Source organism: Spongiibacter sp. UBA1325 (genome assembly GCF_002306875.1).
Lineage (GTDB): Bacteria > Pseudomonadota > Gammaproteobacteria > Pseudomonadales > Spongiibacteraceae > Spongiibacter > Spongiibacter marinus.
On sequence record NZ_DBTD01000009.1, the window covers coordinates 617,855 to 726,878 of the forward strand.

General features: G+C 55.7%; 104 protein-coding genes (1 of these 104 only partly in view). 70 read left to right on the forward strand and 34 right to left on the reverse strand.

Going from position 1 to position 109,024, the window contains the following annotated elements; translation table 11 throughout:
* From B3K78_RS11380 to B3K78_RS11430, 11 genes are all read left to right on the forward strand, one after another.
* A protein-coding gene (locus tag B3K78_RS11380; RefSeq protein WP_286695557.1) for a hypothetical protein crosses the window boundary here: on the forward strand, nucleotides 1-947 show its 3' portion. Its footprint begins 430 nt before the window's first position; only the last 947 of its 1,377 coding nucleotides appear in the window; the start codon falls outside the window, past its left edge; it ends in the stop codon at nucleotides 945-947.
* Nucleotides 944-2,239 carry an O-antigen ligase family protein gene (locus B3K78_RS11385; protein WP_286695558.1) on the forward strand — a complete coding sequence of 432 codons (1,296 nt, stop codon included), beginning with the start codon at nucleotides 944-946 and terminating at the stop codon, nucleotides 2,237-2,239. The genes B3K78_RS11380 and B3K78_RS11385 overlap by 4 nt, the downstream gene beginning before the upstream one ends.
* Nucleotides 2,226-3,050 carry a 6-hydroxymethylpterin diphosphokinase MptE-like protein gene (locus B3K78_RS11390; RefSeq protein ID WP_286695559.1) on the forward strand — a complete coding sequence of 275 codons (825 nt, stop codon included), beginning with the start codon at nucleotides 2,226-2,228 and terminating at the stop codon, nucleotides 3,048-3,050. Before B3K78_RS11385 ends, B3K78_RS11390 begins: the two co-directional genes overlap by 14 nt.
* Complete coding sequence (locus B3K78_RS11395; RefSeq protein WP_286695560.1) at nucleotides 3,047-3,769, forward strand: WecB/TagA/CpsF family glycosyltransferase; 723 nt, start codon at nucleotides 3,047-3,049, stop codon at nucleotides 3,767-3,769. The genes B3K78_RS11390 and B3K78_RS11395 overlap by 4 nt, the downstream gene beginning before the upstream one ends.
* A 14-nt stretch (nucleotides 3,770-3,783) precedes the next feature.
* On the forward strand, nucleotides 3,784-4,902 hold the full coding sequence (gene gmd, locus B3K78_RS11400) for a GDP-mannose 4,6-dehydratase (protein WP_286695561.1): 1,119 nt from the start codon (nucleotides 3,784-3,786) through the stop codon (nucleotides 4,900-4,902).
* 11 nt (nucleotides 4,903-4,913) lie between these two features.
* A complete protein-coding gene (fcl, locus tag B3K78_RS11405; protein ID WP_286695562.1) occupies nucleotides 4,914-5,873 on the forward strand; it encodes a GDP-L-fucose synthase in 960 nt (319 codons plus the stop codon).
* On the forward strand, nucleotides 5,873-6,349 hold the full coding sequence (locus B3K78_RS11410; protein ID WP_286695563.1) for a GDP-mannose mannosyl hydrolase: 477 nt from the start codon (nucleotides 5,873-5,875) through the stop codon (nucleotides 6,347-6,349). The genes fcl and B3K78_RS11410 overlap by 1 nt, the downstream gene beginning before the upstream one ends.
* Before the next feature lie 61 nt (nucleotides 6,350-6,410).
* Nucleotides 6,411-7,757: a UDP-glucose dehydrogenase family protein gene (locus B3K78_RS11415; protein WP_286695564.1), complete on the forward strand. Its 1,347-nt coding sequence runs from the start codon at nucleotides 6,411-6,413 to the stop codon at nucleotides 7,755-7,757.
* Nucleotides 7,758-7,979: 222 nt separating this feature from the next.
* Nucleotides 7,980-9,392, forward strand: coding sequence for a mannose-1-phosphate guanylyltransferase/mannose-6-phosphate isomerase (locus B3K78_RS11420; protein ID WP_286695565.1), 1,413 nt, complete (start codon nucleotides 7,980-7,982; stop codon nucleotides 9,390-9,392).
* A gap of 231 nt (nucleotides 9,393-9,623) precedes the next feature.
* On the forward strand, nucleotides 9,624-10,637 hold the full coding sequence (galE, locus tag B3K78_RS11425) for a UDP-glucose 4-epimerase GalE (protein ID WP_286695566.1): 1,014 nt from the start codon (nucleotides 9,624-9,626) through the stop codon (nucleotides 10,635-10,637).
* A 189-nt stretch (nucleotides 10,638-10,826) separates the two neighbouring features.
* Complete coding sequence (locus B3K78_RS11430) at nucleotides 10,827-11,822, forward strand: LysR family transcriptional regulator (RefSeq protein WP_286695567.1); 996 nt, start codon at nucleotides 10,827-10,829, stop codon at nucleotides 11,820-11,822.
* 7 nt (nucleotides 11,823-11,829) lie between these two features.
* Here B3K78_RS11430 and B3K78_RS11435 read toward each other — a convergent pair whose 3' ends face one another.
* Together B3K78_RS11435 and B3K78_RS11440 are read right to left on the reverse strand one after the other, a co-directional pair.
* Entirely contained in the window at nucleotides 11,830-12,849 is a 1,020-nt protein-coding gene (locus B3K78_RS11435; protein ID WP_286695568.1) for a lipid A deacylase LpxR family protein, read from the reverse strand.
* A 474-nt stretch (nucleotides 12,850-13,323) separates the two neighbouring features.
* Nucleotides 13,324-14,181: an AraC family transcriptional regulator gene (locus tag B3K78_RS11440; RefSeq protein ID WP_286695569.1), complete on the reverse strand. Its 858-nt coding sequence runs from the start codon at nucleotides 14,179-14,181 to the stop codon at nucleotides 13,324-13,326.
* 112 nt (nucleotides 14,182-14,293) lie between these two features.
* Here B3K78_RS11440 and B3K78_RS11445 point away from each other — a divergent pair, with 112 nt between their 5' ends.
* The 5 genes from B3K78_RS11445 to B3K78_RS11465 all read left to right on the forward strand — a co-directional run bounded on the left by B3K78_RS11445 (nucleotide 14,294) and on the right by B3K78_RS11465 (nucleotide 17,253).
* Entirely contained in the window at nucleotides 14,294-14,764 is a 471-nt protein-coding gene (locus B3K78_RS11445) for a YHS domain-containing (seleno)protein (protein WP_286695570.1), read from the forward strand.
* An 81-nt stretch (nucleotides 14,765-14,845) separates the two neighbouring features.
* Nucleotides 14,846-15,124 carry a BufA1 family periplasmic bufferin-type metallophore gene (bufA1, locus tag B3K78_RS11450; protein ID WP_027875178.1) on the forward strand — a complete coding sequence of 93 codons (279 nt, stop codon included), beginning with the start codon at nucleotides 14,846-14,848 and terminating at the stop codon, nucleotides 15,122-15,124.
* 4 nt (nucleotides 15,125-15,128) lie between these two features.
* The gene (locus tag B3K78_RS11455) at nucleotides 15,129-16,010 is read left to right on the forward strand and encodes an MbnB/TglH/ChrH family RiPP precursor modification enzyme (protein WP_286695571.1); all 882 of its coding nucleotides are present in this window, start codon (nucleotides 15,129-15,131) and stop codon (nucleotides 16,008-16,010) included.
* Nucleotides 16,000-16,791 carry an HvfC/BufC N-terminal domain-containing protein gene (locus B3K78_RS11460; protein WP_286695572.1) on the forward strand — a complete coding sequence of 264 codons (792 nt, stop codon included), beginning with the start codon at nucleotides 16,000-16,002 and terminating at the stop codon, nucleotides 16,789-16,791. Before B3K78_RS11455 ends, B3K78_RS11460 begins: the two co-directional genes overlap by 11 nt.
* A 12-nt stretch (nucleotides 16,792-16,803) precedes the next feature.
* Nucleotides 16,804-17,253 (forward strand): DoxX family protein, encoded by a 450-nt coding sequence (locus B3K78_RS11465; RefSeq protein WP_286695573.1) that lies wholly within the window; start codon nucleotides 16,804-16,806, stop codon nucleotides 17,251-17,253.
* A gap of 105 nt (nucleotides 17,254-17,358) precedes the next feature.
* On the opposite strand, the gene B3K78_RS11470 is transcribed toward B3K78_RS11465, so the two are convergent.
* The 4 genes from B3K78_RS11470 to ftsY form a co-directional block, all read right to left on the reverse strand.
* Complete coding sequence (locus B3K78_RS11470) at nucleotides 17,359-18,051, reverse strand: RIO1 family regulatory kinase/ATPase domain-containing protein (RefSeq protein ID WP_286695574.1); 693 nt, start codon at nucleotides 18,049-18,051, stop codon at nucleotides 17,359-17,361.
* A 311-nt stretch (nucleotides 18,052-18,362) separates the two neighbouring features.
* Nucleotides 18,363-19,415 carry a permease-like cell division protein FtsX gene (gene ftsX, locus B3K78_RS11475; protein ID WP_286695575.1) on the reverse strand — a complete coding sequence of 351 codons (1,053 nt, stop codon included), beginning with the start codon at nucleotides 19,413-19,415 and terminating at the stop codon, nucleotides 18,363-18,365.
* The gene (gene ftsE, locus B3K78_RS11480; protein ID WP_027875171.1) at nucleotides 19,408-20,079 is read right to left on the reverse strand and encodes a cell division ATP-binding protein FtsE; all 672 of its coding nucleotides are present in this window, start codon (nucleotides 20,077-20,079) and stop codon (nucleotides 19,408-19,410) included. Before ftsE ends, ftsX begins: the two co-directional genes overlap by 8 nt.
* Entirely contained in the window at nucleotides 20,076-21,194 is a 1,119-nt protein-coding gene (gene ftsY / locus B3K78_RS11485) for a signal recognition particle-docking protein FtsY (protein WP_286695576.1), read from the reverse strand. The genes ftsE and ftsY overlap by 4 nt, the downstream gene beginning before the upstream one ends.
* A 112-nt stretch (nucleotides 21,195-21,306) precedes the next feature.
* Between ftsY and rsmD the strand changes: the two genes are divergently transcribed.
* Nucleotides 21,307-21,906: a 16S rRNA (guanine(966)-N(2))-methyltransferase RsmD gene (gene rsmD / locus B3K78_RS11490; RefSeq protein WP_286695577.1), complete on the forward strand. Its 600-nt coding sequence runs from the start codon at nucleotides 21,307-21,309 to the stop codon at nucleotides 21,904-21,906.
* 175 nt (nucleotides 21,907-22,081) lie between these two features.
* On the opposite strand, the gene hslU is transcribed toward rsmD, so the two are convergent.
* From hslU to B3K78_RS11515, 5 genes are all read right to left on the reverse strand, one after another.
* The gene (gene hslU / locus B3K78_RS11495; protein WP_286695578.1) at nucleotides 22,082-23,401 is read right to left on the reverse strand and encodes an ATP-dependent protease ATPase subunit HslU; all 1,320 of its coding nucleotides are present in this window, start codon (nucleotides 23,399-23,401) and stop codon (nucleotides 22,082-22,084) included.
* A 45-nt stretch (nucleotides 23,402-23,446) separates the two neighbouring features.
* Entirely contained in the window at nucleotides 23,447-23,986 is a 540-nt protein-coding gene (gene hslV / locus B3K78_RS11500) for an ATP-dependent protease subunit HslV (protein ID WP_027875167.1), read from the reverse strand.
* 109 nt (nucleotides 23,987-24,095) lie between these two features.
* Nucleotides 24,096-24,704: an SPOR domain-containing protein gene (locus B3K78_RS11505; protein ID WP_286695579.1), complete on the reverse strand. Its 609-nt coding sequence runs from the start codon at nucleotides 24,702-24,704 to the stop codon at nucleotides 24,096-24,098.
* Nucleotides 24,705-24,706: 2 nt separating this feature from the next.
* Nucleotides 24,707-26,464, reverse strand: coding sequence for an arginine--tRNA ligase (gene argS / locus B3K78_RS11510; protein ID WP_286695580.1), 1,758 nt, complete (start codon nucleotides 26,462-26,464; stop codon nucleotides 24,707-24,709).
* Between the two features lie 77 nt (nucleotides 26,465-26,541).
* Complete coding sequence (locus B3K78_RS11515) at nucleotides 26,542-28,716, reverse strand: primosomal protein N' (RefSeq protein ID WP_286695581.1); 2,175 nt, start codon at nucleotides 28,714-28,716, stop codon at nucleotides 26,542-26,544.
* Nucleotides 28,717-28,963: 247 nt separating this feature from the next.
* On the opposite strand from B3K78_RS11515, the gene rpmE reads away from it, so the two are divergent.
* The 5 genes from rpmE to B3K78_RS11540 all read left to right on the forward strand — a co-directional run bounded on the left by rpmE (nucleotide 28,964) and on the right by B3K78_RS11540 (nucleotide 33,867).
* The gene (rpmE, locus tag B3K78_RS11520) at nucleotides 28,964-29,182 is read left to right on the forward strand and encodes a 50S ribosomal protein L31 (protein WP_204997209.1); all 219 of its coding nucleotides are present in this window, start codon (nucleotides 28,964-28,966) and stop codon (nucleotides 29,180-29,182) included.
* A 262-nt stretch (nucleotides 29,183-29,444) separates the two neighbouring features.
* The gene (locus tag B3K78_RS11525) at nucleotides 29,445-30,692 is read left to right on the forward strand and encodes a malic enzyme-like NAD(P)-binding protein (protein WP_204997199.1); all 1,248 of its coding nucleotides are present in this window, start codon (nucleotides 29,445-29,447) and stop codon (nucleotides 30,690-30,692) included.
* A 75-nt stretch (nucleotides 30,693-30,767) separates the two neighbouring features.
* A complete protein-coding gene (locus B3K78_RS11530) occupies nucleotides 30,768-31,196 on the forward strand; it encodes a hypothetical protein (protein WP_286695582.1) in 429 nt (142 codons plus the stop codon).
* A gap of 129 nt (nucleotides 31,197-31,325) precedes the next feature.
* On the forward strand, nucleotides 31,326-33,458 hold the full coding sequence (locus B3K78_RS11535) for a TonB-dependent receptor (RefSeq protein ID WP_286695583.1): 2,133 nt from the start codon (nucleotides 31,326-31,328) through the stop codon (nucleotides 33,456-33,458).
* Between the two features lie 157 nt (nucleotides 33,459-33,615).
* A complete protein-coding gene (locus tag B3K78_RS11540; RefSeq protein ID WP_204997202.1) occupies nucleotides 33,616-33,867 on the forward strand; it encodes a hypothetical protein in 252 nt (83 codons plus the stop codon).
* A 72-nt stretch (nucleotides 33,868-33,939) separates the two neighbouring features.
* Here the strand turns inward: B3K78_RS11540 and B3K78_RS11545 are convergent, their stop codons facing one another.
* On the reverse strand, nucleotides 33,940-35,469 hold the full coding sequence (locus B3K78_RS11545) for a hypothetical protein (protein WP_286695584.1): 1,530 nt from the start codon (nucleotides 35,467-35,469) through the stop codon (nucleotides 33,940-33,942).
* Between the two features lie 290 nt (nucleotides 35,470-35,759).
* Here B3K78_RS11545 and B3K78_RS11550 point away from each other — a divergent pair, with 290 nt between their 5' ends.
* From B3K78_RS11550 to B3K78_RS11565, 4 genes are all read left to right on the forward strand, one after another.
* Nucleotides 35,760-36,197 (forward strand): OsmC family protein, encoded by a 438-nt coding sequence (locus tag B3K78_RS11550; RefSeq protein ID WP_286695585.1) that lies wholly within the window; start codon nucleotides 35,760-35,762, stop codon nucleotides 36,195-36,197.
* A gap of 90 nt (nucleotides 36,198-36,287) precedes the next feature.
* Complete coding sequence (locus tag B3K78_RS11555) at nucleotides 36,288-36,782, forward strand: DUF2059 domain-containing protein (RefSeq protein WP_286695586.1); 495 nt, start codon at nucleotides 36,288-36,290, stop codon at nucleotides 36,780-36,782.
* A gap of 118 nt (nucleotides 36,783-36,900) precedes the next feature.
* Nucleotides 36,901-37,818 carry a sensor domain-containing diguanylate cyclase gene (locus tag B3K78_RS11560; protein ID WP_286695587.1) on the forward strand — a complete coding sequence of 306 codons (918 nt, stop codon included), beginning with the start codon at nucleotides 36,901-36,903 and terminating at the stop codon, nucleotides 37,816-37,818.
* A gap of 103 nt (nucleotides 37,819-37,921) precedes the next feature.
* Entirely contained in the window at nucleotides 37,922-38,437 is a 516-nt protein-coding gene (locus B3K78_RS11565) for a porin family protein (protein ID WP_286695588.1), read from the forward strand.
* Between the two features lie 21 nt (nucleotides 38,438-38,458).
* Here B3K78_RS11565 and B3K78_RS11570 read toward each other — a convergent pair whose 3' ends face one another.
* Nucleotides 38,459-39,349 carry a LysR family transcriptional regulator gene (locus B3K78_RS11570; protein ID WP_204996075.1) on the reverse strand — a complete coding sequence of 297 codons (891 nt, stop codon included), beginning with the start codon at nucleotides 39,347-39,349 and terminating at the stop codon, nucleotides 38,459-38,461.
* A 111-nt stretch (nucleotides 39,350-39,460) separates the two neighbouring features.
* Between B3K78_RS11570 and B3K78_RS11575 the strand changes: the two genes are divergently transcribed.
* Both B3K78_RS11575 and B3K78_RS11580 read left to right on the forward strand, forming a co-directional pair.
* Complete coding sequence (locus B3K78_RS11575; protein WP_027875154.1) at nucleotides 39,461-40,687, forward strand: acyl-CoA dehydrogenase family protein; 1,227 nt, start codon at nucleotides 39,461-39,463, stop codon at nucleotides 40,685-40,687.
* A 20-nt stretch (nucleotides 40,688-40,707) separates the two neighbouring features.
* Nucleotides 40,708-41,529 (forward strand): SDR family oxidoreductase, encoded by an 822-nt coding sequence (locus B3K78_RS11580; protein ID WP_286695589.1) that lies wholly within the window; start codon nucleotides 40,708-40,710, stop codon nucleotides 41,527-41,529.
* On the opposite strand, the gene B3K78_RS11585 is transcribed toward B3K78_RS11580, so the two are convergent.
* Nucleotides 41,530-41,952 carry an MAPEG family protein gene (locus tag B3K78_RS11585; protein ID WP_286695590.1) on the reverse strand — a complete coding sequence of 141 codons (423 nt, stop codon included), beginning with the start codon at nucleotides 41,950-41,952 and terminating at the stop codon, nucleotides 41,530-41,532.
* Between the two features lie 98 nt (nucleotides 41,953-42,050).
* On the opposite strand from B3K78_RS11585, the gene B3K78_RS11590 reads away from it, so the two are divergent.
* The 11 genes from B3K78_RS11590 to B3K78_RS11640 all read left to right on the forward strand — a co-directional run bounded on the left by B3K78_RS11590 (nucleotide 42,051) and on the right by B3K78_RS11640 (nucleotide 55,659).
* Nucleotides 42,051-42,800: an SDR family oxidoreductase gene (locus B3K78_RS11590; RefSeq protein ID WP_286695591.1), complete on the forward strand. Its 750-nt coding sequence runs from the start codon at nucleotides 42,051-42,053 to the stop codon at nucleotides 42,798-42,800.
* 60 nt (nucleotides 42,801-42,860) lie between these two features.
* On the forward strand, nucleotides 42,861-43,616 hold the full coding sequence (locus B3K78_RS11595) for an ABC transporter ATP-binding protein (protein ID WP_286695592.1): 756 nt from the start codon (nucleotides 42,861-42,863) through the stop codon (nucleotides 43,614-43,616).
* Entirely contained in the window at nucleotides 43,616-46,018 is a 2,403-nt protein-coding gene (locus B3K78_RS11600) for an ABC transporter permease (RefSeq protein WP_286695593.1), read from the forward strand. Before B3K78_RS11595 ends, B3K78_RS11600 begins: the two co-directional genes overlap by 1 nt.
* Nucleotides 46,019-46,023: 5 nt before the next feature.
* Nucleotides 46,024-47,235 carry an efflux RND transporter periplasmic adaptor subunit gene (locus B3K78_RS11605; protein ID WP_286695594.1) on the forward strand — a complete coding sequence of 404 codons (1,212 nt, stop codon included), beginning with the start codon at nucleotides 46,024-46,026 and terminating at the stop codon, nucleotides 47,233-47,235.
* 130 nt (nucleotides 47,236-47,365) lie between these two features.
* Nucleotides 47,366-49,027: an energy-dependent translational throttle protein EttA gene (gene ettA / locus B3K78_RS11610; protein ID WP_027875150.1), complete on the forward strand. Its 1,662-nt coding sequence runs from the start codon at nucleotides 47,366-47,368 to the stop codon at nucleotides 49,025-49,027.
* 161 nt (nucleotides 49,028-49,188) lie between these two features.
* Nucleotides 49,189-51,189: a transketolase gene (tkt, locus tag B3K78_RS11615; RefSeq protein ID WP_286695595.1), complete on the forward strand. Its 2,001-nt coding sequence runs from the start codon at nucleotides 49,189-49,191 to the stop codon at nucleotides 51,187-51,189.
* Nucleotides 51,186-52,187: a type I glyceraldehyde-3-phosphate dehydrogenase gene (locus B3K78_RS11620; protein WP_204996080.1), complete on the forward strand. Its 1,002-nt coding sequence runs from the start codon at nucleotides 51,186-51,188 to the stop codon at nucleotides 52,185-52,187. The genes tkt and B3K78_RS11620 overlap by 4 nt, the downstream gene beginning before the upstream one ends.
* A gap of 102 nt (nucleotides 52,188-52,289) precedes the next feature.
* Nucleotides 52,290-53,450, forward strand: coding sequence for a phosphoglycerate kinase (locus B3K78_RS11625; RefSeq protein ID WP_204996081.1), 1,161 nt, complete (start codon nucleotides 52,290-52,292; stop codon nucleotides 53,448-53,450).
* Nucleotides 53,451-53,502: 52 nt separating this feature from the next.
* Nucleotides 53,503-54,567: a class II fructose-bisphosphate aldolase gene (gene fba, locus B3K78_RS11630; protein WP_027875146.1), complete on the forward strand. Its 1,065-nt coding sequence runs from the start codon at nucleotides 53,503-53,505 to the stop codon at nucleotides 54,565-54,567.
* A gap of 129 nt (nucleotides 54,568-54,696) precedes the next feature.
* Nucleotides 54,697-55,401, forward strand: coding sequence for an alpha/beta hydrolase (locus tag B3K78_RS11635; RefSeq protein ID WP_286695596.1), 705 nt, complete (start codon nucleotides 54,697-54,699; stop codon nucleotides 55,399-55,401).
* Between the two features lie 9 nt (nucleotides 55,402-55,410).
* Nucleotides 55,411-55,659, forward strand: coding sequence for an alpha/beta hydrolase (locus B3K78_RS11640; RefSeq protein ID WP_286695597.1), 249 nt, complete (start codon nucleotides 55,411-55,413; stop codon nucleotides 55,657-55,659).
* An 80-nt stretch (nucleotides 55,660-55,739) separates the two neighbouring features.
* On the opposite strand, the gene B3K78_RS11645 is transcribed toward B3K78_RS11640, so the two are convergent.
* The 3 genes from B3K78_RS11645 to B3K78_RS11655 form a co-directional block, all read right to left on the reverse strand.
* Complete coding sequence (locus tag B3K78_RS11645; protein ID WP_286695598.1) at nucleotides 55,740-56,321, reverse strand: YceI family protein; 582 nt, start codon at nucleotides 56,319-56,321, stop codon at nucleotides 55,740-55,742.
* 41 nt (nucleotides 56,322-56,362) lie between these two features.
* Nucleotides 56,363-56,938 (reverse strand): cytochrome b, encoded by a 576-nt coding sequence (locus B3K78_RS11650; protein ID WP_286695599.1) that lies wholly within the window; start codon nucleotides 56,936-56,938, stop codon nucleotides 56,363-56,365.
* 102 nt (nucleotides 56,939-57,040) lie between these two features.
* Nucleotides 57,041-57,919, reverse strand: a complete 879-nt coding sequence (locus tag B3K78_RS11655; protein WP_027875143.1) for an LLM class flavin-dependent oxidoreductase — start codon at nucleotides 57,917-57,919, stop codon at nucleotides 57,041-57,043.
* A 136-nt stretch (nucleotides 57,920-58,055) separates the two neighbouring features.
* Between B3K78_RS11655 and B3K78_RS11660 the strand changes: the two genes are divergently transcribed.
* Both B3K78_RS11660 and B3K78_RS11665 read left to right on the forward strand, forming a co-directional pair.
* Nucleotides 58,056-59,042, forward strand: a complete 987-nt coding sequence (locus tag B3K78_RS11660) for a zinc transporter ZntB (protein WP_286695600.1) — start codon at nucleotides 58,056-58,058, stop codon at nucleotides 59,040-59,042.
* 337 nt (nucleotides 59,043-59,379) lie between these two features.
* Nucleotides 59,380-59,757, forward strand: coding sequence for a hypothetical protein (locus tag B3K78_RS11665; protein ID WP_286695601.1), 378 nt, complete (start codon nucleotides 59,380-59,382; stop codon nucleotides 59,755-59,757).
* Between the two features lie 69 nt (nucleotides 59,758-59,826).
* Here the strand turns inward: B3K78_RS11665 and B3K78_RS11670 are convergent, their stop codons facing one another.
* Nucleotides 59,827-60,495, reverse strand: coding sequence for a fumarylacetoacetate hydrolase family protein (locus B3K78_RS11670; protein ID WP_286695602.1), 669 nt, complete (start codon nucleotides 60,493-60,495; stop codon nucleotides 59,827-59,829).
* Between the two features lie 12 nt (nucleotides 60,496-60,507).
* Entirely contained in the window at nucleotides 60,508-61,920 is a 1,413-nt protein-coding gene (locus B3K78_RS11675; protein ID WP_286695603.1) for a D-2-hydroxyglutarate dehydrogenase, read from the reverse strand.
* A gap of 89 nt (nucleotides 61,921-62,009) precedes the next feature.
* On the opposite strand from B3K78_RS11675, the gene serA reads away from it, so the two are divergent.
* The 4 genes from serA to B3K78_RS11695 all read left to right on the forward strand — a co-directional run bounded on the left by serA (nucleotide 62,010) and on the right by B3K78_RS11695 (nucleotide 67,523).
* Nucleotides 62,010-63,236 carry a phosphoglycerate dehydrogenase gene (serA, locus tag B3K78_RS11680; protein ID WP_204996090.1) on the forward strand — a complete coding sequence of 409 codons (1,227 nt, stop codon included), beginning with the start codon at nucleotides 62,010-62,012 and terminating at the stop codon, nucleotides 63,234-63,236.
* A 12-nt stretch (nucleotides 63,237-63,248) separates the two neighbouring features.
* A complete protein-coding gene (locus B3K78_RS11685) occupies nucleotides 63,249-63,617 on the forward strand; it encodes a hypothetical protein (RefSeq protein WP_286695604.1) in 369 nt (122 codons plus the stop codon).
* A gap of 106 nt (nucleotides 63,618-63,723) precedes the next feature.
* Nucleotides 63,724-64,746 carry an LLM class F420-dependent oxidoreductase gene (locus B3K78_RS11690; protein WP_286695605.1) on the forward strand — a complete coding sequence of 341 codons (1,023 nt, stop codon included), beginning with the start codon at nucleotides 63,724-63,726 and terminating at the stop codon, nucleotides 64,744-64,746.
* A gap of 191 nt (nucleotides 64,747-64,937) precedes the next feature.
* On the forward strand, nucleotides 64,938-67,523 hold the full coding sequence (locus tag B3K78_RS11695; protein WP_286695606.1) for a TonB-dependent receptor: 2,586 nt from the start codon (nucleotides 64,938-64,940) through the stop codon (nucleotides 67,521-67,523).
* A 45-nt stretch (nucleotides 67,524-67,568) separates the two neighbouring features.
* Here B3K78_RS11695 and B3K78_RS11700 read toward each other — a convergent pair whose 3' ends face one another.
* Nucleotides 67,569-68,543, reverse strand: coding sequence for a class 1 fructose-bisphosphatase (locus tag B3K78_RS11700; RefSeq protein ID WP_286695607.1), 975 nt, complete (start codon nucleotides 68,541-68,543; stop codon nucleotides 67,569-67,571).
* 139 nt (nucleotides 68,544-68,682) lie between these two features.
* Between B3K78_RS11700 and B3K78_RS11705 the strand changes: the two genes are divergently transcribed.
* Nucleotides 68,683-68,943 (forward strand): hypothetical protein, encoded by a 261-nt coding sequence (locus B3K78_RS11705; protein WP_286695608.1) that lies wholly within the window; start codon nucleotides 68,683-68,685, stop codon nucleotides 68,941-68,943.
* Nucleotides 68,944-68,946: 3 nt separating this feature from the next.
* Here the strand turns inward: B3K78_RS11705 and B3K78_RS11710 are convergent, their stop codons facing one another.
* Nucleotides 68,947-69,339, reverse strand: coding sequence for a DUF1761 domain-containing protein (locus B3K78_RS11710; RefSeq protein ID WP_286695609.1), 393 nt, complete (start codon nucleotides 69,337-69,339; stop codon nucleotides 68,947-68,949).
* Between the two features lie 131 nt (nucleotides 69,340-69,470).
* Between B3K78_RS11710 and B3K78_RS11715 the strand changes: the two genes are divergently transcribed.
* The 7 genes from B3K78_RS11715 to trmB all read left to right on the forward strand — a co-directional run bounded on the left by B3K78_RS11715 (nucleotide 69,471) and on the right by trmB (nucleotide 74,981).
* The gene (locus B3K78_RS11715; RefSeq protein WP_286695610.1) at nucleotides 69,471-70,226 is read left to right on the forward strand and encodes a dienelactone hydrolase family protein; all 756 of its coding nucleotides are present in this window, start codon (nucleotides 69,471-69,473) and stop codon (nucleotides 70,224-70,226) included.
* An 8-nt stretch (nucleotides 70,227-70,234) separates the two neighbouring features.
* Complete coding sequence (locus B3K78_RS11720) at nucleotides 70,235-70,540, forward strand: SET domain-containing protein (protein ID WP_204996097.1); 306 nt, start codon at nucleotides 70,235-70,237, stop codon at nucleotides 70,538-70,540.
* Nucleotides 70,541-70,581: 41 nt separating this feature from the next.
* Nucleotides 70,582-71,937 carry an ABC1 kinase family protein gene (locus B3K78_RS11725; protein WP_286695611.1) on the forward strand — a complete coding sequence of 452 codons (1,356 nt, stop codon included), beginning with the start codon at nucleotides 70,582-70,584 and terminating at the stop codon, nucleotides 71,935-71,937.
* A 155-nt stretch (nucleotides 71,938-72,092) separates the two neighbouring features.
* Nucleotides 72,093-72,941, forward strand: coding sequence for an RNA polymerase sigma factor RpoH (gene rpoH / locus B3K78_RS11730; RefSeq protein ID WP_286695612.1), 849 nt, complete (start codon nucleotides 72,093-72,095; stop codon nucleotides 72,939-72,941).
* A 152-nt stretch (nucleotides 72,942-73,093) separates the two neighbouring features.
* Nucleotides 73,094-73,828 (forward strand): hypothetical protein, encoded by a 735-nt coding sequence (locus tag B3K78_RS11735; protein WP_286695613.1) that lies wholly within the window; start codon nucleotides 73,094-73,096, stop codon nucleotides 73,826-73,828.
* A gap of 83 nt (nucleotides 73,829-73,911) precedes the next feature.
* Entirely contained in the window at nucleotides 73,912-74,289 is a 378-nt protein-coding gene (locus tag B3K78_RS11740; protein ID WP_286695614.1) for a DUF423 domain-containing protein, read from the forward strand.
* Entirely contained in the window at nucleotides 74,286-74,981 is a 696-nt protein-coding gene (gene trmB / locus B3K78_RS11745) for a tRNA (guanosine(46)-N7)-methyltransferase TrmB (protein WP_204996101.1), read from the forward strand. The genes B3K78_RS11740 and trmB overlap by 4 nt, the downstream gene beginning before the upstream one ends.
* An 89-nt stretch (nucleotides 74,982-75,070) precedes the next feature.
* Here trmB and fghA read toward each other — a convergent pair whose 3' ends face one another.
* Together fghA and B3K78_RS11755 are read right to left on the reverse strand one after the other, a co-directional pair.
* Nucleotides 75,071-75,925 (reverse strand): S-formylglutathione hydrolase, encoded by an 855-nt coding sequence (gene fghA, locus B3K78_RS11750; protein WP_286695615.1) that lies wholly within the window; start codon nucleotides 75,923-75,925, stop codon nucleotides 75,071-75,073.
* A 13-nt stretch (nucleotides 75,926-75,938) separates the two neighbouring features.
* A complete protein-coding gene (locus tag B3K78_RS11755; protein ID WP_027875124.1) occupies nucleotides 75,939-77,045 on the reverse strand; it encodes an S-(hydroxymethyl)glutathione dehydrogenase/class III alcohol dehydrogenase in 1,107 nt (368 codons plus the stop codon).
* Between the two features lie 111 nt (nucleotides 77,046-77,156).
* Here B3K78_RS11755 and B3K78_RS11760 point away from each other — a divergent pair, with 111 nt between their 5' ends.
* On the forward strand, nucleotides 77,157-78,047 hold the full coding sequence (locus B3K78_RS11760; protein WP_286695616.1) for a LysR family transcriptional regulator: 891 nt from the start codon (nucleotides 77,157-77,159) through the stop codon (nucleotides 78,045-78,047).
* Here the strand turns inward: B3K78_RS11760 and B3K78_RS11765 are convergent.
* The gene (locus B3K78_RS11765; RefSeq protein WP_286695617.1) at nucleotides 78,040-78,822 is read right to left on the reverse strand and encodes an HPP family protein; all 783 of its coding nucleotides are present in this window, start codon (nucleotides 78,820-78,822) and stop codon (nucleotides 78,040-78,042) included. The genes B3K78_RS11760 and B3K78_RS11765 overlap by 8 nt on opposite strands.
* A 146-nt stretch (nucleotides 78,823-78,968) precedes the next feature.
* Between B3K78_RS11765 and B3K78_RS11770 the strand changes: the two genes are divergently transcribed.
* Entirely contained in the window at nucleotides 78,969-79,814 is an 846-nt protein-coding gene (locus B3K78_RS11770; RefSeq protein ID WP_204996104.1) for a LysR family transcriptional regulator, read from the forward strand.
* 50 nt (nucleotides 79,815-79,864) lie between these two features.
* Complete coding sequence (nrtS, locus tag B3K78_RS11775) at nucleotides 79,865-80,119, forward strand: nitrate/nitrite transporter NrtS (protein WP_286695618.1); 255 nt, start codon at nucleotides 79,865-79,867, stop codon at nucleotides 80,117-80,119.
* Here the strand turns inward: nrtS and purK are convergent.
* Both purK and purE read right to left on the reverse strand, forming a co-directional pair.
* Nucleotides 80,116-81,183, reverse strand: a complete 1,068-nt coding sequence (gene purK / locus B3K78_RS11780) for a 5-(carboxyamino)imidazole ribonucleotide synthase (RefSeq protein ID WP_286695619.1) — start codon at nucleotides 81,181-81,183, stop codon at nucleotides 80,116-80,118. The two genes, nrtS and purK, sit on opposite strands and share 4 nt — an antisense overlap.
* A complete protein-coding gene (gene purE, locus B3K78_RS11785; protein ID WP_027875119.1) occupies nucleotides 81,183-81,674 on the reverse strand; it encodes a 5-(carboxyamino)imidazole ribonucleotide mutase in 492 nt (163 codons plus the stop codon). Before purE ends, purK begins: the two co-directional genes overlap by 1 nt.
* 286 nt (nucleotides 81,675-81,960) lie before the next feature.
* Here purE and arsS point away from each other — a divergent pair, with 286 nt between their 5' ends.
* Genes arsS through B3K78_RS11800 form a run of 3 tightly spaced genes read left to right on the forward strand, consistent with a single transcriptional unit; the run spans nucleotide 81,961 to nucleotide 85,047 of the window.
* Complete coding sequence (gene arsS / locus B3K78_RS11790; RefSeq protein ID WP_286695620.1) at nucleotides 81,961-82,920, forward strand: arsenosugar biosynthesis radical SAM (seleno)protein ArsS; 960 nt, start codon at nucleotides 81,961-81,963, stop codon at nucleotides 82,918-82,920.
* Nucleotides 82,921-82,932: 12 nt separating this feature from the next.
* Nucleotides 82,933-83,976: a methyltransferase domain-containing protein gene (locus B3K78_RS11795; protein ID WP_286695621.1), complete on the forward strand. Its 1,044-nt coding sequence runs from the start codon at nucleotides 82,933-82,935 to the stop codon at nucleotides 83,974-83,976.
* Nucleotides 83,977-84,009: 33 nt separating this feature from the next.
* Nucleotides 84,010-85,047: an NADP(H)-dependent aldo-keto reductase gene (locus B3K78_RS11800; RefSeq protein WP_204996109.1), complete on the forward strand. Its 1,038-nt coding sequence runs from the start codon at nucleotides 84,010-84,012 to the stop codon at nucleotides 85,045-85,047.
* Between the two features lie 12 nt (nucleotides 85,048-85,059).
* Here B3K78_RS11800 and B3K78_RS11805 read toward each other — a convergent pair whose 3' ends face one another.
* The gene (locus B3K78_RS11805; protein ID WP_286695622.1) at nucleotides 85,060-86,250 is read right to left on the reverse strand and encodes a class I SAM-dependent rRNA methyltransferase; all 1,191 of its coding nucleotides are present in this window, start codon (nucleotides 86,248-86,250) and stop codon (nucleotides 85,060-85,062) included.
* Between the two features lie 234 nt (nucleotides 86,251-86,484).
* On the opposite strand from B3K78_RS11805, the gene B3K78_RS11810 reads away from it, so the two are divergent.
* Nucleotides 86,485-87,732, forward strand: a complete 1,248-nt coding sequence (locus B3K78_RS11810; protein ID WP_286695623.1) for a cytochrome P450 — start codon at nucleotides 86,485-86,487, stop codon at nucleotides 87,730-87,732.
* Nucleotides 87,733-87,791: 59 nt separating this feature from the next.
* On the opposite strand, the gene B3K78_RS11815 is transcribed toward B3K78_RS11810, so the two are convergent.
* The 3 genes from B3K78_RS11815 to B3K78_RS11825 are packed head-to-tail and all read right to left on the reverse strand — an operon-like array spanning nucleotide 87,792 to nucleotide 90,349.
* On the reverse strand, nucleotides 87,792-89,252 hold the full coding sequence (locus B3K78_RS11815; RefSeq protein WP_286695624.1) for an NAD-dependent succinate-semialdehyde dehydrogenase: 1,461 nt from the start codon (nucleotides 89,250-89,252) through the stop codon (nucleotides 87,792-87,794).
* 12 nt (nucleotides 89,253-89,264) lie between these two features.
* Nucleotides 89,265-89,903, reverse strand: a complete 639-nt coding sequence (locus tag B3K78_RS11820) for a GNAT family N-acetyltransferase (RefSeq protein WP_286695625.1) — start codon at nucleotides 89,901-89,903, stop codon at nucleotides 89,265-89,267.
* The gene (locus tag B3K78_RS11825) at nucleotides 89,900-90,349 is read right to left on the reverse strand and encodes an acyl-CoA thioesterase (protein WP_286695626.1); all 450 of its coding nucleotides are present in this window, start codon (nucleotides 90,347-90,349) and stop codon (nucleotides 89,900-89,902) included. The genes B3K78_RS11820 and B3K78_RS11825 overlap by 4 nt, the downstream gene beginning before the upstream one ends.
* A gap of 444 nt (nucleotides 90,350-90,793) precedes the next feature.
* On the opposite strand from B3K78_RS11825, the gene B3K78_RS11830 reads away from it, so the two are divergent.
* A complete protein-coding gene (locus B3K78_RS11830; protein WP_286695627.1) occupies nucleotides 90,794-91,633 on the forward strand; it encodes a hypothetical protein in 840 nt (279 codons plus the stop codon).
* A gap of 89 nt (nucleotides 91,634-91,722) precedes the next feature.
* Here the strand turns inward: B3K78_RS11830 and B3K78_RS11835 are convergent, their stop codons facing one another.
* Nucleotides 91,723-92,451 (reverse strand): 4'-phosphopantetheinyl transferase family protein, encoded by a 729-nt coding sequence (locus tag B3K78_RS11835; protein WP_286695628.1) that lies wholly within the window; start codon nucleotides 92,449-92,451, stop codon nucleotides 91,723-91,725.
* A 71-nt stretch (nucleotides 92,452-92,522) separates the two neighbouring features.
* On the reverse strand, nucleotides 92,523-93,209 hold the full coding sequence (locus B3K78_RS11840; protein WP_286695629.1) for a type 1 glutamine amidotransferase domain-containing protein: 687 nt from the start codon (nucleotides 93,207-93,209) through the stop codon (nucleotides 92,523-92,525).
* A gap of 318 nt (nucleotides 93,210-93,527) precedes the next feature.
* Here B3K78_RS11840 and B3K78_RS11845 point away from each other — a divergent pair, with 318 nt between their 5' ends.
* Both B3K78_RS11845 and B3K78_RS11850 read left to right on the forward strand, forming a co-directional pair.
* Nucleotides 93,528-94,550, forward strand: coding sequence for a DUF2804 domain-containing protein (locus B3K78_RS11845; protein WP_286695630.1), 1,023 nt, complete (start codon nucleotides 93,528-93,530; stop codon nucleotides 94,548-94,550).
* 172 nt (nucleotides 94,551-94,722) lie between these two features.
* Nucleotides 94,723-96,591 carry a S8 family serine peptidase gene (locus B3K78_RS11850; RefSeq protein WP_286695631.1) on the forward strand — a complete coding sequence of 623 codons (1,869 nt, stop codon included), beginning with the start codon at nucleotides 94,723-94,725 and terminating at the stop codon, nucleotides 96,589-96,591.
* Between the two features lie 40 nt (nucleotides 96,592-96,631).
* On the opposite strand, the gene B3K78_RS11855 is transcribed toward B3K78_RS11850, so the two are convergent.
* Nucleotides 96,632-97,693: an AraC family transcriptional regulator gene (locus tag B3K78_RS11855; protein WP_286695632.1), complete on the reverse strand. Its 1,062-nt coding sequence runs from the start codon at nucleotides 97,691-97,693 to the stop codon at nucleotides 96,632-96,634.
* A 128-nt stretch (nucleotides 97,694-97,821) separates the two neighbouring features.
* Here B3K78_RS11855 and B3K78_RS11860 point away from each other — a divergent pair, with 128 nt between their 5' ends.
* From B3K78_RS11860 to B3K78_RS11885, 6 genes are all read left to right on the forward strand, one after another.
* Nucleotides 97,822-98,652 carry a metal-dependent hydrolase gene (locus tag B3K78_RS11860; protein ID WP_286695633.1) on the forward strand — a complete coding sequence of 277 codons (831 nt, stop codon included), beginning with the start codon at nucleotides 97,822-97,824 and terminating at the stop codon, nucleotides 98,650-98,652.
* 324 nt (nucleotides 98,653-98,976) lie between these two features.
* Nucleotides 98,977-99,702: a c-type cytochrome gene (locus B3K78_RS11865; protein ID WP_204996122.1), complete on the forward strand. Its 726-nt coding sequence runs from the start codon at nucleotides 98,977-98,979 to the stop codon at nucleotides 99,700-99,702.
* A 2-nt stretch (nucleotides 99,703-99,704) separates the two neighbouring features.
* Entirely contained in the window at nucleotides 99,705-100,862 is a 1,158-nt protein-coding gene (locus B3K78_RS11870; protein WP_286695634.1) for a cytochrome-c peroxidase, read from the forward strand.
* A gap of 41 nt (nucleotides 100,863-100,903) precedes the next feature.
* The gene (locus B3K78_RS11875; RefSeq protein WP_286695635.1) at nucleotides 100,904-102,301 is read left to right on the forward strand and encodes a parallel beta-helix domain-containing protein; all 1,398 of its coding nucleotides are present in this window, start codon (nucleotides 100,904-100,906) and stop codon (nucleotides 102,299-102,301) included.
* A 138-nt stretch (nucleotides 102,302-102,439) separates the two neighbouring features.
* Complete coding sequence (locus tag B3K78_RS11880; protein ID WP_286695636.1) at nucleotides 102,440-104,710, forward strand: TonB-dependent receptor; 2,271 nt, start codon at nucleotides 102,440-102,442, stop codon at nucleotides 104,708-104,710.
* A gap of 93 nt (nucleotides 104,711-104,803) precedes the next feature.
* Nucleotides 104,804-106,306 (forward strand): purple acid phosphatase family protein, encoded by a 1,503-nt coding sequence (locus B3K78_RS11885; RefSeq protein WP_286695637.1) that lies wholly within the window; start codon nucleotides 104,804-104,806, stop codon nucleotides 106,304-106,306.
* Here the strand turns inward: B3K78_RS11885 and B3K78_RS11890 are convergent.
* Complete coding sequence (locus B3K78_RS11890) at nucleotides 106,303-106,848, reverse strand: peroxiredoxin family protein (protein ID WP_204996126.1); 546 nt, start codon at nucleotides 106,846-106,848, stop codon at nucleotides 106,303-106,305. The two genes, B3K78_RS11885 and B3K78_RS11890, sit on opposite strands and share 4 nt — an antisense overlap.
* A gap of 265 nt (nucleotides 106,849-107,113) precedes the next feature.
* On the opposite strand from B3K78_RS11890, the gene B3K78_RS11895 reads away from it, so the two are divergent.
* Nucleotides 107,114-109,024: PKD domain-containing protein (locus B3K78_RS11895; protein ID WP_286695638.1), on the forward strand; the 1,911-nt coding region annotated here is incomplete at its 3' end.

Sequence of the window (109,024 nt, forward strand, 5' to 3'; positions counted from 1 at the left end):
TCGCTTTTGCACCTTTGAATTTGTTGATGCTCAAAAACTTCGTTTTGATGTGCGGAGATGGTCAGGTGGCTAAGGCGAACCTGATAAGCGCGTCAGTTCTAGTTGTATCATTTTTGGCTGTAATAATATTAACTCTATTAGGCGAGGCAAGTTTGCCTAGTATATGCCTGTTGTATCAGGGTGGGGTCTTTATTTCATTGCTGATTATGAGGGAAAGAAGGGAGAAAAAAAATAGCTGCCGGAAAAAGGATGTAAATATAGTTTTTTTCCGTGTCCTAAAAATTTCGGTCCAGTCTGGAATCGGTATATTTTTTTCTTTGATATTTTATCAGGCTGTTGGAATATATTTCTCCACAAACCTCCCGCTTTCGCAGGGGTTGACTGTAATATATTTAATGCAAATAGCTAGGGCTATAGCCTCATTTTCACAGGCTGTATTCTATTCTCGAATACCGGATATTTCCCAGAGGTTTTATTCTTCTGGTCCAAAGCAGGCCATGGAATTTGGTATGAAAATGGCCTTTAAAATGCAGTTGCTCTTTGGTTTAGCATCCATTGCCTCTATTTTTGTATATGAAGTGTATGAAAGTGCAGTAGTAAAAAATGTGTTCGAGCCTCGTATGTGGCTTTTGTTGTGTGCTTGTGTTTCGTTAGAGCGTGCAATTGGAGTGCTTATGCAAATGTATTCTATGACAAACCACATACTGTGGCATAGGTATAATTCAATGGTCGCATTTGTAACAGCTATTCCAATCTATGTCTTTGGTAGCTTTTATAGTTTTCTGATGGGCTATGCGTTCGCAATAATTCTATGTAACTTTCTAATTTTGCATCCACGTGCTTCATCTGTCTATGGATCTTTGAGGGGGTACTATTTAAAGGTTTGTATTTATCCGTCCTCTATCTATTTGTTGATTTTCGGTATAATGGGCATGGTCGGATTTTGAAAATTCTTTTAGTCATTTGGGCGTTCTCTCTTATATCTGTATTCCAGATGCATAATTTATTTTTGGGATATGGCAAGGTTTTTCCTATATCTGTAATAGTTGCTGTCTCGATTGCTTTGGCTATAGTTGGTAATGGGCGACTAGTTAGATATAAGGGTGTCGCTGGCGTCATCTTTGGTCTATATCTTTTTGTTTCAATCGTTTCCTATATTAGGTCGCCTTCATACTACCTCAATGGCATTGTGTTTTTGGTGATGATTTTAAGCATAATTGTTGGTGTGGGTGTATGGGGGCGCCACGCTGTTCGTCATCATATTTCTTCTATGGGGGTGGCTAAGTTTATAATTTCACCCCTATTGTTTTACGTTTGTATATCCCTTTTTCTGTATGCAGCTGGCATAAAAGGAAGTTGGAGCGAAAATTTGCTGGAGGACTACAGCTCCGGTGGAGCGCAGTTGTTGGGGGTTTTCGGTGTTCAGGTGGAGCGCGTTAAATTTTATCTGTCAAATGGTGTAAATGCTTTCGCTCCAGTAGCGGGGCTCTTGGCTGTAATGGGTTTTACCGGGCTAACCTTGGGCGGTAAAGAGGGTAGGGCTTTCTATTTCGCGTGTTTTCTTTTCGGAGGAGTTGCGCTGCTTTTGGTGGATGGTAGAGGCGCAATTGTTTACGGCATTCTTTCCTATCTTATGGTGATGTTGGCGGGGAAAAATCCGCGAATTTCGAGCATGTTCGTTATTTTATGCCCATTATTAGCCCCCTTTCTAATTATCGCAGTAGGGCTTGTTGTTGAGTACCAATTATTGCCAGGTCTCGTTAGAGGTGAGAATGACGTCACCTTAAATTCACGCGGTGTAATATGGGCTTTGGCGGTCTCCAAATTTGATTTTCTATCAATAAATTCATTGATTGGATATGGGTATGAGGGGCATAGGGTTGTGGGTTTGGGTAGCTCCTTCGCCAGGTATTTCGAAAATGACCTAAATGCAAAGAACCTGAGCATGCACAACTCTTATCTTCATATATTGTATGACGTAGGGTTTCTCGGCTTGGCTTGTTTTCTGATGATGTTTCGTTTAATTGTTGTTGGCGTCGTAAGAGTCAGCATGAATGGTAATGAATATAGCCTTGTAGCCAAGTTGATGCTTGTTTCGGTCTATTTTCTATTGCTATATGGAAATACCGAGGCGGTGGTTGTTGGTCGAAGCGAATTATTCTTTTATTTGTACTTTTTGATTTTTTGTTTTTTGACGATTTTTTCGCAAAAGAGAGGGGCGGGTTTTGTCAAGGGTTAAGCTGAAAGATGTTACTGTGCGAAGGGTTTTCGAAGCTCTGTCTCGCCGTTTTAGCGGGATTTTCGACATCTTAGCATGGTATGTAAATGGCTATAGAAATAATAGAATTGATGAATTACGAGGTAAGTACTCTGGGTGTGAGTGTTATATCGTGGCTAATGGGCCGTCTGTTAATAAAATTAATATGCGGTTACTTGAAGATAAATTTGTTATCGGTATGAACCGATGCTACATGATGGAAGAAAAATGGGGCTTTTTGCCTGATATTCTAGTTTGTATAAATGAGCTGGTTCTCAGTCAATTTGCGGCAGATTTCCAGGGTGTCCGCTGTAGGAAGGTTTTTTCTTGGTCTCAGCGTTCATTATTCCCCCCTATGGATGATATAGAATACGTCAATTGCTCGCTTTCAGTTACCGATGGTTTCTCTAGTGATATCAAGAAGACAGTATACTCCGGCGGTACTGTTACGTATGTGTGTCTTCAGCTGGCATATTATATGGGGTTTGAAAAAGTATATTTAATTGGGCTTGATCATAATTTCGATAGTAAGGGAGTGCCGAACAAAACCGAAGTTAGAGAGGCAGATGAGGACAAAAATCATTTCCATCCTGATTACTTTCCTAAAGGTATAAAATGGCAGCTTCCAGATCTATTAAGGAGCGAGCTGGCTTATTCGAAAGCTCGTTCGACGTTTGAGTCGTCAGGTAGAGAAATTATAGATTTAACAGTTGGTGGTAAGTGCGAGGTTTTTAAAAAAGCTGACATCAGAAGTGTTCTCGGTGAAGGTGCTGTTTTGGGGGGTGCGCGTTGAGAATTATAGGTGCCCCAGTTAGTAATTTCAGTACACATGATAGGTTTGTTGAAAATGTCGAGAAAGTTCTCGATGAAGGCGGGGGGTATGTCTGCTTCGCGAATGCTCATATGCTTGTGGAATATACGGACTCACTTTTTTTTGCGAGAGTAATGGAGTCGGCGGCAATAGTGTGCCCTGACGGTCGCCCCCTATCTATTTTGCAAAGACTTTTAGGTGTTGATTCTTGTCAGATTCGAGGGGAAGATGCGACGCTCTTGCTTTGTGGGAAGGAAGGCGTCAAAGTCGGCTTTATTGGCTCAACCCAAGATGTCCTCGCTAATCTAAAAGATAGATTACAATCAATTAATCCAACTATTAACGTGGCTTTGGCATACTCGCCCCCTTTTCGAGAGCTTTCTGATGAGGAGATTAATGCTATTGCTGTTGATGTCAACGAGCTTGGTGTCGATTATCTTTTTGTAGGACTTGGTTGCCCAAAGCAAGAAATTTTCATGTATCGCTTAGCTCCCAAAACTCAATGCGTTTTATTCGGGGTTGGAGCTGCTTTTGACTTTATATCCGGAAATAAAAAAACGGCACCTAGGCTTATTAGTCGTCTTGGGTTTGAATGGTTGTATAGGTTGCTTTCCGAGCCGAAAAGATTATTTGCTAGATATTTTTATACGAATTCAAAATTTATTTATTTGGTAATAAGAAAACATATTCTTCGTTTTTGATATTTGAGGTTTTTATGAAAAAGGCGGTTATAACCGGTGTCACTGGGCAGGATGGTTCGTATTTGGCCGAATTTCTTTTGGATAAAGGTTACGAAGTTCATGGAATAAAGCGTCGAGCCTCGTCCTTCAATTCAGAGCGGGTCGATCACATATATCAAGACCCTCATGTAGATAATCAAAATTTTATTCTTCACTATGGTGATTTGACAGATACCTCCAATCTGACTCGTATTTTGCAAGAAGTGCAGCCTGATGAAGTTTACAACCTAGGCGCTCAGTCTCATGTGGCTGTGTCGTTTGAGTCTCCTGAGTATACTGCCGATGTCGATGCTATTGGCACCCTACGTTTGTTAGAGGCGATTCGGCTTCTTGGTTTGGAGAAGAAAACGCGTTTCTATCAGGCTTCTACCTCTGAACTTTATGGCCTGGTTCAGGAGATTCCTCAAAAAGAAACGACACCGTTTTATCCACGTTCACCTTACGCAGCGGCAAAAATGTATGCATATTGGATAACTGTGAATTATCGTGAATCCTACGGCATGTATGCATGCAACGGCATTTTGTTTAACCACGAGTCACCGCGTCGCGGTGAAACATTCGTTACACGCAAGATTACCCGCGGCATTGCAAATATTGCCATGGGTCTAGAATCTTGTTTGTACCTGGGGAATATGGATGCGCTAAGGGATTGGGGGCATGCAAAGGACTACGTGCGCATGCAGTGGATGATGCTTCAGCAAAAGCAAGCGGAAGACTTTGTTATAGCTACAGGAAAGCAGATCTCCGTACGAGAGTTCGTTCGCATGTCCGCGAATGAGGCAGGAATTACACTTGAGTTTTCGGGCTCAGGCGTGGATGAAATAGCGACGGTGGTAGAGGTTGATAATGTTTTGGCGCCTGAGGTGAATAAAGGGGATGTCATTGTTCGCGTAGATCCGCGTTATTTCCGCCCGGCAGAAGTAGAGACTCTGCTCGGCGACCCTTCTAAAGCAAAGGAAAAATTAGGCTGGGAGCCGGAGATTACTGTGGAGGAAATGTGTGCGGAGATGGTGGCGGGAGATCTGGATAAAGCTAAGCGCCATGCGTTATTGAAAACACATGGATTTGACGTATCTGTAGCGCGTGAAAATTAAGGCATTCTGATATGAAGCGTATTTTTGTTGCCGGCCACAACGGTATGGTGGGGTCGGCGATCTGTAGGCAGTTAGAGGCTTTGGGTGGTTGCGAAATTCTCGTTAGGGATCGGTCTGCACTGAATTTAACTGACCAAGCCGCTGTCCACAATTTTTTTGAAAGTAATGCTATTGATCAGGTCTATTTAGCGGCTGCGAAAGTAGGCGGCATAATGGCAAACAACACTTATCCCGCTGAGTTTATTTACGAAAACCTCATGATTGAGGCGAACATAATTAATTCAGCTTATGAGTCTGGCGTTGAGCAACTGTTGTTTCTTGGCTCGTCATGTATTTATCCTAAGATGGCCGATCAGCCGATGCGCGAAGAGGCGCTGCTGACCGGCGTTTTGGAGGCGACTAATGAGCCTTATGCGATTGCAAAAATTGCGGGTATAAAGCTTTGTGAGTCATATAACCGCCAGTTCGGTGTGGATTATCGAAGCGTTATGCCAACCAATCTATACGGTGAAAATGACAATTTTCACCCAGAAAATAGCCATGTCATTCCTGCAATGATGCGACGCTTCCATGAAGCAGCACAAGATGGTGCTGAGCAGGTGGTTGTATGGGGAACCGGGAAGCCCATGAGGGAGTTTTTGCATGTAGACGATATGGCGGCGGCTTCTGTGTTCGTGATGAATCTTGATCGCGAGACTTACCAGAATAATACGAAAGAGATGCTTTCACACATAAATGTGGGTACCGGGGTTGATTGTACTATTGCTGAGTTGGCTTTTACATTGGCCAATGTAATTGGGTTTAAGGGCGAGATTGTTTTCGACACGACAAAGCCGGACGGAACTCCCAGAAAGTTAATGGATGTGTCTCGCCTAAAAGCGATGGGGTGGGAGGCTAAGACCAGTTTGCAAGAGGGTTTGGCTGAAACGTATCAGTGGTTTCTCGCTAATCAGGACAGGTTTCGTCGTTAATGTGGCTCGATGAAAAACAGTTTGAGGCAATTGTTGCCGGGGCACCTCTTGTCTCTATTGACTTGGTCATACGTGACTCTTCAAAAAAGGTGTTGCTTGGGCAACGAACCAATCGGCCGGCTAAAGGCTTTTGGTTTGTTCCGGGGGGGCGGATTATGAAGAATGAGACCATTGCGATTGCTTACGAAAGATTATTGAATGCTGAGTTAGGTATCGAAGGTGGTTCGATAGATCAAGCAAAATTTCTTGGTGTATATCAACATTTTTATGGTGATAGTGTCTTCGGTGATTCTCCACCTACGCATTATGTGGTTATAGGGTTTGAGTTGACTCTTAGTGATTTTGATATGAAGTCGTTACCTTCTGAACAACATAGCTTTTATAAATGGTATGGGGAGCCCGAACTTTTGACGAGTGATGAAGTACATGCTCATACTAAAGATTATTTTCGGGATGCTCGGAATAGCTACGTTTAATACTAGCTCCACCTATGCGGTTTAGCGATAGAAGATTAAGGCCTTACTGGTTGGACTATATATGAAAGTAACAGTTTTTGGCATTGGTTATGTGGGCTTAGTACAAGCTGCGGTCTTGGCCGGCGTTGGTCACAATGTTGTATGTGTGGATGTGAATGCCGAACGGGTGGAAAATCTCAAAAAAGGCATTATCCCGATTTATGAGCCGGGTTTAACACCATTGGTGCAGGCTAATGTTGAGGCGGGGCGCTTGCAGTTTACGACTGACGCTGAGCTGGGCGTTAAGCATGGCCGTATTCAATTTATTGCGGTGGGTACGCCGCCTGATGAAGATGGTTCTGCAGATCTCCAGTATGTATTGGCCGTTGCTAAGACTATTGCTACCCACATGGAAGAGCACCGTATTATCGTGGACAAGTCTACGGTACCTGTCGGTACGGCAGACAAGGTGAGCGAGTGTGTCGCCTCGGTGCTGGCAGAGCGTGGCGTTGCTATTCCTTTTGACGTGGTGTCTAACCCAGAGTTTTTGAAAGAGGGTGCAGCAGTAGCCGATTGTCAAAAGCCGGACCGTATTATCGTAGGCACTGACAGCTCCGCCGTTGAAGAGAAGATGCGTGAGTTGTATGCGCCGTTTAACCGCAATCATGAAAAGTTGATTGTGATGGATGTGCGTTCGGCGGAGCTGACTAAGTACGCAGCCAACTGCATGTTGGCAACTAAAATCAGTTTTATGAACGAGATTGCGAACCTTGCTGAGCGCCTGGGTGCCGATGTGGAGAAGGTTCGCCAGGGCATTGGTTCTGACCCCCGTATTGGTTATTCCTTCATTTATCCCGGCTGCGGCTATGGGGGATCGTGCTTCCCTAAGGATGTTCAGGCGTTGGTGCGCACCGCTGAAAAGGTGGGTTACATGCCGGAGTTGCTGCGTTCTGTTGAGGCGGTGAATAAGCGGCAGAAATGTAAATTGTTTGAGAACTTGTCTCAGCACTTCAATGGCGATTTACAAGGCAAGAAAATTGCCCTGTGGGGACTTTCTTTCAAGCCGAATACAGACGATATGCGCGACGCGCCGAGCCGTGTGTTAATGGAAGCGGTATGGGCAGCGGGCGGGAGTGTTCAGGCCTATGATCCGGAGGCGATGAATGAAACTCAGCGTATTTACGGGCACCGAGCAGATTTGACCTTGATGGGTACCAAGGAGGCAGCTCTAAATGGCGCAGATGCATTGGTTGTGTGTACGGAGTGGAACGTGTTTAAGGCGCCGGACTTTGAGCTAGTGAAGTCATCGTTGACCCACCCCGTTATTGTGGATGGTCGCAACCAATATGAGCCAGAGCTTGTTGAGGGCTATGGCTTGGCGTATTACGGCATCGGTCGTGGGCGCAGTGTGAGGGTTGTTGAAGGGTAGGTAGACTTTATTGGGCCCCTATCGCGGTTAACAGTGTGCCCCGCGACCGCAGGAAGTGCAGTGGGTAAACCGCTCCTACACGGGTAGGTGTCGCGGTCAGGTCCGCTACGCAGAACGTTCCCTACGGTCACGGCGCAAGCTGTCCTACGGGTCGAAGCAGGCGTTGTTAGCTAGCGTTAAAATTTTGAAATTACATTCTTATACAGGACGAGAGGAAGCTCGATGTACGCAGTAATTATGGCTGGTGGTAGCGGTAGCCGTTTATGGCCAGCTAGTCGGGGGCTGTATCCGAAGCAGTTTCTTTCGATTGCTGGCGAGCAAACCATGTTGCAGGAAACGCTGGCTCGGTTAGACGGTGTGGAGGTTTCCGGTAGCACGGTGATCTGTAATGAGGAGCACCGCTTTATCGTTGCTCAGCAAGCCCAGGATGCGGGACGTGCATTGTCGTCGATTATATTGGAGCCGGTAGGGCGTAACACTGCCCCGGCCATCGCCTTGGCGGCGTTTGATCTGCTTGCGCGCAACGAGGGGCAGTCACCATTAATGTTGGTGATGGCGGCAGACCATTTGATTCAAGATGTGCCCGCGTTTCATCAGGCGGTCGCTGAGGCGGCAAAGCAGGCTGAGGGTGGTGCTTTAGTTACGTTTGGTATTGTGCCTGAAAGTGCGCATACCGGTTACGGTTATATTCGCCGTGGTGATGAGCAGGGCGGTGCCTATTCGGTAGCGCAGTTTGTAGAAAAACCGGATGCAGAGACTGCGCAATCCTACCTGGATGATGGCGCATACTACTGGAATAGCGGCATGTTCATGTTTGCCGCGGATACGTATTTAGCAGAGTTAAAGGCCCATCGGCCCGATATTTATGCTGCCTGTGAGGCCGCATTTGCCGAGCGTAGCCAAGATGCTGATTTTCTACGTGTGGGTAAGGATGCCTTTACTGCCTGCCCGGATGATTCGGTTGACTACGCGGTAATGGAAAAAACGACCAAGGCGGTTGTCGTACCGCTGTCGGCGGGTTGGAGCGATGTAGGTGCGTGGTCGTCGCTGTGGGAAGTGAGTGAGGGTGACGGCGACGATAACGTCGTGCATGGCGATGTGCTGACCCACAATACTAACGGTAGCTATATTCGTGCGGAGAGTCGCCTGGTGGCCACTGTCGGCTTGAAAGATGTGGTTGTGGTGGAAAGCAATGACGCAGTCCTGGTGGCAGATAAACACCAAGTACAGGATGTGAAAAAAATTGTTGAGCAATTAAAGGCGGAGGGGCGCAACGAGATTTTGCATCACCGCCATGTTCATCGGCCTTGGGGCGTTTACGATTCCATTGATAATGGCGAGCGCTATCAGGTTAAGCGTATTACCGTGAATCCTGGCGCGAAGTTATCGGTGCAAATGCACCACCACCGCGCTGAGCATTGGATTGTTGTGTCGGGTACTGCAAAAGTGACCAATGGCGATAAAGAAATCATGTTGACGGAAAATCAGTCGACCTATATTCCTGTTGGTGTTGTTCATGCATTGGAGAACCCCGGTGTGATCCCGCTGGAGCTGATTGAAGTGCAGTCGGGCTCTTATCTGGGTGAAGATGATATTGTGCGTTTTGAAGACCGCTATGGTCGTGTGCCAAAATAGTAGCACTTAAAGCCCTTCAAGAAGCCCGAGCTGCGCGCGTAGTTTGGGCTTTTTTGTGTTTGGTGCGGAGATGATTTTGTAGGAGCGACTTACCCAAAGTAGGAGCCCGCCTGAGGGCGACCCGAGCGAGCGGTAGGGTTGAGGATTGGTCGCGGTTAAAACCGCTCCTACAGGTCGCGGGGCGTGCGATGTTTGGCCGATGGCAATTATAGAAATACGGAGTTGTAAGGTATGGCGACGATTTTGGTAACAGGCGGTGCGGGCTATATCGGCAGCCATACTGTTGTTGAGTTGTTGGAGCAAGGCCACAGCGTGGTTGTGCTGGATAACTTGGTAAACAGCAATGCCGAGGTGTTGAATCGCATCGAGAAGATCACCGGTAAATCACCGGTATTTGTTCAGGGCGACGTGCGTGACGCGGGCGCGCTGTCGGCGTTGTTTGCAGAGCATGCGATCGACGCGGTGATTCATTTCGCGGGGTTAAAAGCGGTGGGCGAGAGTGTTGATCAGCCGCTGAGGTACTACGACAACAACGTGAATGGCACCTTGGTGTTGTGCCAGGCGATGGCAAATGCCGGGGTGTTCAAGTTAGTGTTCAGTTCATCCGCTACGGTGTATGGCCCCGACGCGCCGGTGCCGTACGTGGAAACCATGCCGCTGGGGCAGCCCTCCAGCCCATACGGCGCGTCGAAAGCGATGGTGGAGCGTGTGTTAGCTGACCTGTGCATTGCTGATGCACGTTGGTCAGTGGCAGCGCTGCGTTACTTCAACCCCATTGGTGCCCATAAGTCGGGGTTAATTGGTGAGGACCCTCTGGGCGTTCCCAATAATTTGATGCCATTTATCGCCCGTGTTGCCGTAGGTAAATTGCCAGAGTTAGCAATTTTTGGTGATGATTACGACACCCCGGATGGGACCTGTATTCGCGACTATTTACATGTAGTGGATTTGGCCGACGGTCACTGCCGCGCGCTGCAGGCATTGGAAGAAACGGGTTTACATGCGATCAACCTGGGTACGGGCAACGGGGTGTCGGTACTGGAGATGGTGAATGCATTTACTGCGGTGACTGGTCAGAGCGTGCCTTACAAATTTGCGCCGCGCCGCAGTGGTGACCTGCCCGCTTTCTGGGCAAATGCCGATAAAGCCAAAAGCCTATTGGGGTGGTCAGCTGAGAGTAGCCTTGAGAAGATGATGGAAGACACCTGGCGCTGGCAGAGCAATAACCCAGACGGATATCGGTAGATAGAGTGGGTTAGGGGATGGTCGCGGTCAGGCCCGCTACCCAAAACATTCCCTGCGGTCATGGGGCACGCTGTCCTACGGGTCACGGCGTCGTGTTTTTGTAGGAGCCCGCCTGAGGGCGACCTGAGCGAACGGTAGGGGTTGTGGATTGGTCGCGGTCAGGCCCGCTCCTACAAGAGACGCACGTTTTTGAAAAATGGTTTACTGTTGGCGGGTGTTGCCGCTAATGGGAACGGGGTGATGAAGAACCAGGAACTCAATTTATTGCATATTTTCAATGCGATTATGGTTGAGCGGTCGATCACGCGTGCTGCCGAGCGCTTGGGTATGACGCAGCCCGCGGTGTCAAATGCGGTGTCGCGGATGCGGTCGGTGTGGAACGACCCGCTGTTTGTGAAGAAAGGGCGGGCGATTGCGCCAACGGCCTTTGCACTAAGTTTGTGGAATCAGGTGCGTGGGCCAATTGATGAGTTGGCTGCGGCAGTGGATGTGCAAGCGTTTGAGGCGGCAAGTTCTACTCGCACCTTTCGGGTTGCGGTTACCGATTTAATTCTGGAAATGGTGTGGCAGCCACTGGTTTGTGCATTGCAGCGCAACGCGCCGGGCATTAATTTACATGCGGTGTCGTTTTCACCCAGCACCGCGGTGGAGCAACTGCGCGAAGCCAGCGTAGATTTATTGGTTGGAATTATCGACGAGCAAGACCACAGCCTGCGTAGCCACTCGTTATTTTCCACCGGCTATGTGTTGGCAATGCGCAGTGGTCACCCTCTGGCTGAGACAGAAATTGCGCTTGAGCAATTTCTGCGCGCTCGCCATTTACTGGCAACGATGTCAGGTGATGCGCATGGTGTGGTGGACGACGCGCTGAGCGTGTTGGGGGAGGAGCGCCGCATTGCCGTTACCGTCAATCATTTTTCGGCGGTGCCTGAATTACTGCGGCATTCTGATTTGATTGCGGCAATTCCTGAGGTGATCACCAGCGACTGTGCGTTCCGCGAGGGTATTACCATCGCTGAATTACCGCTGAGTGTTCCTGAGACTGCTATCCATCTTGCCTGGCACCGCCGCCATGATCGCGACGAGGGCATTGCGTGGATGCGCCAGCAAATTGAAAGTATCGCCACAGCGTGTTGGCAGCAGGCAATGGCGGCGCGAGGGCGCGACTGTTCCCAGCACGGCTAGCGCTCCTTCACAGCGTTCGGCTCAACACCAGGCCGCCCCAACTTAGTAGCCGGTCTCCCTTTCCGCCTTGTATTTCCGAACTTTGCACCCGCGCCACATAACTGAGTGTGTAGTGACGGCTCAATGCAAAGGTGTAGCCCAGCCAGGCCTCGGCCAATAGATAGCGCACATCTTCGTGGCTGATGGTATGGCGACTTTGGCGGAACTGGCCTTGCAGAAACGCGTTGTAGGCGCGTGCCTTTAGGGAGACCCCCGCCCAGAAATAGTGTTCGCGGCTCTGCCCGCCACCTGTATCGGTGGCGTGCTCACCGTAGTGGGCTAGCTCCGGGTTAAAGCGATTGCTGGGCGAGGAGATCAGTCCGTCGCGAAAGGAAAGCGCGATACCCGCCTCGGTAAGATAGCCGAGCGACGAATAATAACTGAGCTTTAGTTTTGTGCGCTGGCTGTTGAGGCTGGTGTAGTCGTGATAAGCCAGCGAGTAACGCGCTGTTAATTCGCCGCCGTCAGAGATTTGGTGCCGCCAACCGTCGGCCCGCTTGCTGCCAACCAGCCGGTGCACGGTGTTTTGTGAGGCTTTGAAAACATCGAGGCCCAGTGCGCCCACGGTGAGAGAGCTCGTCCAGCCATTAAGACTGTTCGCCGCTTGATAGGCGCGGCTGGCCGATAGGTAAATCAGACTGGAGTAGGGGCGGTCGTTGGGAATGATGTGCGCGTTGTCGATCTCTTCCGGGGTAAAGCCGTAGAAGCCAAATTCTAGCGCCGTGTGGTTTTGTTTGGCGTTAAGAATTGCGCTGCCACCGGCAAGTTTGTCAGCGGCGGCTAAAGCGCGGTCGAGGGCGGGTAGTTGAGCGATATTGCTGTCATCGAAAATTTTCACGGCAATGCCCGCCGTGTAGTCTCGGTCGGTTTGCCTGGGGGCGAATAAGTCATTGTCGAGTGACACGGCGATGCTTTTTTCGGCAAAGCTAATTGGTGTGTAGATGAGTAGGATCAGCGCACTGGCTAAAATAATAAGTGGTGTTTTCATGGCTCCGCTCAGCATCGGTAATGGGTCGATGAGCGGAGTTTCGTGCAGCGAATTGCTAATTAATAATAACTAGCGAGCATGGTTTTTATCACAATTTGTGATGTATAGACTTAGGGATAAGTAATGAATAAAGCGCGTAGTAAAAACGACGAATGGCCAATTATTCGCAACATTTTGTGAATACCATTCGCTACATTGGCGGTAAAACTGCCTAGCTTATTCTAGGGCACCTCTGACTAATTCGATGATAACTCAGGCTTTGCCTTATTTCGTTTGGCAAGGCGCGCTCATGCAGTAGGTTGCCTTTCAAGTGGGCGCAACGCCGTCAGGCGAAATAAGGCAAAGCCCCGAAGGGCGGGTCTCTGGCGCACTCTGGTCGTCGTTGCAACACTCGTCAAGGAGAACCACCCTTGACCTTCGCGCTGCGCCTCGCCAGTGCACGCCAGAGACTCCGCTGAGCCATTACCGAATTAGTCAGAGGTGCCCTAGGTTTTTTGAGTGATTACTGGACGCAATAAGGTGTAGTTTTTTCCATTCTCGTGGCGTGATGCCGGTATTTTTTTTGAACGCGCGTGAGAAGCCAGAGGCATCGTCATAGCCGACGTTATGACAAATGACAGACATGGGTTTGTCTTTTAGGATGAGCTTTTTGGCGGCGGTAATACGTGCGTGTTGCACAAACTCACCGGGCGATGCGGAGAGTAGCGACTTAAAATGCTGAATGAACGAGGAGCGAGACATGTCGGCGATGTTGGCTAAGTGCTCTACGGATAAATCACCATTTAGCTGCTCGCCGATATAACTGAGCACGCGGTTTAAATGTGGGTCGGCCAGTGCCGCAAGCATACCCTTGGATGACTCCCCCTCAGAAATAATATGGCGCAGCACGGCAACAAAGATCACTTCCATCAGCCGGTTCATTACTGCCAGGCTACCTTCCTGCTGGGCATCGGCCTCGGCGAATAACACCTCAATAAACGTATCGAGCCCGCGCACAGATGCCAGCGGAAGGGTGACCAGTGCTGGCAAAGCATCGACAACCGGGCTGCTATTTACGGTTTGAAAGCGCACCGAGGCGCAGACCAGTTCCGCGCCATTGTTCTCCTGTCCCACGAGTTGGTGGCGATGACTACGGGTGGAAAAAATCATCGAGGGTTCGTCAATGCTGAGCCTTTGTTTGTCGCTGCCGATGACTTCCATCGTTCCTGAGCGCAGCACGTGGATATGGCCAACATCTTTCTCTTCAAAGTTGGTCAGGCCGCATAGCTGGCCAGTGAAGAACACGCCTGCACTCACGTTGAGGTGGTCCAGTAAATACGACAGCCTGTCCATGCGTGTACTCCGTATGAATTGCACAAAAGTTTGAACGATCTACCCATTAACACCGGCGGGCCGAGCGTAATGTATTCATCGTAGTCATCCATTAACGAACAGGAACAATCTTATGTCTACCATGAAGAAATTAAACACCTTATTGGCCGTGGCAACTTTCGGTGCGTCCTTATCAAGCTTTGCTGCAGACATTGATATGAACGCCGATGCGAATGATGTGGCCATTAAGGGCTATGACCCTGTGGCCTACTTTACCGTAGCGCAACCTAAAAAGGGATCGCCGCGCTATTCCGCAACTTACAAGAATGCCATCTATCACTTTGTGAGTGAGGGCAACCGCAATATGTTTCGCGACAACCCCGCTGCGTATGCGCCGCAGTACGGCGGCTTCTGTGCCTTTGGTGTATCGGTGGAAAAGAAGCTCGATACCGATCCGACGGCGTGGAAAATTGTTGATAACAAGCTCTACCTCAACCTGAACAAAGACGTTCAAAAGCGCTGGTTGACCGATGCGCCGGGTTATATCGACACAGCCAACGATGTATGGCGTGACATTCAAAATGTGGCGGCTTCTGAATTGTAATTTCGCGGCGGTGTTACTGCGCCGCACTTGAAAGGCTGTACTGCCCCGACAGCGGGGCATTAACCAAAAGAGGTAAATGCAATGAACCAGAAATTGATGATAGGCGCTGCTTTGGCTGTGGCACTGTCTGGGGCGGTGGTGAGTCCGGCCGCCTATGCCGGTGGCAAGGAAAAGTGTTACGGCATATCGCCAGTGGGCGGCAATGACTGCGGCAATATTGCGGGCACCCATTCCTGCGCGGGGCAGTCCAAGGTGGCGAACGACCCCGGCGAATGGAAGCTGGTTGCTAAAGGCACTTGCGAAAGTTTGGGTGGCTTCGACAAAGCTACTGCCAAGAAAATCGTCGCGCAACAGGGCTAGGGCGATGCAGGTTCATCAGGGTGCCAGGGCTGTGGGCATCGGGCTGCGTCCCGAGCATTTCCTTCACGCGGTGAAGACGGGTGTGTCGGTGGATTTTGTCGAGGTGCATTCCGAAAACTTTTTTGCCGCCGGAGGAATGCTCAAGGAGTTGTTGGTCGAGCTTTCGCAACATGTTGCGGTGAGTTTGCACGGCACATCCGCTGGTGTGGGCTCAGTATTGGCGATCCCTGATGATTACCTGGCAAAGCTGAAGGCATTGGTGGACGCTACCAACCCGGTGTTGGTGTCGGACCACCTCTGCTTTGCCTGGGGCGAAGTGAATGGCCGGTTGGTGCACGGCGGGGATCTTCTTCCCATTCCCTATACCCGCGAGAGTCTGCGACATGCTATCGCCAATATAGACCGGCTGCAGCAAGCCTTGGGGCGGCAGGTGGCGATCGAGAATGTCTGTGCCTATCTCAATGTGGGCGCGGGTGAATTTAGCGAGGCGGAATTTTTGAATGAACTGGTTGCAGGCACGGGCTGTGGGCTGATCCTAGACGTGAATAATGTGATGGTCAACGCCCGAAATGCCGCTGAAGACGGTGTCGGCGCCGCTGTGCAGCGCTACCTCGCCGACTTGGATCATGGGGCGGTGGTAGAGATTCACCTGGCCGGCGCGACCGAGGTGGGCCCTACGGAGACGCTTATCGACGATCATGCCTGCCCGGTTTCCGAGCTTGGTTGGCAGTGTTATCGACAAACGCTGCAAGGCATTGGCCCGCGCCCTACCTTGTTGGAATGGGATAACAATCTGCCGAGCCTGGAGCGATTGGTGGCCGAAGCGGATCAAGCGCGGGCGCTGATGCAGGGCATTCATGCCGAGGGGCGGGTCGATGTTGGCTGAGACGCAAAGCCGTGTTCTGGCGGCGATCTATGGCGAGACAGTGTCCGATAGCGGCGATCTACCAAGTGCGCCGTTGGCCTTCACCTCGTCAAATAACGACGCTGGCTTAGCGCTTTATCGCCAGGGCGTGGAAGCGAGGGCAGAGCGAGCACTGGCAAGCCGTTACCCCACGGTAAAGCGATTGCTGGGCGAGCAGACTTTTGCGGCGCTGGCTGTGCAGTATTTGCGTGCAGCGGCGAATCGCGGTGGCGACTGGTCTGCGTTTGGTGAGTGCCTGGCAGATTGGTTGGTGGGCCACAGTTTGCAGCGACAGGTTCACTACTTGGTCGATGTGGCGCAGCTAGATAACGCTGTGATGAAGGTGGCGGAGTCGGCGCTTGCGCTGGCCAATGCCGACAGCTTTGCGCGGCTGGCACAGGAAGCTGAGACAAGCCGTTTGGTATTGAATACTGCGCTGGCTATTTTTGTCTCGCGCTATCCCGTCTCGCATATCTGGCACGCCCACAAGCACCCGAATCCACAAGAGACTGTCGCCTTCGGCCGCGCCAAGGTCATGCTGTCGCATGGGCAGGGACAAGCGGTACTGGTTACTCGCTCGGGCTGGCAGGTGCGGGTGGAAGAGATCTCTCAACAGCAGCTGCTTTTGCTCAAAGCCATCCAGCGCGGCGATAGCGTGGCGGGCTTGTTTGCGCAAAGCGCATGGCCGGAGGCAGAGCTGCTTGCATGGCTACAAACAATGGTCGCTAGCGGCGCCGTCGTCGGTGCTGAGGGCGTCAACTAACAGGAGAAGACAATGAAGACACTAGTCGTAACATCAGCAATGTTAGAACAACGAGTGCGGGGCTGGGTACAGCACCTTTCGCCGCTACTGTTACTCGCGGCGCGGCTGTATTTGGCGTCGGTATTTTTTAAGTCGGGATTAACCAAAATTGATGACTGGGAAACCACGCTGTTTCTGTTTGAAGAGGAATACAGCGTGCCCTTGCTCAGTGCCGGCGTGGCGGCATTCCTTGCGACCGCTGGCGAGCTGGTGCTGCCGGTGATGTTAGTGCTCGGGCTGTATTCGCTAACGGCCGCGGCTGGGATTTTTATTATCAATTTTGTCGCGGTTATCAGCCTGGAGGCGATCGCGCCAGCGGCCGAGTTGTATCACCTTGTGTGGGGTTTGCTTGCCGCCTACATCGTAGTGCATGGCGCGGGGGCAATCTCCGTTGATCGTTTAATTGCTAAGTGGTCGAAATAGCCGCTTAAGCCTTTCCCCTCTACCTCCCTGCTTGGCGTATGTGGTTTCCCCCTTTTCCATACGCCTTTTTTCTTTTTTGCTGATTGCGAATATGCCGTCGTTGTATCAACGACCTGCAACGCCGAACTTGCGCAAAATGAGGCGCTTCAGGGCCTTCTTTAAACGTTTGGGCGTGTAAATGTTTTTACGGTAGTGACGCAGAAAGTACTCCTGATGCGCGCTTGGCATGGTCTCGCGGCTGAATTTGTACCACAGCTTAAGAATGCCGAGGGTGTCTTTTCTCATCATCCAGCAGCGGATCACGGCAGGTAAGCGTGAGGTATTGAGGGCAGATCCAAAGTCGATAATTAAAGGCTGTTGCGACGGCGAAACCAAAATATTTCCGGCATTGCCGAGGTCCAGGTGGACCAGTTGATGCTGATGCATCTGACGACTTGCAGCGATTAACGCCCGGAAAAATTCCGCCGGTAGCGGAGTATGGCGCGGCCAGCTTTTTAACGGCGTGCCGCGGAGGTAGGAGTAACTCAAGGTTAAGCTTGCCGAGTTAAGGCGCGGCGAGCTTGGGGTAAAAGAAAAGTGGTCCATTTGCTTTAGCATGGAAAACTCGTGCGTGGCGAGCAAGCGGAAATAGGCATTCGCGGCAGCCCCAGGCATTGGGTAGCGCTTGTACACTCGCGGAGCGCCATCGCCCGAGGTAGCCACGCGAATACGCGGCTTGTACCAACCGGGTGGTGTGGCTTTTTTTGGGGCTGGCGTGGCGGGGGTGTGGGTTAGCGACGAGCAATTTCGTTGGGTCATGGTAAATCCTCCTGTCGAGCAGAAGGGTAAACAGCCCTGAACTACGCGCTGTGCAGAACGTTTTTATTACTGGTCTGATAGTTGTGAAGGGCGTTTGTGGTCAGGCCCGCCAGCCAAAACGCCCATACTCTCGCGCAGGTTCTGTGCCCAAAACGCTGATGGCGATGAGCGCTGTTGGAGCCCTTATCGCGGTTAAAACCGCTACCCAAAGCACTCCCTGTGGTCGCGGGGCACGCTGTCCTACAAAGGCGGCGGTACGCTGTTCTCCAGGTGGTGCAGGTTTGTCGCGTTCAGGCCCGCTTTCTAATCATTTATTTGGGTTCGATGGCGCGGAGTTCTCGGCCAACGACGAGGAGTGCGCCGAGTAGACCAAGGCCGGCAGCGCTGGCCCACATTATCAGGCTATCGAGCACACCGAGGCCGAGTAGGCTGAAGCTGCTGTTGTAGAGCCCGGCGAGTTCTTTGACCGGGCCGCTTAGCCAGAGCAGGCTGGAAGCGAGTAGCAACCAGGCGAGCAGTCCGCCGAACAGGCCGTACCAGAAGCCCATGTAAAGAAAGGGGCGGCGGACGAAGGCGTTGGTGCCGCCGACCAGTTTCACAACCAGAATTTCGTCGCGGCGGTTTTCGATGGCCAGTTTGATGGTGTTGCCCACGATAAGCAGCACGCCTGCCGCGAGCATGGCGGCGAGGGCCAGGGTGAGGCGGCGGCTGATATCGGTAATGCGGTTCAGGCGTTGCAGCCACTCCATGTCCAGCTTGACCAGGTCGGCCTGCGGCAGTGCGTTTAGCTGGTCGCGCAGGGCTTCTATTTTTTCAGGGCTGCTGTTTTCTGCGGTGGGGCTCAGTACCAGAACGCCAGGCAGGGGGTTGCTGTCCAGCTGGTCGAGCACGTCGCCAAAGCCGCTGCGGCGACGGAATTCCTCCAATGCCTCACTGGGTGAGATGTATTCGGCGCTGGCAATGTCTTTACGGTCGGCGAGTTGCTGGCGCAGTTTTTGCGCGTCTTGATCGCTGACGCTGAATTTTAAAAACACCGACAATCGCGCGGCGCCATCCCAGCCTTGGCTGACGGCTTCAACGTTGTTCAGGCCGACATATAAACCGGCGGGCAGCACCATGGCGATGGCGATCACCAGTGTGGTCATTAATGTGGCGAGGGGGCGTTTTAACAGGCGCCGCAGGCTTTCGCCGGCCACCTGGCGGTGGTGGCTGCGGTAACTTTGCCACTGGTCACTGAAGCGGGTGCGGTGGGTTTTGGCACCGCTCAATTCGCGCCGTGAAGGCTTAGCCGGGGTTTGCAGTTGGCCGAGGCGGCGCTTGGGCAGTTTACTGGCGCCGCTGCCCTTTTGTTTGGATTTACTCATGGCTGCCCCCGGCGCTAACCAGTTGGCCTTGGCGCAGGCTGAGCAATTTGTAGGGCATACGTGCAATGAGCGAGAGGTCGTGAGTGGCGATGAGCACGGTCACGCCCACCTGATTGAATTGTTCAAACAGGTGCATGATTTCTGCGGACAGTTGCGGGTCCAGGTTGCCGGTGGGTTCGTCGGCCAGCAGCAGTTTGGGTTTGTTCACCACGGCGCGGGCGATGCCTACGCGCTGCTGTTCGCCACCAGACAGGGTGATGGGGTTCTGCCGTTCTTTGTCGAGCAGGCCAACTTTGTCGAGGGCTGCGCGCACCCGTCGGCCGATATCGCGATGGCCGTAGCCGGCAATGACCAGTGGCAGGGCGACGTTGTCAAAGACGCTGCGATCAAACAGCAGCTGGTGGTTTTGAAACACCACGCCCACCTTGCGGCGCAATTCAGGGATGTGGCGCGCCGGTAGCTTGGAAACATTGCGCCCGTCGACCAGCACCTGGCCACTGTTGGCGCGCTCCATCACCATAATGAGTTTGAGCAGGGTACTTTTACCGGCGCCGCTGTGGCCGGTTAAAAAACGCATATCGCCATGGGGCATGTGGAAGCTGAGGTTGTTCAGCGCCTGATGCCCGCCGGGGTAGCGTTTGCAGACCTGCTCGAATTGGATCATTGCTTGCGTTGCCAGCCAAACAGGGCGCCGACAAATTCATCGGCGCGGAATGGGCGCAGGTCGAGAATGCCTTCGCCAACACCAATAAAGCGAATGGGCAGGCCGAGCTGCTTGGATATGGCGAATACAATACCGCCTTTTGCGGTGCCATCAAGCTTGGTGAGTGTTAAGCCGGTCACACCTACCGCTTCCTGGAAGTGTTTGGCTTGCGACAGGGCGTTTTGGCCGGTGCCGGCATCGAGTACCAGCATCACTTCGTGGGGGGCATCGGGGTCGAGTTTCTTGAGTACCCGCACCACCTTTTTCAGCTCTTCCATAAGGTTGTCTTTGTTGTGCAGGCGACCCGCGGTGTCGGCGATCAGCACATCGACATCGCGCGATTTAGCCGCTTGCAGGGCATCGAAGAGTACCGAGGCACTGTCGGCGCCGGTGTGCTGGGCGATTACCGGCACATTATTGCGCTCGCCCCACACTTGCAGTTGTTCAACGGCGGCGGCGCGGAAGGTATCGCCAGCGGCGAGCATGACCGAGCGGCCACCGGCCTGGAATTGCTTAGCTAATTTGCCAATGGTGGTGGTCTTGCCCACGCCGTTTACGCCTACCATCAAAATGACATAGGGGCCGGTTTTGTCGGGAATAACCAGCTCTTGTTCGGCAGGCTCCAGTAGCACCCGCAGCTCTTCTTGCAGGGCAACATACAAGGCCTCGGGGTTATCCAGTTCCTTGCGCGACATACGGCGAGTGAGATTGTCGATAATCTCGGTGGTGGCATCCACGCCAACGTCGGCCATCAGTAGATGGGTTTCAATTTCGTCGAGAAGCTCGTCGTCGATCTCTTTGCGGCCAAGGAAGAGATTGGCCATGCCCTCGCCGAGTTGGGCGCCGGTTTTGCTCAGGCCTTCCTTGAATTTAACCAGCAGCGATGCCTGCTCTTCGGGCGACAGTTCAATGTGTTGCCAGGGCGCGATTTCTTCGTCGGCGATAAAACCTTCTGCCGCCGCCAGGTCTTCCTCAGAGCCGACAAAGGACTCTTTAAAGCGGGTGAAAAAGCTTTTCTTCTTGGGCTCTTGGGCGTTTTCCGCTTCAGTAACGGCTGACTTCTCGGTATCGGTCATGGGGCTCTGGTTGCAGGGTCTGGTTTACAGGGAAAAGAAAAGCCGTATCCTACCACTTCTCGGCCGTCACTGAGTAATGTCGTGGCGCGGTTTTATACTTCAGGATCCCCTTATGGCCCCTCGTTCCAAACGTGATCGCTCGGCACAGGTGACGCCACGCCAAGGTGCTGCGGGTGTGGTGCGCATTATTGGCGGCCAGTGGCGCAGTCGGAAGCTGCACTTTACCAGCGCTGAGGGCCTGCGTCCGAGCAGTGACCGCATACGTGAAACGGTGTTTAACTGGCTGGCTCCCTACGTTGCCGGCGCGCGTTGCCTGGACTTGTTTGCCGGCTCGGGTGCACTGGGTTTGGAGGCCTTGTCGCGGGGGGCTGCGCACTGCCACTTTGTCGAGAAAGACCGTGCCACCGCGCAGCAAATTCGCCAACATTTACAGACGCTGGCTTGTCGCGATGCCGACGTGGCCGCTACCAGCGCTGAACAGTTTTTAACCGGCGCTGAGCGCGGTTGGCATATCGTGTTTCTCGACCCCCCTTTTAATAAAGACTTGCTGATGCCAGCAATCGATGCGCTGGAAGACCGCCTGGACGAGGGTGCCCTGGTCTATGTGGAAACCGCCAAAGGCGAGCCCGTGACGGTGCCGTCAAGCTGGCGGGTGGTAAAGCATAAAACCGCGGGCCAGGTTGAATATCGCTTGTATGAGGTGGAGGCGTAGCGGGGTTTTTCGTGTGAGTGACAGGCATCGCGCGAGGTTTGTAGCGGTCAGGCCCGCTCCTACCGTTGTTCCTCGCGGTAACAAGGCAGATGTCCTGCAGGCGTTATCAATGATTAAAGAGCATGCGGGTTCGCAGATTAGAGAGGAGCACGCCATGTGGCGTGCTCCGTTTGGCTTACAGAATAAACTGGCTTAGGTCTTCGTCTTTGGCCAGTTCGCCAAGTTGTTGATTGACGTAGTCAGCGTCGATGTTCAGCGGCTCCGCCCGGTCGCCGGCGCTAAACGAAACGTCTTCCAGTAAGCGTTCCATCACGGTGTGCAGACGACGCGCGCCAATGTTCTCAGTGCGCTCATTCACTTCCCATGCGGTTTCGGCGATGCGGCGGATGCCGTCTTGGCTGAAGCTCACATGCAGGCCCTCGGTGGCGAGCAGGGCTTGGTATTGCTCAGTCAGAGAGGCGCGGGGTTCGGTGAGGATACGCTCAAAGTCGTCGGGGGTGAGGGCTTCGAGTTCCACGCGAATAGGCAGACGACCCTGCAATTCGGGAATGAGGTCTGAGGGCTTGCTCAGGTGGAAGGCGCCGGAGGCGACGAACAGAATGTGGTCGCTGCGGATCATGCCGTGTTTGGTGCTGACGGTGCAGCCCTCGATCAGTGGCAGCAGGTCGCGCTGCACACCTTCGCGGCTCACATCGGCGCCGCCGGACTCCTGGCGTTTGGCAACTTTGTCGATTTCGTCGATAAAGACAATGCCGTTTTGCTCCGCTGCTTCGATCGCGCGGGTCTTCAGCTCTTCTTCGTTGATGAGCTTGGCGGCTTCTTCGTCTTGAATTTGTTTATAGGCGGCCTTCACGGTGAGGCGGCGGGTCTTTTTGCGGTCACCGCCCATTTTGGAAAACATGCCCTGCAATTGGCTGGTCATTTCTTCCATGCCGGGGGGCGCCATAATCTCTACCCCGACCGGCGCGCTGCTGACTTCGACATCGATTTCTTTGTCGTCGAGTTCGCCTTCGCGCAATTTTTTACGGAAGATTTGCCGGGTGCTGCTGTTGCGCTCTTCCTCACTTTGCTCGCCGCGAGCGGGTGGCAGCAGGGCGTCCAGGATGCGCTCTTCAGTGGCGTCCTGAGCGCGGTGGGCCACTTGCTCCATGGCTTGTTCGCGGTGCAACTTCAGGGATACGTCGACCAGGTCGCGAATAATGGACTCAACGTCGCGGCCGACATAACCCACTTCGGTAAACTTGGTGGCTTCCACCTTGATAAACGGGGCATTGGCCAGTTTGGCCAGGCGGCGGGCAATTTCAGTTTTACCGACGCCGGTTGGGCCGATCATTAGAATATTTTTTGGCGTGATTTCAGCGCGGAGGTCTTCCGCCAATTGCATGCGGCGCCAGCGGTTGCGCAGCGCGATGGCAACGGCGCGCTTGGCATCGTGTTGACCGACAATGTGCTTGTCCAGCTCGTGGACGATTTCACGGGGTGTCATTTGTGACATGGTGGCTCCAGTCGCCCGCATCGGCGAGCGTGTCAGGTGTTCGGATCAGTAATCGAGGACTTCGATGCGGCGGTTGTGGTTGGTGTAGATGCAGATATCGCCGGCGATGTTCAGGCCTTTTTCTACAATGTCTTGGGCGCCGAGTTCGGTGTTGTCCATCAGTGCGCGGGCGGCGGCGGTGGCGAAGGAGCCGCCACTGCCAATGGCGATCATATTGTCTTCTGGCTCAATCACGTCGCCGTTACCACTAATCACCAGCGTGGTTTCTTTGTCGGCCACAATCAGCAGGGCTTCGAGTTGGCGCAACGAGCGCTCGCTGCGCCAGGCTTTGGCCAGCTCCACAGCCGCCTTAACGAGTTTGCCCTGGTGCTTTTCGAGCTGGGCTTCAAATAATTCGAACAGGGTGAAGGCATCGGCGGTGCCGCCAGCGAATCCCGCCAGCACTTGGTCTTTGTACAGGCGCCGTACCTTGCGGGCATTGCCCTTCATTACGGTGTTGCCCATGGTAACTTGGCCGTCGCCGCCAACAACCACTTGATTGCCTCGGCGAACAGAAAGAATAGTGGTGCCGCGAAACTGTTCCACGCGGGACTCCTTTTAGATATGTGAACAGGCGCGCCGCCCCATGTGGAGCGGCTCGAGAAAATAGTTATGGGGGCGGCGCTGCAATTTTCAAGGCAGCGCGGGGATCGTTTTACGGGGTGGTCTTCTGGCGAATGACCAGGGTGTCGATGGCTTCGCCGATCAGTTTGGCGCGGGCACTGGCGAGGGTGTTGTGGGTCTGGAACGGGCCGACGTAAACCCGGTGCCAGAGGTCGCCATTGGCCTGCACGGACTCCACCTTGGCGTCGAGCCCCAGCAGTAAAATTTGCGCGCGACGACGGTCGGCGTCGTCATTGCTGCGAAAAGAACCCGCCTGAAGAATGTAGCGCTCGCCAGTCTGAAAGGTTTTCTCGTTGGGGCGCGGCGGTTTTTCGTTCGCGGTGGTGACTTTGCTCTCGCGCTTTGGTGCAGGGGTTTCGTCGGGAACGATCACCTCGCGCTCGGGCAGCACCGTGAAGAAGTCGAACTTGGTGGTGTTTTCCGGCTTGCTGGTTTCTGCTTGTTTGCTCGCTTTTGGCTTGGCCGCCTGAGCGGTGGCCGCTGCACCGGCAGTATCGCGCTCGCCAATGGCATTGAAAACCAGCACCGTGCTGAGAATACCGGCGATAAAGCCCGTGCCCAGCAAAATGGAGGCAGGCATGCCCTTGTTGGCCGCCTTGCTGCGGGTGGCCCCGCGTGTTGGGCGCTTCTTCGCAGCCATGCTTACATTTCCTCGGGGGCAGAAACCCCAAGTAGGCCCAGGCCGTTGCGCAGTACTTGTTGTACAGCGACTGACAGCGCCAGCCGCGCATCGCGCAGGGCGGTGTCTTCGCCGAGCATTTTGTGGGCGTTGTAGTAGCTGTGGAAGTCACCGGCCAATTCGCGCAAGTAGTGGGCGAGGCTGTGCGGCTCGAATTGTTCCGCCGCGCTGGACAGCACCTCGGGGTAGCGTGCCAGCTTCACCAACAGGGCTTTTTCCACGTCTTTGTCGAGCAGCGATAGCTGGGCAAGGCCCGCTTCCTGCGTCCACTGCTGGCCCTCTTGCTCCAGCTTGCGCAGGATGCTGGCCACGCGAGCGTGGGCGTATTGAATGTAGTAAACCGGGTTGTCTTTGCTTTCTGACTTGGCCAGCTCCAGGTCGAAGTCGGTGGCCTGATCGGCTTTGCGCATAATGTAAAAGAAGCGCGCGGCGTCATTGCCGACATCTTCACGCAATTCACGCAGGGTCACGAAAGAGCCGGAGCGGGTAGACATTTGCACCTGCTGGTCGCCGCGAAACAGCGAGACAAACTGCACCAGTCTTACCACCAATCGCTCTGGGTCGATATCCAGTGCTTGCAGCGCTGCCTTCACGCGGGCGATATAGCCGTGGTGGTCGGCGCCCCAAATGTTGATCACGCGATCAAAGCCGCGCTCAAACTTGTTCAGGTGGTAGGCGATGTCGGAGGCGAAGTAGGTGGTCTGGCCGTTGTCGCGTTTTACCACGCGGTCTTTGTCGTCGCCAAAGCGGGTGGACAAAAACCACAGGGCGCCGTCGCGCTCTTCGATGTAGCCGTTGTCTTGCAGGCGGGCGATGGCGCGGCTGACTTGGTCGGGGTCGGCAGTCAGGCTGCGCTCGGAAAACCACTCCTGATAGTGCACACCGAATTCGCCGAGGTCTTCGCGAATATCGCCCAATATGGCGTCCAGGCCTTTGTCGAAGACAACGCGGTAGTCGTCGCCGAGCAGGGTTTTGGCGCGATTGATCAGGTCGTCAATATGCTTTTCTTTATCGCCGCCTGCGGGTTCATCGGCGCAAACGCCGTCAAAAACGTCCGCTGCGCTGCGCATTAACTGGTCGCCGTGGCTGGCGTGCAGCTCGCGGCCGTAGTCGGCAATGTAATCACCTTGGTAGCCATTGCTGGGGAAGGTGAGGGTTTCACCGCAGGCTTGCAGGTAGCGCAGCCATACGCTGGTGCCGAGGATGTCCATCTGGCGGCCGGCATCGTTCACGTAGTATTCGCGCTGCACGTCGTAGCCTGCGGCAGCGAGCATGTCGGCAACACTGGCGCCATAGGCGGCGCCGCGACCGTGGCCAACGTGCAGTGGCCCGGTGGGGTTGGCGGACACAAATTCTACCTGGATGCGCTGGTTTTTCGCGTCGCCGCGACCGAATTGCTCGCCCTTGGCAAAGATGTCTTTGATCACGCGGAAGTTGGCGGCTTCATTCATAAAGAAGTTGATAAAGCCGGGGCCGGCGATTTCCACTTTTACCACGTCGTCGCTGGCGGGCAGGGCGTCGACAATTTGCTGGGCAATGGCGCGGGGGTTACTGCGCAGTGGTTTGGCCAGCATCATTGCGACGTTGCAGGCGAGGTCGCCATGGGCCTTGTCTTTGCAGCGCTCGAGTTGAATTGACGGCTGAAGATCTTCGGGCCATTCGGCAGTGCTGCGCAGGGTTGTGAGCGCCTGATCAATCAACGTGGCGACGATATCTTTCATGTCGAATTCGAACTCTCTTGAATATGGGGAATTTTGGGGCCGCGTATTATCGCTGTTTCAGGCGTCGGCCGCCACCATCAGAACATCTCGATGGGGTCGACGTCGACCGACCAGCGCAATTGGCCGCGCTTACTGAGGGATTCTGCCACATTACAGGCCACTGCCAACTGCTGATGCAAGGTGCGGCGCTCGCTGGCTTGCAGAATAAGTGAGGCGCGGAAGCGGCCCGCGCGGCGGGCCATGGGCGCGGGCAGGGGCCCGAGAAGTTGCCAGCCGGGTGCGGGCGGCTGCAGGGAGTTGCGCAGCTGCTGCAAAAACTGCTCGGCATCCTGCAGCTGCGGTGCATCGCAGCGAATCACCGCACTGAAGGTGTAAGGTGGCAGGTCGAGCAGGCGCCGTTCTGCCAGCTGTGCGGCGGCAAAGTCGCGATAGCCGTGTTGGCTCAGGCTCTGTAAGGCGGGATGAGCGGGGCAGTGAGTTTGCAGCAATACTTCGCCGGGCCGGTCTGCGCGTCCGGCACGTCCGGCGACCTGCAGCAGAAGTTGGGCGCTGTTTTCGGTGGCGCGGTAGTCAGCGCTGAACAGACCGGCGTCCATATCGACGATGCCGACCAGTGTCACGGCGGGGAAGTGGTGGCCCTTGGCGAGCATTTGGGTGCCGACCAAAATGCAGGGTTCACCCTTATTCACCTCTTTAACGAGTTCGGCCATGCTGTCGCGCCCGGCGGTGGTGTCGCGGTCGATCCTCAACACCGGGGCGTCAAAGTGTTGGTTTAGAAACATTTCCAGGCGCTCGGTGCCGGGACCGTCGTAGATCCACTGGCTGTTGCCACAGTCCGGGCAACTGGCTGGCATGGCGCGAACGGCTTCGCAGTGGTGGCAGCGCAATTGGCGGCGCTTGTAGTGAACGGTCATGCGCGCGTCGCAGGCGTGGCAGTCGGCAATCCAGCCGCAGCAATGGCATTGCAGGGTGGGGGCGAAACCGCGGCGGTTGAGAAACAGCAGGCTTTGGTTGCCGGCGCGCAAATTGTTGGCGACGGCGCTGAGCAAGGCATCGCTCAAACCGTGCTGTAAGGCTTGCTGGCGAATATCGAGCAGCCGTATTGGTGCCTCGCAGGCGTTGCCGGCGCGCTGGCGTAAGCGCAACACCCGATAGCGACCCAGGTCGGCGTTGTGCAGGCTGTCGAAGCTGGGGGTGGCGCTACCGAGGATAACCGGACACTGGCTATCGGCTGCGCGCTTTACGGCAATGTCGCGGGCAGAATAGCGCCAGCCGTCTTGCTGTTTGTAGGAGCTGTCGTGCTCTTCGTCGACGATGACCAAGCCCAGGCGCGGCAGGTCGGCAAATACCGCTGAGCGCGTACCCAGAATAATGTCGGCGCGGCCCTCGCGGGCGGCTTGCCAATTGTGCCAGCGTTGCCGCTCGCTTAAACCGGAGTGCAGGCTGCGTACGCGACCGGGGAAACGCTGTTCGAAGCGGCGCAGGGTCTGCGGGGTGAGGCCAATTTCGGGCACCAGTACCAAGGTCTGTTTGCCGTTGGCCAGCGCGTGGGCGATGGCTCGCAGATACACCTCGGTTTTGCCGCTGCCAGTGATGCCGTCGAGTAAAAAGCGGGCGAATTGGCCGTCGCTATCAATAATTTGTTGCAGGGCGTCGGCTTGCTCGCTGTTGAGTGTGGGGCCCTGCTCGGCGGGGGCGGGCGTGCTGGACGGTTCGGCTTCTTCAATCAGGGCATGCTGCTGCAAGGCGCGCACAATGCTGGCGCTAAAGCCCAGGGCAGTGATGTCTGCGCGCGTTAACGGGCCGTTTTCCAACAGGGCGTTGAACAGCGCGCGTTGCTGGTGAGCACGCGGAGAGAGTTTGGCAATATCGGCATTTGCACGGAGCTGCCACGCTGCGGTGTTCTCTGCCGTCGGCGGTGCGCTGCGCCGCAGCGCGAGAGGCAGCATTTGGTGCAGGCAGTCGCCAATGGGGTGGTGGTAGTAGTGTGCGGCCCATTTCCCCAAGTCCAGCAGCGACGTGGATAAGCTGGCTTGCTCGTCCAGCACTTCAATGACGGCTTTTAGTTTGCTGGCATCGACGTCGGTGTTGTCGGTGGGGCCGAGGACAACGGCAATCACGTCGCGCCGCCCAAAGGGCACCTTCACCCGTGTGCCGGGCTGTATGTCGCGCTGCAACGACGCCGGCCACAGGTAGTCGAAGCGGCGTCTAAGGGGGCAGGGAATGGCGATGGATGCGAGAGTGTCGGCCATGGCATGGGCTTGTGCAAAACCGCCAGTGTATAAGAATCTGCAGTGGGTTGAGAGCATAATTCTAATCGGTGCTGGGCAGTGCTTGCTTATATGCCCAGTTCTGCTAATATTCGCGGCCTGTTTTTCGGTGGTTTTTTGTTCAGTTGGTCGGCGCAAATCCCTGCTCTTCCCAGCTTCCACTGAGCGCATCAGCCCAGCGCGGTGCCCGGCAAGAGATCGGGTGGCGGCGTCCAAAGAGGATCTAATGATGAAAGCGGATATCCATCCAAAGTACGAAGATGTTAACGTTACCTGCAGCTGCGGTAACCAGTTTCAAACCCGCTCAACCCTGGCGGAAGACCTGCACGTAGACGTATGTTCTGCCTGCCACCCTTTCTACACTGGTAAGCAGAAAATGCTGGATACCGGTGGTCGTGTTGATCGCTTCCGCAAGCGTTTCGGCAGCCGCGGTGGTGTTAAAAGCTAAGTTGCTTACATTTGCGCCACAACCTCTGGCGTTGATGATCGCAAAAATGCCCGGGCGCCAGCGCTTGGGCATTTTTTTTAGTGAGTCGCAAGGCGGTACTACGCCTGCAGGCTTGCTTTGAAACCCGCTGATAGCGGGGCACTGGGCCACGGCGTGGCTTGTGAGTGGGGGCAGTTTTCTATATGCTTTCACGCCTTTATGAACGCACCTGACCACCTTTACGCGTTCGCCCTTCTGGAATGCACAAACCGAGAGCATGACAATGTCCAAAGATGTTAAGCAGGCGGCTCTGGATTACCACTCGATCCCCTCGCCAGGCAAAATTGGTATCAGCCTGACCAAGCCCGCCGAAACACAATACGATCTTTCGCTGGCCTACAGCCCAGGCGTGGCTGAGCCGGTGCGCGAGATCGCCAAGGACCCGCTCAACGCATACAAGTACACCAGTAAGGGCAACCTGGTCGCGGTTATCTCCAATGGCAGTGCAATTCTCGGTTTGGGTGATTTGGGCCCTGCCGCCAGCAAGCCGGTAATGGAAGGCAAGGCGCTGCTGTTTAAGCGTTTTGCCGACATCGATTCCATTGATATCGAGGTGGACGCAGAAGACTCTCAAGCCTTCATTGATACCGTGCGCCGTATTGCCGATACCTTTGGCGGCATCAATCTGGAAGATATTAAAGCGCCTGAGTGCTTTGAGATTGAGCGGATTCTGATTGAGCAATGCAATATTCCGGTTTTCCACGACGATCAGCACGGCACCGCCATTGTGACGGCGGCGGGAATGCTGAACGCTCTGGAGATTCAAGGTAAATCCATCGAGAGTGCGCGCATCGTTTGCTTGGGCGCGGGCTCGGCGGCCATTGCCTGCATGCGCTTGCTGATCAGCCTGGGTGCGAAATACGAAAACCTGTTTATGATCGACCGCCGCGGCGTTATCACGCCGGGCCGTGAGGGCTTAAACGAATATAAAGAAGAGTTTGCCAACGGCGCCGGTCCCAAGACCCTGGTAGAGGCGATCGACGGTGCCGATGTCTTTGTCGGTCTGTCTGGCGCCAACCTGCTGAGCGAAGACATGCTGCGCAGTATGGCTGCCAAGCCGATCGTATTCGCTTGTTCAAACCCTGACCCAGAGATTTCACCAGAGCTGGCGATGAGTGTGCGCGACGACTTGATTATGGCGACTGGGCGCTCTGATTATCCCAATCAGGTTAATAACGTTTTGGGTTTCCCATTTATCTTCCGCGGTGCGTTGGATGTGCGTGCTACGGAGATTAATGAAGCGATGAAAGTGGCCGCAGTTCACGCCATTCGTGAGCTCGCCAAAGAAGACGTACCACAAGTGGTGGTCGATGCTTGCCAGTGTGGTGAGCTGAGCTTTGGCCCGAATTATATTATTCCCAAGCCGGTGGATCGGCGCTTGCTGGGTTCGGTAGCCGCAGCGGTGGCCCGCGCGGCTGTCGACAGTGGTGTTGCTCTGCTGCCCTATCCCGAGCACTACCCGCTGAGCTAATCAGCTGATATTAGAGTCGCGCCCAGCGCGGCTTTTTTATATCTGCGCAGAGCAGGCATCTGTTTCGAGGTGACCATGACACAGGCAGTAACATTGGCGCTGGCGTCGTCGGGTTTGTTCTTGTTGGCTGGCCTGGTCGGCGGAGTGCTTAAATACCACGGCATTATGACCCGGCCGGGGCATCGTGCTCATCCCTATATCGATATCGCTCACCGCGCTGCGCTAATGTACAGCTTCACTGCCTTGGTGATGGCGGCGTTGCTCAAATACAGCCCCTATTCCGCGACGCTACAGTTGTGGATTACCGCGGTACCGCTGTTCTTTTTCGCCACCGCCATAGCCCGGTATTTTCAGCTTGGCATTCAAGGCCGGGAGAAGAATCAATTTAAGCAGCGCAACTTCATTACCACCTGGGGCATGGCGCTGCTGATAGTGGGTGAAGTCGGCGGTGTTGCCGCGATTGTCTGGGGGTTTTTCCGCAGCCAGGTTCTGGGCGGCGTCTAACAGCCCACGTCTTAACAGGCGAGGCCCTGGCATATGACCTGCTTGTCTCACATCGTGCTCAGCACGCTTGTTCCTGTGCAATAGTTATATGATAATGCTTATCATTAACCATCTGCTGTGGAATCCCTAATGTCACCTTTCTTCTCTGCCCGCGCCGCTATGCTGCGGGGTGTCGCGCTTGTTATTGCCAGCTCCGCCGTTATGGCACAGGGCACAGAGTCAGCTGCCAGCCCACCAAAACTTGAGGAGATCCTGGTTACAGGTGACCCAATGCAGCGCAGCAGCCTGGATACTGTTGGCAGCGTCAGTATTGTTTCTGCCGACACTATTGAAGCCATGAATGTGCGCGATCTCTACGACTTGCTATTACGAAGCCCAAATTTGAATGCCGCAAGAGAGGACAAATTCTCTGTCCGCGGTATTTCCAATGAGGGCATTGGCCCGGGTGGTACAGGGCGGCCGACAGTAAGTATCTTCATTGATGGCGCTCGCCAGCCCGGTCGGGGGGTGGGAAATACCTGGGACGTGAAGCAGGTGGAATTTTATCGCGGCCCCCAATCCACGGCTTTCGGCCCTGGTTCATTGGCGGGGGCGGTCGTGATCCAGAGTGAGTCGCCATCCAGTGAAGCCTATTCGGGCAAGCTTAAGGTAGGGGCAGCGAATTACGGTGGTCGCGAAGCCGGTGTCGCGGTGGGCGGCCCAATAGTGGGTGACCTGGCATTTCGCTACGCGGCCGAAACCAATCAAACCGACGGCGAGGTGACCAATATCACCTTAGGCGATGACAAGTGGCAGGCGCGTAAACGCTATATGCAGCGCTTCAAACTGGGCTGGGCTGGCAGCGATTGGTATTCCTTCGAGTTCACCCTGCAGGACAGTAAGTTACGCGAGGGCAACGAATACCAGTCGCCGGACTTGGCGCGCAAAGGGCAGGCCAGCGATGATGTTGATGGCTTCTATGATGACAATAGCACGCTGGCTGTGCTCACCCAGCACGTGGATATTAATGCGGCGCTTCGCCTCAGCCTGATTGTGAGCGGCAGCAACAACGATAATATTCGCAAGGGCGACTATGATATTTCGGCTGAGGATGGTGGCTATTTCATCAATTCCGTCGAGGCTGAAAACCGAGCAGCTGAACTGCGTTTGCGATACCAGGGTGACACCCTGAAGGGCGTTGTTGGCGCCTATCTCGCCAAAGATGAATTACAGGGAAACTCGGCAAGTGTCGATCTGCCCTATGAGCTCGGTGCGGGAATCCGGGCGCGGGCTGATGCAGACTTGGTCGCTGAGCGGGAGGCTGACACCCAGGCCATTTATGCCGAGGCTGATTGGGACTTTGCCTTCGACTGGACGCTAACGCTGGGCATGCGCTACGAAGAGAATGACGCGGACAGTCGTAGTGCCTTTATTGTTAAGGGGGCTCGCCCCGTCGACCCGATTACCGGTACAACGCTGCCCGGTGATCTCAGCCCGCTTTTAAAACCGTTGTTGGACAGTGATGCACAGGCGCCGAGCAGCGACTCTGTGTTTTTGCCAAAGGTGGCACTGAGCTACGATCTTAATGACGCCGTGACCGCCTTTGTTGCTGCCAGCCAGGGGTATCGCGCTGGCTCGGTAGATTTTGTCAGCGATGGCGAGTCGCCGAGTTATGGCCCCGAGTACACCAATAATTATGACCTTGGTGTGAAGTGGCGGGGCGCGCGGTGGCAGGCGCAGCTGACAGTCTTTCGTATCGACTATCGCGATATGCAGATTGGTGTGCGTGTTGATGCGGCGAATTTTCGCACTGACAATGCTGGTGAGGCGCAGTCTGAAGGCGTTGAGCTGGAATTCAGTGGCGAGCTGGGGCGTGGTTTCAGTCTGTTCGGCGGCGCTGGCTATGTAAGCACGGCGTTCACTGAATACGAAGATGATGGCGTCGATTTTGCGGGTAATCGCTTTCCCAATGCGCCATTACGAAATGCCAATATTGGGCTTGCCTGGCAACAAAATGGCTACTTCGCCAATATCAATTGGGCCTATGCTGCTGACAGCTACACCGACCGTGAAAACACCGCCGGCTTGAAAGCCGATTCGCGGCGGCTCTTGGGCGCACGGCTAGGCTATCGCGGAGAGCGCTATGGCATAGAGCTCTTCGGTGAGAATTTGACCGATGAGTTTTATATTACCGATCGCTTTAATAGTCCGTCGTTAGGTATTGATGCTCTGTATGTCGGCGACCCGCGTGAATATGGTGTTCGCTTGAGCTATCAATTTTAGGGCCTTCGAGGCCCGCAGACGAAAAGCGAAATAGAGCTAAGTACAACTCGCGAGAGGGTAAGTGCGGGTTTTTCTCTATATTGAGGAGAAAGCCCCTTCCCTGCTTACTGATTGTGGGCGGGAATGATGTGTATCCCAATCTAGAGCGGTTATTGTGATGAGTGCTGAACGACGTCAAACCCAAGCTCCCATTCCCGATAATCTCGAAGAGCTACTTTCTGAGTTGCAACTGCTGACCATTCGCCGGGTTGAGGATTTTGGCGGTCGTCTGTGGTTTGTGCGCAGGCCGCTTTTTCAGGACGTTGTGCCGGTTGTGAATTGCTCGCTAAATCACGGTGCTGAGACAGCGGTTGTTGAGTTGGATGGGTCTCTGACCACTCAGCATGGACTGATCATTCGAGAAGATTAAGCGCGACGGCAAAAAAAAAGCGCGGCTTAAGCCGCGCAAATCTCGTACGTCTGGAGGACGAACAAGTACAACTTACATTGCCAGTTCCGCAGTAATGAACGGGATGGGTGGCAACAATGTGATTTGTGGATTCAGCAAAGTTCCGCCTTCAGTAAAGTAAGCCGGTACAGAGGCTGGGTCGTCGGCCATTACACCTACCACCGGAATCAGCGTGAATACCAAATCTGGCCCCAAGGTGTCCTGAAAGCCCGCTAATGACTGCGGATCAGCAGCGATTGCGGTACCAAAGTCCTGTAGGGCAACGACAATGCTCTCGATCTTCGCGGGGCTAAAGTAATCAACAAAGCCTTGGAACTGGGGTGGGATGCCACCGCTACCGCCGCCCATGCCCGGAATAGGCAGAGCATCTAAACCGGGAATGCTTGGTGCGCCGCCACCGCCGAGGCCAGCGAGGGCATCAAACAAGGGTGCTAAAGCGTCCAGTCCGGGTGCGCCGCCGCTACCGCCGCCCATTCCGGGGATAGGCAGGGCATCTAAGCCAGGAATGCTTGGCGCGCCGCCGCCACCAAGACCAGCGAGGGCGTCAAACAGCGGTGCCAGGGCATCCAGTCCGGGTGCGCCGCCGCTACCGCCGCCCATGCCGGGGATAGGCAGAGCATCTAAACCGGGAATGCTTGGTGCGCCGCCACCGCCGAGGCCGGCGAGGGCATCAAACAACGGTGCTAAGGCGTCCAGTCCGGGTGCGCCGCCGCTACCGCCGCCCATGCCGGGGATAGGCAGAGCGTCTAAACCGGGAATGCTCGGTGCACCGCCACCGCCGAGGCCAGCGAGGGCGTCAAACAAGGGGGCTAAGGCGTCCAGTCCGGGTGCGCCGCCGCTACCACCGTCCATGCCGGGGATAGGCAGGGCATCTAAGCCAGGAATGCTTGGCGCGCCGCCACCGCCGAGGCCAGCAAGGGCATCGAACAAGGGGGCTAAGGCATCCAGTCCGGGTGCGCCGCCGCTACCGCCGCCCATGCCGGGAATAGGCAGAGCATCTAAGCCGGGCAGGCTTGGCGCGCCGCCACCGCCAAGACCAGCGAGGGCATCGAGCAACGGTGCTAAGGCATCCAGTCCGGGTGCGCCGCCGCTACCGCCGCCCATGCCGGGAATAGGCAGAGCGTCTAAGCCGGGCAGGCTTGGCGCGCCGCCACCGCCAAGACCAGCGAGGGCATCAAACAACGGTGCTAAGGCGTCCAGTCCGGGTGCACCGCCGCTACCACCGCCCATGCCGGGAATAGGCAGAGCGTCCAGACCGGGCAGGCTTGGCGCGCCGCCGCCACCAAGACCAGCGAGGGCGTCAAATAAGGGTGACAGGGCGTCTAAGCCCGGGGCACCACCGAGAGCATCGAGCCCGGGGAGGCCGCCGTCAGGTAAGCCGTCAAGCCCTGGCAGCCCGCCGCCACCCAGTGAATCCAGAGGCAGGGCGCTAAGGCCGGGAATGCTGCCCAACAGGCCCGTCAATGCGTCCAGTGGCAGAGGAGCGGTTTGCGCGTGTCCCGCGCTAGAGGCCGCGAGCGCAACGCTCAGGGCCAACGTGTTTTTAATCTTTTTAAATGGCATGAGAAGTCTCCCTTCATCCTTAATTATTACTTTGAGCGGAGCGAGATCACGACACCGCCTGTCTGCGAGATACCACTAGGTGTCGCTCTAGAAATATCACGGACAGCGCTTGTTGCGTCTTAGTTGTGATTTGAACAGGGGGTAGTACGAATGTACCTAGGTATTTACCCCTATATTGGTCGGGGTGCTGAGTGGGTCACATCTTTAACAAGCGGTGGCGTTCTTGATCGAGCGCATGTTTTGCTGGTGAGGGGCTGTGTTTGAATGGTTGCCTGGAAAGGAGAACCCCTATGCAAGCACTTCCCCATTTGTACACGGTCAGTGGTCGCGCCGAGGCGGCTTCAGACGTTAGCTTGAGCGCGGCCGGGCTGGAAACCCTGCTATCGGCACCGCCCGCTGAATTTGGTGGCCCGGGTGACAAGTGGTCGCCGGAAACGCTGTTACTGGCATCAATGGCCGATTGCTTTATTTTAACCTTCAAGGCGGTGGCCCGGGCCTCTCATCTTGAATGGTTGAGTCTGTCCTGCGAGGTGGATGGCACTTTGGAGAAAAGCGACGGTGCTGTCCGGTTTACGCGTTTCGTTACCCGCGCTCGCCTGGAAATACCGGAGGGCGTCAGTGTGGAGGTGGCTGAGCGCCTGCTGCACAAATCTGAGAAAGCCTGCCTAATCGCGAACTCTGTCAGCGGTGAGAAGGTGTTAGAGGCGGCTGTCAGCGTGGCGACATAGTCTCTGCGATGGCGGTGTTGTGCACCTCAGCGGGACGTTGGCAGGCTGAGCGGTTATGCTTGGGCGCTAATACCGTTGATGAGACTGCCAATGAAAACACCTGCTATATTGTTGTGCGCATGCCTGTTCGCGATGCCGGGTTATGCGCAATCTGCTGATGAAAAACACGCGCTGGTTGATAGCTTGCTTGAGCTGACGGGCCAGTCAGTGCCAACCATCGCCAGCCAATTTTCCCGCCTGTTTAACGACAGCCTGACCCGTCAGTTGCGGGCCAGTTACCCGAATTTACCCGCAGCGGCGAACAGCGTGGTTAAAGAAGAGGTTGATGCGGTGATATACAGCCAGCTCATTGCCAGCGATGCCTATGCCAATGCGATGCGCGAGATTTATACTGAGGCATTGACCGGCCCCCAGCTCCGTGAGCTATTGACGTTTTATCGTAGTGACCTGGGAAAAACGCTGCTGCGCGTCACGCCGGCAATCAATGCGCGCAGCAGTCAACTGGGGCGAGAGTACGGTGAACGCCTATCTGCGGAGATTCGTCGTCGCGTTAGCCAGCGGCTAGAGAAGGAAAAGCTCCTCTGACGATTCGCGCTAGGGGTTAATGCGAATACAACGGTTATTAATTTGCCCGCAACCTAAAAGGCCCGTTGTAAGTGGTAAAAGTGGCATGCGACGGACGTCCTTTAATGGTGATGTTGGCATGGAACGGTCGCATGAATTCCTGAAAATGACCCTCGATACGATGAGCGAGCATATCGCCGTCATCGACGAGACTGGTTTGATCCTCTACGTAAACAGCCGTTGGCGGCAGTTTGCTGAGCAAAACGCTTGCACACCCCACTGCGAGTGGAAGGGGCAAAACTACTTGTCGGTGTGCGACCGCTCGGCGGCATCGGGAGACGAATTAGCGGGGCGCGCGGCGGCAGGTATTCGCGATTTGATCAACAGTCAGCGTAACCATTTTTATCTGGAGTACCCCTGCGACAGTCCTGAGCAGTCGCGTTGGTTCATGATGCGCGTCACGCGTTTTTCTCTCTGTGACGTCAGTTACTTTGTCATTTCCCATCAAGATATTACCGAGAGGAAGCAGGCTGAAGAGCTGGTAAGTAAGCTCGCCCGCTCGGATGGTTTAACTGGCGTGGCGAATCGACGGTGTTTTGACGAGTTTTTGCGCAATGAGTGGCGGCGCTGCGCCCGCCTTGGGCTGCCTGTTAGCCTGGCAATTATTGATATCGACTATTTCAAACTGGTCAACGACACCTACGGTCACCAGTCCGGGGATGACTGCCTCAGGCAGGTAGGGCAGTTGTTGAGCCAGTTTGCAAAGCGCTCCACAGACATCTGCGCCCGCTACGGTGGCGAGGAGTTTGCGCTGGTGATGGGCAATACCTCCATTGAGCAAGCGCGGGCACTCCTCGAGCCGTTGAATGCCGCGATCAAGCAGCTTGCCCTGCCAAACCGAGCGTCGCCAATAGCGTCGGTGCTCACCGCCAGTGTGGGTTTGGCCTGCTTGGCTCCCAGGCCTGATAGTAGCGAGGATGCGCTACTGGCCTTGGCCGATGCGCAACTCTATGCCGCGAAGGCTGCCGGGCGTAACCAGCTTGCGGCGGCGAGTTGAGGTATGCCTAGTGATGCCTTACAGATCTAAGTATTACCCCAGATGGCTGTCTCTACTATAACAGCTACCCTATGGTGCAAATTTTTCTATAAGGATTGTTGTTATGAAGGGATTCGCTCCTTTTGTTTGTTTGGGTATTTTGTCGTCTCCAGTGTTGGCGAATGAGCAAGATCCTGTCGTCTATATTGGTGCAATCTACTCTCACATACTCTACGAGGCTGGTGATTTTGACGGTGATCTAGCTGCCTACGGTGCTTTGTTGGGTTTCCCCGTAAACGAGCATTTTGCAATTGAGCTACGTTATTTGGTCGGTGAAGAGGGGGAAACCACGAACGTAGGAAGCAGCGTAGACGTTAATGATATGTTGGGTGCCTACCTTCGCGCTGGTATGCCTCTTTCGGATCGCCTCTATCCGTATGCGTTGCTCGGTAAAAGTAAGTTTGAACTAAATGGCGGCGCCCCAGGTGATGGCGGTAAGAGTGGGTTGAGTTACGGCTTGGGTATGCAGGTTTCTTTTACTGAGTCGCCAGCGCTCATCAATATCGAGTATGCGAGTTTGCTAGACAGGGACGACTACGAGTTGGCTGGTCTCACAGTAAGTCTGCAGGTGCAGTACTAGCTATCATAGGGCGGCGGACGCTCACAGTGTTGCCGCCAATGCGATGAGCTGTTCGCGTAGCCAGCGATGCCCCGCGTCGGCGTTGGCGCTGCGGTGCCAGTAGAGCGTCATATCGAGTGTGGGGGTAAGCACAGGCAAGGGTTGCAGCGCCAAGCCGAGCAAGTCGGCGTAGCGCTCACCCAGTTGCTGGGGAAGGGTGAGCAGCAGCGATGATGCAGCCACGACGTGGCAGGCTGCATGGTAGCTCTGACCGCGTACCTGCACCTGACGTTTGAAGCCCTGTTGCTGTAACTGTATGTCCTCAAACAGCGCTCCCTCCCGCCGCCCGGAAACACCGATATGTCGCGCCTGCAGGTAGCCTTCCATGGTGAGAGCGTGCGCGGCCAGTGGATGGTCGGCACGCATCAGTACGCAGAGTGGCTCACTGCGCAAGGGGCGCTGCTCAATACTGCTGTCGACAGTTTGGGGAACATCCACCGCTAATGACAGCTCCCCAAGGGCGAGGTGGCGGCTGAGTTGATCCCGACGCAGCCGCCGACTGTGCAAAGAAAGCCCGGGTGCACTTGCTGAAAGTTGCTTGATCAGTGGCGGCAGCAGCAGGAATTCCATGGTGTCGCCCAGACCTAATACAAAGCGCCGCTGTGAGGCGCTTGGCTCAAAATGCTGCCCGCGGTGCACGCTGTCTTGCAACAAACTCAGCGCGGATTGGATGTCGTCGGCGATGGCGTCAGCGACCGGCGTTGGCGCGATGCTACGACCACGCCTGATGAACAGGGGGTCGTCAAAATGTTCGCGCAGGCGCGACAGGGCGTTGCTCACCGCCGGTTGGCTTAGGTGGAGGTCGCGGGCGGCTTCCGTTAACGAGCCAGCGCGGTAGATCGCGTCAAAAACGCGAAAGAGATTCAGGTCCATGGCGGCCACTCAATTCATTCATAATTAGAATAATAACTGATTTATAAAATAAATTAGACTGATGTTTTGAGTCGCCGTAATCTGGTTGGCTAAACCCGTAAGGAGCCGATCATGGATTTCAGTCTCAGCCCTCGTGCCCAGGACTTGCGCGACCAAGTTCGTCATTTCATTGATAACCATATTATGCCCGTTGAAGAGGCCGTACTGCCGGAGTTGCTGCTTAGCAAACACGGCGGTGACTGGGGGCAGTGGTCGGTGTTGCCGCAGGTGGAAGCACTGAAGGAGAAAGCCCGCGAACTTGGGTTGTGGAATCTGTTTTTGCCCGATGCCGAATTCGGCGCCGGCCTGTCAGTAAGCGAATATGCGGTGCTTGCCGAGCAAATGGGGCGTTCGCATTTTGCGCCTGAAGTCTTTAACTGCAATGCGCCCGACACCGGCAATATGGAGGTGTTGTGGAAGTATGGCAGCGAGGCGCAAAAAGCCCGCTGGCTCACCCCGTTGCTGAATGCTGAAATTCGATCGGTGTTCTTTATGACCGAACCGGATGTTGCCTCTTCCGATGCCACCAATATGGAAGCCACCATAGCGGTAGACGGCGACGAGCTGGTGCTCAACGGTAAAAAATGGTGGTCGACAGGGGTGGGTGATCCGCGCTGTGAAGTCGGCGTATTTATGGGGCTGAGCAACCCCGATGCCGCGCGCCACAGTCGCCATTCCATGGTGTTGGTACCGATGAATACGCCAGGCGTGACCATCAAACGCATGCTGCCGGTGTTTGGCGGCTTTGATGAGCCTATCGGTCACGGCGAGGTGTGGTTTGACAATGTTCGCGTGCCTAAAGACAACTTGATTTTGGGTTTGGGGCGCGGTTTTGAAATTGCTCAGGGCCGACTGGGGCCGGGACGTATTCACCACTGTATGCGCGCCATTGGCGCCGCTGAACGCGCATTGGAGTTAATGATTAAGCGCGGTCAGTCGCGGCAGGCCTTTGGCAAGCCGCTGATTAAGTTGGGCGCCAACCCCGAGCGTGTTGCCGACCTGAGAATTGCCATCGACCAAGCCCGATTGCTCACGCAATATGCCGCGTGGAAGATCGACCAGGTCGGCGCCATGGCGGCGCTCAGCGAAATTTCTGCGATCAAGGTGGTCGCGCCCAATGTGCTGCAAAATGTCGTGGATGAAGCCATTCAATTATATGGCGGAGCGGGTCTAAGCAATGACACGCCGCTGGCATCCATGTTTGCAATGGCAAGGGTATTGCGCATCGCCGACGGCCCAGATGCGGTGCACCGCAATTTGATTGCCCGACTAGAATTTGCCAAATACAACACACCCTAAGGCGAGGCACAGAGATCACTATGGCAAGTATGACAACGCAGGCTCCGCGCGTATTTATTACCGGCGGCGCATCGGGATTGGGGCGCGCCTTGGCCGAGCGCTATGCGCAGGCGGGTTACTGGGTGTGCATCGGCGATATCCATAAGGAGCGCGGTGAAGAAACCCTGCAAGCGCTTCAGGCGGTTACCACCGCGCAATATTTGCACTGCGATGTGCAGCGCGAAGACGACCTGCAGTCTGCCGCTGATTGGCTGCGCCAGCACTGGTCCGGTGTGGATGTGGTGATCAACAACGCTGGGGTTGCCACGGCCGGTGCGATAGATGAGCAGAGCATGGAAGACTGGCAGTGGGTAATGGACATCAATGTGTTGGGTGTGGTGCGCGGTTGCAAGGTGTTCACGCCGCTGTTGCGTCAGCAGGGCGGTGGCCACCTGGTGAATGTGGCGTCGCTGGCAGGGGTGATTCATCCACCGAAAATGGCGTCCTACTGTGCAACCAAAGCGGCGGTGGTGGCGTTATCGGAAACGCTGACCCTGGAGCTGGATAGCGACAATATTGCCGTTTCGGTTGTGTGCCCGGCGTTCTTTCGAACCAACTTGGCAGAATCGCTGCGCGCCTCAGACCCGACATCGACGGTATTAACTCAGAAGTTGGTTAACAAGGCGAAAGTAAGCGCTGACGAGATTGCCGAGAAGGTATTTCGAGGGGTGGAGGAGAAGCAGTTTAAAATTCTTACCCACGACGACAGCAAGCGTTTGGTGATGCTAAAACGCCTGCTGCCCTATCGCTGGTTTCGTAAAATTATGCTGAAAAATACTGCGGGCATGATGCGTAAGCGCTGATTAGATCAGTGCCAACAGTGCATTCACTGCCATGCCGAGCACGGCCAGGCTGCTTAGCGCAAAAATACTGAATCGCAGCATCACCACGTTGCTGGTGCTTTGCACGATGCTGTGGGCAACACGGCATGCCACATAAAACCAGGCGAGCGCCAGGTTAATGCCATCGCCCTGGCCAAGCATAGCCAGCACGATTGCCGTGGCATAAAAGATGGTCGGTTGCTCCATTAGGTGGTTGTAGTTGTCCGCCTTCCATTGAATGCGCTTGTCCATCATGGTTGCCAGCTCGGCGGTGCGCTCGCCAGTGCTGGGCGGCATGCGCGCTTTTCGCATTGCCGGGAGTCGCGCCATGGCCATCCAGCTGAGCATAACCATGCTCCACAGCACCAGGATGATCACCGGTAGTAAAATGGGAGAGGCGTCCATAGTCTTTTCCTTTGTTGTGATTTTTATCGATGTGGCCGCTTTGGCCTGAAGCGAATATAACAATATCCATGTGAATAGAAATGAGATCGGGGGACGTTATGTTTAGAAAGAATGTGTTGATTACCGGCGCTAGCTCGGGCCTTGGTGAGGGCATGGCGCGGGCGTTTGCTGCGAAAGGCTGCAACTTGGCGCTGTGCGCACGGCGGGTTGAAAACCTGGAGGCGATTAAATCGGACCTTGAGGCAAAACACCCCGATGTTCAGGTGCTGATTAAAGCCCTGGATGTGTGTGACTATGAGCAGGTGTTTACCGTCTTTAATGCTTTTCGCGATGAGTTGGGTAGCCTCGATAGAGTGATTGTGAATGCGGGAATGGGCAAGGGTGCGTCGATGGGTACCGGGTACTTCCACGCCAACCTTCGCACCGCACAGACTAATTTCACGGGTGCCTTGGCGCAGTGCGAAGCGGCAATGACCATATTTCGCGAGCAAAATGCCGGGCACTTGGTCACCATCTCTTCAATGAGTGCGCTGCGTGGCATGCCGCGTGCCATCAACATTTACGCTGCTACCAAAGCGGGGCTGCGCACCATGACAGAGGGGCTGCGCGCCGATGTTATTGGCACGCCGATCAAAGTGAGTTGTATCCTTCCGGGCTTTATTCTCACACCCATCAACGAAGATCTGAAAAAAGCGCCAATGCGGGTCGACCTGGAAACGGGGTGCAAGGCCTTGGTCAAGGCTATCGAGAAAGAGCCGGGCGAAGCCAAAGTGCCGGGTTGGCCCTGGGTGCCGATGGGGTGGTTAATGAAGGTGTTGCCGCTGAGTGTGGTTGCCAAAATGACATAGGGCCAATGCCATTCGGTGACGCGCCTGTCGCGCAGCACCGTCCCGCCTTGCTATTCTGTAGTGGCAATTCACCAGGATGCGAGTGCTGACTACATGCCGGAGAAGGATGACGCGCCACTGGCCTTCCATGTACGGGGGCTAACCAAAACCTATGGCGCTGGCGAATCCAAGGTATACGCGCTGCGGGGGGTTGACCTTGATGTGCCGCGCGGCGAACTGGTGGTGCTGCTCGGCCAATCCGGCAGTGGTAAATCGACCCTGTTGAACATCCTCGGGGGGCTCGATTCACCCAGTGAGGGGCAGGTGTTTTTTAATGGCGAGGAGCTTACCGCCTTTAATGATCGTCACCTCACCGCCTACCGTCGCCAGCACGTAGGGTTCGTCTTTCAGTTTTACAATCTCATTCCCAGTTTGACCGCGCGTGAGAACGTGACCCTGGTAACCGAAATAGCCGAGCAGGCAATGGCGGCTGAAGAGGCGCTGCAGTTGGTGGGATTGGGTGAGCGTATGGACCATTTCCCTGCCCAGTTGTCTGGCGGTGAGCAGCAGCGAGTCGCCATTGCCCGAGCGATAGCCAAACAGCCGCGCGTGCTGCTTTGCGACGAGCCAACCGGGGCGCTGGACAGCAAGACCGGTGTCGTTGTGTTGGAAGCCTTGTCCAGTGCCAATCGCAGGCTCGATACCACGACCTTGGTGATTACCCACAATGCTGGCATCGCTGAGATGGCGGATCGGGTATTAATTATGGCCGACGGGGCGATTAAGGAAACCCGTGTTAACGCCCAGCCACTCAAGCCCTCGGAGCTGAGCTGGTAATGGCCGGTTGGTGGCGCCGGGCCCGAGGCTTACTGTGGCTGAAGCCGCTGGATCGAAAATTACTGCGCGACCTCTGGCATATTAAAGGCCAGGCATTTGCTATTGCGATTGTGATTGCTTGCGGTGTGGGCATGTACGTGATGTCCAAGGGGATGCTGGTGTCTCTGGAGGAGACTCGCAGCGCTTACTATGAGCGCTACCGCTTTGCTGATGTGGTGGCGCCGGTTAAGCGCGCCCCGCGTGCGCTGCTCGATGAAATCGCTGCTCTCCCCGGAGTGCGCCGTGCCGAGAGTCGCATTCGCGTGGCGGCGATATTGGATGTTGTCGGCGCGCAGGCACCGATCTCAGGGCAGATCATTTCACTGCCCGATGCGCCGCAACCCCGTATTAACGATATCGTTCTGCGCAGTGGGCGCTATTTAGATCCTCAGCACAGCAATGAGGTGTTGGTGTTGGAGTCCTTCGCCAATGCGCACAAGCTGACGCTCGGCGATCATCTCTATGCCATTCTCAATGGTACACAGCGACGCTTAACGCTGGTGGGAACCGTATTATCTCCCGAGTATGTCTATGCCATTGCGCCGGGAGAATTGGTACCGGACGACCGCCGTTTTGGCGTGCTGTGGATGAGTCGAAAAGCGCTGGGTTCGGCATTTGACCTCGATGGCGCGTTTAATGAGGCGCTGATTTTGCACTCGCCGGGCAGCAGTGAAGACGCTCTGGTTGATCGTCTGGATACACTGCTTCGACCCTATGGCACGCCGGGCGCGTATGGTCGCTCTCATCAAATATCAGATCAATTTTTATCTAACGAAATTGACCAGCTCAATACGATGGGAAAGCTGCTGCCACCGATCTTTTTGTTGGTCGCCGCCTTTCTGCTAAACGTTGTTGTGAGTAGGCTTATTGAAACCGAGCGCGAGCAAATTGGTTTACTCAAGGCCTTTGGCTACGGCGACCTGTTTGTCGGTTTACATTACTTGAAAATGGTTGGAGCGATTACTGCCCTGGGCATTGCGATGGGTTGTATGCTGGGGCTGTGGTTGGGGCAGGGTTTGGCGGCTCTGTATATGGACTATTTTAAGTTTCCCTTCCTGCTGTTTCGCGCGCCAGCGTCGGTATTTCTCGTTGCCGCAGGGGTAAGCCTGCTGATCGCGGTGTTTGGCACCTTCTCTTCGGTTATCAAGGTGGTCCGGTTGCGGCCCGCGGTGGCGATGGTGCCGCCACCGCCACCTGACTACAGCCGCTCTGCATTGTGGCTCGAGTCCTTGTCGCGTTGGCTGGACCAACCCTCGCGGATGATATGCCGGCATATCTATCGCTGGCCGAAGCGCTCCGGCTTGACCTCGCTGGGCATTGCCCTGTCCATGGCGCTGCTTATCGGTTCGAGTTTTTCCATGGATGCCATGGTGCATATGATTGATGTGAGCTTTAACGTTATCGATCGGCAGGATGTAACGGTGAGCTTTGTCGAGCCCCGTAACGAGCGAGCATTGCAAGATTTACTGCACGAGCCCGGTGTCCTGGCGGCAGAGCCGTTTCGGGCAGTGCCTGTTATTTTCAAGAACGGCCAATATCGTCGACGAGAGTCGATAATCGGCCTCGCCCAGGGGAGTGAGTTGAGTCGCGTGGTCGATACGCACTACCAGCCTGTGGTCATTCCCGCCGAGGGGATTGTGTTGTCTGATAAGCTCGCCGAGTTACTTCACGTGGATGTTGGCGACCTGCTGTCTGTGGAGGTCGCCGAGGGGCGGCGGCCGGTGCTGGATGTTCCTGTGGTGGCAGTGGTGAAAACCTACATGGGAACATCGGCCTACATGAACTTGGTTAGTCTGAGTCGCTTGTTGAAAGAGGAGGTCGCGATTTCCGGTGGCTACCTGCTGGTCGATGGCGATCAGACCGAGGCCCTGTATCGCGCATTAAAAAATACCCCCATCGTCGCGGGTGTCGGTTTACAGGAAAGTGCTCAGCAAGCGTTTAACGATACCCTTCAAGAGAGTCTCGGCACCTTTGTCTTTTTCAATACCTTATTTGCCGGCCTGATTACGGTTGGGGTGGTGTACAACAGCGCGCGCATTTCTTTGTCTGAGCGCGGGCGTGAGTTGGCCAGCTTGCGAGTGCTGGGCCTGACCCGTGGTGAAGTGTCTTATATATTGCTCGGTGAGCTGGCGCTGCTGACTCTGTTGGCGTTGCCGCTGGGCGCGGTACTTGGTTACGGTCTGGCTTGGCTTATGGTCGCCTCGTTTGATACCGAGTTATTCCGCATCCCATTGGTGATTAACACAGCGACCTATGGTTATGCGGCATTAGTGGTGGTGCTGGCCGCCATTGTTTCGGGCTTGTTGGTGAGGCGTCGTATCGATCACCTCGACCTCGTTGCCGTACTTAAAACAAGGGAATGAACGCGATGGTAGCTTCCGCAGAAAGTAAAACCATTAAGCGCAGCATTATTGCGGTGCTTGTGGTGTCTTTGCTCGGTTTTTTTATCTACGCCTTTTCGCCCGACCCAGTGCCGGTTGATATGGCTGGTGTCTTTCGAGGCGATATGCAGGTGACTGTGAAAGATGAAGGTTATACCCGCATTGAGGATGTTTACGTGGTTTCAGCGCCGGTTGCCGGCCATTTATTGCGAATCGATCAACAAGTCGGCGATGCGGTGACGGCCGGCGAAACCCTATTAGCGAAGCTGCTGCCAAGCGATCCGGTGGTGTTGGACTCGCGCAGTCGTCGCCAGGCCGAAGCGAATTTGCGGGCTGCTAACGCCGCTCTGGTGTTGGCACGAGCGCAGGGCCAGGAGGTGGCCGCACAGCTTGATTTTGCTCGCAGTCAGTTGCAGCGCATTCGCCGAATGGCCGAGCAGGGCAGTGCCTCGGATGCGGAGCTGGATCGCGCCGAGTTAGCGCTGAAATCCGCGCTTGCGGCGAGTCGCAGTGCGCAGGCGGCTGAGGGTATGCGCGCCGCCGAGCTGGAAAATGCCAAAGCGGTGTTGGCGACGGCGGACGATCGCGACGAGGTGCAGGTGGTACCACTGGTATCGCCGATTAGTGGCCGCATCCTGCGTATCTTGCAGGAGAGCGAGAATGTGGTGGCAGCCGGAACTCCGTTGCTGGAGTTAGGCGATCCAGCGGAGCTGGAGGTGGTGGTTGATTTACTGTCGCGCGACGCTGTCAGGGTGGAAGACGGTGCTGAGGTCCACATCAGTGGCTGGGGCGGGGAGCAGCCGCTCCGAGGCCGTGTTCAGCGCGTTGAGCCCTATGGTTTTACGAAAATTTCCGCTTTGGGTATAGAAGAGCAGCGAGTGAATGTCATCGTGGAGTTGATCGGCGCGCAGTCGCTTTGGCAGGGGCTGGGCCACGGCTATCGGGTTGATGCTGAGGTGGAGCTTTGGCGCGGCAGCGATGTCGTACAGGTTGCCACTGGCGCATTATTTCGCAGTCAGGGGCAGTGGGCCGTATTCAGGGTGCTCGACAATAAGGCGGTACTGACGCCGGTCGTGGTGGGGCAAAATAATGGCCGCAGCGCGCAGGTGTTAGACGGGTTGAGTGTCGGGGAAACGGTAGTGCTGCACCCCAGTGAGCGCATCGCTGACGGTGTGGCGCTGGCCCTGAGAGAGCTATAGCGGCGCCGTCAATCGCGGTGAAGTGTGTGGCATCGCTGCTCTCGGATTGCCAATGCTCGCCCCTTTCGGTAACGTTCGCTCACATTTTGTTTGCCGCCTAGGGCGGTTTGTCGTGTATTCAGGAGTGACCATGGCGCAATTCGTCTACACCATGAATCGCGTGAGCAAAGTCGTGCCACCCAAGCGCGAGATTCTCAGCGATATTTCCCTTTCTTTCTTCCCGGGTGCCAAAATCGGTGTGCTGGGCTTGAACGGTGCCGGTAAGTCTACCTTGCTGCGCATTATGGCGGGGGTTGATACCGAATTTAATGGCGAGGCGCGCCCGCAGCCGGGTATCAAGATTGGTTACCTGCCCCAGGAGCCAGAGCTGGATCCGAGCAAAGACGTGCGCGGCAATGTCGAAGACGGCGTGGCAGAGGCGAAAGATGCGCTGGCCGAGCTGGACAAAGTCTACGCCGCCTACGCCGAGGCTGACGCCGACTTTGATGCGCTGGCCAAGCGCCAAGCCGAGCTGGAAGATATTATTCAGGCGACCGATGCCCACAACCTGGATCACAAACTGGAAGTGGCGGCCGATGCCTTGCGTCTGCCACCCTGGGATGCCGACGTAACAAAAATCTCCGGTGGTGAGCGCCGCCGTGTCGCGCTGTGTCGCTTGCTGTTGTCGAACCCGGATATGCTGCTGTTGGACGAGCCGACCAACCATTTGGATGCCGAATCGGTGGGCTGGTTGGAGCGCTTTTTATGTGACTTCCCTGGCACTGTGGTGGCGATCACGCACGACCGCTATTTCCTCGATAACGCCGCCAACTGGATTCTGGAACTCGACCGCGGCCGCGGTATTCCTTACGAGGGTAACTATTCCGACTGGCTGGAAGCCAAGGAACAGCGCCTGGAGCAAGAGGCCAAGTCGGAGGCGTCGCGCAAAAAAGCAATTGCCACCGAGCTGGAGTGGGTGCGCAGTAACGCCAAGGGGCGTCAAAGCAAGAGCAAGGCGCGTCTGGCGCGCTTTGAGGAAATGCAGTCGCAGGAATTCCAGTCGCGCAGCGAGACCAATGAGATCTACATTCCACCGGGTCCTCGCTTGGGCGACAAGGTGATTGAGGTGAATCACGTTAGCAAGGGCTACGGTGATCGCGCGCTGATTAACGATCTTAGCTTCAGTATTCCCAAGGGCGCGATTGTGGGTATTGTCGGCGGTAACGGCGCCGGTAAGTCCACTCTGTTCCGCATGATCAGCGGCAAGGAACAGCCTGATTCCGGCAGCATTGAGTTGGGCGAGACGGTGAAGCTGGTATCGGTGGAGCAAATGCGCGATGCCCTCGATGACAGCAAAACCGTGTGGGAAGCGGTGTCTGATGGCTTGGATGTATTGCGCATCGGCAGCTACGAAATTCCCTCGCGGGCCTATATTGGCCGCTTTAACTTCAAGGGCAGTGACCAGCAGAAGCGCGTGGGTGAGCTGTCCGGGGGTGAACGCGGTCGACTGCAATTGGCCTGCACGTTAAAAGAAGGCGGCAATGTGTTGCTGTTGGACGAACCGTCCAACGACCTCGACGTGGAAACCCTGCGTGCACTGGAAGACGCCATGCTGGACTTCCCCGGTTGCGCGCTGGTGATCTCCCACGATCGCTGGTTCCTCGACCGAATCGCCACCCACATTTTGGCCTATGAGGGCGACAGTGAGGTGGTGTTCTTTGAGGGCAATTACAGCGAATACCACGAGGACTTTGTGGCGCGCAAAGGCAACAATGCTGCGCCCAAGCGCATGAAGTACAAAAAACTAAAATAGTGCTGCCACCATGCGCGGCGGCAGCAATTGCCCCCGCGCACCGATAAAAGCCGCTTTTATTGGTCCAGCGGCCATTTTTACGCTCCTGATATTTGCTGTATCGCGCGGGGTAGGGGAAAATAGCGCCCTCTTTGCCGCCATCACAATTTCAGGAGCTCCCGATGCCTTCACGTAGCGACCTCGCTAACGCCATTCGCGCTTTGAGTATGGACGCCGTCCAGAAAGCCAAGTCCGGCCATCCGGGTGCGCCCATGGGCATGGCCGATATTGCCGAGGTGTTGTGGCGCGACTACTTGCAGCACAACCCGGCCAACCCTGAGTGGGCCAACCGCGACCGTTTTGTGCTTTCCAATGGTCACGGCTCCATGCTGATCTACTCGCTGCTTCACCTGAGCGGTTACGACCTGTCTATCGATGACTTGAAAAACTTCCGCCAGCTGCACAGCAAAACCCCCGGCCATCCTGAATACGGCTATACCCCCGGTGTCGAAACCACCACTGGGCCGCTGGGTCAGGGCATTGCCAACGCGGTGGGCATGGCCACGGCTGAGAAAATTCTCGCGGCGCAGTTCAACCGCGACGGCCACGATATCGTTGACCACTACACCTATACCTTTATGGGCGACGGCTGTCTGATGGAAGGCATCTCCCATGAGGTATGTTCACTGGCCGGTACCTTGGGCCTGGGTAAATTGATCGCTTTCTATGACGACAATGGCATTTCCATCGACGGTGAAGTGGAAGGCTGGTTCAGCGACGATACCCCCAAACGCTTTGAAGCCTACGGCTGGCAGGTGATCCCAGCGGTCGACGGCCACGACAGCGATGCCATTGCCGCCGCCATTGAGGCGGGTCGCGCCGAGCCGAACAAGCCCACACTGATCTGCTGCAAAACGGTCATTGGTAAGGGCTCGCCCAATAAGCAGGGCAAAGAAGAGTGCCACGGCGCGCCACTGGGCGATGACGAAATTGCCCTGACTCGCGAAGCGCTTAACTGGCCCCACGGCAGCTTTGAGGTGCCTGAGGACGTCTACAGTGCCTGGAGCGCTCGCGAGCGCGGCGCTGCTGCCGAGCATGCGTGGAATGAGAAGTTTGCCGCCTACCAGGCTGCCCACCCAGAGCTAGCCGCTGAATTTAAGCGCCGCCTGAGCGGTGACTTGCCCGCCGACTTTGCCCAGAAGGCCGATGCCTTTATTGCCCAGTGCCAAGACGAGGGTAAGGAAGTCGCCACCCGCAAAGCGTCGCAGCTGTGTCTGGATGCCTACGGTGAGATGCTGCCAGAGCTGCTTGGCGGCTCGGCCGATTTGGCGGGCTCCAACCTCACATGGTGGAAGGGTTCCAAGGCGGTTGAAGCCGACGATGCCAGTGGCAACTACCTGCACTACGGCGTGCGCGAATTCGGTATGTCGGCCATGATGAACGGTATTGCCCTGCACGGTGGTTTTATCAACTACGGCGCGACCTTCCTGGTGTTCATGGAATACGCCCGCAACGCGGTACGTATGGCGGCGCTGATGAAGCAGCGCAGTATCTTTGTTTACACCCACGACTCCATCGGCCTGGGTGAAGACGGCCCGACTCACCAACCAATCGAGCAAATTGCGTCACTGCGTGGCACCCCGAATATGGCGCTGTGGCGCCCCTGCGATATGGTCGAATCGGCCGTGGCCTGGCGCAGCGCACTGGAGCGCGCCGATGGCCCGACGGCACTGATCTTTACCCGCCAGGGTTTGCCTCATCAGAACCGCAGCAGCGCTCAGGTTGCCGCCATTGCTCGCGGCGCCTATGTATTGAGTGACTGCGAGGGCGAACCCGAGGCCATTATTATTGCCACCGGTTCGGAAGTGAAACTGGCGATGGCAGCCCAGCAACAGCTGGCTGAAAATGGTCGCAAAGTACGCGTAGTGTCTATGCCCTGCGCCGAAGCCTTTGAAACGCAAGACGGCTACTATCGCGAGTCGGTATTGCCTAGCAACGTATTGGCGCGCGTCGCCGTTGAAGCGGCGCACAAAGACTATTGGTACAAGTACGTTGGCCTGGATGGCCGTATTGTCGGGATGGACAGCTTTGGCGAGTCGGCGCCGGCGGGTGAACTCTTCAAGCACTTTGGCATTACCACCGAGGCGGTGGTTGCTGCTGTTGAGGACTGCATAGGCGAATGATTCGACTGGCGATCAATGGCTATGGGCGCATTGGGCGCTGCGTATTGCGGGCGCTCTACGAGTCGCCAATGCGCGACGCCATGCGTATTGTGGCCATTAACGAGCCTGCCGATCTGGACACCATCGCGCACTTAACGCGCTACGACAGTACCCACGGCCGTTTTGTGGGTACGGTGGAAAAAGGTGTTGAGTGTTTGCGCATTAACGGTGACGAGATTGCCGTGAGCCACTGCACCGCGCTGCGCGATGTTGACTGGAGTCGGCACAACATCGATGTGGTACTGGAATGCAGCGGTACCCTCGGCAGTGAGGCCGCACTCCATGAACACCTGGAGCGCGGGGCACGGCATGTGTTGTTGTCGCAACCCGGTGAGGCGAGTATTCCGACCTATGTGTTTGGCTTAAATCACCACGGCCTGACCAGCGAGCAGCGGGTGATCTCCAATGCCTCGTGTACCACCAATGGCATTACCCCGGTCATCGATGTGTTGCACCAGGCCTTTGGAGTGCGCTCGGGCTGTATTACCACCATTCACTCGGCAATGAACGACCAGCCGGTGTTGGACGCCTATCACCACACCGACCTGCGCAAAACGCGCGCGGCGGGCATGTCGATGATTCCGGTCGATACGGGATTGGCGGCGGGTATTGGTCGCATCTTGCCGGATCTGGATGGCCGTTTCGCGGCGCGGGCGGTGCGTATTCCCACGCACAATGTCTCGGCAATGGAGCTGAGCGTGACCCTGCAATCTCGGGTGTCACCCAGCGATGTGAATGCGGCCCTGCAAATGGCCGCGCGCGGTCGGCTGAGTGCTGTACTGGGGGTGAGCGAGGAGCCGCTGGCGTCCTGTGATTTTAACCACGATCCGCGCTCCGGTATTGTCGATGCCGGGCAAACGCGGGTGGCGGACGAGCTGGTGAGTGTCTTCACCTGGTTCGACAATGAATGGGGCTATGCCAACCGTATGTTGGACATGGTCGCACACTGGCTGCATTAGGCGGCACTGTTAGCGTGCCCCGGGCAATGTTGCTGTGGGTACACAGATCTGCACAAGCAGGCGAGTTTAGTTCGGTAAACGGATAGTGAAACGGGAAGTGTTATGAACGTATTGAAAATGCGTGATTTGGATCTGGCGGGCAAGCGTCTGCTGATACGTGAAGATCTGAACGTGCCCATCAAGGATGGAAAAGTGAGCTCCGATGCTCGTCTGCGTGCGGCCCTGCCAACCTTGAAACTGGCGTTGGAAAAAGGGGCCAAGGTGATTGTGATGTCTCACCTGGGGCGCCCGACTGAGGGTGAGTTTGAAGAAAAATACTCAATGCGCCCTGTGGCCGACTACCTCAGTGATGCCCTCGGCCAGCCGGTACCGCTGGTAGCCGATTGGCGCGACGGCGTAGAGCTGGAGGCCGGGCAACTGGTGCTATTGGAAAACGTTCGCTTTAATCCCGGCGAAAAGAAAGATGATGAGTCCCTGGCCAAGGCCTATGCCGCGCTCTGCGACATCTTCGTTATGGACGCTTTCGGTACGGCCCACCGGGCGCAGGCGTCGACCCACGGCGTTGCCAAGTTTGCGCCAACGGCCTGTGCTGGCCCGCTGCTGGCCAATGAGCTGGAGAATTTGGAAAAGGCCCTGGCTAACCCTGCGCGCCCGATGGTTGCCATTGTCGGTGGTTCAAAGGTTTCCACCAAGCTGACCGTATTGGAAACACTGTCTGACAAAGTGGATCAGCTGATTGTTGGTGGCGGCATCGCCAACACTTTCCTGGCGGCGGCGGGCTATAACGTCGGTAAATCGCTTTGCGAGGACGACCTGATTCCGCAGGCAAAAGCGCTAATGGAGAAGTGCGATATCCCGCTGCCCAGCGATGTAATGACAGGTAAGAAGTTCGACGAGAACGAGCCGGCAACATTGCGCCCAGTGGAAAATGTCGGCGACGACGACATGATTTTTGATGTTGGCCCGGTGACCGGCTCCGTGCTGGCGGCCATTCTGCGTCAGGCCGGCACCATTATTTGGAACGGCCCGGTGGGTGTATTTGAATTCGACCAGTTTGCCGATGGCACCGAAGACATTGCCAACGCGATCGCTGAGTCAGACGCCTTCTCGATAGCGGGTGGTGGCGATACGCTGGCGGCGGTAGACAAATTTGGTATTGCCGACAAGGTGTCCTACATTTCGACCGGGGGCGGCGCCTTCCTCGAATATGTTGAGGGCAAAGTATTACCGGCAGTTGCGGTACTGGAAGAGCGCGCCAAGTAAGCGCGCTCGCCGATCAATAATTCATATTTAAAAGACTGAAAAGGGAACTCACATGGCACTTATCAGCATGCGTCAAATGCTGGATCACGCCGCAGAATACGGCTATGGCGTACCGGCATTTAATGTAAATAACCTGGAGCAAACCCGCGCCATTATGGAAGCGGCGAGAGAAACCGACAGCCCAGTGATCATGCAAGCTTCGGCTGGGGCGCGAAAGTATGCTGGCGCGCCTTTCCTGCGTCATATGATTCTTGCGGCGATTGAAGAATTCCCTGAAATTCCCGTAGTGATGCACCAGGATCACGGCACCAGCCCCGCCGTTTGTCAGCGCTCGATTCAACTCGGCTTCAGCTCAGTAATGATGGACGGCTCGCTGCGTGAAGATGGCAAAACGCCCTCCGACTATGACTACAACGTCGATGTTACCCGCACCGTTGTCGACATGGCTCATGCCTGTGGTGTTTCCGTTGAGGGTGAGTTGGGTTGTCTGGGTTCACTGGAAACCGGGCAAGCCGGTGAAGAGGACGGCGTGGGTGCAGAGGGCACCTTGTCTCACGAGCAGATGCTTACCGACCCCGAAGAAGCCGCTGACTTCGTTGCCAAAACGGGTGTGGATGCGCTGGCTATTGCCTGTGGTACTAGCCACGGTGCCTACAAATTTACGCGTCCGCCCACTGGCGATATTCTGGCGATCGACCGTATTAAAGCTATCCATGCGCGTATTCCCGACACGCATTTGGTAATGCACGGCAGCTCCAGTGTGCCCCAGGAGTGGCTGGCGATCATCAACGAGTTTGGCGGTGACATTCCCGAGACATACGGTGTGCCCGTTGAGCAGATCGTCGAGGGCATTAAATACGGTGTGCGCAAGGTCAATATCGATACCGATTTACGCCTGGCGTCCACGGGTGCGGTACGTCGCTTTATGGCGCAAAACCCCAGCGAGTTTGATCCGCGCAAATACCTGAAAGAAACCATCAAGGAAATGAAGGCAATTTGTGTTGCGCGCTACGAAGCCTTCGGCACGGCCGGCAATGCCTCCAAAATTAAACCTGTTAGTTTGGAAGCGATGTTTGGCGAGTACGAGTCGGGTCGTTTAAACCCAAACATTAAATAATCTCGGCGCGCATCGCGCACTGATGATTAAAAAGCCCGGTACTGCCGGGCTTTTTTTTGCCCTTTATTTTGTACCTGCAGACGGGGCACACTAGGGCCCGCTAAAAAGGATAAATCTAAGGACCTTGCTATGCCGTGGCCCGATAATATCGACCAAGAAAACCTTCCTTCGCTCAGCCCCTTGTCGTTGCAATCGACCGTCAACAGCCAGCCCTGGCTGCCGGAGTACTGTGCTTACTATGGCATTGACCTTGAAAAGGACTACGCGGGTTTGCGCCATTACATTGGCTATTTTGAGGCGGAGGGCGAACGCATCGCCACGCAGGTGTTCAAGTTGCCCAACGCGCAGCGCACCGCGTTTGTTTATCACGGCTACTACGATCATGTAGGCCTGTTCAACAATGTGATCAATTACTGCTTGAAACACGGTTGCAGTGTGGTGGCTTTCGACCTGCCGGGTCATGGCCTGTCCAGTGGTGAGCGGGCATCGATAGACAGCTTTTTTCGCTACCGCTCCGTATTGCGCGCCGCCTTTGCTGCGGTGGCCCCTTTCGAGCTGCCACCACGACGCTTTGCCATGGCCCAAAGTACGGGTTGCGCCATTGTCGGCTCGCATATTCTGGATGGCGGCAGCGATGACTTTGAGCAGGTGATTTTAATGGCGCCGCTGGTGCGCCCGCGCGCGTTTTGGTGGGGCAAGCCCGCGCACAGCATCATGAAGTATTTCCTTCACAGTTTGCCGCGGCGCTTTGCCGACAATTCCGACGACCAGGCCTTTCTAGAGTTTTTGCGCGAGCGCGATCCGCTTCAGCCGCGCATATTGCCGGTAGCCTAGGTGGGGGCGTTGAAAAAGTGGTTGCCGTGGTTTCACGCTCAGCCAGCGTGTGACTGCCCGGTATTGATACTGCAGGGCGACGCCGATGATACGGTGGATTGGCAGTACAATTTGCCCGTGCTGAGGAAGAAATATCGTCGCTTGCGCGAGGTGATTATTCCCGGTGCGCGTCATCACCTGGTAAAGGAAGGCGAGCACTACCGCGCGCAAATTTGGCAGGCCTGTGATGCGTTTTTGTTTGCCGACCAAGCAGAATAAAAAACGGAGCCGTAAGGCTCCGAAAGAGGGTATTGAGATAAGTCGATAGTAAGACCGGGTGGAAATCTAAAAAGTTCCGTTTACATCATGGTTTGTGCAATGCCTTCAATGTCCAGGGTCATTTGTACCGTGCGCGACGCGGGACCCAGATCAAAGTCGATGCCAAAATCCTTCAGGGCGAATTCAGTGGTGCCGGTAAAGCCTTGGCGGTAGCCGCCCCAGGGGTCTTTGCCGCCGCCAATTTCTGTCACATCAATACTAATTTCACGAGTTACGCCGTGTAGCGTCAGCTGGCCTTTCAGTTCGGCTTTCCCGTTACCCTTAGGGATAAATGCAGTGCTTTCAAAGCGGGCCTGAGGATACTTCTCGACGTGAAGAAAGTCCTTGCCGCGCAAGTGCTTGTCGCGTTCGGCATGGTTGCTGTTGACGCTGGCAGTATCAATGACAACGGTCACATCCGAGTCTTCGGGCTTTTTGGGGTCGTAGCTAAAACGGCCTTCGAAGTCGTCAAAGCGACCGTGCAACCAGCTGTAGCCCAAGTGCTTGATCTTAAATTGAATGAAGGCGTGGGCGCCGGCGGTGTCGATTTTGTATTCGGTGGCGTGAAGGTTACCGCTCAGGCCAATGAGTAGGGCGGCGGTGAGTGAGAGTAAGGTTTTCATACATACATCCTCTGTTATTGAGTGGTGAGCCAGTGCTGAAACTACTTCGACCGCGAGTCCGGTGCTTGGTTGGCAAGTCCGAGCATTTTTTTCAGGGTGTTGTCGCGGTTGTAAAAATGGTGCTTGAGGGCCGCCAGTGCGTGCACACCGGCCAGCAATACAATGGCCCAGGCAAGAATCTCGTGAATCTCGCCGGCAACGTCTTCCTGGTTGGGCAGGTCCTGCACCGTCGCCGGCACACTAAACCAATTAAAAACCTCGATGGCACGCCCGTCGGCGGTTGAGATCAGATAGCCAGCAAGCATCATCACGACCAGCATGGCATACAGGCCATAGTGGGTGAGGTGTGCGCTCAAACGCTCCCAGCGCGGGCTATTCGGCGGGCCCTGCGGTGTGGGGTTGATCGCGCGCCACAGCAGCCGAAAGACCAGCAGCGCCAACAGGATAAGGCCGATGCTTTTATGAATATGGGGGGCGCGCTGGTACCAGGTGTCATAGTAACCGAGGTCGCGCATCCACAAGCCGAGCCCAAACATGGCGAAGATGGCCAGGGCCATGCCCCAATGCAAGGCGATGCTTACCCAGCCGTAGCGGGTGCTGGTGTTTCTAAGGGGCATAAGACTCGCGTCTCCATACGATGACAGTACGCCCAGTATAGATAGGGTGAGCTGATAAAAAAGCGGATTTATCTGCGTTAATTTATCAGCTATTTCGATACATTAACGACCGGCGAGCAAATTGGCGAGGCGGTCTACCTCGGCCAAATCGGCGCTGGCGGGCACCAATTGAATTTCGTCGCAACCGAGTGCTTCAATGGCGTCGAGCCCGTCGAGTATGGCCTTCGGGTCGTGCATGCGCATGGTTGCGGCGACCTTTTCCGCTTCGGCGTCGCCGAAAATTTTCAGGTAGTCGAAAACATAGTCGCGCAGTGCCTGCTCACCATTGTCGGCCAGAGAGTACCAGAAGCCACCCATGCGATAGGGTTTGTCGGGGCGCTGACTGTTTGCCCAGGCTTGGTCGGCAGCCTTGAAAAAATAATCGATCAGCCCGGCGTCGCCGTCCATGGCAAAGCCATACAGACCATCGGCCCACTTGGAAACGCGGTCGATACTTTTGGGGCCCATCGCACCGGCGAGAATAGGCGGGCCACCCGCTTGCACGGGCTCGGGGCCAATCTCGTCATAGTCCTCGATTTGCTCTCCCCGCCATACCCGTTTCATCAACGCGATTTGATCGTCCATGCGTTGGAAGCGGCCTTTCATGCTCGCGCCGAGCGCCTGGTAGTCTTTTTCACGACCGCCCACGCCCACGGTGAGCGTGACGCGACCCTCGGAAAGAATATCCAGAGTGGCAATTTCTTTAGCGGCTTGAACAGCGCTGTGCATGGGCAGCACATACAGTGCCGGGATAATGCGCACGCGCTCGGTACTGGCGGCTGCGAAAGCCAGGATGTTGCGCATTTCCATGCTGTAGCCTGTGATGCGCTCACCACATGACAAGCTGTGGAAGGGGCCTTGGTCGATAATGCCGCACCAGTCTTTAAAGGTTTGACGGCTCAGGCCGCGTTTCATATAGGGAAGGCAGACGCCAATTTTCATTGCTGTTCTCTTATCGTGTTTTTTTACCATTCTAGGCGGATGAAGCACTTAGCGACTCACCCAGAAAGAGGAGGCTGTGAATACGCTAGTCTGCGGCTCATTTGCGTGCGATGATCCGGAAAACGGTGGAGGCTTTATGAGCGAATCAATTATCTACGCCTTTATTTTCGATGGGCGAGGCGGTGCACGGGCAATTACGCGCGAGGAAATAGACCTCTGGAAGCCCGAGCAAGGTGTGCTCTGGGTACACGTGGATTACAGCCACAGTGACACGCGTCCGTGGTTATCTGCTTTCGCGAGTCGTGAAGATATTACGTCGCTGGATGATCTGGCAGTTGCCGCGTTGCTGGCAGAGGAAACGCGGCCCCGCGCGGCGGCCCACAATGGCGGTCTATTGATGGCGCTGCGCGGCGTTAATATGAACCCCAATGCCGACCCCGAAGATATGGTGTCGGTGCGTATATTTGCCGACGCCAATCATATTATTAGCTCGCGAAAGCGGCGCTTGCTGTCGATGGACGATGTGGTTGGTCGGTTTGCGCGTGGTGAGGGCCCGTGTTCTAGCGCGGAGTTTGTGGCACTGCTATGTGAGCGTTTGGTTAGCCGTATGGCCGGGCCAATAGAGGAAGCTGAAGATTGCGTGGATCTGTTGGAGGAGTCATTGCTGACGACGCCGCGCGCGCGACTCAGAAATCAATTGAGCGATTTGCGTCGCCAGGCAATATCACTGCGCCGTTACCTGGCGCCGCAGCGAGAGGCTCTGAACTGGATATTAAGTGAACGTGTCGCCTGGTTTGATAATGATGCCCGGGCCACGGTTCGTGAATCCGGTGATCGCTTAGCGCAGTATATTGAAACGCTCGATAGTGTGCGTGAGCGCGCCGCCGTTACGCAGGAAGAATTGGTCAATCAAATTTCCGAAGAGTCGAACGCGCGCATGTATGTGCTGTCCATTGTTTCGGCGATCTTTTTACCGCTCGGCTTTGCTACCGGTTTATTAGGGGTGAATGTTGGCGGAATTCCGGGGGCGGATAATCAGCAAGCCTTTATGCTATTCGTTGGCATGCTAATAGGCGTAGCGGTATTGATGTTGGTTTATTTTCGATATAAACGCTGGCTTTAAGGCACCTCTGATTAATTCGGTAATGGCTCAGCGGAGCCTCTCGCGTGCACTGGCGAGGCGCAGCGCGAAGGTCAAGGGTGGTTCTCCTTGATGAGTGTTGCAACGACGGCCAGGCGAAATAAGGCAAAGCCTGAGTTATCACCGAATTAATCAGAGGTGCCTTAATCATTATTAATGGGAATTCAACACAATAATCGCGCGATTGTAGGTTAGAACTTCGATATTTGGTTTATTTCTTGTGAGTGCTGATTGATAATTAAGCGAAGCATATTTTCCTGGCGCGACTATTATTTAGTTAAGCGTTATTTTTCATTCAATGATTAGTTAAGGATATCTTATGGATATTGCAAAACTTCAGAAGCAGCTCGAAGCAGAGCACAAAGCGCTTGATCAGAAGTTCAAGTTTATTTCAGATCTGCAAGCACTGATGAAAAAGCACGGCCAAACTGCCGAAGGCCTGCTGGAAATTTTGAATGAAACTGAGGCTGCGGCACCTAAGAAGCGCGGCCGTAAACCCGCTGCGGGCAAAGCCGCTCCCGTCGCAAAAAAAGCGGCTGCTAAGAAGCCTCGCAAGAAGCAGGCCGCGCGCCCACTGCGTAAGTTTAAGCATCCAAAAACCGGTGAAGTTGCAGAGACGCGCGCGCCACAGGTTGATAAAAAGATCCGTGGTTGGGCAACTGAGCTGAAGACTGACTGGCGCAAGCTGGAAGTTTAAGTTCGTCGCACAGACAGAATTAAGCCGTTTGGCTTGATAAAAAAAACCGCCTTAGGGCGGTTTTTTTGTTTAGGGCGTTTGCACTTCTGTTGTCACACTGAGCAGCTTGTCGAGCTGGCAGGTAAGGGTGTCGCCATTTTGCAGTGGCCCCACGCCTGCCGGGGTTCCCGTCAGCACAATATCGCCGGGCTGCAATGTGAAGCTATGACTAATGTCGGCAAGTAATACATCGATGGGAAACAGCATGTCGCTGCAGTGACCCGATTGCTGCCGTTCACCGTTGCGATGCAGCTCAAAACGTAACTCTCGCCAGTCGGGGACACTGGCCGCCGGAACAAATGCCGACAGCGGGCAGGCGCCGTCGAATGCTTTGGCTCTCTCCCAGGGGTGGCCTTTGGCCTTTAGTTCTGACTGAAGCTCCCGAAGGGTGAGGTCGAGTGCCAAGCCGTATCCCGCTATCGCGGCCAGGCAGTCTTCAGGTTTCGCCTGGCTTAACGTCGAGCCGATCAGCAGGGCGACCTCTAGTTCGTGGTGGCATTCACCCTTGCCCTGTGGGAGCGCTATTGGCGCTTCCAAGGCAGCCAGGGCGCTGGCGGGTTTGATGAAAAGCAGCGGCTGCTCGGGTACCGGGTTATTCAATTCCTTGGCATGAGCCGCGTAGTTGCGGCCCACACAGACGATTTTTCCCGGTGGCATCTCCAGCGGGCGACCATCGATAAAACGGTGTTGCGAATACATGGCAAAGCCCTTTTAGTCGAAAATTTTTCCTGGGTTCATTACACCGTTGGGGTCAAAAACCTGCTTCACGTGACGCATCAGCGCAATTTCCTCGGGGCTGCGCGAGTATTGTAGATAGTCTTTTTTCAGCAGGCCGACACCGTGCTCGGCCGATACGCTGCCGCCGAAGCGTTGCACAATATCGAACACCGCCAGACTGACCTTGCCACATTGCTCAAAGAATTCACTTTTATCCAGACTGTCTGGCTTGAGAATATTCAGGTGTAGATTTCCGTCGCCAATGTGTCCAAACCAAATGATCTCAAAATCCGGGTATTCGCTATTTACGATATTCTCGACTTCGCTGAGGAAGTTGGGGACTTTTGAAATGACCGTGGAAATATCGTTTTTATAGGGCGTCCATCGTGAAATGGTTTCGGAGATATCCTCGCGCAGACGCCACAGGTTTTTTAGCTGCTCAAGGCTTTGGCTCATTACGCCATCGAGTACCCAGCCTTCCTCTACGCAGGCTTCGAATAAGGCCATTGCCTGTTCTTCGGTTTCGTCGTTGAGTTTTTCGAATTCCAGTAGGGCGTAGTACGGGCACGTCGACTCGAAGGGGCGCGGCAATTTGCTGTGCTCAACGACTTTTTGCAGCGCTTGCTCGGAGAAAAACTCGAAGGCAGTCAGGTCCATTTCTGATTGAAAACGGTTGAACAGGTTCATGATGCCATCGAAGTTCTCAACACCCAGTACAAAGGCGGTGAGGTTTTTCGGTTGTCGGGTTAACTGCATCGTTGCTTCGCAGATCAGTCCGAGGGTGCCCTCGGCACCGATAAACAGCTGGCGAAGGTCGTAGCCGGCATTGTTTTTAAGCAGGCCGTTGTTCAATTCCAGTATGTCGCCAGCGCCGGTGACAACGGTCAGCCCGGCAACCCAGTCGCGGGTCATGCCCCAGCGAAGAACCTTGATACCGCCAGCATTTGTGGAAATATTACCGCCAATCTGCGAGGAGCCCGCAGAGGCGAAGTCGACGGGATAGTAGAGGCCCTGCTCGTCGGCGAAGTGCTGTAGCTGTTCGGTAATCACGCCAGCCTGACAGCGCACGGTGCGGTCGATAGCGTTGAAGTCACTGAGCTGGTTCATATAGTCGAAGGAGACAACCACCTCGCCGTTGGCAGCCACGGCGCCGCCGCTCAGGCCGGTGCGACCGCCACTTGGTACCACTGCCAGCTGTTCGGCGTTGGCCAGTTTAACAATGGCTTGAACGTGCTCGGTGCTGCGCGGAAAAACGACCGCCAGTGGTGCGGGCTCCCAGGCCTTGGTCCAGTCTCGGCCGTGGCTGTGAAGGGTGTCGGCGTCGCAGCGAACTTTGTCTTCGCCAACAATGGCTTGAAGCTCAGCAATAACACGCTCTGGAGAGGAATGGGGATTGGCGGAAGACATGGCAAATTGCCTCGGAAATTGACTACAGGAAAAGCGTTTTATGATACCATATTGCGCTTTCATATTTCCCCTCCGAGAGCACATCCCCGATGGCAAAAACCTCCCTAGACAAGGCCAAGATTAAATTCCTTCTCTTAGAAGGTGTTCACCAGTCCGCCGTAGACGCACTCCACGCCGCTGGCTACAGCAACATCGACTACTATCAGAAGGCCCTGCCCGACGATGAGCTAAAGCAAAAGATCGCCGATGCCCATTTTGTTGGCATTCGCTCGCGTACCCAGCTGACGGCTGACGTGTTTGATTCGGCGAAGAAATTGATCGCGGTGGGTTGCTTCTGTATCGGCACAAATCAAGTAGACCTAAAAGCGGCAACTGAGCGCGGTATTGCGGTCTTCAATGCGCCGTTCTCCAACACGCGCTCGGTCGCCGAGCTGGTGATCGCCGAAGCGATCTTGCTGTTGCGCGGCATTGCTGAAAAGAACGCCGCGGCCCACCGTGGCGAGTGGATGAAAAGTGCTGTCGGCTCTTATGAAATTCGCGGTAAGCGCCTGGGAATTATCGGCTACGGTTCTATCGGTATGCAGCTTTCGGTTATCGCGGAAGGTCTGGGTATGGAGGTGTGCTTTACCGATGTTGTGAACAAGCTGCCACTGGGCAATGCTGTTCAAGTGAGTTTGGGTGAATTGCTGGCGACCTCCGATATTGTCAGCCTTCATGTGCCGGAAACGGCGTCCACGCAGGATATGATCGGTGCCAATGAGCTGGCCCAGATGAAGAGCGGGGCGATCCTGATCAACGCCTCGCGCGGTACGGTTGTTGATATCGATGCCTTGTGTAACGCGCTGAGCGATGCCCGCTTGTCAGGCGCTGCAATCGATGTATTTCCCGAAGAGCCGCGCGGCAATAACGACGAGTTTATCTCGCCGCTGCGTGAATTCGACAACGTTTTCCTCACGCCGCATATCGGTGGTTCAACGGTAGAGGCTCAGCAAAACATCGGTCTGGAAGTGGCCGATAAGCTGGTGAAATACTCTGACAATGGCACAACAACCTCGTCGGTTAACTTCCCTGAAGTGGCGCTGCCGGCCCACCCAGGCAAACACCGTATTTTGCACGTGCACCGCAACGTGCCGGGTATTCTCAGTGCCATTAACCAGATTTTCTCTGAGAACAATATCAATATCTCGGGTCAGTACCTGCAAACCAACGACCAAGTCGGTTACGTGGTCATGGATCTGGATAAGGACTCTGGGGCCTTGGCTCAAGAGAAGTTGTCGCAGATTCCCGACACTATCCGCTGCCGCTTGCTGTTCTAAGTCAGCGCACTGATGGCTGAGCTGGAACGCCTTGAGGCGCTGCTGGATAAAACGGCCCTGGTGGCGCTGAGCTACTTTGATGTAGACGGCGCCGCATTGCAGCAGCGCATGCTGTCGGGCAAGGTCGTGCGGGTAACGCCGAGCGACGGCATTACTCTGCGCCCGCTTCAGGGTGAGGAATTTACCCTGCCCTCGTCCATTTCGCCGTGGTTTATTGCGCCGCCAGGTCAATACCGCGATGGCGCTGGCCACGCTGTCGACAACCCGGATTACCTGGTCACGTGGAATGTGTATCGCTGCCAAGATAAGGATAAGCCAGAGGGCGAGCACCAGTGGTGGGAGTGGGTGGCCAATACCCAGCCACCCACGGTGGGCAGCTGATCTTTTTCGCCACTGCCAAAATGCCAATTGAGCTGTTTTGCCATAGGTCTGCGCAAGCCACCTTTCTATACTGAGCGCTTATTCGCACAGTTAGAAGGACGCGGCCATGAAACTCGGCTTACATTTGGGCTACTTTCAAAAGCAACCCACAGATCGCTTTATCGAACTTGCACAGGCTGCGGAAAACCTCGGCTTTGACTCTGTGTATACAGCGGAAGCCTACGGCTCCGACTGTTTTACCCCCTTGGCGGCGATCGCCGCAATGACCTCTAAGATTCGACTGTGTACCGGCGTTATGCAAATTTCGGCGCGTACCCCCGTGTGCGCCGCGATGTCGGCACTGACCCTCGACCATATTTCCAACGGTCGCCTGTGTCTGGGCGTGGGGGTATCGGGGCCGCAGGTTGTTGAGGGCTGGTATGGCCAGCAGTTTAAGCGCCCTTTGGAGCGCACGCGTGAGTGGTTGGATATCTTCCAGCAGGTGATTGCCCGTGAGGCGCCGGTGGAATTCAGCGGCAAGCAGTACAACCTGCCCTACAACGGGCCGGATAGCCTGGGTCTGGGCAAGCCCCTGAAGAGTATTACCCATCCGCTGCGCAATAAGATTCCGGTATTTCTCGGCGCTGAAGGGCCTAAGAACATCGCTCTTGCGGCAGAGCGATTCGACGGCTGGATGCCGATATTTGTCTCGCCCTACCGTATGGATATCTTTGAGGAAAGTCTGGCAAATAAGCCTGAGGGCTTCGAAATTAATGCCATGGTGAATTGCATCATTAACGATAACCTCGAAGAAGCGATGTTCCCGGGCAAGATGACCATGGCTCTCTATCTCGGCGGCATGGGCGCCCGCAAAGATAACTTCCATAAGAACTTGATGGGACGCATGGGCTTTGGCGACGAAGCCGAAAAAGTGCAGGACCTGTGGTACGAGGGCAAACACGAAGAGGCGATCCAGGCCGTGCCGGATGCCTTGGTGGATGAAATTTCCCTGGTGGGTCCGAAGGAGCGAATTAAAGAGCGCTTGCAGGACTGGAAGAAATCACCGGTGACCAGCCTGATGATCGGTCACCGCGATCACTTTGAGACGTCGGTCGAAACCATGGAGTTTTTAGCTGAGGCGGTTCTCTAAGCCTGCCTGTTCAACCTTTTCCCCCACCACCGGCCGGGTGGTGGGGCGCTTCTTGTTCTCTCCTCCTTTAAATTCGCAAAGACCCATAACGAAAACATTGTGTTTTAGCGTTGCTGTAGTTAGGCTACATATGTGCGTCGCGTGTTTTGGCGCGCCATAACAATAATGAATAATTACAGATGGTACTCACTATGCGTATGTTCTCCTGCGTCGGCCGGGGCTTGCTGCCCGGCTGCGTGTTGCTGCTGGGTGCGAGCCCGGCATTTGCTCAACAAGCGCCAGTTGCCGCCAAGGAAAAAATGGGCGGTACTATAGAAGAGGTGCTGGTAACCGCCCGTAAGCGCTCGGAAAATTTGCAGGAAACACCGGTTGCTGTCACCGCGATGAGCGGTGACGACTTGCGTGCCCAGGGCATTTTGAGCACCACTGAGTTGAGTAAATCGGTGCCCAGCTTGCAGATTAACGACAGTACGTCTGCGCAGATCTTTATTCGCGGTATTGGTCAGCGGGCGCCGATGGCGCGCTTCGATCCCTCGGTGAGTGTTTATCTGGACGGTATATTTATTCCGCGCCCGGATGGCCAGCTGCTGGATACTATCGACGTCGACAGTGTGCAGGTGCTGCGCGGCCCTCAGGGCACCTTGTTTGGCAAAAACAATACCGGCGGCGCACTGGTTTTCACGCTGAGCAAACCTGAGGATGTTGCCGGTGGTTATGTGGAGGGCGGCCTGGGTAGCTATGGCGAGAACCGGCTGCGGGCAGCGGTAAATATGCCGGTGAGTGAGGACTTCCTTACTCGCCTGTCAGTGAATAGCCACCGCCGCGACGGCTTTCTTGAGGACCGCAGTATCGGCGACACGCAGTCCATTGACCGACTCTCGGCCATCTTTCAAACCCGCTGGCTCGCCAGTGATAGCCTGACACTGGATACCCTGACCTTTCTCGGCAAAATTCGCGAGCGCTATCCCACCTATCACTGCAAAATTGTCAATGATGATGCCTTGTTTGTGGATGGCCTCGGCCTGCTGTGGCCGGGCGATACTGACCCGAGCAACCCCCGGGCGTATCGCGACAACTGCGAGGCGAATGACCGGGATAAGCTGCCCGATTTGGTGACCAATCAGGGCGATCAGCAGTATCAGGTTAAAGATCAAGATGTTGTGCTGCTCGGCGCGACGGCAGACTGGGAGCTCAATGCCGATCACAGTATCAAGGGTATTTTTGGCTACCGCGACGCGGTGAAAGGCGGGCCTCAGAGCAATGCGGATGAAGGCGGCCCAGCGCCCTTTTTGCGCGGCATCGTGTTGGGTGACAGCGACCAGGAATCGCTGACCTTAGAATTGCAATTCAACGGCCGGCTATTCGATGGCGCCGTAGACTACACGGCGGGGCTGTTCTGGCAAGATGAATATAAGAACGAGCGCTTTATGGTCGGTAGCCCATTGGTCGGTGCCGATTCCACCTCCTTGGCGCAGTTGTTGGCCGGGCAAGTCCCCAACCCGGCATTGATCCCCCCGGGTGGCACTAACCCTCCGGTGCTGGGCGCGCTGGTGCCTCTGGCGACGGTGCAGGATTTTGAAATATTCGGCGAGACAGCGGCGGCCTTTGCGCAAGCAACGTGGCACATTACCGAGGACTGGGAGCTGACCGTCGGCGGTCGCTACACCGAAGAGAGTCGCGACTCCGAACTGGCTACACGCGAGGCCGACCTGGCGGCGGTGTCTACCGCCTTGACCTCGGCTGACCCGCGATTTGTGCCGGTCGAGCCGTCGATGGGCATTCATACTTTTCTGGGCACGTGGTCTCAGGACCCGCTGAGTATTGCCCAGGATATTCTGCGAGAGGCCTACCCCGATATCATCGGTGCGCCATTAGGCGCTGCCAAAAACTACGAAACCAGCAGCACCTTTAAGGAGTTCACGCCGATGGCATCAACCTCCTGGGTGCTGCCGGAGTCGCTACTGGAAAATAGTCTGGTGGATTCCGCCATGGTCTATGCCACGTGGAGCAATGGCTTCAAGTCGGGCTTTCACGAGCCCAGCGGGGTCGATGGCTTAGCGGTGGTTGAACCGGAGTTGCTGGAAAACCGTGAAATCGGCTTCAAGATAGACGCACTGGAGCGGTCGCTGCGCTTCAATGTGGCGCTGTATGCCATGACCTTCGAAAATATGCAGCTGATCACCGTGAGCGTGGACTCGGCCAATTCGCTGATCGTGACCTCGCAAAATGCCGGCGAGTCGACGATTGAGGGCGGCGAGATGGAGCTGACGTGGCTGCCGACCATGAATACCTTGATTACCCTGAGCTACAGCAATAACAACTACAGCTTTGTCGAGTTTGAAGATACGGCTCTGCTACCGCTGGCGGTGGCGGGCGACAGCGTTGCAATCGATCGCAGTGATGAAGAGTTTGCGGTGTCGCCGAGGAAAACGGCGGCACTGGGTGCTCAGTACACCTTGAATACAGAGGTGGGGTTGTTTACGCCGCGTATTGATTTGAGCTACAAGGGTGAAGTGTATATGGGCTTGGATGACGCCTCCTGGGACGTGGCCAAGCGCAACCCGGGCTTGGTGTATGCCGACGACTATATGCTGGTCGACCTGCGCCTGAGCTGGAGCAATCGCGAGAACGACCTGAACATCGCCGCCTACGTGAAAAATGCCACCGATGAGCGCTACGATATTGGTGCTGTGGCAACGGGTGAGTCGCTGGGGACTTATGCTCAAGCGCTGGGGGATCCCCGGTTTTACGGTGTAGAAGTCTTTAAGCGGTTTTAAGCGAGTGCTGCCGCCTGCGCAGGGCAAGGCGGCGCTAGCGTTTCTTTATTGCTGGTGATAGTCCAGGCACTGCGTCACTTCATCCGCGGCGCCGAGGATCACGGGGACGCGCTGGTGGATATGCTCGGGCTGAATGTCGAGAATATTCCCGTCGGGGGTGCAGACTTTGCCGCCGGCTTGCTCGACGAGCAGTCCCATTGGGTTCGCCTCGTACATCAGGCGCAGTTTGCCGGCCTGCTCGGGTTTGCGGGCGTCCCAGGGGTAGCAGAACAGACCGCCGCGACACAGTATGCGGTGCACATCGGCCACCATCGCTGCCACCCAGCGCATGTTGTAATTCTTGCCTCTGGGGCCTTCGCTGCCCTGTAGCAGTTCACCAATATAGCGCTGCATAGCGGGGTGCCAGTGGCGCTGGTTCGACATATTAATGGCGAATTCCTTGCACTCCCTGGCAATGCTGACCTCGGCCTCGGTGAGCAGGTATTCCCCCGAATTCGGCTCGTAGGTAAACATCACCACGCCTTTGCCTAGGGTTAATACCAGCATTACAGATGGCCCGTAAAGTACATACCCCGCAGCCAATTGTTGGCGGCCCGGCTGTAAGAACTCGGCCTCGCTAACGGCGCCTTCGCCGCGGCTGCCGAGCACCGAAAAAATGGTGCCGACCATACTGTTTATATCGATATTTGACGAGCCGTCCAGTGGGTCGAACGTGACCAAAAATTCGCCATCATTGTGGGCGGCGACGACCTCATCTTCCTCTTCAGAGGCAATGCCGCGCACGCTGGGCAATGCTGACAGTGCGGTTTTAATGCGCTCGTTGGCGATCACGTCCAGCTTCTTTTGCTCTTCTCCCTGAACGTTCTCTGCACCGGCGGCACCGAGAATATCATTCAGCGCGCCGCCGGACAGGTCGTCGCGAATGGCGCGGCTGACCTCGGCAATCGACAAAATCAGTTGTGCCAGTGTCGATGAAGGCGCGTTAGAGGAAAGGTAGTCAGAGAGGTTCTGGCGGGACATATCGGGAGCATCCGGTCGGTGTGGTGACAAAGCCGCTATTATGCCAGTGGGGGTGCATCAGTAACAGTACGTTGCGCAGGCGAGGTTACTGTTCTAGCTTCAGGGGGAGAGGTCGCGTCGCAACAGGGAGGTTGTCGAGATGCGTGGGTGGATCATTGTCGGACTAGCGGTGTCACTGCTGTCATTGGAGGGTGCCAATGCAGCGGATTGGCCACAGTGTAAAAGTGCCAAGCGAGAGGCGGTGCGTTTGCAGCAGGCCTTGCGCGATGGTCGTAAGTTGAAGGGCTATAAAAGTGGTGCCGCCATGAAGCGGGCGCGAAAAAGCCGGGAGCTCTGGTTGCGCAAGAACTGTCGCTATCATTCCCGCCGATTGCGGGAGGTGGAGCGCAGCATGATGTGAGCGCTAATAAATGATGCTGTGCATCAAGTAACTGAGAATGGTGGTCGCGCCCAAAAAACTGCAATCAATAAGGGCGACCTTGCGATTTTTAGCCTGCACCCGGCGCAATAGCCAGGCCACGCTAATATAGCTGCTGAGGCAAAGCATCATTGTGCCAGACGGAAGCAAGCCCTTGTGCAGCAACATCACCAGCACCCCAACCATCCAGCTTTGCAGCAAGCAGGCGCTCGCCATTGCCAGCAACGACGATTCCGGGCCAGCCGCTTTATCGCTGAGCCCCTGCTCTAAACGCCAGGCGTCGCCGAATACTCGCGGTGAATACCAGATGTAGCCAAGCAGTAAACTAAGGAGAAAGGCACTGGCTGCGGCGCCTGGGTGGAGGTCAAAAATCGACATGAGACTTGGGTCCGTACCGCAAGAGTTATCATCACCACTGGGTGTTGATGTAGAGTGTAGTCTGTAATGTTGAGAATACGAACCACGATGTGGTTTTTCATTGAGGCTGTTAATCAGGGAGAGAAAAATTAATGCGACTTTTTTCGTTATTGTTCGCCGCCATTTTGGCCTTGTCGGGCGTCAGCCAATCACTGGCCGCCGAGAAGGTTCAGCTGCCGGACGATCTCGGGGCTGCAATGTTGTACAAGGCCAAGCGCAGTGACGCTCCCGCAGTTGTTGTGGTGCACGAATGGTGGGGCTTAAATGATTACGCTCGCAAGCGCGCCAAGATGCTTGCTGAGGCTGGCTATACCGCCATTGCTGTCGACATGTACGGACACGGCAAAACAGCGAGCCATCCAAAAGATGCCACGGCCTTTATGAATGCAGCACTCGCTGAGCCGGAAAAAATGAATGCCCGCTTTGATGCGGCGATGGCTATTTTGAAGCGCCAAACCAAAGGTGATATCTACGCGATTGGCTACTGCTTTGGTGGCGCTGTGGTGTTGAATCAGGCGCGTCGCGGGCTGGATTTGGCGGGAGTGGCGAGTTTTCACGGTAGCCTGGGTACCGAAACCCCGGCGCAAACGGGCGCGGTGAAAGCCAAGGTGCTGGTGGCCACAGGTGGGGCTGACCCCATGGTGCCCGCTGAGCAAGTCGGCGCCTTCGTTGAGGAGATGTCTTCTGCAGGTGTGGATTTACAGCTGATGAGCTTCCCTGGCGTTCAGCATAGCTTTACCAACCCCGGTGCCACGGCCGTCGGTAAAAAATACGGTCTGCCATTGAGCTATGACGCCAAGGCTGACAGCCAGAGCTGGGCAGCCCTGATGCGCATGCTGGAAGACTAAGCACGGCGATGGCCGGTTCGCGTTTATATAAGGTGCGCAACAGCCCTTTGCATGGCAAGGGCTTGTTTGCTCGCCGGGCTATTGCCGCCGATACCGTGATTGGCTGGTGCGAAACAGCGCCGACAGTAGAGCCGGGTTTGCACACCTTGAGCCTGGCGGATGGCCGCGACGTGGATGTTTGCTGCTCCTTGAAGTACATCAATCACGGCCGGCCGGCCAACGTGATCTACTATGACGACTTTAGTGTGGTCGCGCTGCGAGATATCGCCCCTGGCGAAGAGCTGCTGCACGACTACGGGGATGACTGGCCCTAGGCCGCTCATCCGCCAATTTCCCCGCCCAGTGCCACGTAGTTATGAGTGATAAAGAAAAGTCCCTGCACCGCATTAAAACCGGTGGTTTTTCGCGCCGCCTGGAATTATCCAAAGTGGGGCTGCGCTACGGCAGCCGAGCCTTGCGCCAGTCGCTGCGCGAGCGCTTTTCCAACGATGAGGAGGCCGCCCTGGCTCAGCGCCGTGAGAACATTGAATTCTTTATCGCAGAGCTGGGTAAATTGAAGGGCAGTGTGGTGAAAATTGGCCAGGTGATGGCCACTTATGCCGATTACTTAATGCCGCCAGAAGTTGCTGACGCGCTACATTCACTGGAGGACGACACGCCGCCAATGAGCTGGCGGGCGATTCGCAAGGTGTTGGAAAAAGAGCTGGGCGAAGAGCGCCTTGCTGAGCTGGATATCGACACCGAGCCGCTCGCCGCCGCCTCGCTAGGCCAAGTACACAGGGCCGTTTTGCGCAGCAGTGGTGAACAGCTGTGCGTGAAGGTGCAGTACCCCGGCGTGGATAAAACTATCGACGCCGACTTCCAGGCGTTGATGGGGCTGTTGAAACTGTCTCGGCTGCTGGATGCCACGCGTAATATTGATGACTGGTTTGGTGATATCCGCCAGCTCTTGCACAAAGAAGTCGATTACGAGCAGGAAAAACGCGATCTCGATTTCGCCCGCCAGCGCCTGAGCGGTGAAGCGCGCTATGTGGTGCCCCGCAGTTACGACCGCTACTGCACTAAGCGTGTGCTCACCATGAGCTATGAGAGTTCGCTGGGCGTGGCTGCTTGCGACGTCGAGGTATTGTCGCAGGCGCGCCGCAACGCGCTGGGCGAGGCGCTGCTGAGGCTGTTTCTTACCGAGCTGTTTCGCTGGCAGCGTATGCAGACCGACCCCAATTTTGGCAATTACCGCGTGCGTATTAATGACGATGGCGACGACCAGTTAGTGTTACTGGATTTCGGCGCCATGCGACTGTTGCCGCCGGACTTCGCCGAGCGTTTTTGCGAGATGATGCGTGCCGCTTACCGTCGCGATCGCGAGGTGTTCCGGCAGTGCAGTATTGATCTGGGTTTTATGAAGGAGCACTTCCCGGACAGCGTGCTGGATAACTTCGTGGACATTGGTATGGATATCGGCGAGCCGCTGCGCTCAGCCTCCCAGGCCCCGGATGAGGCGCGTAGCGCCGACGGCCTTTACGACTGGCGGCGCAGCAACCTTCCTAAACGTATTGCCAAGCGGGCAGTGGCGGCCTCCATCAGCACGTATTTTGCGTTGCCCCCTAAGGACTTCCTTTACGTTATGCGTAAACTCATGGGTGTCTATGCGCTGATTGCGCAGTTGGATGCCCATTTTGACGGTGAACCCGTATTCCAAGAATTTTTGTAGTGGTGTTTATTAACGAGCTGTAACCCCCGCGGCCAGTGACTTCGGGCACTTGAGCGGGCTTTTAGTCTTGAACTTTTCGACTATTAGGCATCTAATAAGCAGTCGGTATTTTTGGGCCCCCGCGAGGGAGGCCGTAACCAGTGAGGAGGATGTGCATGAGCACCCATCTGCAGCCAGTACAGCAACTTGTGCCGGGTGGTGATCTCTCTGCATATATTCAAGCAGTAGGCAGTATCCCGGTGCTCAGTGTTGAGCGTGAGCGGGAACTGGCGGAAGAACTTCACTATCGTGGCAACCTTGAGGCGGCCCGCGAGTTGGTTATGTCGCACCTTCGATTTGTGGTGCACATTGCTAAAAGCTACAGTGGCTATGGCCTGCCCCAGGCTGACCTGATTCAGGAAGGCAATGTCGGCCTGATGAAGGCGGTTAAGCGCTTTGATCCCAGCAAAGGGGTGCGTTTGGTGTCTTTTGCGGTGCACTGGATCAAGGCGGAAATTCACGAATACGTATTGCGCAACTGGCGCATTGTGAAAGTAGCAACCACCAAGGCGCAGCGTAAGTTGTTTTTCAATCTGCGCAGTGCGAAGAAACAGCTGGCTTGGCTGAGTAATGACGAGGCCCACGCCGTGGCCAGTGATCTCGGCGTCGATGTCACTGAAGTGCGCCGTATGGAAGGGCGCCTGAGTTCGGTGGATGTCGGCTTCGATGCCAGCGACAGCGACGACGACAGCAGTTTCGTCGCGCCGGTGCATTACCTGGAAGACAACAGCCAAGACCCCGCGCGCCTGCTGGAAGCTGACAACTGGGAAGAGAGCAACCACCAGAGTTTAGCGCTGGCGCTGGACGAGCTGGACGAGCGTAGCCGGGATATCCTGCAAAGCCGCTGGTTGGCTGAGAGCAAAGCGACGCTGCACGAGTTGGCAGACCGCTACGGCGTTTCCGCTGAACGCATTCGACAACTGGAAAAAGCGGCGATGAAAAAGCTTAAGGCGGCCATGGCGTAAGCGCCCCCGCTGCGGCCCTCCCCAGTAACACCTGAAAACGCCCCGCTAGTCGGGGCGTTTTTTTTGCGGGCTGCCACGCATAAATACGCATGTTCCCCCGCTGAGGGACGCGCTACAAATGGCCAAGGTTTGGTGTGGCGGGGCAAAGAATAATGACACTCCCTTGGCTTTCAGCACGCGGCGGCAAGCGCTGCATCGTATTGTGCGGCGCGTTGTTACTGTGCCCGTGGCACGCCTATGGCAAGGGCTTTTTGGATTTTAACCTATACCCCTACCTTGATGACGTAGAAAGCGATTCGGTTTTCACGCTGAATATTGGCGCCCGGCTTTCCGAACGCTGGTCATACTTTGGTTTTATCAATTTCTATAACCAGCCGGCTACGGCTGAGCTGTCGGAAACGAATAGCTATTACACCGAGCAAAATCTGCGTCGGCAGTTGGCGGCAGTACCGTCGCTCGATCTAAGCGTGCAGCATAATATGCGCACCGGCGAGGACAATGACCGACTGCGCTTTGGCCTGCGGTGGCGCCTGAATGATAGTTCGTGGTTTCGCCAACTGTTTGCGCAACTCAATCTGACCTATTCGCTGACCCTGCACGCCCTGCAAATTGACGACCGCGACGAATCGGTTTGGCAGTTGGAGCATAGCTGGCGCTGGAGTTCTCCCGCCGTGAGTGAGCGCCTATACCTCGCTGGGTTTATTGATCACACCTTTAATGAAGACCTACCTGAGGGCTTCCCGGCCAACCCGATGGTTGCCGAGCTACAACTCGGCTGGCGGCTGTGGCAGCAGTGGTATGCGGTGGCGGAATACCGCCTCAATCAATATCGCCGGCAAGATGTGAATAATTTGGCGCTCGGGGTTGAATACCGCGTGCCTTTCTAATTGTCTAATTGCGACGCTGCCGCCGGCAGCTTTGCCTATCGGCTTCCAGCCCTTACAATACGCGCTGTTTTCGTGGGGGCAGTATGGCGTCGATCACTTTCTTTCTGGCCGGGCTTTCCGGCTTTTTCGCTGTGGCCTTGGGCGCCTTTGGTGCCCATGGCTTAAAGGGTCGTTTATCGGCTGACATGGTGGCCGTGTATGAAACGGCCGTGCAGTATCACTTCTATCATACCTTTGCGTTATTGGCCGTCGCGTTATTGATGCAGTTGGGCGTACAACACGGTGCGCTGCGTGCGGCCACATGGTTCTTTGGCATAGGTATTGTGCTGTTTAGTGGCAGCCTTTACGCCCTGTCGATTAGTGGTATTAAAGTGCTGGGGGCGATCACCCCGGTGGGTGGCTTGTGTTTTCTTGCGGCGTGGATTTGCCTGATGGTGGCAGCCCTAAGAGGTGTGCAATGAGTGAAGAGAACACCAAAATGCGCCGAATTCGCAGCTTTGTACTGCGTACCGGGCGGATGACCGAAGGCCAAAAGCGCTCCTACGATTTGCACTGGCCAAGCAAGGGGCTGGAGCTTGAAAAGGGCGCGATAGACCTGGACGAGGTGTTCGGCCGCCGCGCACCAACGGTGTTGGAAATCGGTTTCGGTATGGGCGACTCGCTGGCCACCATGGCCGCTGCCGCGCCAGAGAAAAACTTTATCGGTGTAGAAGTGCACAGCCCCGGTGTCGGACGTCTGATGCATTTAATCGATGAGTCCGGTATCGAGAATTTGCGCGCCTACTGCGACGATGCCGTTGAAGTGTTAGAGCGCTGTATCGCTGATGAGAGCTTAAGCCGAGTGCAGGTGTATTTCCCTGACCCCTGGCATAAAAAGCGCCACCACAAGCGTCGTCTAATTCAGCCGGAATTTGTTCAGTTATTGCGCAAAAAACTGCAGCCCGGTGGCGTGATTCACTTAGCGACTGACTGGGAAAACTACGCTGAGCACATGATGGAGGTCATGTCAGCCGCGCCCGGTTTTACCAACTGCGAGGGCGAAGGCCAATTCGCGCCGCGCCCGGAGTACCGGCCGGTGACAAAATTTGAGCGTCGCGGTGAACGCCTGGGCCACGGCGTGTGGGACTTACTGTTTGAGAAAACGGCGGACTGAGTCCGCCGCCGCTGCGCCGCTCATTTAGAATAAGCAAATGTTCCCTCTCATTCTTCGAACGGCGAATTTTTCGCTGCAACAGGAGTGACTCAACGATTGTGAGTCGGCCCGAGTTGCTCGCTGTGAAAGCGAATATGGTCTTCAATAAAGCTCGCGATAAAAAAGTAACTGTGGTCGTAGCCCTCTTGCATCCGCAGAGTCAGGTCAGCGCCGCCGGCTGTGGCTGCGGCCTGCAGCAACGCGGGTTTAAGCTGACTCTCTAAAAAGTCATCGTCGCTGCCCTGGTCAACCAGAATGCGCGGGGCAGTGGCGCCGTGCTCACGAATCAAAAAGCAGCTGTCCGCTTGCTGCCACTGCTCACGATCTTCCCCCAAGTACTGGCCGAGTGCCTTTTCTCCCCAAGGGCAGTTCATTGGCGAGCTAATGGGCGCGAACGCCGACAAACTGTGGAAGCGCTCGGGGTATTTTAAGCCGAGAGTCAGCGCGCCGTGCCCGCCCATGGAATGGCCGAATAGACCACAGCGGCTGGCATCAACAGGTAAGTGTGCACTTACTAGTTCTGGCAGCTCGGTGCTGATATAGCTCTCCATTTGGTAGTGTTCAGCCCAGGGTTGCTGGCTGGCATTGACATAAAAGCCCGCCCCCAGGCCCAGATCGTAGGCGCCGTCGGGGTCGTCGGCAACGCCCTCTCCGCGCGGGCTGGTATCCGGTGCGACGATCGCCACGCCATAGCGAGCGGCAAATTGCTGCGCGCCTGCTTTTTGCACGAAGTTTTCGTCGCTGCAAGTGAGTCCGGAGAGCCAGTACAGTACCGGCACCTTGGCGTTTTTCGCCTGGGGGGGCAGAAAAACGGACACCTGCATTGAGCAGTTCAGTGTCTGGCTTTGGTGGCGGTAGCGAAGTTGTCGGCCGCCAAAACAGCGGTGCTCTGCAATTTTCTCCATCGTCTTCCCCCGATTAATACAGTACGACGGAGCGAATGCTCTCGCCCGCATGCATTAGGTCAAAGCCCTTGTTGATGTCCTCAAGCGGCATGGTGTGGGTGATCAGGTCGTCGATATTGATCTTGCCATCCATGTACCAGTCGACGATTTTCGGTACATCGGTGCGGCCGCGTGCGCCACCAAAGGCGGAACCTCGCCAGACCCGGCCGGTCACCAGTTGAAAGGGGCGCGTTGAAATTTCCTGGCCAGCGCCGGCCACGCCAATGACCACGGATTCCCCCCAGCCCTTGTGACAGCACTCCAGTGCTTGGCGCATGGTGGTGACATTGCCTATGCACTCAAAACTGTAGTCGGCACCGCCTTTGGTAAGCTCGACAATGGCTTCAACAATATCCGGCACTTCCTTGGGGTTGAGAAAGTGGGTCATGCCGAATTTCTTCGCCAGTTCGACCTTACTGGGGTTAATGTCCACGCCGACAATCATATTCGCGCCCGCCATGCGTGCGCCCTGAATAACATTGAGGCCGATGCCTCCCAAGCCGAACACCACGACATTGCTACCGGGCTCTACCTTGGCATCGAAGACAACCGCGCCGACGCCTGTGGTGACGCCACAGCCGATGTAGCAGACTTTATCAAAGGGTGCGTCCTCACGAATTTTCGCCACAGCGATTTCTGGCAGCACCGTAAAGTTGGAGAAGGTTGAGCAACCCATATAGTGCTTGAGTGGAGTGCCGTCGAGGGAGAAGCGGCTAGTGCCGTCCGGCATTAAACCCTGACCCTGGGTGGTGCGGATCGACTGACACAGGTTGGTTTTGGGATGCAGACAGAAGTCGCAGTGGCGGCATTCCGGGGTATACAGGGGAATAACATGGTCACCGGGTTTAACGCTGGTAACGCCCGCGCCGACTTCCACCACAATGCCAGCGCCCTCGTGGCCGAGAATGGTGGGGAACTCTCCCTCCGGGTCATCACCAGATAGAGTAAAGGCATCAGTATGGCAAATACCGGTGGCCTTTAATTCAATCATCACTTCACCGGCGCGTGGGCCCTCGAGGTCCACATCGAGTACTTCCAGGGGCTTTCCAGCGCCAAAGGCGACAGCAGCTTTTGTTTTCATGGGTGTCTCCCAGTATTGGTCAATGGCGCTAGTCTAAATTGATAACTGATCAACGATAATCCACTATTTGGTAAACTCATTGTTTTTATATGACAACAATAAGGGGCGGCCGTGAAACATTGGGAAGCGGTGGAGGTGTTTGTTGCCGTGGTGGAGCAGGGCAGTTTTTCGGCGGCCGCGCAGCATTTGGGGATGTCAAAATCCCATGCCAGCCGTCAGCTCAGCCGTCTGGAAAATCACCTCGGTGTGCAACTGCTTACTCGCAGCACCCGGCGTTTGGTGTTGAGTGAAATCGGCGAGGCATACTTTCAGCGCTGCAAAAGTATTCTCGGGCAAATGCAAGAAACTGAGCAGGCGGTTATGCAGCAGCAGGCCAGCCCACAGGGCAATCTGCGGGTGACGGTGGCAGGGGCCTTTGGTGAACGTTACGTGGCGCCAGCGGCGGCAGAATTTTTAAAGCGTTACCCCGCCGTGAATCTGCAGCTGGATTTTAATAATCGCAACATCGACTTGCTGGAAGAAGGTTACGATCTGGCAATTCGCGCAGGGGTGCTTAAGGACTCGTCGTTGATCGCCCGGCGAATCGCCGAAAGGCGCTTGTTAATTTGTGGAAGCCGCGACTACTTCGACCTCTATGGCGTGCCCAATAGCGTAGAGGATCTGCGCGAACACAGTTGCCTGGTGGGTTCTTTACCCACGTGGCGGTTTCGCGATTCCCGTGGTCAGCATGTCGAACTCAAGGTTGAGGGGCGCTGGCGCAGCAACAATGGCCATGCGCTATTGGCGGCGGCGCGCCGCGGGCTGGGTTTGGTGCAGTTGCCAGAGTTTTACGTTTACGAGGACCTGCAGGCAGGGCGCCTGCAAGCAGTGATGCAGAACTATCAACCCGCCGATACTGCCGTGTGGGCGGTTTATCCCCACAACCGTCATCTATCCGCCAAGGTCAGCGCCTTTGTCGACTTTTTAGCAGAGCAGTTTCGCCAGGTCGACTACCTCAGTTAGCGCGCTTTTGCTTGCGAGATCGCGGGTGTGGCTGGGCTTTCATGCGCGGACGCAGACGCAATATACGCGATTCGCGATGTTGCCAGTCGCGGCGGCGCTGCGCCGCAAAAGTATTGGCGCAAGTGTACAGGCGGCTCAAATCCTCTGGGCTGATATCGACAAAGGAGTCCAGCTCGCGCAGCGCCTTGGCGACGTCCTCTTCTTGCAAACTCGATGTTGCTGCGGCGCCGCGTGCGAGGGTGCTGGGGTAGCGGCGCGAGGGAAACAGGTTGTTAAACAGCAGGCCTGCCAACACCAGAGTGCAGGCATTCAGCAGCACCGGGTTAAGCAAAAGTGAGTACGACAGCTGGTGAATCTCTGGCCCGCCCATCACGGCAAATAGCGCGGTGGCCACGCCGGGAGGGTGCAGGCAGCGCAGGTAGTACATCGCCGCAATAGATAGCCCCGTTGCCGCGATCGCGGCGAATTCGTGGGCGGGTAAATAGCGCTGGCAGCTCACGCCGATAAAAGCCGAGATAACATGCCCGCCCACTACTGGCCAGGGTTGAGACAGTGCCCCGTGGGGGATGGCGAAAATCAGGGCCGCACTGGCGCCTGTTGAGGCGAGCATCCAGGCCAGCGAATTCCCGCCGGGCAGCTGGCTGCTCAGCCAGCAGGCGAAGGCCATGCCGAGTGTGCTGCCGATAATCGATAGCCACTTCTCAGCATGGGAAGTGGTGTTGGCCTCAACGCCAAGTAGGCGGGCGAGAGGCTGATGAACGTGGTGGCTTGGCACGTGCGATGGGCCCTTTGACTGGCTTTGCCGGTTTGGCATGGCACCAATTTAGGGCGTGCATTCTAACGAGCAATAATTATTATGTTTATGGAATATTAATCATATTAAAATTCCATAAAAGTGAATTTAAATAGGCGGCGCCGGCTGTGGACAGAACCCTGTTAAAGACCTTTATGGAGATAGTGAGCGCCGGGAGTTTGCTGGCGGCCGCTGAGCGCCTGCATATCAGTCAAACGGCGGTGACTGTGCGTTTGCAGCGCCTGGAGCAGCAGCTCGGCTGTGCCCTGTTTGTGAGAAACCGCAAAGGCGCGCGCTTAACCCCGGAAGGGGAGCGTTTTGCGCCCCATGCACAGCGCTTGCTCAGTGAGTGGCAGCTGGCAGTTGACGCGCTAGCAGAGCCCCTTACCGAGCAAGCAAGGTTGGCGGTGGGGGGCGAAACCAGCCTGTGGAATCCCTTGCTGAGCGGTTGGTTGCAGTGGGCCCAGCAACAACTGGGCGGGGTGCAGTTTGAGGCCTGTGTCGAAAGTGCCGAGACCTTGCTGGCCAAGTTAGAGTGCGGTGAGCTCGATGCCGTGCTTGTGCACTTGCCGCGTTACCACAGCGACTACGTTGTGGAATTGCTGCTGGAAGAAAAGCTCCTTCTGGCTGAAACGCCATCGCGGTCAGGGCCATTTTATCTGGTTGATTGGGGGCCGGGCTTTCGCGAGCAATTTGAGGCGAGTTTGCCGCGAGCAAAGCAACACCGCTGTAGGGTGAATCTCGGGCCGTTGGCCCTGCAGCTGATGTTGGCCAGCGGCGGCAGCGGCTATTTTCGCAGCCGTGTATTAGCGCCCTACTTTGACAGTGGCCAGCTGCGCCGTGTGAACGACGCCCCCGAGTTCAGCTACCCGGTGTATTTGCTCACCCGGCGTGGTGAGCGCTCGCTGGCCTTGAGCCAAATGTTGGAGGGCTTGCGGCAACAAGCTGCCGAAGAAAAGCAGTGGCAGCTGTAACACCGCGTCCCGCGACGCGTCATTGCGGGGAATGGTTTAAGGAGAGTGGAATGGGGTTCTGGCACAGCGCAATGTCGCGGCCGGTCGTTTTCACCGCGCTGAAAGTGGCTGCCGTCGTGGGCACGATATTAAATGTGATCAATCAGGGTGAAGTGCTGTGGGCGGGTGTCGAACCGGATCTGCCGCGCTTATTGCTCAACTACCTTACGCCCTACTGCGTTGCCAGCTACAGCGGCGCGAAAACGCAACAATTGGCCCAGCAAGCGGCTGGGCCAGGCGTGTGCCGCCAGAATAAAGCGCCTTAGGTTAACTGGCTTTCTACCCAGTCGAAAACCGGGCCATAATTTTCCGGCAGCTGCTGTTTCAACGCCTCTAATGCCGTGCTGACCGCCGACAGCTGTGGGTGATTGATATTGATATGGCCGAGTTTGCGCCCCGGGCGAACGTCTTTGCCATACCAGTAGCACTGAGTAGAGGGAATCGCCATCCAGCGGGTATCTCGCTCAATGCCAATCAGGTTGATCATCACGCTATGACCGCGTACCTCGGGTGCCTTGATCGGCAGTTTGGCAACGGCGCGCAAATGCATCTCAAACTGGCTGACGCAGGCGCCGGCCTGGGTCCAGTGGCCGCTGTTGTGCACGCGGGGCGCCAGCTCGTTGACGATCAGTTCATCGCCAACCCGGAAGCACTCCATCGCCATCACGCCGACGTAGTTCATGGCGTCCATAATTTTACCCAGCATGGCCTGTGCCTGGCCCTGCAGGTGATCCACGCGAGACAGCGGCGCAACGGACGCCATCAGAATACCGTTGCTGTGCAGGTTGAGTGTCAGTGGATAAAACACGTGCTTGCCATTGCTGTCGCGGGCGCCGACCAGAGACAGCTCTTCCATGAATGGAATTTTCTGCTCGGCGATGGCGGTGCCTTGCCACGCCGCGGGCACGTCGTCGGCATTGTCACTGTGCAGCCAGTACTGGCCCTTGCCGTCGTAGCCGCCCGTGCGACGCTTCAGTAATACGTCCTTGCCCAGTGCCTGGTGCAGTTCGTCGGCGCTGGTGTCCTGCTCAACGGCGCGCCACGGGGCCGTGGCAACGTCAAGGCTGTCGAGCAGAGATTTTTGGTGGAAGCGGTCGGCAATGCGCCAAAAAACATCGGCGTTGACGAAATTCGGGTGCTCACTCAAGTGGCGAGTCAGCGCTGTTTCCGGCCACTGTTCGCGCTCAACGGTAACAATATCGTTGTCGCCAATGCTGGGTAGCGCGGTCACGTCGGGGTCGAGTGGTTCAACGCGCAGCGCCAGCGGGTACGCGGCCTGTTGTAGCATGGCGCCCAATTGACCGGCGCCCAATACCCAAACAGTTTGCATTAGGCCTCCCGGGGGTCTGGATTGTCGAGAACCGTGTCGGTCTGCTTGCTGCGGAACTGTTCAAGTCGCTCGGCCAGCTCAGCATCGTGGGTGGCCAGAATCTGGCAGGCGAGCAAGCCGGCATTAAACGCCCCCGCGGTGCCAATAGCCAGTGTGCCCACGGCTATCCCTTTGGGCATTTGCACGATGGATAACAGGCTGTCCATGCCATTCAGTGCGCGGCTCTGCACAGGCACACCCAATACCGGTAGGCGGGTTTTCGATGCCACCATACCGGGTAGATGGGCTGCGCCCCCAGCACCGGCGATAATCACCGAGTAGCCGTTGTCGACGGCTGTTTCGGCGAAGCTCATCAGCTTGTCGGGGGTGCGGTGAGCGGAAACCACTTCCACGTGGTGCTCGACCCCTAGCTCGCTCATGATCTCGGTGGCTGGACGCATGGTGTCCCAGTCGCTTTTGGAGCCCATGATTAGGGCAACTTTTGCTGACATTGGCTTTTGCTCTCGTCGCGTAAAAACCGCGCATTATAAATCAATTTTCCGGCTCTGCGCGCGTCAATTGGTGGATTATTGAACGAATTCCTGCGATCGCAGCGCCGGCCCTCGGCAATTCTGCTGCTTTTTGCTGGCCGCTTGCTCCGTCACTGGCATTGGCGCGTAAGCCTGCACATGCTGCGGCGCATTTTTTGACGAATTTTGTAACAAAGGCCACGCTTGTGAAACTATGAGCAGAGGCTGCATGTGCCCAGCCGGCTTACCGTTGATAAACAGGATAATTATGCAAGAGACCCTGCCGCTGTTAGAGCTGACCGAATTCCCCGCCATAGATCGCCACGCTATTGATACCTTACAGGTGAACCTGGGATACAAGTGCAACCAGCGCTGCCTGCACTGCCACGTGAATGCGGGGCCGACGCGGACCGAGATGATGACCGAGGACAATATCGCCCTGGTGCTCGATGTACTCCGCGCGCGCGATATTCAGGTGTTGGACCTCACCGGTGGGGCGCCAGAGCTTCACCCGCAATTCCGCGAGCTGGTTGTTAAGGCCAGGGCACTCGGGGTAAAGGTGATTGATCGCTGTAACCTGACAATTTTGTTTGAGCCAGAGCAGGAAGGGCTGGCCGAGTTTTTGGCGGTCAACGATGTAGAAGTTGTCGCGTCGCTGCCCTGTTATTCCATGGAAAATGTCGACGCCCAGCGCGGCGACGGTGTGTTCGATAAAAGTATTGCAGGCCTTCAGACTCTCAACCAATTGGGTTACGGGCAGAGCGGCAGCGGGCGGGTTCTCAACTTGGTGTACAACCCCCAGGGGCCGACACTGCCGCCGAATCAGCAGCGCTTGGAGGCCGATTATCGGCGTGAACTCATGGCGCACTTTGGCATTGTTTTTAACTCGCTGTTTGCGCTGGCCAATATGCCCATTCAGCGCTTCGGCTCCACGCTTATCTCCAAGGGGCAATTCGACGATTATCTCGCACTGCTAAAAGGCAGCTACAGCGAGGCCAACTTATCGTCGGTGATGTGTCGCAGTCTGGTCAGCGTTGACTGGCAGGGTTACCTGTACGACTGCGACTTTAACCAGCAGCTGGGGCTCGGCTTGCCGAGTGCCGGTGATCAGCGCGCTGACTTAACGACCCTGCTTTCTACAACGCTGCAAGGGCAGCCAATTCGCGTAGCGGGGCATTGCTATGGTTGTACAGCGGGGCAGGGCAGTAGTTGCGGTGGGGCATTGTAAGGAAATGACACGATGAGCAGTCACGATATTGTTAAAGATTATTACGGCAAGCAGCTGCAGAGCTCCGACGACTTAAAGACCAGCGCCTGCTGCGATGCCAGTGCCATGCCCGAGTGGCTCAAGCCGCTGTTGGCCAAGCTGCATCCCGAGGTGTTGTCGCGCTACTACGGTTGTGGGCTGGTGTGTCCCACGGAGCTGCGGGGGCGGCGCGTGCTTGATCTGGGCTGCGGCAGCGGCCGCGATGTCTACGCCCTGGCGCAAATGGTGGGGGCGGAGGGCGAGGTAGTCGGGGTGGATATGACCGACGAGCAGTTAGCGGTCGCGCGCGATACCCAGGCCTGGCACGCTGAACAATTCGGCTTTGATAATGTGCGCTTTATCCAAGGCTATATTGAGCGCCTGGACGAATTGGACCTGGAGCCAGCCAGCTTCGACGTGGTGGTATCCAATTGCGTGATTAATTTATCACCCGATAAAGCCGCGGTGTTAGCGGGGGTGAAGCGGCTGCTGAAGCCCGGCGGCGAATTCTATTTTTCAGATGTTTACGCCAATCGGCGTGTTCCCGAGGCAATGCGCGATGATCCATTGCTCTACGGCGAGTGTTTGGGCGGCGCCCTGTACTGGAACGACTTTGTGCAACTCGCCAAGGGGCAGGGCTTTACCGACCCGCGGTTAGTCGAAGACCGCCCCTTGGAAATGACCGACCCGGCTGTTGCAGCAAAAACGGCTGGCGTGGAATTTTTCTCGGCGACCTATCGCTTGTTCAATCTCGATAATTTGGAAAGCGATTGTGAAGATTACGGCCAGGCGGTTCGCTACCGTGGCAGCATTCGTGAAACGCCGGTGAACTTTGTCCTCGACAAGCACCATATTATTGAAGTGGGTCGGGTGTTTCCGGTGTGTGGCAATACCTGGCGAATGCTGGCCGACAGCCGTTTTGCCGAGCACTTTGATTTTATGGGCGACTTTGGCCGCCACTATGGCATCTTTGAAGGCTGCGGCGTGTCGCTGCCTTTCAGTACGGCTGATGATGACGGCGCCTTGCCCTGTTGCTGAATTATTCGCGCAAAAATACAAAAGGAGTGTTTGATGAAAATGCGTCCCCTGGGAAATTCCACTATCGAGGTCAGTGAGCTCTGCCTGGGCACAATGACCTGGGGCGAGCAAAACACCTGTGACGAGGCCTTCGAGCAAATGGATTATGCTCGCTCGCGTGGGATCAATTTTTTCGACACCGCTGAAATGTATCCGGTGCCGCCCCGGGCGGAAACACAGGGGCGCACGGAGGAGTACATCGGTCGCTGGCTGAGTGAGCGCGGAGGTCGCGACCAACTGGTGCTTGCCAGTAAAGCCACCGGCCCCGGCAATGCACATATTCGCGGCGGCCGAGGGCTGGATCGCGACGCCCTGCTCAAGGCCTTCGAAGGCAGCCTTCAGCGTCTGCAAACCGACTACCTCGATCTCTATCAGATTCACTGGCCAAATCGCGACACCAATTTTTTTGGTAAGTTGGGCTACCGCCACAGCAGCGATAACGCCGACGTCGAAGCGAATCAGCATGAATTACTGAAAACCCTCAGCGAATTGGTGGCCAGCGGGCAGGTAAAAACGGTGGGGCTGAGCAATGAAACCCCCTGGGGCGTATTGAATTTCCTGCGCCTGGCCGAGCGCTATGCCCTGCCAAGGGTGGTGAGTATTCAGAACCCCTACAACCTGTTGAATCGCAGTTTTGAAGTGGGGCTGGCCGAAATCGCCCTGCGTGAAAACGTGGGGTTGCTGGCGTATTCACCGCTGGCCTTCGGCATGCTCAGTGGCAAATACCGTCACGGGCAACGGCCCGAAAATGCCCGCATTACGCTTTTCGAGCGTTTTCAGCGTTACAACAATCCTCAGGCTGCCGTGGCGACCGAGCGCTACGCGCTGTTAGCGGAGGAACACGGTATAGACTTTGCGCAGATGGCGCTGGCATTCGTAACAAATCAGCCTTTCGTCACCAGCAATATTATCGGCGCAACTTCAATGGCGCAGCTAAAAAGCAATATCGACAGCGCTGAGCTCGTGCTCAGCGATGCGCTAATGGAAGGTATTGAGGCCATTCACACTGCCCAGCCAAATCCCGCCCCCTAGAGAACGAAAGGGCTAACTGCGGCAGATACGGCTCAGTACGGCCTTCAGGTAGCGGGTCTCGGGGATCGCCGGGTGTACGGGGTGGTCGGCGCCCTGCATACCTTCGGCCAGTATTTGAGCGTGGCGGTCAATATGGCGTGAGGCCGCCCGCACAATATCCAGTAGTGACTCGCGAGGCATGTGCATGGAGCAGGAGGCCGATAGCAGATAGCCGCCGGGTTCGAGTAAGCGCATGGCCTGTGCGTTGATGCGCCGATACGCGAGAATGCCCTCTTTTTGGTCTTTCTTGCGTTTAATAAACGCGGGTGGGTCGACGATGATGACATCGAAACGTTGGCCGTCTTCCTTGAGCTGTTTGAGCGCCGCAAAGGCATCGCCCTGAAGCGTGTTAAAGCGCTCGCCAATGCCGTTTAGCGCGGCGTTCTCGTGGGCTTTTTCCAGAGCGAGCTCGGAGGCGTCGTTGCACCAGACCTCGCGAGCGCCAAAAACGCCGGCTTGTACACCAAAACTGCCCACATAACTGAAGACGTCCAGTACCCGCTTATCTTTAACGATGTCGCGTAACCAAGCCCGATTGGGGCGCTGATCGTAGAACCAGCCGGTCTTTTGGCCGCTGCTCAGCGGCGCAAGGAAACGCACGCCGTTCTCCGTTAATTCAACGTCTTCCGGCGACTCACCGTGGACGCAGACCACTTCGCTGGGCAGGCCCTCGAGCTTGCGCACCGAGGCGTCGTTGCGCAGCAAAATTGACGCCGGAGACAGCAGTTTATCCAGCGCTTTCAGCACCGGCTCGCGCAGGGCTTCCATGCCCGCGGTATTAAACTGTACCGAGAGGTGGTCGCCGAAGCGGTCGACGACCAAGCCCGGCAATAGGTCACTTTCACCGTAGACAAGCCGGTAGCAGGGCGATGAAAAGAGTTGCTCACGCAGTGCCAATGCCTGGGCGATACGCTGTTCAATCATTGCCTGGCCAAAGGGCTGCTGACCGCCGCTGAGCAGCCGCGCGCAGATCAGCGACTGCGGGTTGATATACGCCACGCCCAGTGTTTTGCCCTGGGATGACTCGACAACCACTTGCTCCCCGGCCTGGAAACTCTTCAGTGGGCTGGCCTGTTTGTCGACCTCATTGCTATAGATCCACAGATGGCCGCCGCGCAGTCGACGTTCTTCATTTTTGGCAAGGCGCAGGGTAGGCAGGGTCATTGTGCTGTCTCGGTGTTGGCGAAAGGCAGCATTATCGGGGATTCTGTTCGCTGGTGCTATAAAAGCGGGCTATCTTAATGTTGCCGATAAAGTTATTTGCCTGACCGTTTATGAACTCGAAATTTGGTTAATGACCTGTTACTTTTGGGGTTAATGATGACCACGTTCCCGGGTCGTCACGCGGTAAATAATCGAAAAAAGCCCTCGTGCCGGGCGTAATTGAGGAAAACAATTATGAGCCAGTGTCCCTTTACCAACCTGCTCAGTCTGGATACTTACGTAAACGGTATGCCCTATGAAGAGCTGGCGAAGATCCGCCAAGCCGGTTCAATGGTGTACATGGATGACCCCGAAAATGGCGTGCCGTACTGGGCCGTTGTAAAGCGTGATGCGCTGGATTTCGTCTCGCAAAACCCGGATTTATTCTCATCTAACGTTGAAGGCCCCTTCCCGATGGAAGTGCCCGAAGGTGAGGAAGAGATTCAAGCGGTGATGCACGAAAACATCATTATCGCCATGGATCCACCCAAGCACATGAAGTACCGCAAAATTGTTCGCGATGCTTTCACGCCGCGCGCAGTGGCAAATATGGAAGAGTGGCTGCGCAAAGGTGCGCGCTCAATCATTGACCGTGTTGCCAAGAAAGGCGAGTGTGAGTTTGTTGAAGATGTGGCTGCCGAGTTGCCCTTAATGGCAATTCTGGAATTGCTGGGCGTGCCCCAGGAAGACCGCAAGCAGTTCTTCGATTGGACTAACATCATGGCCTTCGCCGATGACCCCGACTTGGCGACCAGCCGCGATGAAGCTAACGCGGTCAGCTTTGAGGTTATTGCCTACGCTGCTGAACTGGCTGCCAAACAGCGCGAAAACCCCACCAGCCCCGTGGTTGAAGCCTTGCTGAATGGTGAAGTTGACGGCAAAAAAGTCGACGAGGAAATGTTCGCCTGGATGTTCATCCTGATTATGGTGGGTGGTAACGAGAGTACTCGTACTGCAACCGCTCACGGTATGCGCCTGCTGATCGAGCACCCCGAGCAGCTGCAACACCTGGTGGATCACCCTGAAGACATCCCCGATGCGGTCGAGGAAATGCTGCGCTACAACACCGCGTTCATCGCGATGCGCCGCACCGCCACTCAGGACATCGAATGGAATGGCCACAACATCAAAAAAGGCGACAAAGTTGTGCTGCACTACCATGCAGTCAACCACGACGAAGACGCCTACGGTGATGATGCCATGAAGTTCGATATTCACCGCGCTAAGCGCCTGCCGAATATGCGCCGCGAGATCCGTTCTTTTGGTATCGGCGAGCATTTCTGCCTGGGTATGAACCTGGCGCGCATGGAGCTGAATATTATTTTTGAAGAGCTGATTCCACGCTTGCGTAACCCCAAGTTTGCCGGCGATGTTACCTACATGCGCTCGTTCTTCATCAACACCATTAAAGCCATGCCGATTACTTTTGACCCAGAAGTCTAAGTGTAGCGGCCGTGCTAAGAGCCCCCTTTTGGGGGCTTTTTTTTGCCTGAAGATTGCCGCTAGTTGTCCAGGCCACCCAGACACAGGTACTTCAGCTCAACGTAGTCGTCGATGCCGTATTTCGACCCTTCGCGACCGATCCCCGATTCCTTCATGCCGCCGAAAGGCGCCATTTCACTCGATGTGACGCCCTCGTTAATGCCGATAATTCCGTACTCAAGGGCCTCTGCCACCCGCCAGACGCGGTTTAAATTCTGGGTGTAAAAGTAGGCGGCGAGCCCGTAGTTAGTGTCATTGGCCAGCGCGATCGCTTGTTGTTCATCCTCGAAGCGGAACAAGGGGGCCACCGGGCCAAAAATTTCTTCCTGAAATACCCGCATAGCTGGCGTGGCATCGCGCAGCACAGTCGGTTCAAAGAAATGCTCGCCGATACTGGCGCGTCGTCCGCCGGTAATGGCTGATGCGCCTTTCGACAGCGCATCGTCGACCAGCGCGGTGACCTTGTCGCACGCCTGGCGGGTAATGAGGGGCCCCATTGTGGCATCGCTATCGCGGCCATCGCCGAGCCGGAATTGTTGGACTTCGGCGGCAAAGCGCGCGGCAAAGGCATCGTAGATGCCATCCTGCACGAGAATGCGATTGCTACAGATACACGTTTGGCCTGCGTTGCGGTACTTAGACGCCAGGGCGCCGGCGACGGCGGCGTCTATATCGGCGTCGTCAAATACGATAAATGGCGCATTGCCGCCCAATTCCATTGACGTTTTTTTAACCGTCGCGGCGCACTGTTCCATCAGAATTTTGCCGACGCGGGTCGATCCGGTGAAGCTGACTTTGCGCACCAATGGGCTACTTGTCATCACGCTGCCGATGTCGCTGGCCTGTGTGCCGCAGACCACATTAAACACCCCGGCAGGGAAGCCGGCCTCGTCGGCCAGGGCCGCTAAGGCAAGGGCGCTGAGCGGCGTTTCATGGGCGGGTTTGATCACAATGCAGCAACCCGCCGCCAATGCCGGCGCGGCCTTGCGAGTGATCATGGCGTTGGGGAAATTCCACGGCGTAATCGCCGCAACCACACCAATAGCCTGTTTGATGACCAGTAGCCGTTTGTCGCGCGACGGGGCTGCGAGAATGTCGCCATCGATGCGCTTGGCCTCTTCAGAAAACCATTCAACATAGTTGGCGCCGTAGCCAATTTCAGCATCCGCCTCGGCGAGTACTTTGCCCTGTTCGGCGGTGAGAATCGCCGCGAGATCGCGGCGGTGTTCAATGATCAACTGATACCAGCGCTGCAGAATCTGCGCGCGGGTTTTAGGTGTTTCGCTTTGCCAGGCGGCTTGCGCGGCGTCAGCTGCTGTGATGGCGGCGTCCATGTCGGCGGTGCCGCCATCGGCAACCTCTGTCAGTTTCTCGCCATTGGCGGGGTTCTCTACGGGAAAGCGCCGGCCACTGGCGGCAGCCTGCCATTGGCCGTTAATGTAGTTGTTGTCGCGAAGCAGATCGGCGCGCTGCAACTGCATACTTGCTCTCCTTTATTGATTGGTGGCGTGAAGTTCACACTCCATATAACGCTGGCCCGGTACGTAGCCGTAGGGGCTGCGCAGCTCGCCGCTGTATTCTCGCTGAACGCGAAACCCGAGTTGTTCATACAGGGCTTGGGCGCGGGGGTTTTCCACCGACACATTGAGGCCTGCGCGCCGGTAGCCTTGCTGCCTGGCGCGGGATAGCAGCTCGGCGATCATTCGCCGCCCAAAGCCCCGGCTTCGTTGTTCGGGACACACGGCAAGCTGATAGATAAAGGCGACACCTTTACCCGGCGGCTTGATAACCGACTCGGTGCGCAGGCCGCGCCAGGCTGTGCGCAGTGCCGCCAGTGGTGAATAGTGGGCGAAAATCAGATGCATCGCGGCTAGGGTGAAACGATTGGTTTGTTCTGCGTAGCGCAGTGCGCCCACGGCCACCAGCTGGTCGTTGTCGATAAGCGCGAGGTGTTGATCGTGGCTGAATTCGTTGCCTTTGGCGATGAAGGCGCGTTCTAGAAACGACGTAAGTTGCTCGCTTTGGCGGTCGCAGAACACGTAGTGGAACGCTTCCGGGCCGGAGCTGATGATAAGCGGTAGGGCTTTTTCCCTATCGCTAGGTCGGCATTGACGAAATGCGGTGGTAGTCACGATGGTTCGGCCTCACGTTGAATTTTTTCCAGGCCCTGCCTAAGCGCTGGGGCGATCGGCATGGGGCGTTCGCTTTGTCGATTGACAAACACATGGGTAAAGCGGCCGTGTGCGGCGGCGGTGGTTTCTCCCCGCCGGAAAATCGCTACGCCGTACTCTACTGAACTATTGCCCAGTTTGTTGACGCACAGCGCGCCCTCCAGCTCGTCTGGAAACGCCACAGCAGAGGTGTAGAAACACTCGCTGTGAACGATGTACCCGATTTGCTCGCCGCGGTGAATATCCAGTCCACAGGCCTCTATCAAATAACGGTTCGCGGTTGTGTCGAACCACGAATAGTAGTTCACGTTATTTGCGTGACCATAGACGTCGTTGTCCATCCAGCGGGTGGTGATTGGGGTAAACCAACGGTAGTGCGTGCGCTGGCTTAGCGGTGATGCGGTCATTGGTGTGTCCTTCGAACTCGGTGCAGTAAGTGCGGCTATAAGGCGCAAATTGAAAGCGTGGTAGCCGTCAATAAGGGCTTGTCCATGCAGTCTATGGCAAGGCGATCTCAATGTGTAATTTGGTCAGGAATAGCGCTCACTAACGCGCTCAGGTACGGCGCAAAGTCGGGGGTGTGTTTCATTGCGATAGGCTTCAAAATATAGGTAAACACTTGTTAAGATACGGGTATCTACGTATTACTGTTCGTAGTTGTGCATAGTAATGTAGCCCGCAATAACTCACTGATAGCAGAGTGTTTATTTATAACGCATTTAATATGTGGCGATGTTGTCAAATGTGAGCGAGTTCAAATTTTGCTGCAGAGCTTGCGCGTAGGATCGTGCCGTTGATGGTTACTCGAAACGACACGTCTCGCAATAAATGATAAATACGGAGTCTTTACCATGTCTTTCCGCGGTTTAAGAAATGGCCTTGCCCTAAGCGTCTCGCTGGCGGCATCCAGCTTTAGTCATGCCCAAGCGGCACAAATTCCTGTTCTTGGTGGTCTGCTTACAAGCCTTGGCAGCCTGCCTATTATCGGCGCGCTGCCTCTCGATGCATTGACGAATCCCGCTGCGGGCCTGGATGGCCTGTCTGGCGCAGGCTTACCAGGTTTAGACGCGTTGCCGCTGCCAGGCTTGGAAGCACTCCCCGATGTACTGGGCAATATTGGTAGCGGTGGTCTACCCGGCCTGGATTCACTGCCCCTCGTTGGCGTGTTGGGCATAGGTGGTATGGGCGGCGCTGGTGCGGGCGATGTTCCGGGGCTGAGTGACCTGTTGGACGCGCTGCCACTGCTGTCATCTGAAACGCCGCAATTACCCGGTGTGGATGCCGTACTGAGTATCTTGAATGGTTTGGGCACTGGCGGACTGCCCGGCGCTGACTTCCTGCCACTGGCGCAGATCGCAGCAGTAGGTACCGGTGACCTGAGTATTCCCGGGCTGGACGCGATTATCGATATTCCAGCACTCGCTGACTACGCGACGTTGGCAAAAGTGGAAATGGCCGTGGGTGCCGTTGAAGGCTTCATCACAGGTGTTGTTGCCGACCCGCAGTCGCTAACGACCATCGGCTCAGGCCTTGGTCCCGACACACTGTTTGCAGTTGTCCCCCTGCTGGGTGCCATAAAAGATGACCCCGCATCGCTGGCCACCTACTTCAGCGACGGCGGCACCATTTTAAGCGCCGAAATCGAATTACTTCCCCCTATTCCAGTGGTCAGCCAGCCGCTGGCACTGTGATACCTCGCCCCGGGTTACGGGGCAAATGCTTCTCCAGCATCTACTTGGGCGCCCTAGGGTGCCCTTTTTTTCGCCTGTTGGTTTAGCGGTTATCTCGATAGCGCGACTTCTGTGTACACAAATTCCTGGGTGTACTCATAGCGCACGCTGACTTCACGGGGGCAGCCGGGTAGGCAAGAGAGCTCGTCGTCGATAGTGAACCGCAATGTCTGGGCGCAAGCCTCTGTCGCGACCAGCCGAGCGCAGGCAAAGCCAAAATAGCGCTTCACAATGGGATAGAGCGCCTTATAGATGCTCTCCTTCGCGGAAAAACTCAGCGCGACCCCAACAGCGAAGGGCAACGCGCTCGATGCCAATAACTGCACTTCGCTCGGTGACAAAATCCGCCGTTGCAGCTTTTGCGCTGCGGCTTCGCTCAGCGAGGGCTGAATATCGATACCCAGCGTCTGATACACACTGGCTCGACCGATGGCGCAGCGAACCTGGTTGTCGCTGTGAGTGATGCTGCCGACGGTGCCGGCCGGCCAAAGTGGGCAGCGCTTTTCATCGGCTAAGACGGTGAAATTTTGATGTCCAAACTGAACCAGAGCCTGACTGGCCAGCCAGCGGCCAGCGAAGAACTCTGCCTGGCGCTTGGTAATTGAGTCGGCAATATTGTCGGGGCAATACAGTGAGCACTGCTCAAATAAAGAGGGTGAGAACGCCGCACTATCAAATTCCGCGCTCAGGCGTATCAGGCCCTCAGAAGCAGCGCCGGTTTGCTGATAGGCGTGCAAAAAGGAGGGCGGGGGAGTGGCTGGTCGTGTGGGTTCACGCATGGCGAGCAGGTTCTTAGAATGTCGCCACTATTGTAGGCTGCCCGGCGCATGCTGTCGCGCCGGGCTGGCATCTAGCTTCCTTTAGCGAGATGGGCTAGCAAGGCTTCGGCGAGGGCCGCCGAGGAGGCGGGGTTTTGGCCGGTAAAGATCAGGCCGTCACAGACGATATGGCTGGCCCAGTCCTCGGCTTTTTGATAGACCGCGCCGCGCTCGCTCAGCATATCCTCCAGTGAAAAGGGCACCACCTTGCTAAGCCCAACCGCCTCTTCTTCGCTATTGCTAAACGCCGTTACGCGTTTGCCCTTGACCAAGGGTTCGCCATTCGCGGCGATACTGTGGCGAAAGACGGCGGGCGCGTGGCAGACCGCGGCGACGGGCTTCTCTGCGTGAATAAACTGTTCGATGAGCAGCACTGAATGCGGGTCTTCCGCGAGATCCCAGAGTGGCCCGTGGCCGCCGGGATAGAAGATTGCGTCGAAGTCGCGTTCGCGCATATCGTTTAAGCGCTGCGTATGGGCAAGGCGCTGCTGAGCGTCGGCGTCCTGATTAAAACGCACTGTTGCCGGGGTTTGGGCATCGGCCGCCGCGCTTTTGGGATCGAGTGGAGGCTGCCCACCGGCTGGTGATGCCAGCGTAATGTCGGCGCCCGCATCGTGAAAAACATAGTAAGGGGCGGCAAACTCTTCCAGCCAGAAACCGGTTTTCTCGCCGCTGTCACCGAGTTGGTCGTGAGAGGTGAGAACCATCAAAATCTTCATAGTGCTTCCTGTGTTTTTTTACTGTGATTCGGCGCTTCCCTGGACAAGCATTGTGCCGACATTACGCGACTCCAGCGGATTGATATAGGCTTTAGGGGCATTTTCCAAGCACCTCTACGCGGTGTTTGCGGCTGTTGATTTTAGCGTCGCTTAGCCATTGCTGCATCGTCGGGGCAAATTCTGGTCAGTGCTCATCGAAAATAATAACGCCGCGCGTCTGGCTGTGGGTAATGATGACCATGTCGCAGCTGTTGACTTCAGGCGCTTTGGTCTACCATAGGCGCCGTTTAGAAGGGCATAGCCGTTGACGATGGAGAAGTGAAGTTGGGTGATTTAGCAGCGTTAATCAAGGCGAATGGGCAGCCTCATTTTGGCGTTTTCGAGCGGCCTGTTGGCGATATCAATTACCGCGACTACGACCTGCGCAACGCAATGGATAAGCCGCGCGGCAAGTTGGCGCGCCACTTCGCTTTCAACCAATTCCAGTTTTTATCGCTATGTTGCGACGAGCTGATAATTGGCGTGGCGATTGTCGACCTGAAGTGGGTGAGCAATGCCTTTGTCTATTGCTATGCGCCGGATAGCGGTGAGTACGATGAGTTCAGCTTTGTTCAGCCCCTGGGTCTGAAAACGGCCATTCACACTCAGCCCAATAACGGCGAGGCGCATTTTTGCTCGGGGAAAAATAGCGTAAAGATTGTCGCCGGGCCCGGCCAACGCCACCTCACTGTGTCGCTTGCCAGTGGTTTGCAGGTCGACGCAATCATCGATGAAGAACAGGGCTATCAACCGTTATCGATTTGCACGCGAGCAGGCTATGCGGGCTGGGTGTACACCCAGAAAACCACGGCCAGGCCGGTGTCGGGTAGCGTGCGGTGGCGGGGGCGCGACTACGACCTCGCGGCGATGTCGGCGCTGGCGGGAGTGGATTGGAGCGCAGGCTATATGCGGCGCGAGACGTTCTGGAACTGGGGAAGCTTGTCAGCCCACCTCAGTGATGGCCGTCGCATCGGCTTTAATTTAGTCGCCGGTGTGAATGATACGGGCTATACCGAAAATGCGCTGTGGCTGGATGATCAGATGGTGAAGCTCAGCACCGTCGTGTTCGACTTTGACCGCCAAGACGGCGAGGCGCCGTGGGGTATGCGATCGCAAGATGGCATCTTGGATCTGCGTTTTGAACCAGCGGGTCAGCGCAGTGAAAAGCGCAACGCGGTGGTGATCGCTTCAAACTTTACCCAGTTTTTTGGCCGCTACTATGGTCGCATTAGCCTGCCTGGCGAGGAATTGGAATTGTCGGGGCAGTGGGGTTTTGCAGAAGATCACTTCGCCCGCTGGTAGGGCATTTGTTGATCACTGTCACAAAACGAGGCAATTGAGTCGCGCCAGTTCTCCAATCGGCATCAGTTAACAGTTTGCGTAAGCGCGCTTTGTTTATAGTCGTCGCTGGCCCGAAGAAAGGATCGGGTTTTTTCGTTGGGACAATATAAAAATTGATTGGGGACGCACTTCAATGATGAAAAACAGAGCGCTGATTATGAGCTCGATGCTGGCCTTTGGCTTGTCAGCATGTGGCGGCGGTAGTGGTGGTTCGGGCGATGACGCGAACCTGCAGAGTGCCGCGCAGCAAGACGACGTTCAGCAGCTAGGCACCTTTGAAACCTCGGTCTCTGACGACCTGACCGCAGGTGAGCCGATCGACGGTCAATACATTGTGCTGTTGCAAAAAGCAGAAGACAGTTTGCTTGGGGCGCTGCCTCTGCCAGACCTGGTGGATCAGTTGCTGGCGACAGTGGGTGGTCAGCTATTGGGTGTTTATCAAAATGCGGTCAGCGGTTTCGTGGCCAAAATGAGCCCGGAAGCGGCGGCCTTACTGGCCAAGAATCCCCTGGTAAAACTGGTTGAGCAGGATCAGACCGTCTCGATTGCTGCGGTTCAGAATAACGCGACCTGGGGACTGGATCGTGTCGACCAGCCTTCGCTGCCGCTGGATAATCAATACTCTTACAGCGCCGATGGCAGTGGCGTTCACGTTTACATCGTCGATACCGGTATTCGCAGCAGTCACAATGAGTTCTCCGGCCGTACAGGTGTAGGTCGTAACTTTGCCGCCTCTGGCGGCTTGTTCTTTAGCAGTACTGACCCTGAAGATACCGATGACTGTAATGGTCACGGCACCCACGTTGCCGGTACGGCCGCGGGCAGCACCTACGGTGTGGCAAAGGGCGCCACAGTGTATCCTGTGCGTGTACTGGGTTGTAACGGTTCTGGCAGCAACTCCGGTGTTATTGCCGGTGTGGACTGGGTCGCGGCAAACCATCAAGCACCAGCAGTTGCCAACATGAGCCTCGGCGGCGGCAACAGTACCGCTTTGGATGAAGCGGTAAAAGGCGCGATTAATGCGGGCGTTACCTTTGTGGTGGCAGCCGGTAATGACAATACCGACGCCTGTAGCGGTTCACCTAACCGCGTGGCTGAAGCGGTGACTGTTGGCTCAACAACGTCATCTGATTCGCGTTCTTCTTTCTCCAATAAAGGAAGCTGCGTTGATATCTTTGCTCCCGGTTCGGCGATCACCTCTGCCTGGTACCAGAGCGATAACGACACTAACACCATCAGCGGCACATCAATGGCTGCGCCACACGTTGCCGGTGCGGCGGCGTTGATTCTGTCGCAAAACCCTAACGCAGCGCCGGCCAGTGTTTTCAGCACACTATTGCAAGACGGTACCAGCAATAAGTTGAGTGGTCTGGGCAGTGGTTCTCCCAACCTGCTGCTGCAGGTTGCCCAAGGTGAAGGTGTCGACTTCCCGCCGGTGGCGTCCTTTAACTATAGCTGTAATGAACTCAGCTGTAGCTTTGATGCGTCGGCATCGTCTGACGATCAGGGCATTCAGCAGTACAGCTGGAACTTTGGCGATGGAAGCTCGGCCGCTGGCGCGAGTGTTAGCCATACTTATGCAGCCTACGGCGACGTTACCGTTACGCTGACTGTGAGCGACACTGCTGGCCAGCAGAATACAGATAGCCAGCTGCTGAGCTTGCAAGAGCCAGGCGCGGGCCCCTGTCCTGAGTGTGAGCAAACCAGTGGCACGCTCACCGGCAGTAATGACAATGATTACAGCCCGAGCAGCGGCGGTTTCTCCAGCAATGGTGGCCAGTTCTATGGTCTGCTAGAGGGCCCTGCAAATGCCGATTTCGATCTCATTCTGGAAAAATATAGCCGCCGCCTGTTCTTTAGCAGTTGGTCGAGCGTGGCCAGCAGCGAGACGGCGAGCTCAAACGAAGAAGTGACCTACAACGGCACCAGTGGCACCTACCGCTGGCGTGTGAAGTCATACAGTGGCAGTGGGGATTACACGCTCTACACTGACAATCCCTAAGCGGGATATCCTTCAGCTAAGGCACCTTCGGGTGCCTTTTTTATGGCTCGGATTTTTTCCTGAGTTGCTGTCGGTAGACGCTGGGCGGGAATCCTGTCCAGCTTTTAAAGGCTTTCGCAAAATTACTGGCATCGCTGTACCCCAGCTGCTCGGCGATTAACTCAATGCTTACCGCTTGGTTGAGTAACTCGCGGGCGCGCTTTTGCCGGAACTCATCTTTTAACTGCTGATAGCTGCACTGCTCGGTTTTCAGTCGCCGCTGCAGGGTCGCGGTAGACATATTGAGCCTCGCGGCAACGTCGTCAATGGTCGGTAACTCACCCTGGCTGCGCTGCAGTTGGGCGAGCACCCGCGACGATAGGCGTTGTGATGAGAGGCTGCGTCGCAGGTCATTTTCGCAGCGCGCTTCCGCCAGTTTTGCCAGGTCGGCGTCGCGGGTCGCAAGCGGCAGATCGAGGATGCTGTTCGGCCACGACAGGCTGTAAACCGAAGCGCCAAAGCTGATTTTGGAGCCGCCGGGGAGCGCCGGTGGCGCGCAGTTTGGGGCCTCTCCCTGCATGGTGATATGGCTAGCCAGGTGCGCGGCGCCGCGTCCAAGTATTTGTCGGCACAAGGTGTCCAGGCAGGAAAGCAAAGACAGGCAGACATAGCGCATGGCAGGGTGTTGTGGCTCGAGTGGCCGGAGGCACAGCATGGCGCGATCGCTGCCTTCGGTTATTTCAGGGTGGGTTTGTCCCGACTCGAGGGTGACAAAGTTAATGCGGGTAGACACGTAGCGATACAGCTTGTCCGCGGCCTCCGACAAACTGCGGCTATGCTGGGCGGCGTAGCCCAGGTAACCGTGCTTGGATAGCGTCATCCGGCGGCCGCCTTCCAGTGCCGACCACAGGTTGTTATCAATTTTCTGAAAGTTGCTCACAGCCTGTAGAAAAGAGCGATGGCCAATACTGACGTCTTGCAGAAGCAGAACCTCGCTGCTCAGCCCACAGCCCTGTAGCAGTTCCCCAATGGCCATGCCGCGCTCAAAAGCTTGCTCGCTGAGCGTCACCAGGTAGTCGCTGGAAATGGAATACTCACCGTCGCCGTGTTGTTCTGCGTCCATTACGTGTCCTGTGTCGTTAAAGCACCGGAGGCTGCGAGAAATTAACCTGCTAGCAGTAAAAGCACTATGCCATAGTTTCCGTCGGGTGGTTGAGCGCGCGTAGCGCCGCGACAAGTTGGAGAATAATAATGCAGGTTAATAATGGGATTACCGTTCGGCGGATGCACTTTCCTGCGCCCGCATCCATGGACAAATACTGGTTTGGTGGGAATCCGCTGATTTCGACTTTTTTCTATGCGATGTCGGCGACCTTTCCCGACGGCGAGCGCTTTTTCATTGATACCGTGCGCCACTACCAGCCCGAGGTTAGCGATCCGGCGCTGAAACAGCGCATTCGGGCCTTTATCGGCCAGGAGGCTCACCACGGCAAGGCGCATGAAGACTTCAACAGTGCTTTAGAGGCCCAGGGCTTTCCTATGGCAAAGGTGGCCGCACGGGCAAAGGCGCTGCTCGATACTGCGCGAAAACGCCTGTCGCCCCAGCGCCAACTCGCGATTACGGTGTCTCTTGAGCATGTTACCGCAACGCTTGCTGAGCACGCTTTGCGTCATCCCGAGGTACTGGGCGAGATGGACCCGACATTTCGGGACATGTTGGTATGGCACGCGGTTGAGGAGATCGAACACAAGGCGGTGGCCTTCGATGTCTTTCGTCGCCACGTGGGCAGTGAGTTTCTGCGCAGGCGTGTACTTATGCTGTCGCTGATGCTTTTTTTCTTCCGCATCAGCGTGTTTCAGCGCCAGTTACTGCGGGCGGATGGCCGGCGTGTGACGTGGCGTGAGCGCTGGCAGGCGTTGTGCTTTTTCTGGGGGCGGGGCGGGCTGATGACGGAGGCAATGCCGCACTTTTTGAAGGCATTTCGTCGCGGCTTTCACCCTGATGATATTGACCAGCGTGCACTGATTAACGATTGGCAGTTGCGCTATCCCGATGTCGCTGCTCGCCAAGTGAATCGCTAGTTTTCCCCTCAAAGACACCGCTCTTTTCAGTGGCCTTTTCGATGCTTTTGCCCCTTTGTCCTCGCGAAGGGGCCTTTTTATCTCAATGAAAAATATAGAAAATTTCTAGAAATATACACCGTGGGCGTATTTTTTACGCGATTGTAATGTGTGTGGGGCTTAACAGCCATGGCGGAAGCGGGTATCGTCAATGTAATACACGTAAACTTTGCTGTGTGTATTGGCTGTGCTTTTTCATGGCACGGTCTATGCTGAATAAAAATAATAATACTGGCCTGCACCACTCGTCGTGGCCAGTTCTACATAGGATTACGGAGCCGCCCCATGGAAAGTGTGTCTGGCCATTTCAATTTGCATAACTTCAAGCGCTATCGCCGCCTGGCGGTGGTGCTTTGCTCGCTTGCCGTCGTGGCGTGTAGTTCTGACCAGGGGCCATCGGCCGATAGCGAACAAGCCGCAGCGGCAGCTCAGCAACTGCTGGCCAAGGGAGCGGGTGCAGATGGCAAGGCGCTCTATCAGGCCTGCGTGGCCTGCCATGGCGATGAGGCACAGGGTAACCAGTCGCTGGGCGCGCCGTCGCTGCGCAACCAGCAGAGCTGGTATTTGACGCGCCAGTTGCAGGCCTATCGCTCGGGGCTGCGCGGCAGCCATCCTGAAGACAGCTATGGCCAACAAATGCAGGCAATCGCCAAGACCTTACCCGACAGCGAGGCGGTCGACGCGGTCGTGACATACATCTCGGCGATGGGAAGTCAGGCGGCAGCAGCGACGCTCAGCGGCGACCTAAAACGCGGCGCCGATTACTACAGCAACCTGTGTGGTGCCTGTCATGGCCCCGCGGCTGAAGGGATTGAATTGCTGCAAGCGCCTGCTCTGGCGGGGGTTGATGACTGGTATTTAGAGCGTCAATTTATTCATTTTCGAGACGGTATTCGCGGTGCGGATGAAGCCGATAAATACGGCTACCAGATGGCGATGATGGCGGATTCCCTGCCAGACGAAGCCGTACTGCGCGATGTGCTGGCGTATATTCAGTCACTGGCCGACTAGCAATGAGTGCTTACACGCGGGCCTTGTTGCCTTGCCTCGTGCTGCTGCTTTATTTGCCGGCTGTCCACGCTGCGCAAACCTGGAAGCTCAATGAATTTTGTCCGGCGGGTTTTACCTTGCGCGATGGCGGCTGCTATTTGCTGAGCTTGTATCGCGATTACCGATCGTTGCAAAAAAGTGGTGTGGGCGGACTGAAAACCGGCTTACCCACGCTGCGAGAGGGCTTTAGCCCCCAGCAAATTGACCTCGGCCGCTTGCTGTTCTTTGACCCGGTGCTGTCGGGTAATCACCAGTTGAGCTGTGCCTCCTGTCACGATCCGAGTAAGGGTTTTGCCGATGGACGTGGACTGAGCATTGGCGCCGGAGGGCAGCTTGCCAAGCGATCGGCGCCGAGTTTGTGGAATGTCGGTTTTCTTAAGCGCTTGTTCTGGGATGTCAGGGCAGACTCGCTGGAGGCGCAAATGCAGGGGCCCCTTTACGACCCGGTGGAAATGGCGAACAGCCCGGCACAACTGCTGGCCGATCTTCGCGCCTCGGCGCATTACCCCGCGCTATTTGCCGAGGCCTTCGGTGGTGATGCATCGATTCAGTTGGATCAGATCTATACCGCGATTGCCGCTTTTGAGTCTTCCCTGGTGTCGTTAAACAGCCGTTACGACCTCTACGCCCACGGCTATCACGATGTTCTCAACGCCCAGGAAATTGAGGGGATGAACATCTTTCGCTCGTTTGTGGCGCGCTGCGCGGAGTGTCACACCCCGCCGCTGTTTACTAACCAGCAGGTTGCGGTACTGGGGACGCCAGAGCCGGACGGGCGAGCACTTGACCCCGGCGTGCAGGGCGTGACCGGCGATGCGTCGCAGCGTGGCGGCTTTAAGGTGCCTTCGTTGCGCAACGTTGCGCTGACGGCGCCCTATATGCACTCGGGGCGTTTTGCCACGCTGCGCGATGCCACGGCGTTTTATAACGGCGGACGGGGACACGCTGTACCCGCCGGCGAGAAGCTCAGCCTGCACTGGCATATTTGGGAGCCGAATCTCACCGATGAGGAGCTGGATCGCCTCGTCGACTTTATGAAAACACTGACTGACGAAAGCTATATGCCGACACTGCCCGAACGCGTGCCGTCAGGGCTGACGCCAGTACTGGGAAGCCATTGATAGCAATCAATGCCTGGGTAGAAAACCTAAGGAGCAGAACCATGAAAAAGCCCGTTGCCAAGTTGGCGCTATGGCTGTGTTTGTTAATCACTTCAGGCGCGGCCATTGCCGCCGAGCTTGCCGTGAAAGATGGCCAATCTATTCAGGAGGCAGTGAACGCGGCTGCGCCTGGGGATGTGATTTTAATTCACCCCGGTACATACAAAGAAAGCGTCTATATCGATAAGGACAATATCACCCTGCGCGGCGTGGTGGTTGAGGGGGAGTGGCCGGTACTCGACGGCGAGCACAAACGCAATGACGCGATTTTGTACTCCGGTAACGACGTTACCGTAGAGTGGCTGACCATTAAGCATTACAAAGGCAATGCCATTATGGGGCAGGCCGGTAATAACTACATCATCCGCTATAACCGGGTTATCGATACCGGCGTCTACGGCATATTCCCTCAGTTCGGTAAAAACGGCCTGATTGAATACAACGTGCTCAGTGGCATCGAGGATGCGGCGATCTACGTTGGCATGTGTGACAACGTCGTGGTTCGCCACAATGAAGTGTTTGACAACGTGGCGGGGATTGAAATTGAAAACACCCGGCATGCGATTGTCGAAAACAACTATGCTCACAACAATACGGCTGGTCTGCTGGTATTCATTACCCCTGGCTTACCGATTAAAACCGCCTACGATGTGATTCTGCGCGACAACTTTGTGGTGAATAACAATACCGAAAATTTCGGTGCGCCGGGCTCGATTGTTGCCAAGGTGCCGCGCGGTATCGGTGTGGTTATCATGGCGGCGGATGATGTGATCGTCGAGGGTAATATCATTTCTGGTAACACGACGGCGGGTATCGTAATTACCGATCTTGGCTTTGTTACCGATATTGCTTCCGACCCCGAATCTGAGCCGAACCCGGATCGCATCGCCATTCTCGATAATCTAATGTATGACAACGGCACTGATCCTGTTCCCGAAATTAAGGCGGCCATGCTCACGCAATTCACCCGCCGTGGCCCGGATGTTTTTGCCAATATCGGTTCTGCTCAAGAGCCGGATAACTGCATCTTGCAAAAAGAACAGTACATCACCTTTGGCTTAAAGAAATGGAGCAAGTGCGAGCGAACTAATACGCACGATATTGATACCTACCTGCTTGCTGATGGTGCACCGCCACGAGAAATCGAAAATGATGAGGACCGTACTAAGCGGCTTTATCAAGGCATTTGTGCGGGGTGTCACGCCTATAATATGCGGATGATTGGGCCGCCCACGCTGGCGATTCAAGCCCTGTACCACAAGAACCCAGAGGGCATTGCCAATTATATTGCTGAGCCACACAAGATTCGCCCGGATTATCCGCCTATGCCAACTCAGTCGCATCTATCGGAGGAGTTAAGGCGCAAAGTGGCAGAATATATGCTAGAGATTGAGAAATAAGAGATTGAGAAGTAAGAGATTAAAAAGTACGAGGTAAACGACCGAGGCTTGTGAGTTGTGACGGCGTCGCCAGAACGCCGCTCTTCTTTTCGAATGCAAGCCGCCGCGCAGCATGGTGAGAAGCGAAGAGGGTAAAGCATGAAGGCAGGGCATCGAGCGCGAATAGGCGCAGCAATCGCCGCGACCTTAGTGGCAACAGGCGCGCAGGCGGCAAACAACCTCGCCCTAGAGGAAGTTGTGGTCACCGCGCAGAAGCGGGAGCAGAGTGCCATGACGGTGCCGGTAACCGTGGATACCTTCAGTACCCAGGATCTGGAAAATACCGGGGCCTTAACCATGACCGACATTCAAGCCTATATTCCAGGCTTGAAAGTGGGGACTAACATTCAGGATGCTGGCGGTGTTACCCAGTCCTCTTTTGTGATCCGCGGTATTGAAAGCTCTAACATCAGCACCGGTGGCGATCCCTCTGTCGCCACATTCTTGGATGGTGTCTACCTTCCTCGCGCGGCGATAACTGTGCCATTTTCAGATATGGACCGTGTCGAGGTTTTGAAAGGCCCGCAGGGCACGCTGTTCGGGCGTAATGCCGCAGCAGGCGTGGTCAGCTTCGTTTCCAACCTTCCAGACCCTGAAGCGCGCGAGGGCTTCCTCTCCGCGAAACTCGGGAATTACGGCCTCGTTCGCATTGAGGGCATGGGGAATGTGCCGCTGAGCGACAATCTGGCTTTGCGAGTCAATGTTCTGCACAACCAGCGCGATGCGGTGGTCGACAATAAGGGGCCATCGCGGCCAGACCCGCGAGAGCAGGATAACCAATTCGCCAAAGTATCACTGTTGTGGCAGGCCAGTGATCGGCTGCGTATGCAGCTGTCTGCCGATTACGACAAGGTCGATAACGGCCCGCAGGCGATGATGGGAATTAGCGAGCAATACGCGGACTTTCCCGACCCAACGGATAGAAAAGTCAGTACCGATGCGCGCAATCCTGGTGAGCGTCGCGATATGTACGGCGTGGTCGGCAAACTCTGGTTTGATGTGAACGATGCCAGTACCTTAAGCCTGATCGCTAGCCACCGCGAATTTGAAACCTATAATTTGCAAGATGAAGACGGTACTGCCGTTGAAGATGTTTATGTAGATACCAACAACGTCGAAGATTCCGATATCAGCTACCTAGAAGCGCAGCTCAATATCGCACTGGAAAATGTCGATATGGTTTTCGGTGTTAACTACAGCACCGAAGATACCTACCAGCTCACCGCGTTAACCTTTAGTTATGGCGCCGTTGTCGAGCTGGCCTCCGACATGTTGGGCCTGCCCGCCAACGTGCTCAACTCGTTAATCGGAGGGGTGATTGCCGGTAATTATGTTACCGAGACGATGACCAATATCGGTGACTTTGAAAACTACGGCGTTTACTCAGACGTCGATTTTACGGTGACGGACCGGCTGAATATTCTAGCCGGTTTGCGCTACAGCAAAGATGACAAGCAGTTCAGCTGGGATGCACCGCTTACCGATTTCCCGCTGTCGCAATTACAAGGGGAAAACTTTTTCTTCAACACCAATGGTGTTGAGCGTGCCAGCGAAAGCTGGGACAAAATTACCGGCCGCCTGGTGGCGAACTATCAGCTGGCCGAGGGAGCGATGGCCTTCGCCAGTTACTCTACGGGTTACAAGTCTGGTGGCTACGACTCGTTAAACCCCGGCTCGGGGGATGTTCCTCTGGAACCAGAGGTCGTTAATAACTATGAGCTGGGGATAAAAGGCGACTTTTTAGCCACGACGATTCGAACGCAGTTGGCGTTATTCCAAATGACCATCGACGACCGTCAGGAGGCTATTGAGTCGCAGCAGCCGGGCAGTGGCGCGGCAGTGCCGACGGTGATTAACACTGATGAAGATATCAGCGGTGTCGAGCTGACCTTAGATTGGTTGGCCACCGAGTCGCTCCGCTTTGGCGTGATTTATACCTACCGCGAGCAGGAGTCCAGCCGCGAGGCGCACTACGATGCGCAGGGTAATTTTGTTACCGCCGACAATCGTTCGGCGACAACACCTCAGGAATACACGCTTACCCTGGATTGGTCGCCAGAGCTTGCTGCGGGTACCGTGCTGTTTCACCTCGACTATGTGTACGAGGAGAATACAGACCGCGAGAACGAGGACCACCTGGATGAGTTTAACCGTGTCCCCGGTTACGGCGATGATACCGAACTGCTCAATGCCCGCGTGAGTTTTATCACTCCGTCAGGGGGCTATGAGTTTGCGGTGTGGGGTAAAAACCTCTTGGAAAACGAGCGGGTTTCGCAGCCCGGCGGTTTAACCGGCGATGTACTGGGCACCTACCACGTGGGCATTGTTGACCCACTCACCTACGGTGTCGACTTTAAGGCCTTTTTCTAAATCGCGTTTCCCGGTGGCAGTTACTGGGCTGTCACCAGATTTTCATATTGGCCACCTACACTCCCCGCGATATTGATATCGGGGGGAGCCGTTGTGTCTTCAAGCAGTTTAAGTCGTCGCCGCTTTTTGGCGGTTAGCATGGCAGGTTTGGCTCTAAGCGCGTGTGGGGGCTCCTCGGGCAGCTCATCAAGCAGCGGCCCTGTCGATTCGCCACTTCCCCCGGACCCGCAGCCTGAGCCGATACCCGATAGCGCTGAGCCCGGCCCCATCCCGCCAAGAGGTTTGCACCTCAGCTTTGTTGGCGACAGCCACACCTCGCGCACGGTAACGTGGTTTACCGATGGCCTTGAGCCGCCGCAGTCTCGCTTGGAGTTTGGCGTGGTTGAAGAGGGCATGAGCGAAGCTGATATCGCCGAGCAGGTGTTCGAGCACTTCGTCGATGCGAGTGCCGACGAAACGCCGGGGGTGGAGAGTTTTACTCACCGTGCAACGGCAGGGGGGATTGATGCTGAAAAACCCATGCGTTACCGCGTGGGGTCAGATGAGGGCGGTTGGTCTCCGGTGTATGTGGTTGCGCCGTCGCCGCGGGACGAGTGGAGCTTTATCCACTTTGGCGACCACGGTATTGGTGACCTGCCCCAGCAACTGACGGCCGAAGTACTAAAAACACCCGCAGACCTGATTATGATTGCTGGGGATCTCAGCTATGCGAATGGCGACCAGCCAATCTGGGATACCTGGTTTGAGCAAATGGAGCCGCTGCTGGCTCGCCGCATTACCATGACAGCGCCGGGCAATCACGAGCAAAAAGATTTTGGTGGCGAGGCTTTTAAAAACCGCTTTACCCACCCGCCCAAACCATTGAGTTCGGTGATTGGTCAGGGGAGCCCCGGCAGCTCGTTCTATTCCTTCGACTACAACCGCGTGCATTTTCTTGTAACAACGGCCGGGGCCTTGATCAACGACGGCACCCTCGTTGAAGAAATTATCAATATTGAGGTCGACCTGGCTCAGGCTGCACTGCGTCGAGCGCGGGGTGAGATCGACTTTATTGTTGTTATGCAGCACTACACGATCTGGACTGATCAGCTCGGTCGCAGCCCGGCTAACCCCACGTTGGTGGCACTGGAAGAGAACATTATGCTGCGCTATGGCGTTGACCTGTTAGCGGTGGGGCACGACCATGTCTATCAGCGCTCCAAACCGATGGGACTGGGGCTGCCCAACCCCCTTGGTTATGTGCAGGTGCTGGTGGGAACGGGTGGCGCTTCCATTCGCCTGTTCGATGAAAATGGCCCGCAAATTTGGTCTGCGGCTGAATTTATTGGCGTTGGCTTTTGCCGCTATGCGGTTAGCCCCGGCAAGATTCGAGGCGAGTACTATGGCTCGCCGCCGCTGGACCTGAGCGATGAGGGACGGCAGTACATTACCGGCGACTTCTCACTTCAGGACAGTTTTGAGATAAGTGCCAAGCCGCAGATTGCCTGCCAGTTGTGCGCCAAGCCGGCTCGCAGTAGTGACATCCTGCTCGCCGACTACGAGGCGATCTCCCGGCATACTCGCGAGCGAAACCGCCACGACTTGAGACACTGCTAGGCGTTGTCCTGGGTGGCGCAAAACGCCAGCAGGTCATCGAAGGGCAGGTGATCGCCTTCGTCTTTGCCATAGTGAGCAACGCGAACAATACCGTCGCGGTCAATTAAAAAATTGGCTGGCATGGTTGTCATATTGCCCTTGATCGTAGTCGGCACATAGCCTTTGCACATACCGCGTATCGCTGTGGGCATGCGCGTCAGCATACCCTTTATAACCCCGAGTATTGAGCGTTGCACTGAGTAGCGCTCGTAGTATTGGCCGGTTTCATCGGCGAGAATTGGGAAGGGGGCGTGATGGTCAGCTGCGTGCTCCTGAAGGTTGTCCAGCGGCGAGTCAAATACCGCGACCACCGTAAAATCGTTAGTAAATTCATCGAAACGCTTTACCAGTTCATGAACCCGCATATTGCAAAAAGGGCAGCTGGCAAAGCGAAAGAACGACAGCATATACGGTCGGCCTGCTAAGCTGGCTATGTCAAACTCCTCACCATTTATGGCGGTCAGGCGTAGGGGTAGGGCACGGTCGCCGGCTTGTACTGTCATACTGTCTCCAATGTTAAGGTCTTACATATCGACCTGTGTGACGCACACGCCGCCACTTTGTTACACCCGCCGCACGATTGTGCGATTGGCTCACAGAAATAACCTTTCCTCTTTGGTGCTACGGCACACTTCTTGACCTGCTGTGCAACTTAACGTAAAAGTTTAGAAAAATAATAATGAAATGTCAGACCTCGCCTTGGTTGCGCAGGTAGGCATTTTGAGTGTTTCAAGAAGAAACAGGCCTTCCGGCCCAACCGGGGTTCATATGTCATTATCAAAGTTTGCCATTGCGGTATTGTCCGTTGGTCTTGCTGCCTGCGGAGGTTCCTCTTCCTCAAGCTCTAATTCTGGTGGCGGTACGACATCACCTAAACCTATCGAACAGGGGCGGCTGATAGATAGCCCGGTTAAGGGTGCGGGCTTCGTTAGCAGCTCGTCGATCAGCGGTCTCACCAATGTGAATGGGGTATTTTCCTACCGCCAGGGCGACGCTGTCTCCTTCCGGCTTGGGGGGCTTTCGCTAGGGAGTGCGCAAGGGGCCGCCATTATTACCTTGCTGGATCTTGTTGATGGTGCTCGGGCAGCGGCGAACAGTGGTAGCAGCACTGATGAGGTGTTGGATGACTTTCCGGCGATCGTAAACCTGGCGCGCCTGCTCCAGTCTCTGGACGTGGATGGCGATAGTGGCAACGGTATACAAATTCCGTCAGAGGCAGCCCAAAAAGTTAGTGCTTACGTCAATAGCATCGACTTCACTGACCCGGATATGTTTGCCGACAGTGATAAACCGGCAGTGAAATTTATCTGCGAAGTAAAAGCGGCGAGAGGGATACCCGCCTGCAGTGAAAGTAATATTGTCGACGAGGACGCGGCTCGAAGCGAAGTAAAAGACACTGAAGAGCAGCGGCGCACTGGCAATATCAATGAGCTGCCTATCGTCAGTGCTGGTGCTGACCTGGTCGTTGCTGAAGCCGGCAGCGTTACCCTGCAGGGAAGTGCGCAAGATAACGACGGCAATGTCACGGGCACGCTCTGGCAGCAGACTGACCGCAATGGTGTTGCGATTAATGGCAGCATCGAAATCAATAATCCCGGTTCCTTAACGGCCAGCTTCACCGCGCCGGAAGTCGATCAAGACAGAATCTTTTATTTTTCATTAACGGCGACTGACAACGATGGCGACCGAGCCAGCGATACCGTTGCTGTACTAGTGCGCGACAGCAGTGGTGGTGGAAATGCGCGGCCTGTGGCCAATGCCGGTGTCGACCAAAATGTTGAGTCAGGCGAAGTTGTTGTACTCGACGGCAGTAATAGTGAAGACCTGGATGGTCAGATAACAAGTTATAGCTGGTCGCAAATCGACGAGGATGGAAACTCGGTTAGCAATGGTGTTGCGCTGCAAAATGGCGATACCGCTGAGGCCAGTTTCACGGCGCCGAGCGTTGACGTAATTACTCAGCTGCGTTTTCGCCTGACGGTTTCGGATAACGAATCGGCGACCGATTTTGATGACATCACGATCAACGTAAGTCCTGAGGATACCGAGCCCGAAAATGTGTCTCCTGTTGCTAATGCAGGCGATGACCAAAATGCTATAGCCGGCGAGAGTGTCACTCTCGACGCCAGTGCTTCAAGTGACGCCGATGGCGACGAGCTTAGCTATTCTTGGGAGCAGACTGACGATACGGATATCCAGCTCACCGGTGCCGATACAAAGGTTGCCAGTTTCACGGCACCAGATGTTAGCGAGTCAAGAACCCTAACATTCAAAGTAACAGTGAGTGATGGCGCATTCAGTGCAGACGACCATGTCAGCGTCGTTGTTGCTCCCGCGCCTGCGGTTTGTGATCCAGCGGATCCCGGTACCTACCAGCAGTGTTTTGCAATTTGTACTGACGGCGACCCCGACACAGCGTGCCCGCTGCCGTACGAGGATTTCTCCCCGAATCCAGAGCAATTTGAGGAGGTCTTTAGCCAGCTGCAGGCGTGTGCCGACCAAGACCCTGAAACACAGTGCCTCTTGCCCTTGGAGGGTGAGCCGGAATTTCCATCGCAGATAGAGGAGGTTTTGGGCGAACTCTGTGACGATGCGTCGAATCCGCAGCAGTGCTTAACCGACGGTCAGGATGCGATCTGTAGTGCGTTTGACCCAAATAGTGAGACGCCATTCTGCGGC

Excerpts from the sequence above, each read along its gene's own strand:
- gmd (WP_286695561.1), top strand. The coding sequence starts at position 3,784 with ATGAAAAAGGCGGTTATAACCGGTGTCACTGGGCAGGATGGTTCGTAT.
- fcl (WP_286695562.1), top strand. The coding sequence starts at position 4,914 with ATGAAGCGTATTTTTGTTGCCGGCCACAACGGTATGGTGGGGTCGGCG.
- B3K78_RS11410 (WP_286695563.1), top strand. The coding sequence starts at position 5,873 with ATGTGGCTCGATGAAAAACAGTTTGAGGCAATTGTTGCCGGGGCACCT.
- B3K78_RS11415 (WP_286695564.1), top strand. The coding sequence starts at position 6,411 with ATGAAAGTAACAGTTTTTGGCATTGGTTATGTGGGCTTAGTACAAGCT.
- B3K78_RS11420 (WP_286695565.1), top strand. The coding sequence starts at position 7,980 with ATGTACGCAGTAATTATGGCTGGTGGTAGCGGTAGCCGTTTATGGCCA.
- galE (WP_286695566.1), top strand. The coding sequence starts at position 9,624 with ATGGCGACGATTTTGGTAACAGGCGGTGCGGGCTATATCGGCAGCCAT.
- B3K78_RS11435 (WP_286695568.1), bottom strand. The coding sequence starts at position 12,849 with ATGAAAACACCACTTATTATTTTAGCCAGTGCGCTGATCCTACTCATC.
- B3K78_RS11440 (WP_286695569.1), bottom strand. The coding sequence starts at position 14,181 with ATGGACAGGCTGTCGTATTTACTGGACCACCTCAACGTGAGTGCAGGC.
- B3K78_RS11445 (WP_286695570.1), top strand. The coding sequence starts at position 14,294 with ATGTCTACCATGAAGAAATTAAACACCTTATTGGCCGTGGCAACTTTC.
- bufA1 (WP_027875178.1), top strand. The coding sequence starts at position 14,846 with ATGAACCAGAAATTGATGATAGGCGCTGCTTTGGCTGTGGCACTGTCT.
- B3K78_RS11455 (WP_286695571.1), top strand. The coding sequence starts at position 15,129 with ATGCAGGTTCATCAGGGTGCCAGGGCTGTGGGCATCGGGCTGCGTCCC.
- B3K78_RS11460 (WP_286695572.1), top strand. The coding sequence starts at position 16,000 with ATGTTGGCTGAGACGCAAAGCCGTGTTCTGGCGGCGATCTATGGCGAG.
- B3K78_RS11465 (WP_286695573.1), top strand. The coding sequence starts at position 16,804 with ATGAAGACACTAGTCGTAACATCAGCAATGTTAGAACAACGAGTGCGG.
- B3K78_RS11470 (WP_286695574.1), bottom strand. The coding sequence starts at position 18,051 with ATGACCCAACGAAATTGCTCGTCGCTAACCCACACCCCCGCCACGCCA.
- ftsX (WP_286695575.1), bottom strand. The coding sequence starts at position 19,415 with ATGAGTAAATCCAAACAAAAGGGCAGCGGCGCCAGTAAACTGCCCAAG.
- ftsE (WP_027875171.1), bottom strand. The coding sequence starts at position 20,079 with ATGATCCAATTCGAGCAGGTCTGCAAACGCTACCCCGGCGGGCATCAG.
- ftsY (WP_286695576.1), bottom strand. The coding sequence starts at position 21,194 with ATGACCGATACCGAGAAGTCAGCCGTTACTGAAGCGGAAAACGCCCAA.
- rsmD (WP_286695577.1), top strand. The coding sequence starts at position 21,307 with ATGGCCCCTCGTTCCAAACGTGATCGCTCGGCACAGGTGACGCCACGC.
- hslU (WP_286695578.1), bottom strand. The coding sequence starts at position 23,401 with ATGTCACAAATGACACCCCGTGAAATCGTCCACGAGCTGGACAAGCAC.
- B3K78_RS11505 (WP_286695579.1), bottom strand. The coding sequence starts at position 24,704 with ATGGCTGCGAAGAAGCGCCCAACACGCGGGGCCACCCGCAGCAAGGCG.
- argS (WP_286695580.1), bottom strand. The coding sequence starts at position 26,464 with ATGAAAGATATCGTCGCCACGTTGATTGATCAGGCGCTCACAACCCTG.
- B3K78_RS11515 (WP_286695581.1), bottom strand. The coding sequence starts at position 28,716 with ATGGCCGACACTCTCGCATCCATCGCCATTCCCTGCCCCCTTAGACGC.
- rpmE (WP_204997209.1), top strand. The coding sequence starts at position 28,964 with ATGAAAGCGGATATCCATCCAAAGTACGAAGATGTTAACGTTACCTGC.
- B3K78_RS11525 (WP_204997199.1), top strand. The coding sequence starts at position 29,445 with ATGTCCAAAGATGTTAAGCAGGCGGCTCTGGATTACCACTCGATCCCC.
- B3K78_RS11530 (WP_286695582.1), top strand. The coding sequence starts at position 30,768 with ATGACACAGGCAGTAACATTGGCGCTGGCGTCGTCGGGTTTGTTCTTG.
- B3K78_RS11535 (WP_286695583.1), top strand. The coding sequence starts at position 31,326 with ATGTCACCTTTCTTCTCTGCCCGCGCCGCTATGCTGCGGGGTGTCGCG.
- B3K78_RS11540 (WP_204997202.1), top strand. The coding sequence starts at position 33,616 with ATGAGTGCTGAACGACGTCAAACCCAAGCTCCCATTCCCGATAATCTC.
- B3K78_RS11545 (WP_286695584.1), bottom strand. The coding sequence starts at position 35,469 with ATGCCATTTAAAAAGATTAAAAACACGTTGGCCCTGAGCGTTGCGCTC.
- B3K78_RS11550 (WP_286695585.1), top strand. The coding sequence starts at position 35,760 with ATGCAAGCACTTCCCCATTTGTACACGGTCAGTGGTCGCGCCGAGGCG.
- B3K78_RS11555 (WP_286695586.1), top strand. The coding sequence starts at position 36,288 with ATGAAAACACCTGCTATATTGTTGTGCGCATGCCTGTTCGCGATGCCG.
- B3K78_RS11560 (WP_286695587.1), top strand. The coding sequence starts at position 36,901 with ATGGAACGGTCGCATGAATTCCTGAAAATGACCCTCGATACGATGAGC.
- B3K78_RS11565 (WP_286695588.1), top strand. The coding sequence starts at position 37,922 with ATGAAGGGATTCGCTCCTTTTGTTTGTTTGGGTATTTTGTCGTCTCCA.
- B3K78_RS11570 (WP_204996075.1), bottom strand. The coding sequence starts at position 39,349 with ATGGACCTGAATCTCTTTCGCGTTTTTGACGCGATCTACCGCGCTGGC.
- B3K78_RS11575 (WP_027875154.1), top strand. The coding sequence starts at position 39,461 with ATGGATTTCAGTCTCAGCCCTCGTGCCCAGGACTTGCGCGACCAAGTT.
- B3K78_RS11580 (WP_286695589.1), top strand. The coding sequence starts at position 40,708 with ATGGCAAGTATGACAACGCAGGCTCCGCGCGTATTTATTACCGGCGGC.
- B3K78_RS11585 (WP_286695590.1), bottom strand. The coding sequence starts at position 41,952 with ATGGACGCCTCTCCCATTTTACTACCGGTGATCATCCTGGTGCTGTGG.
- B3K78_RS11590 (WP_286695591.1), top strand. The coding sequence starts at position 42,051 with ATGTTTAGAAAGAATGTGTTGATTACCGGCGCTAGCTCGGGCCTTGGT.
- B3K78_RS11600 (WP_286695593.1), top strand. The coding sequence starts at position 43,616 with ATGGCCGGTTGGTGGCGCCGGGCCCGAGGCTTACTGTGGCTGAAGCCG.
- B3K78_RS11605 (WP_286695594.1), top strand. The coding sequence starts at position 46,024 with ATGGTAGCTTCCGCAGAAAGTAAAACCATTAAGCGCAGCATTATTGCG.
- ettA (WP_027875150.1), top strand. The coding sequence starts at position 47,366 with ATGGCGCAATTCGTCTACACCATGAATCGCGTGAGCAAAGTCGTGCCA.
- tkt (WP_286695595.1), top strand. The coding sequence starts at position 49,189 with ATGCCTTCACGTAGCGACCTCGCTAACGCCATTCGCGCTTTGAGTATG.
- B3K78_RS11620 (WP_204996080.1), top strand. The coding sequence starts at position 51,186 with ATGATTCGACTGGCGATCAATGGCTATGGGCGCATTGGGCGCTGCGTA.
- B3K78_RS11625 (WP_204996081.1), top strand. The coding sequence starts at position 52,290 with ATGAACGTATTGAAAATGCGTGATTTGGATCTGGCGGGCAAGCGTCTG.
- fba (WP_027875146.1), top strand. The coding sequence starts at position 53,503 with ATGGCACTTATCAGCATGCGTCAAATGCTGGATCACGCCGCAGAATAC.
- B3K78_RS11635 (WP_286695596.1), top strand. The coding sequence starts at position 54,697 with ATGCCGTGGCCCGATAATATCGACCAAGAAAACCTTCCTTCGCTCAGC.
- B3K78_RS11645 (WP_286695598.1), bottom strand. The coding sequence starts at position 56,321 with ATGAAAACCTTACTCTCACTCACCGCCGCCCTACTCATTGGCCTGAGC.
- B3K78_RS11650 (WP_286695599.1), bottom strand. The coding sequence starts at position 56,938 with ATGCCCCTTAGAAACACCAGCACCCGCTACGGCTGGGTAAGCATCGCC.
- B3K78_RS11655 (WP_027875143.1), bottom strand. The coding sequence starts at position 57,919 with ATGAAAATTGGCGTCTGCCTTCCCTATATGAAACGCGGCCTGAGCCGT.
- B3K78_RS11660 (WP_286695600.1), top strand. The coding sequence starts at position 58,056 with ATGAGCGAATCAATTATCTACGCCTTTATTTTCGATGGGCGAGGCGGT.
- B3K78_RS11665 (WP_286695601.1), top strand. The coding sequence starts at position 59,380 with ATGGATATTGCAAAACTTCAGAAGCAGCTCGAAGCAGAGCACAAAGCG.
- B3K78_RS11670 (WP_286695602.1), bottom strand. The coding sequence starts at position 60,495 with ATGTATTCGCAACACCGTTTTATCGATGGTCGCCCGCTGGAGATGCCA.
- B3K78_RS11675 (WP_286695603.1), bottom strand. The coding sequence starts at position 61,920 with ATGTCTTCCGCCAATCCCCATTCCTCTCCAGAGCGTGTTATTGCTGAG.
- serA (WP_204996090.1), top strand. The coding sequence starts at position 62,010 with ATGGCAAAAACCTCCCTAGACAAGGCCAAGATTAAATTCCTTCTCTTA.
- B3K78_RS11685 (WP_286695604.1), top strand. The coding sequence starts at position 63,249 with ATGGCTGAGCTGGAACGCCTTGAGGCGCTGCTGGATAAAACGGCCCTG.
- B3K78_RS11690 (WP_286695605.1), top strand. The coding sequence starts at position 63,724 with ATGAAACTCGGCTTACATTTGGGCTACTTTCAAAAGCAACCCACAGAT.
- B3K78_RS11695 (WP_286695606.1), top strand. The coding sequence starts at position 64,938 with ATGCGTATGTTCTCCTGCGTCGGCCGGGGCTTGCTGCCCGGCTGCGTG.
- B3K78_RS11700 (WP_286695607.1), bottom strand. The coding sequence starts at position 68,543 with ATGTCCCGCCAGAACCTCTCTGACTACCTTTCCTCTAACGCGCCTTCA.
- B3K78_RS11705 (WP_286695608.1), top strand. The coding sequence starts at position 68,683 with ATGCGTGGGTGGATCATTGTCGGACTAGCGGTGTCACTGCTGTCATTG.
- B3K78_RS11710 (WP_286695609.1), bottom strand. The coding sequence starts at position 69,339 with ATGTCGATTTTTGACCTCCACCCAGGCGCCGCAGCCAGTGCCTTTCTC.
- B3K78_RS11715 (WP_286695610.1), top strand. The coding sequence starts at position 69,471 with ATGCGACTTTTTTCGTTATTGTTCGCCGCCATTTTGGCCTTGTCGGGC.
- B3K78_RS11720 (WP_204996097.1), top strand. The coding sequence starts at position 70,235 with ATGGCCGGTTCGCGTTTATATAAGGTGCGCAACAGCCCTTTGCATGGC.
- B3K78_RS11725 (WP_286695611.1), top strand. The coding sequence starts at position 70,582 with ATGAGTGATAAAGAAAAGTCCCTGCACCGCATTAAAACCGGTGGTTTT.
- rpoH (WP_286695612.1), top strand. The coding sequence starts at position 72,093 with ATGAGCACCCATCTGCAGCCAGTACAGCAACTTGTGCCGGGTGGTGAT.
- B3K78_RS11735 (WP_286695613.1), top strand. The coding sequence starts at position 73,094 with ATGACACTCCCTTGGCTTTCAGCACGCGGCGGCAAGCGCTGCATCGTA.
- B3K78_RS11740 (WP_286695614.1), top strand. The coding sequence starts at position 73,912 with ATGGCGTCGATCACTTTCTTTCTGGCCGGGCTTTCCGGCTTTTTCGCT.
- trmB (WP_204996101.1), top strand. The coding sequence starts at position 74,286 with ATGAGTGAAGAGAACACCAAAATGCGCCGAATTCGCAGCTTTGTACTG.
- fghA (WP_286695615.1), bottom strand. The coding sequence starts at position 75,925 with ATGGAGAAAATTGCAGAGCACCGCTGTTTTGGCGGCCGACAACTTCGC.
- B3K78_RS11755 (WP_027875124.1), bottom strand. The coding sequence starts at position 77,045 with ATGAAAACAAAAGCTGCTGTCGCCTTTGGCGCTGGAAAGCCCCTGGAA.
- nrtS (WP_286695618.1), top strand. The coding sequence starts at position 79,865 with ATGGGGTTCTGGCACAGCGCAATGTCGCGGCCGGTCGTTTTCACCGCG.
- purK (WP_286695619.1), bottom strand. The coding sequence starts at position 81,183 with ATGCAAACTGTTTGGGTATTGGGCGCCGGTCAATTGGGCGCCATGCTA.
- purE (WP_027875119.1), bottom strand. The coding sequence starts at position 81,674 with ATGTCAGCAAAAGTTGCCCTAATCATGGGCTCCAAAAGCGACTGGGAC.
- arsS (WP_286695620.1), top strand. The coding sequence starts at position 81,961 with ATGCAAGAGACCCTGCCGCTGTTAGAGCTGACCGAATTCCCCGCCATA.
- B3K78_RS11795 (WP_286695621.1), top strand. The coding sequence starts at position 82,933 with ATGAGCAGTCACGATATTGTTAAAGATTATTACGGCAAGCAGCTGCAG.
- B3K78_RS11800 (WP_204996109.1), top strand. The coding sequence starts at position 84,010 with ATGAAAATGCGTCCCCTGGGAAATTCCACTATCGAGGTCAGTGAGCTC.
- B3K78_RS11805 (WP_286695622.1), bottom strand. The coding sequence starts at position 86,250 with ATGACCCTGCCTACCCTGCGCCTTGCCAAAAATGAAGAACGTCGACTG.
- B3K78_RS11810 (WP_286695623.1), top strand. The coding sequence starts at position 86,485 with ATGAGCCAGTGTCCCTTTACCAACCTGCTCAGTCTGGATACTTACGTA.
- B3K78_RS11815 (WP_286695624.1), bottom strand. The coding sequence starts at position 89,252 with ATGCAGTTGCAGCGCGCCGATCTGCTTCGCGACAACAACTACATTAAC.
- B3K78_RS11825 (WP_286695626.1), bottom strand. The coding sequence starts at position 90,349 with ATGACCGCATCACCGCTAAGCCAGCGCACGCACTACCGTTGGTTTACC.
- B3K78_RS11830 (WP_286695627.1), top strand. The coding sequence starts at position 90,794 with ATGTCTTTCCGCGGTTTAAGAAATGGCCTTGCCCTAAGCGTCTCGCTG.
- B3K78_RS11835 (WP_286695628.1), bottom strand. The coding sequence starts at position 92,451 with ATGCGTGAACCCACACGACCAGCCACTCCCCCGCCCTCCTTTTTGCAC.
- B3K78_RS11840 (WP_286695629.1), bottom strand. The coding sequence starts at position 93,209 with ATGAAGATTTTGATGGTTCTCACCTCTCACGACCAACTCGGTGACAGC.
- B3K78_RS11850 (WP_286695631.1), top strand. The coding sequence starts at position 94,723 with ATGATGAAAAACAGAGCGCTGATTATGAGCTCGATGCTGGCCTTTGGC.
- B3K78_RS11855 (WP_286695632.1), bottom strand. The coding sequence starts at position 97,693 with ATGGACGCAGAACAACACGGCGACGGTGAGTATTCCATTTCCAGCGAC.
- B3K78_RS11860 (WP_286695633.1), top strand. The coding sequence starts at position 97,822 with ATGCAGGTTAATAATGGGATTACCGTTCGGCGGATGCACTTTCCTGCG.
- B3K78_RS11865 (WP_204996122.1), top strand. The coding sequence starts at position 98,977 with ATGGAAAGTGTGTCTGGCCATTTCAATTTGCATAACTTCAAGCGCTAT.
- B3K78_RS11870 (WP_286695634.1), top strand. The coding sequence starts at position 99,705 with ATGAGTGCTTACACGCGGGCCTTGTTGCCTTGCCTCGTGCTGCTGCTT.
- B3K78_RS11875 (WP_286695635.1), top strand. The coding sequence starts at position 100,904 with ATGAAAAAGCCCGTTGCCAAGTTGGCGCTATGGCTGTGTTTGTTAATC.
- B3K78_RS11880 (WP_286695636.1), top strand. The coding sequence starts at position 102,440 with ATGAAGGCAGGGCATCGAGCGCGAATAGGCGCAGCAATCGCCGCGACC.
- B3K78_RS11890 (WP_204996126.1), bottom strand. The coding sequence starts at position 106,848 with ATGACAGTACAAGCCGGCGACCGTGCCCTACCCCTACGCCTGACCGCC.